Below are 115343 nucleotides of genomic sequence, written 5' to 3' on the forward strand. Positions count from 1 at the left end.
GAGGACGTCGTCGTGCTGACCGGTCGGTTGTCGGTGTCGACGCACGGGTGGTTGGCCGATCATGTGGTCGGTGGTGTGGTGGTCGTCCCCGGGACGGCGTTGGTGGAGTTGGCGGTGCGGGCCGGTGACGAGGTGGGTGCGTCGCGGGTGCGGGAGCTGACGGTGGCTGCGCCGTTGGTGTTGCCGGCCTCGGGTGGGGTGCGGGTGCAGGTGCGCGTCGGCGCGGCCGACGCCTCCGGCTCCCGGGCCGTGACGGTGCACTCCCAGACCGAGGGCGACCCGGAGGCGGAGTGGATCCGGCACGCCGAGGGCGTGCTCGAAGCGCCCGGCGCGGTGGAGCCGGGCATCGGCGCATGGCCGCCGGCCGGCGCCGACGAGGTGGACCTGACCGACTGGTACGGCGTGCTCGCCACCCACGGCCTGGCGTACGGGCCGGTGTTCCAGGGCCTGCGGCGGGCCTGGGCTTCCGGCGGTGAGGTGTTCGCCGAGGTGGCGTTGCCGGACGAGGTGGCGGGGGACGCTGCGGCGTTCGGGCTGCACCCGGCGCTGCTGGACGCGGCCCTGCACCCGGTCGGGTTGCTGCTGGCGGGTGAGGCCGGCGGCCCTCGGGTGCCGTTCGCGTTCTCCGGTGTGCAGGTGCACGCCTCGGGGGCGTCGGTGCTGCGGGTGCGGCTGACCCGTGAGGGCTCCGGCGTGCGGTTGGTCGCGGTGGACTCCTCGGGCGCGGCCGTGGTGTCGGTGGACTCGCTGGTGCTGCGGGAGATGACCGGGGTGGTTGCCCCGGGTGCGGCGGCGCGGTCGCTGTTCGAGGTGACCTGGCAGGCGGAGGAGGCCGTCTCCGGCGGCGACGCGACCGGGTGGGCGCTGCTGGTAGCGCAGTCGGGGCAGCTGCACGGTGTCGGCGGCGAGGGTGTTGCCGGGCTGGCCGGCGAGCTGGCGGCCCGGGGTGGGCTGGTGGCGTACCCGGATGTGGCTGCGGTGGGGGATGCGGTCGTGGCGGGGGCGGCGGTGCCGGCGGCGCTGGTACTGCCGGTGTCCTACGCCCCCGGCGCGGGGGCGCCCTCGGCGTTGGTGCTGCCGGTGTCCGCCGGTGTCCCCGGCGTGGCGGTGCCGGAGTCGGTGCGCGAGGTCACGTCCGGCGTGCTGTCGGTCGTGCGGTCGTGGCTGGCGGCGGATGCCCTGGCGGGTTCGCGGCTGGTCGTGGTGACCCGGGGTGCGCTGGCGGCCCGGGACGGTGACGAGGTGACGGATCTGGCGGGCGCTGCGGTGTGGGGCCTGCTGCGGTCGGCACAGTCGGAGCACCCGGGTCGGATCGTCCTCGCGGATGTCGACGGTGACGTGGACGCGGGCGTGGTGGCCGTACTGGCCCGGGTCGCCGAGGACGCCGCGGGTGCCCAGGTGGCCGTTCGGGCTGGTCGGGTGTTCGTGCCGCGTCTGGTGCGGGCGGCGGGGTCGGAGTCCTCGCTCGTGGTGGGTGAGGGTTCGGTGCTGGTGACCGGTGGCACCGGCTCGCTGGGCGCGTTGGTGGCCGAGCACCTGGTGGTGGCGCATGGGGTGCGGTCGTTGGTGTTGGTGTCGCGGCGTGGCCCTGACGCTGCGGGTGCGGCCGAGTTGGTGGGGCGGCTGGCGGGTCTGGGTGCTGCGGCTCGGGTGGTGGCGTGTGATGTGACGGACCGGGAGCAGGTGTTCGGGCTGGTCGGGGAGATCACGTCGGCGGGCCGGCTCGCGGGTGTGGTGCACACGGCGGGTGTGTTGGACGACGGTGTGGTGTCGGGGATCAGCGCGGAGCGGTTGGCGGGGGTGTTGGCGCCGAAGGTGTCGGCGGGTTGGTTCCTGCATGAGGCGACGGCGGGTCTGGATCTGGATCTGTTCGTGTTGTTCTCGTCCATTGCCGGGGTGTTGGGTTCGCCGGGTCAGGCGGCGTATGCGGCGGGTAACGGGTTCCTGGACGCCCTCGCGGTGCACCGCAGGCAGGCGGGTCTGCCGGCGGTCAGCCTGGCGTGGGGGATGTGGGACACGGCGGGTATGGCGGCGTCGATCGGTGAGGTGGATCGGGTGCGGTCGGCGCGGTCGGGTCTGCCGCCGATGAGTGCCGAGACCGGTCTTGAGTTGTTCGACGCGGCGTTGGTGGTGGGGCGGCCGGTGTTGGTGCCGGCGGTGGTGGATGTGCCGGCGTTGCGGGCTGCGGTGTCGGGTGGTGTGGTGCCGCCGATGCTGCGGGCGCTGGTCGGCACGACCAGCACGCGCCGCCAGGCGGGACAGGGTGGCGACTGGGCCAACCAGCTGGCGGGCCTGACCCCCGAGGAGGCTCGCGCCCAGATCGACGTGCTGATCCGGGGCCTCGTCGCCCAGGTGCTCGGGCACGGTGGGGCGGAGTCGGTGCCGGCGGACCGGGCGTTCCGGGAACTCGGGTTCGACTCGTTGACGGCGGTGGACCTGCGGAACCGGTTGAACGCGGCGACGGGGCTGCGGCTGGCCTCGACGCTGGTGTTCGACTACCCCACCCCGGCCGTGCTCGCCGACCACCTCTACGAACTGGTCTCCGGTCAGATCACCGCCCGGCGGTCCGCGGTGGTGACCGCGGGCACCGACGAGCCGATCGCGATCGTGGGCATGGCCTGCCGGTACCCGGGTGGGGTGGAGACACCGGAGCAGCTGTGGACCCTGCTGTCCGCCGGAGGCGACGGCATCTCCGAGTTCCCGACCGACCGTGGCTGGGACCTCGACGGCCTCTTCGACCCGGACCCGGACCGCAGCGGCACCTCGTACACCCGGCACGGTGGCTTCCTGTACGGCGCGGCGGACTTCGACCCGGCCTTCTTCGGCATCAGCCCCCGCGAGGCGATCGCCATGGACCCGCAGCAGCGGTTGCTGTTGGAGGCGTCGTGGGAGTCGTTCGAGTCGGCGGGGGTGGATCCGCAGTGGTTGCGGGGCAGCCGGACGGGTGTGTTCGCGGGCGTCATGTACCACGACTACGCCTCCCGGCTGGAGGACCTTCCGCCGGACGCCGAGGGCTACGTCGGGACCGGCACGTCGGGCAGTGTGCTGTCGGGTCGGGTGGCGTACACGTTCGGCCTGGAGGGGCCGGCGGTGACGGTGGATACCGCCTGCTCGTCGTCGTTGGTGGCGTTGCACCTGGCGGCGCAGGCGTTGCGTAGTGGTGAGTGTGATCTGGCGCTTGCCGGTGGTGTGACGGTGATGGCCACCCCCGGGACGTTCATCGAGTTCTCGCGTCAGCGCGGCTTGTCGCAGGACGGCCGGTGCAAGTCGTTCGCGGCGTCGGCCGACGGCACGGGCTGGTCCGAGGGCGTCGGGGTCCTTCTCGTGCAGCGGCTGTCGGACGCGCAGCGGGACGGCCGGCGGATCCTGGCGGTCGTGCGGGGCACGGCCGTGAACCAGGACGGTGCGTCGAACGGGTTGACTGCGCCGAATGGTCCGTCGCAGCAGCGGGTGATCCGGCAGGCGCTGGCCAACGCGCGTCTGACGACGACCGATGTGGACGCGGTGGAGGCGCACGGCACGGGTACCACTTTGGGTGACCCGATCGAGGCGCAGGCGCTGTTGGCGACGTACGGGCAGGACCGGTCCGAGGATCGGCCGTTGCTTCTCGGGTCGGTGAAGTCGAACATCGGTCACACGCAGGCTGCGGCTGGTGTGGCGGGCATCATCAAGATGATCATGGCGATGCGGCATGGTGTGGTGCCGGCGACGTTGCATGTGGACGAGCCGTCCCCGCACATCGACTGGACGGCCGGCGCGGTCACCCTCGCCACCGAGGCCACCCCGTGGCCCGCGGTCAACCGGCCCCGTCGGGCGGCCGTGTCGTCGTTCGGGATCTCCGGCACGAATGCGCATGTGATCATCGAGCAGCCGTCCGCCCCGGTGATCGAGGGTGTGGTTGTCGATCGGGTGGTGCCGCCGGTGGTGCCGGTGGTGTTGTCGGGGCGTACGGGTGGTGCGTTGGCGGCGCAGGCGGGCCGGTGGGCGCGCTGGTTGTCGGCCGATGCGGCTGTGCGTCCGGTGGATGTGGCCTGGTCGTCGATCACCACCCGACCCGCCCTGGAACAGCGGGCGGTGCTCCTGGCGAACGACCGGGACGACCTGATCGCGGCGCTGACCGCTCTCGCCGCCGGGGACCCCTCCGGCGTGGTGGTCACCGGCGCCGCCGACCAGCGCGGTCAGCTGGCCCTGCTGTTCTCCGGTCAGGGCGCGCAGCGTGTCGGGATGGGTCGGGAGTTGGCGGCGGCGTTCCCCGTGTTCGCCGCCGCGTTGGACGAGGTGGCTGGGCACCTGGACCCGTTGTTGCCGCGTCCGCTTCGTGAGGTGCTGTTCGCTGCCGAGGGTTCGGCGGAGGCGGAGCTGCTGGATCAGACCGTGTTCACGCAGGCGGGTCTGTTCGCCGTCGAGGTGGCGTTGTTCCGCCTTGTCGAGTCGTTCGGGGTGGTGCCGGACTTCGTGGCCGGTCACTCGATCGGCGAGATCACGGCTGCGCACGTGGCGGGGGTGCTGTCGTTGGGGGACGCGTGTGTCCTGGTGGCGGCGCGTGGTCGGTTGATGCAGGCGTTGCCGGCCGGTGGCGGGATGTTGGCGGTGGCCGCGTCGGAGGCGGAGGTGCTGTCGACGCTGGACGGGTTCACCGACCGGGTCGGTGTCGCGGCGGTGAACGGTCCGTCGGCCGTGGTGGTGTCCGGTGCGGTCGATGCCCTTGACGAGGTGGAGCGGGTGTGGCGGGGCCGGGGCGCCCGGACGCGCCGGTTGACGGTGAGTCATGCGTTCCACAGTCCGTTGATGGAGCCGATGCTCGACGAGTTCCGTGCGGTGTTGGCGGGTTTGACGTTCGCGGCCCCGTTGTTGCCGGTGGTGTCGAACATGACGGGCGCGTTGGCTGAGGGCGACGAGTTGCGCACGCCGGAGTATTGGGTGCGGCACGTGCGGGAGGCTGTCCGGTTCGCCGACGGGGTGACGGCCCTGCGGGCGGCTGGGGTGGACACGTTCCTGGAGGTCGGCCCGCAGAGCGTGCTGACTGCGATGGCCGGTGACGTCCTGCCGGCCGGCGACGGCGTGTTGGCCGTTGCTGCCCAGCGCCGGGACCGGCCGGAGGCCCAGGCGCTGCTCGCCGCCCTGGCGGAGCTGCACGTGCACGGCGTTCCGGTGACCTGGACCCAGTGGCTCACCGACACCGGCGCGACCCGGATCGACCTGCCCACGTACGCGTTCCAGCGGGAGCGGTACTGGCCGGCGGCCGGCCGCCCGAGGTCCGGTGACGTCTCCCGGGCCGGCCTGGGCGACGCCGAACACCCGATGCTGGGCGCGGCGGTGGACCTGGCCGGCGACGACGAGATGGTGCTGACCGGCCGGCTGTCGCTGGCCACCCACCCGTGGCTGGCGGACCACGCGGTCTCCGGCATGACGATCGTCCCCGGCGCAGCCCTCGTCGAACTGGCGGTACGCGCCGGCGACGAGGTCGGCCTCTCCCGGCTGCGGGAGCTGACCGTGGCCGCCCCGCTGATGGTCCCCGACTCCGGTGGCGTGCGGATCCAGGTACGGGTCGACGGGTCCGCCGGCTCCCCGGAGCGCGCCGTGGCCATCTACTCGCGCCGCGACGACGACGCCGAGGCGGGCTGGACCCGGCACGCGGACGGCGTGCTCGAAGCCTCCTCCCCGGAGGAGCCGGGCATCGGGGCGTGGCCGCCGGCCGGCGCGTCCGAGGTGGACCTAACCGACTGGTACGCCGCCCTGGCCGGGCACGGCCTGGCGTACGGGCCGATGTTCCAGGGCCTGCGACGCGCCTGGACGGCCGACGGTGCGGCGTACGCCGAGGTGGCCCTGCCCGACGACGCGGCGGGCGACGCGGCGCGGTTCGGCGTCCACCCGGCACTGCTGGACGCCACCCTGCACCCGATCGGGCTGCTGCTTTCCGGCGCGGAGTCGGACGGCCCCCAGGTGCCGTTCGCGTTCTCCGGTGTGCAGGTGCACGCCACGGGGGCGCGGGTGCTGCGGGTGCGGCTGACCCGCGAGGGCTCCGGCGTGCGGTTGGTCGCGGTGGACTCCTCGGGCGCGGCCGTGGTGTCGGTGGACTCGCTGGTGCTGCGGGAAATGACCGGGGTGGCCGCCCCGAATCCGGCGACTCGGTCGCTGTTCGAGGTGGCGTGGCAGGCGGAGGAGGTCGTTTCCGTCGGTGATGCGGCCGGTTGGGTGTTGCTGGTAGCGCAGCCGGGGCAGCTCCATAGCGTCGGTGAAAAGGGTGTTGCCGGGTTGGCCGGCGAGTTGGTGGCCCGGGGTGAGTTGGCTTCGTACCCGGATGTGGTTGCGGTGGTGGATGCGGTCGCGGCGGGCGCGGCGATGCCGCCCGCGCTGGTGCTGCCGGTGTCCGCCGGCGCCCCCGGCCCTGCGGTGCCGTCGGCGCTGGTGCTGCCGGTGCCTGCCGGTGCTCCCGGCGTGGCGGTGCCGGAGTCGGTGCGCGAGGTGACGTCTGGCGTGTTGTCGGTCGTGCGGTCGTGGCTGGCGGCGGATGCCCTCGCGGAGTCGAGGCTGGTCGTGGTGACCCGAGGTGCGGTGGCGGCCCGGGACGGTGACGAGGTGACCGACCTGGCGGGCGCTGCGGTGTGGGGCCTGCTGCGGTCGGCGCAGTCGGAACACCCGGGCCGGATCGTCCTCGTGGACCTGGAACCCGGCGACGTGGAATTCGAGCTGCTCGCCGGCGCCACGGGTGCGGGCGGTCAGGTGGCCCTCCGCGCTGGCCGGGCGTTCGTGCCGCGTCTGGTGCGGGCGTCGGCGTCGGAGTCCTCGCTCGTGGTGGGTGAGGGTTCGGTGCTGGTGACCGGTGGTACGGGTGCGCTGGGTGCCCTCGTCGCGGAGCATCTGGTGGTGGCGCACGGGGTGCGGTCGCTGGTGCTGGTGTCGCGGCGTGGCCCTGACGCTGCGGGCGCGGCCGAGTTGGTGGAGCGGCTGGCCGGGTTGGGTGCGTCGGCTCGGGTGGTGGCGTGTGACGTGACGGACCGGGAGCAGGTGTTCGGGCTGGTCGCCGAAATCGCCTCGGCAGGCCGCCTCGCCGGTGTGGTGCACACCGCCGGCGTGCTGGACGACGGGGTCGTCGAGACGCTGACGGCTGAGCGGCTGGCGGGCGTGTTGGCACCGAAGGTGTCGGCGGGCTGGTGGCTGCACGAGGCGACGGCCGGGCTGGACCTGGACTTGTTCGTGTTGTTCTCGTCGATTGCCGGGGTGTTGGGTTCGCCGGGTCAGGCGGCCTATGCGGCGGGTAACGGGTTCCTGGACGCGTTGGCGGTGCACCGCAGGCAGGTGGGTCTGCCGGCGGTCAGCTTGGCGTGGGGGATGTGGGACACGGCGGGTATGGCGGCGTCGATCGGTGAGGTGGATCGGGTGCGGTCGGCGCGGTCGGGTCTGCCGCCGATGAGTGCCGAGACTGGTCTTGAGTTGTTCGATGCGGCGTTGGTGGTGGGGCGTTCGGTGTTGGTGCCGGCGGTGGTGGATGTGTCGGCGTTGCGGGCTGCGGTGTCGGGTGGTGTGGTGCCGCCGATGCTGCGGGCGCTGGTCGGCACGACCAGCACGCGCCGCCAGGCGGGACAGGGCGGCGACGGTTGGGCCGGACGGCTCGCCGGGCTCACCGAGGACGAGGGCCGGGACCAGGTCGCCCTACTCGTCCGGGGTCTCGTTGCGCAGGTGCTCGGGCATGGTGGGGCGGAGTCGGTGCCGGCGGACCGGGCGTTCCGGGAGTTGGGGTTCGACTCGTTGACGGCGGTGGACCTGCGGAACCGGTTGAACGCGGCGACGGGGCTGCGGCTGGCGTCGACGCTGGTGTTCGACTACCCCACCCCGGCCGTGCTCGCCGACCACCTGTGGTCCGAGCTGGCCGGCGTACGCCGGTCGACGGCGCAGCCGACCACCAGCGCGGTCGCCGGCACCGACGAGCCGATCGCCATCGTTGGCATGGCCTGCCGGTACCCGGGTGGGGTCGACAGCCCCGACCAACTGTGGGAGCTGCTGGCCGGCGGCGGGGACGGGATCTCGGAGTTCCCGGCGGACCGGGGCTGGGACCTGGAGTCGCTGTTCGACCCGGACCCGAACAACAGCGGCACCTCGTACACGCGACACGGCGGGTTCCTGTACGGGGCGGCGGACTTCGACCCGGGCTTCTTCGGGATCTCGCCGCGCGAGGCCCTGGCGATGGACCCGCAGCAGCGGCTGCTGTTGGAGGCGTCGTGGGAGTCGTTCGAGTCGGCGGGCGTAGACCCACAGCGGGTGCGGGGCAGCCGCACCGGCGTGTTCGCGGGCGTGATGTACCACGACTACGCGTCGCGGCTGATGGACATCCCCGGCGAGGTCGAGGGCTACGTCGGGACCGGCACGTCGGGCAGCGTGCTGTCCGGTCGGGTGGCGTACACGTTCGGCCTGGAGGGGCCGGCGGTGACGGTGGACACGGCGTGTTCGTCGTCGTTGGTGGCGTTGCATCTGGCGGTTCAGGCGTTGCGTAGTGGTGAGTGTGATCTGGCTCTTGCCGGTGGTGTGACGGTGATGGCGACGCCGGGGACGTTCATCGAGTTCTCCCGTCAGCGTGGCTTGTCGCAGGACGGCCGGTGCAAGTCGTTCGCTGCTGCCGCCGATGGCACGGGCTGGTCGGAGGGTGTGGGCGTCCTGCTGGTGCAGCGGCTGTCGGACGCGCAGCGCGAGGGTCGGAACATCCTGGCGGTGGTGCGGGGCACCGCCGTGAACCAGGACGGCGCGTCGAACGGGCTTACCGCGCCGAATGGTCCGTCGCAGCAGCGGGTGATCCGGCAGGCGCTGGCCAATGCGCGTCTGACGACGACTGATGTGGACGCGGTGGAGGCGCACGGCACGGGTACCACTTTGGGTGACCCGATCGAGGCGCAGGCGTTGCTGGCGACGTACGGGCAGGATCGTCCGGCAGGCAGTCCGCTCTGGCTGGGGTCGATCAAGTCGAACATCGGTCACACGCAGGCTGCGGCTGGTGTGGCGGGCATCATCAAGATGATCATGGCGATGCGGCATGGTGTGGTGCCGGCGACGCTGCACGTCGACGAGCCGTCCCCGCACATCGACTGGACGGCTGGCGCGGTCGCCCTCGCGACCGTGGCCACGCCGTGGCCGGCCGTGAACCGGCCCCGTCGGGCCGCCGTCTCCTCGTTCGGCATCTCCGGCACGAACGCGCACGTGATCATCGAGCAGCCGTCCGCCCCGGTGATCGAGGGTGTGGTTGTCGGTCGGGTGGTGCCGTCGGTGGTGCCGGTGGTGTTGTCGGGGCGTACGGGTGGTGCGTTGGCGGCGCAGGCGGGCCGGTGGGCGCGCTGGCTGTCGGCCGACGCTGCTCTGCGTCCGGTGGATGTGGCCTGGTCGTCGATCACCACCCGACCCGCCCTGGAACAGCGGGCGGTGCTCCTGGCGAACGACCGGGACGACCTGCTGTCCGCCCTTCGAGCCCTCGACGCGGGCGAGCCCTCCGGCGCGGCCGTCACGGGTGCCGCCACCGAGCGGGGCCGGCTGGCGCTGCTGTTCTCCGGCCAGGGTGCGCAGCGCGCCGGGATGGGCCGGGAGTTGGCGGCGGCGTTCCCCGTGTTCGCCGCCGCGCTCGACGAGGTGTGCGCCGAACTGGACGGCCGGCTGCCGCGCCCCCTTCGTGAGGTGCTGAACGCCGCACCGGGGTCCGAGACGGCGGGCCTGCTCGATCAGACCGTGTTCACCCAGGCGGGCCTGTTCGCCGTCGAGGTGGCGCTGTTCCGGCTGGTCGAGTCGTTCGGGGTCGTGCCGGACTTCGTGGCCGGCCACTCGATCGGCGAGATCGTCGCCGCGCACGTCGCCGGGGTGCTGTCCCTGGCCGACGCCTGTGCCCTCGTCGCCGCCCGTGGTCGCCTGATGCAGGCGCTGCCGGCCGGCGGCGGAATGCTGGCGGTGGCCGCGTCGGAGGCCGAGGTGCTGCCGACGCTGGACGGGCTGACCGACCGGGTCGGTGTCGCGGCGGTGAACGGTCCGTCGGCCGTGGTGGTGTCCGGGGCGGTCGATGCCCTCGACGAGGTCGAGCGGGTGTGGCGGGACCGGGGTGTGCGGACCCGTCGGTTGACGGTGAGTCACGCGTTCCACAGTCCGTTGATGGAGCCGATGCTCGACGAGTTCCGCACCGTGTTGGCGGGGTTGACGTTTGCCGCGCCCCTGCTGCCGGTGGTGTCGAACCTGACCGGCGCGCTGGCCGACGGCGACGAACTGCGCACCCCGGACTATTGGGTGCGGCACGTCCGCGAGGCCGTCCGGTTCGCCGACGGGGTCACCGCCCTGAAGGTGGCCGGGGTGGACACGTTCCTGGAGGTCGGCCCGCAGAGCGTGCTGACCGCGATGGCCGCCGACGTCCTGCCCGGTGAAGACGGCGTGTTGGCCGTCGCCGCCCAGCGCAAGGACCGGCCCGAGGCGCAGGCGCTGCTCGCCGCCCTGGCCGAGCTGCACGTGCACGGAGTGCCGGTGACCTGGACCCAGTGGTTCGCCGACAGCGGAGCGCAGCGCGTCGACCTGCCCACGTACGCGTTCCAGCACCAGCGGTACTGGCCCGAGGCCGCGCCCCGGCCGCTGACCGTCGAGGACGGACGCGACGCCGACTTCTGGGCCGCCGTCGAACGCGGCGACCTCACCGCCCTGGCCAGCCAGCTCGGCGACGACGCCGCCGTGGACGCCCTCACCCCGGCCCTGCCCGTGCTGTCGCAGTGGCGCCGGTCCCGGACCCGGGACACCACGCTGGACGGGTGGTCGTACCGGGTCGGCTGGGAGCCGGTCCGGCCGGCCCCGGCGACCGGACTGTCCGGGCGGTGGCTGGTCGTCACCGTCAGCAGCGGCGCCGACGCGGGCGTGGCGAAGACGCTGACCGAGGCCGGTGCCCGCGTCGACACCCTGACCGTGCAGCCGGCCCAGACCCGGGCCGAGCTGACCGAGCGGCTGCGCCGCATCGGCGACGAGGGCTGGGCGGGGGTGCTGTGCGTCCTGCCCCGGCAGGACCGGCCGCTCCCGCACGCGCCCGGGGTCCCCGCCGGCACGGCGGTGCTGCTCACCCTCACCCAGGCGCTGACCGACACGGGCCTGCCCGGCCGGGTGTGGGCGCTCAGCCGGGCCGCCCTGCCGGTCTCGACCGCGGAGCGGGCCGGCGACGTCTGGGCGGCGCTCGCCTGGGGCCTCGGCCGGGCCGTCGCCCTGGAACAGCCGGACCGCTGGGGCGGGCTGGTGGACCTGCCCGCCCGCGCCGACCGCGGCACCCGCGCCGCCCTTGTCGCGGTGCTCACCGACGGCACCCTCGACCAGGTGGCGGTGCGCCGCAACGGCGTCTTCGTCCGCCGCCTCGTGCCCGCCGCCCCGCCCGCCGGGCCGGGCTGGCAGCCTTCCGGCACGGTGCTGGTCACCGGCGGCACCGGCGCGCTGGGCCGGCACACCGCCCGGTGGCTGCTGGCCAACGGGGCCGCCGAGGTGGTCCTCGCCTCCCGGCGGGGTCCCGACGCCCCCGGCGCCGCCGAGCTGGTCGGCGACCTCGCCGGCCTCGGCACGGTGCGGGTGGTCGCCTGCGACGTCGCCGACGCCGAGGCCGTCACCGCACTCGTCGGCGGCCTGCCGGACCTCACCGCCGTCGTACACACCGCCGGCGCGTCCGGCGGCACCACCCCGGCGTACGGGCTGACCGCCGGCGAGCTGTCGGAGACCCTGGCCGGCAAGGTGCTCGGGGCCGTGCACCTGGACACCGCCTGCTGGGGCCGGGACCTCGACGCGTTCGTCGTGTTCTCCTCCGTCGCCGGCGTCTGGGGCGGCGGCGGCCAGGCCGGGTACGCGGCCGGCAACGCCCTGCTCGACGCGCTCGTCGCCGCCCGCCGGGCCGCCGGCCTGCCCGCCACCGCCCTCGCGTACGGGCCGTGGGCGTCCGAAGGCATGGCGGCCGGGGAGACCGCCGACGGCCTGCGCCGCCGTGGGTTCGCCCCGCTCGCGCCCGAGGCCGCCGTGGCGGCGCTGGGCCGATGGGTCAACGCCCCGGAGGCGGCGCCGGTGATCGCGGACGTGGACTGGTCGCGGTTCGTCGCCGCGTTCACCGCGGCGCGGCCGAGCGGCCTCTTCGACCGGGTCGCCCCGGCCGGGGTCGAACAGCCGGAGCCGCAGCCCGAGGAGGCCGGCGTCACCGCCGCCCTGCGGTCCCGGCTCGCCGGGCTGCCGGCGACCGGCCAGGAGACGCTGCTGGTCGACCTCGTCCGGGCGGAGGCGGCGGCGGTCCTCGGCCACGGCTCCACCGACCAGGTGCCGGCCGGCCGCGCCTTCCGGGAGCTGGGCTTCGACTCCCTCGCGGCCGTGCAGCTACGGGACCGGCTCGGCCGGGTCACCGGGCTGACCCTGCCGTCGACCGTGGTCTTCGACCACCCGTCGGCGCTGGAGCTGGCCCGCTTCCTGCGTACCGGACTGGTGGCCGGCGCGGCCGACGGCCCGGCGGCCGGCGTCACCGTGGTCCGGCCGGCGGCCGACGAGCCGATCGCGATCGTGTCGATGGCCTGCCGCTTCCCCGGCGGGGTGTCCTCCCCGCAGGAGCTGTGGCGGCTGCTGGCCGACGGGACGGACGCGGTGACGCCGATGCCCACCGACCGGGGCTGGGACCTGGACTCCCTGTTCGACAGCGACCCGGATCAGGTCGGCACCAGCTACACCCGCAGCGGTGGCTTCCTGACCGACGTGGCCGGGTTCGACGCCGCGTTCTTCGGCATCAACCCGCGCGAGGCCCTGGCCATGGACCCGCAGCAGCGGCTGCTGCTGCACGCCACCTGGGAGGTGTTCGAGTCCGCCGGCATCGACCCGCAGCGGGTACGCGGCAGCGCCACCGGCGTGTTCATGGGCACCAACGGCCAGGACTACGCCACCCTTCTGCTCGGCGCCCGGTCCCAGGTGGAGGGCTACCAGGCCACCGGCAACGGCGCGTCCGTCGTCTCCGGCCGGCTGGCGTACTCGTTCGGCCTGCACGGGCCTGCGGTCACCGTCGACACGGCCTGCTCGTCGGCGCTGGTCGCCCTGCACCTGGCCGCCCAGGCGCTGCGCTCCGGCGAGTGCGACATGGCCCTGGCCGGCGGCGTGACGGTGATGTCGACGCCGGGGGCGTTCCTGGAGTTCTCCCGGCAGCGCGGCCTCGCCGAGGACGGCCGGGTGAAGGCGTTCGCCGCCGGCGCGGACGGCACCGGCTGGGGCGAGGGCGCCGGCGTCCTGCTGCTGCAACGGCTCTCCGACGCGCAGCGCGACGGCAACCGGATCCTCGCCGTGGTGCGCGGCAGCGCGGTCAACCAGGACGGCGCCAGCAACGGCCTGACCGCCCCGAACGGGCCGGCGCAGCAGCGGGTGATCCGGCAGGCGCTGGACGTCGCCGGACTGACGCCCGGCGACGTCGACGCCGTCGAGGCGCACGGCACCGGCACCACCCTCGGCGACCCGATCGAGGCGCAGGCGCTGCTGGCCACGTACGGGCACCAGCGGCCGGCGGACCGGCCGCTGTGGCTGGGCTCGGTGAAGTCGAACATCGGGCACACCCAGGCCGCGGCGGGCGCCGCCAGCCTGATCAAGATGGTGCTCGCCCTCCAACACGAGCTGCTGCCGGCGACGCTGCACGTCGACGCGCCGACCCCGCACGTGGACTGGTCGTCGGGCGCGGTGGCGCTGCTCACCGAGGCCCGGCCGTGGACCGGGACGGACCGGCCCCGCCGGGCCGGCGTCTCCTCGTTCGGGATCAGCGGCACCAACGCCCACGTCATCATCGAGGAGGCGCCCGCGCCGCAGTCGGCCGCCGGCCCGGACCGGGGAACCGACCCCGCCGCGACGGACGGGCACCGGGTCGACCCGGAGCCGGCCACGGGCCCGACGCCCCTGCTCTCCGGGGCGGACCCGGCTGGGCTGCGCGCCCAGGCCGGCCGGTCGGCGGACCCGACGCCCCTGCCGTGGCTGCTCTCCGGGGCGGACCCCGCCGGGCTGCGCGACCAGGCTGGCCGGCTGGCCGACCTGGTGGCGGCCGGCGCGGGTGACCCCGGCCGGATCGCCTGGGGCCTCGCGGCGGGACGGGCCCACCTCGGCCACCGCGCGGTCGTCGTCGCCGCCGACGGGCCGGACCGGTCGGCGGCGCTGCGGGCGCTGGCCGCCGGTGAGCCGCACCCCGCGCTCACCACGGCCCGGCGTCGCTCCGGCGGCCTCGCCGTCCTCTTCTCCGGCCAGGGCGCCCAGCGCGCCGGCATGGGCCGGGACCTGTACGCCGCGTTCGGGGCGTTCGCGGCGGCGCTGGACGAGGTGTGCGGGCTGCTGGACGGCCTGCTGCCGCAGCCGCTGAAGCCGGTCCTGTTCGCCGAGCCGGGCACTGCCCAGGCGGAGCTGCTGGACCGGACCGTGTTCACCCAGGCGGGCCTGTTCGCCGTCGAGGTGGCGCTGTTCCGCCTGGTCGAGTCGTTCGGCGTGGTCCCCGGCCAGGTGGCCGGCCACTCGATCGGTGAGATCACGGCCGCCCACGTGGCCGGCGTGCTGTCCCTGGCGGACGCGTGCGCCCTGGTGGCCGCCCGGGGCCGGCTGATGCAGGCGTTGCCGGCCGGCGGCGGGATGCTGGCCGTCAACGCGCCGGAGGCCGAGGTGCTGCCGACCCTGGACGGGCTCACCGACCGGGTCGGGATCGCGGCCGTCAACGGCCCCAGCTCGGTCGTCGTCTCCGGGGCGGTCGACTCCCTCGACGAGATCGAGCGGGCGTGGCGGGGCCGGGGCGTTCGCACGCGCCGGTTGACCGTCAGTCACGCGTTCCACAGCCCGCTGATGGAGCCGATGCTCGACGAGTTCCGCGCCGTGCTGGCCGGGTTGACGTTCGCCGCGCCGGTGTTGCCGGTGGTGTCGAACCTGACCGGCGCGCTGGCCGACGGCGACGAGCTGCGTACCCCGGAGTACTGGGTGCGGCACGTCCGGGAGGCGGTCCGGTTCGCCGACGGCGTCATGGCCCTGCGGGCGGCCGGGGTGGACACGTTCCTGGAGCTCGGGCCGCAGGGCGTGCTCACCGCGCTCACCGCCGGCCTGCTGCCCACCGACTCCGACGGGACGGCGGTGGCGGCCCTACGGGCCGGCGCGGACGAGCCGGCCGCCCTGCTCACCGCCCTCGCCGCCCTGCACGCCGGCGGGCGGGACGTGGACTGGGCGGCGGTGCTCGACCCGCTGGCCGGACCCCGCCCGACCCCCCGCGACCTGCCCGACCTGCCCACGTACGCGTTCCAGCCGCAGCGCTACTGGCCGACGCTGACCGTGGCACCGGCCCCGGCCGCAGACCCGGTGGACGACGAGTTCTGGCGGGCGGTCACCGACGGCGACCTCGGCCGGCTGGGCATCGACCCGGACCAGCCGATGCGCCAGGTGCTGCCGGAACTCGACTCGTGGCGCCGACGCCAGCACCGGGACGGCACCCTCGACGGGTGGCGGTACCGGGTCACCTGGCGGCGGCGGCCGATGACCGTCGGCGATCCGGGCAGCTGGCTGGTGGTGACCCCCCGGCAGCAGGACCCGGGCGGGGTCGTGGCCGCGCTCACCGCTGCCGGGGCGACCGTGCACGTGCTGTCGGTCGACCCGGCCACGGTCACCCGCGACGCCCTAGCCGCCGACCTCGACCGGCTCGGCGCGGAGCACCTGCCGACGGGGCTGCTGTCCCTGCTGGCGCTGGACGACGCCCCGCACCCCGAGCAGACCGCCCTGCCGACCGGCCTCGCGGCGAACCTGCTGCTGGTGCAGGCGCACACTCTGCGGCCCGGCCCGGCCGTGCCGCTGTGGCTGGCCACCACCGGTGCCGTCGCCGTCGACGACGAGCCGGTCGCCCGTCCCACGCAGGCGACCACCTGGGGTCTCGGCCTGGTCGCGGCGCTGGAACACCCGAGGCACCTCGGGGGCGTCGTGGACCTGCCCGGCAGCCCGGACGAGGCGGCGTACGCGGCGCTGGTCACCGCGCTCACCAACGTCGAGGGGGAGGACCAGCTCGCGGTCCGGGGCGCCGAGGTGCACACCCGACGCCTGGTGCGGGACACCACCCGCCCGGTGGACACCGGCCGGGGCTACACCCCGCACGGGACCGTCGTGCTCACCGGCGGGGCGGGCGACCTGGCCCGGCACACCGGCGCGTGGCTCGCCCGGCAGGGCGCTGAGGTGCTGCCGCTGGAGGAGCCGGCGGCGGGCAAGCTCACCGACCTGATGGAGCAGCTCGCCGCCGAGGGTCGGCCGGTCACCGGGCTGGTGCACGTCCCGGCGGAGACCGGGTCGGTGCCGCTGGCCGAGCTAACCGTCGCGGCCCTGGCCGCAGACCTCGTCGCGACCGTGGGCGACGTCCCCCGGTACGCCGACGAGCTGGCCCACCGGCCGGTCGACGCCTTCGTGCTGTGCACCTCCACCTCGGGGGTGTGGGGCTCGGGCGGCCGGGCCGGTCAGGCGGCCGGCGACGCGCTGCTGCACGCCCTCGCCGCGAACCGCCGGCACGACGGGCTGCCGGCCACCGACGTGGCGTGGGGGCCGTGGCAGGACGACCCGGCGTCGCCGGAGCTGGAGCAACTGCGCCGGCGCGGGCTGCCGGGCCTGCCGCCGGAGCTGGCCGTCGAGGCGCTCGCCCGGGCGGTCCGCGACGAGTCGACCGTCGTGGTGGCGGACGTGCGCTGGGAACGGTTCGTACCGACGTTCGCCGCCATGCGCCCGTGCCCGCTGCTGACCGAGATCCCCGAGGCGCGCGAGGCGTTGCCCGCCGACGACGTACGCCAGCCGGCGGACGACGAGGCGGCGGCCGCTCTGCGGGAGCGGCTGCGTCCGCTCGGCGCGGGGGAGCGCGAGGTGATCCTCGTCGACCTGGTGTGCGCGCAGGCGTCCAGCGTGCTGGGCCACGCCGACGGCGGGACGTTGGAGCCCGACCGCGCGTTCCGGGAGGTCGGGTTCGACTCGATGACGGCCGTGGAGCTGCGCAACCGGCTCCGCGCCGCCAGCGGGGTGCAACTGCCCCCCAGCGTGGTGTTCGACTATCCGACCCCGGTGGCGCTGGCCCGGCACCTGCGCGACCAGCTCGTCGACGACGGCACCGTGACGGCCGCGCCGCTGCTGGCCGAGCTGGAGCGGATGGACGCCGTCTTCGCGGCCGACGCGCCGGACCGGCTGACCCGGCAGAAGCTGCTGGTCCAGCTCCAGGCGTTCGTCGCCCGGTGGGGCGACGACCGGGCGACGACCGAGGAGAAGCCCGTCACGCAGACCCTCGACGACGCGACGGATGCCGAGATCTTCGACTTCATCCGACGCGAACTCGGCGGCCCCGGCGGTGAGGTGCCTTTCGGCGAGACGCGCTGAGTATGGAGAGCTGTCCGTGGCGGGAACGGACAGCGTGACTCGCGGGTACTCGGCGGCGCTGGCGTGCGCCCCGGGCGGGGTCTCGGGCGATGTAGGCAGGCCCGCGCGGTCGGCCATGGCGATGAGCAGTTCGTGCCGAGCCGGCGGCGAGCGTGCCGGATCGGGCGTCGTCCGAGGTGTTCCGGCCGGTCAGGGCCTGTGGTCGAAGTCGGCCCACCTCGGCTCGGCGCGCGGGGTTCGCCGGGGCCCGCCCGCTGCGGGCTGTCAGGTCTGCTCCCTGGGGGAGGAGCGCCGGCGAACCCCTGACATGGCCCTGGTCCGTACAGCGGTCACGATCGAACGGTTTTTGCGCGCCCACCCGGGCCGGTGCCGGTTCCCGGGAGGCCGACCGACCCCGGAAACTGGTAGATCTTGGAAGAAAACGGCCCCTCCAGGGGCCGAAATCTTCCAAGATCTACCCGATCTCCGCTCATCGTCGCAACGGTGATCGGCTCATACTGGCGGCGGTCGCGCTCGCCTCGGCAAGCCGCGAAGCGGTGCGGCAGCCGAACGTTCTGGCGTCGATGGCGACCGGCCACTCTGGCGCTCGTCACGGCCTGATCTGCTGCTCACGACCATGCCGACGCCTGGCGCGAGAATCAAGGACCCAGCGGGTGACCATGAGGGCCAGCGAGGCCAGTAACAGCACGGCGCCGATCCACCGGCTCGGAGTGCGCCAAGTGCTGGGCGTGACCTCCGTGAGGTTTCCTAGCCCCAGGAGCACGTAGAAGCCCATGCACGCTGCCCCTGCGGCCCACAGCCGGGGGTAACGCACGGTCCGCCCGAACAGCCGAACCGTTGGAGCGCGCCGGGTGTAGATGAACAACCAGGCAGCAGCCCCGACCAGGGCGACAGCGACGCTGGCGAGCAGGATGTCCACGGCCGTTACGCCCGCCTCGTAGGTCGTCACGGGCATCACGGTAGCGGCACCACACAGCTGCCGCCTCCGGGCACTTGGACAGCCGTCGTCCGGTGCGGCGGGCTGCGGCGTGCGATGTCGGCCGGAGGCGCAGCCCGCCGGTGCGCAGCGCTCTTGATCCTGATGAGAACGTTTCGGCAATGGCGTGCCATGCCTCGTGTCCTCCGTCGACTGATGCGCGACACGCGTGCGCAACTGATCTGCGCCAACCTCAGCGCGCTGAGGTTGGCAGATCCGGATGGCCGAGTCGTGATGAAGCCGTTCCCCGGGGGACGATTCAGAGGTTGCTGGATCGGCGAGTCACCGCACTTGTGCGGTTTCGGCCAGAACGGTGTCGAGCACGTCGGCTATGCCTTGCTCATCAACCACGATCGCCGGATCGTGCTCGTACTGCTGGACCGCCTGCCGAACGGCCGTGAGCGACGGGTTCCGATTGAGGACCCACCCTGCGGCCTGCGCCTTTGAGCAGTGCACGTTCTCCACCGCGAATCGCCAGATCCGGCAGGCGATGAGAACCATGAAGGCGGCGTTCTCGGCGTCGTCGGTGAGTGACCGCCAGGCCAATAACCAGTGCCTGCCACGGTCAACGATCCAGTCGGCCGGAACGGATGCAATCACCTCACGTGCGGCGGTGCCCCGGAGAGCACGCCGGCGCGGTGGCGACCTCGGACGTCACGACGTGCACATCGATGCCCGCCGCGCTGCCCATATCTGCTTGACGAACCAAACGCTCAAGGGCTGCTACCTGGGCATCGGCAAGGCCACCATCGATGACGGCAAGCAAATCAATATCACTGCGGCCGGAGTGGAACCCGCCGGTCGGCAGGGAGCCATGCAGGATCACTGACCGCGCCGCAGCCCCGACGATGTCGGCAAAGGAGTCGGCCAGCAACTCTGCAACGGTCAGGGCGGGCAGTTCTCCGACGCCGACCACCCGATAGTTCTACCAGAACTCCTCAGGGTCCGCAGCCATGATCGGCTGCACGTTCATCGGCACGAGTGGATGCCGAGCGCCGACGCGTACTGTTACACACCGTAACGCATGGATCGCGGCAGATGCGGATGTTCAGCTCGTTCGGGGTTATCGGAGATCCGGTCGCTTGTGAACGCGCTTTCCGCGGACGATGACGGCTCGCGGCTTGTCGAGTTGGCTTGGGTCGGTCCGTGGGTCGGCGTCGAACACGACCGCGTCCGCTGGGGCTCCGTCCACCAAGCCGGGCAGCCCGAGGTAGGACCTGGCGGTCCAGGATGCGGCGGCGAGCGCCTCATGTGGTGATATGCCGGCGGCTATCAGAGCGCGAATCTCATGGGCGATGCCACCATGTGGCCGCGAGTCCGTGCCAGCCAGTACGGTGACCCCGGCCTCGACGGCAGCAGCTGTGAGCCGGGCGTGCGCGCTTGCTCCGGGCACGTACCAGCTGTTGCGTGCGCGTTCCGGGTCGGCGGTAATCTGCGCCAGGGAAGCGGTGATCACCGACAGTGTCGGAGTCAGCGCGGTGCCCTGCTCGGCCATACGCGGTAACAGCTCTGGGTCCAAGCCCATGCCGTGCTCCACGGAGTCCACACCCGCCTCGACTGCGGCCAATCCGCCTGCCGCGTGCTGTGAGTGCACCGCGAGGCGCCCACCGACCGCATGCACGCGCGTGACAGCCTCGCGTAGCACTTCGACCGGCATGACGTCGTCGTCAGGCCGCCAGTCGATTACCACCTTGGCCCACCCGGTGCGGGCTGCCTGCTCGGCCGCTACGGCGGGCAGGTCGGTCAGCTCTGGGCGGCGGCCCCAGCCTTCCATGAACTGTCCGTGCTGCGCGATCCACGGGCCGGCGTGGACGGCTCGCGGACTTTCGTCCGCTTGGCCGAACCAGTCAGGCGGGTCGCCCGCGAGGCCGGGGGCACGGATGAGCGTGACTCCCGAATCCAAATGCGCCCGAAGGTCCTCCCGTAAGACGGCGACATCCAGTGGCTGGCCTGGCGTCTCGGCTCCGGGGTGGGTATGCGCATCGACCAGTCCGGGCAGTATCCAGCCCTCGGCGACGAGCTCGGCACCGGCCACCGGATCCGTGGTCCATCGATCACCGTCGGCGTAGAGGTCGACCGGCTCGCCCTCGGGAAGAGCGAAACCGTGGACGCGCAGCACTGCCACCACACCACCCCCGCACCGACTCCCGCCCAGACGGGCAGATGGTCAGGATGCCACCTCGTTGGCTGACCCGATACGAGCAATGACCCGGATCTGGTGGCCCGACGGAAACCCGCGGCTGGAACATCCGCTCATCGGCTACTGATGTACTGGTGCTACGACCGCAGCCCGGCCAGGCTTGGTCGAGGTGACCGGCGGGGTAGCTCTCTCATCGGCTGCCCACCGCGAGTCTGCCGGGCAGGTCTCGCCAGGGTATCCCGGTGCGGTACCGGTAAACGATCGCTTCCACGACCCGACGGTGGTCGGCCCAGGGCCTGCCCCTACGCCCGATGTTGCTGGGCAGCAGAGCAAGGATGCGGTCCCACTGCTCGTCGATGAGGCGGCCGTGACGGGACATCGGGAACAGGACGCCCGTCCAGGCGAGCGCGCCGGCAGGAACTGCCTGCCGGCGCTTGCCCGGACGGGTCAGTCGATCGCCTTGACCACCCGCGCGGGCACTCCCGCGACCAGCATGCGGGCAGGCACATCACGGGTGACGACAGCGCCGGCAGCGACCACCGAGCCCGCACCGATGGTCACGCCCTGGGTGACCACGGCGGCCGCGCCGATCCAGACGTCGTCCTCGATCACGATCGGGGCGCTGGTGATGTACTCGCGCCGCTCGGCCAGCGGCAGCGGGTGCCCTCCGGTGATGAGGCTGACCTTCGGGGCGATCATGACGTTGTCGCCGATGCGGATGCCGCCGTGGTCCATGAACGTGCAGCCCTGGTTGACGAAGACGTTCTTCCCGAACCGCGTGTTCATACCGTGCTCGGTGAAGAACGGCGGGTAGATCGTCACCGACTCCGGCAGCGGACCACCGAACACAACCGCCAGTAGTTCCGCACGCGCCTCGGTATCGCTGAACGGCAGCACGTTCAGCCGCGAGGTCGCGTCGGTCACCTGTGCGATCCGCTCCGCATAGCGCGCGAACTCGGGCGTCTGGACATACATGGCCTGGTCTGTGGTGGTGGGCATGCGCTGATCCCAGCACCTCGGCGAGGCGCGATCAAACAACCCGAATGCGCCCAGACACAACCATTGGTTGTGGCCGTAGAGTGGGGTGTGGATATCGAAGCGCTGCGCACGTTCGTGGCCGTGGCCGGGGCCGGCCAGTTTCAGGGCGCGGCAGACGAGCTCGGGATCAGCCAGCAGGCGGTCTCCAAGCGGGTCGCGGCCCTGGAGAAGTACCTGGGGGTCGCGCTGCTGGTGCGCACCTCCCGCGGCTCCCGGCTGAGCCTGGACGGGCAGGTCTTCCTGCCGCACGCCAAGAAGGTCCTGACCGTCGCCGAGCAGGCCGAGCAGGCCGTGCGCCCCGGGGTACGCCCGCTGCGCGTGGACGTCCTCAACCGGCGCATCACTCCGGCCCAGGCCGTCTACCGCTTCTACCGATCCCGTCCGGAGGCCAGCCTGGACGCGGTCACGCTGGCCGAGGAGAACGCCGTCCAGGCCGCCCGGGCCGTGCTCGAAGGAACCATCGACGCCTCGTTCCGCGCCCTGCCGGCGGACCAGGTCCCGGCCGGGATCAGCGCCGAACGACTCCTGGACTCGCCCCTGGAGCTCCTGGTCGGGCCCAGTCACCCGCTGGCCAGCGCGGCCTGGGTCAGGCCCACCGACCTGGCCGGACACCGCATCTGGATCCCTGGGATCAGGCCGGGCACCGAGTGGGCGCAATTCTACCGGTCGCTGTCGCAGGCCTTCGGCCTGAGCATCGACGCGCTCGGCCCCAACTTCGGCGACGAGGCCCTGATGGACGCCCTGGCGGACTCGGCCTCGCTGGCAACCCTGGTCGGCAGCGAGGACCGCTACCTGTGGCCCCAGAGCTACTACCTGCGCCGCATCCCGCTGCGCAAACCGACCCCGCTCTACCCGCACGTGCTGCTCACGCGCACCGGGGACCAGCACCCCGTGCTGACCGCGTTGCGGGACCACCTGCGAGCCTCAAGACCGCGGACCACCGATGAGGTGTGGGTCCCGGACTGGGTGGCCCACTGACCGGCCGCCCGATTTGGCAGACACGTCCTAGCCGGGAAGCAATCATGCGGCCGACTCCGACTCCAAGCTGCTGCTCCTCCTAGCATGGATGACCAGCGAAGAGTGATCAAGACGACTCCCGGCGCGAATATGCCCTCGCATCGTGCTTGATGTCCGGAATCTCGGTCGCCGGTCCTGAGTGCAGGATTGCCGACACCCTGAACATCACCTAGCCTCCGTTAGGCAAGGCAACCCTTACTTGGCCTGCCTCGACCCGGGCATGCTGCGCCTGCCATCCCCGTGATTCGGAGCCGTTCGATGCCCGTGACCATTGAGCCCCTCGCCGATCGGCGAGGGGCCGCCAGCTCGGCAGCGGCGGCCGTCTTGCGTGGTGAACAGCTGGTGCTGCGCTACGGAAAGACGGCGGTGGTCCACGGCGTCTCGGTGGTGCTGGCACCCGGTCGCGTGACGGCGCTGGTCGGGCCGAACGGCAGCGGGAAGTCGACGCTGCTGCGAGCCCTTGCCCGGTTGCATCGCGTGGATGGCGGCGAGGTGCTGCTCGGCCACCGTGACGGGCAGCCGGAGCGCGCGGTGTCGCTGCTCAGCGTGCGTCAGTTCGCGCGGGAGGTCACGCTGTTCGCGCAGTCGCGTCAGGCCCCCCACGGGCTCACGGCGCACGAGGTCGTCTCGTTCGGGCGTCATCCGCACCGGCGCCGCTTCGCCGGCCCGTCCGTGGCGGACCGGAAGGCGGTCGGGCGCGCGATGAAAGTCACCGGCGTGCAGGACATGGCCGAGCGGCCGGTCGGCGAGCTCTCCGGGGGCGAGATGCAGCGCGTGTGGCTGGCCGCCTGCCTGGCTCAGGAGACCGGCGTCGTGCTCCTCGACGAGCCGACGAACCATCTGGACCTGCGCTACCAGATCGAGACGCTCGACCTGGTCCGGGATCTCGTCGACGAGCACGGCGTCGCCGTCGGCGTCGTGCTGCACGATCTCGACCACGCCGCACGCGTCGCGGACACGCTGGTCCTCATGCACGCCGGGCGCATCCACGCCGCGGGCGACCCGCTCGAGGTGCTCACCGCCGAGCACATCGGCGAGGTCTACGACCTGCGGGTGGAGGTCGAGGTCGACCCGCGCACCGGCCGCCTTCGCATCGACCCGGTCGGGCGGCATCCCGCACGGAACCGGAACGTCAAATCAGGAGAAGAACTCGCATGATCCCTGTCACCCGCCTCGCGGCCACCGCAGCGACGCTCACCGCGATCGCCGTGACGGCCACGGCCTGCGGCACCACGAAGGTCGACGAACCCGCCGCCGGCAGCTCGACCGTCCCCTCGTCGCAGACCTGCGCCGACGACAGGACGACAACATCGACCGGCCCGGTGTCGATGACCGACGGCGTCGGCCGCAAGGTCGAGCTCGCCAAGCCCGCCCAGCGGGTCGCGGTGCTGGAATGGCAGCAGACCGAGGACCTGCTCACGCTGTGCCTCACTCCGGTCGCGGCCGCCGACACGAAGGGGTACGGCACCTATGTGAAGGCGGAGCCGCTTCCAGCAGGTGTCGTCAACACCGGCGAGCGCGGCGAGCCCGACCTCGACGCGCTGTACGCCACGAAGCCCGATCTGATCATCGTGGAGGCGTTCAAGGCCGACGACGAGCAGATCACCAAGCTCGAAAAGCGCGGTGTCCCCGTACTCGCCACGGTCGGGGCCGACGCCAAAGGCCAGATCGCGAACATGAAGAAGGTGTTCTCGATGATCGGTCAGGCCACCGGCCGCACCGAGCGCGCCGATCTGGTGCTGCGGCAGTTCGACGAACACCTCGCCGCAGCCAGGAAGACGGCCGAGGCCGCGAACATCAAGTCCAAGGAGTTCCTGTTCTTCGACGGCTGGATCGAAGGCGGCAACGTCGTCATCCGCCCGTACGGCAAGGGTGCCCTGTTCACCGAGCTCGGCGAGCAGCTCGGCATGACCACCGCCTGGACTGACAAGATCAACGCGGCTTACGGCAGCGGCGGCGTCGACCCCTCGTACGGTCTCGCGCAGACCGACATCGAGGGACTCACCGCCGTCGGGAGCGCGAGCCTGTTCTACTCCGACGACGACACCCCGGACAGCTACGTCAAGGAACTGCGCAAGAGCCCGATCTGGACCGCGCTGCCGGCCGTGAAGGAGGACCGGGCGTACGCCTTCCCCGCAGGCGTCTGGGGTGCCGGCGGCCCGAAGTCGAACGAGCAAGCGATCGACGCGTACGTGAAGATCCTGACCGGGAAGTGAGCGACACCCCCGCGCCGCGGCCGGTGCCCGGAGTCGGGCTCGGTCGCGGCGCGAGCGGGGCGGCCGTCCTGGCCGTCCTGCTCGTCGTAGTCGTCGTGAGCGGGCTGTGGCACATGACGCAGGGCACCTCCGGGGTGGGCTTCTGGGACCTGCTGCGCCATCTCTTCGGGGCGCGCGAGGACGTCGGCGGCGTACCGGTCACCGACGTGCTGACCGGCTCCCGCCTGCCTCGCATGCTCGCCGGGATCGCGGTCGGCGTGGCGCTCGGCGCGGCCGGGGCGCTGCTCCAGTCGGTCACCCGCAACGCGCTGGCCGCTCCGGACACGCTCGCCGTCACCGCCGGGTCCTACTTCGCGCTGTGCGCGGTCGGCGCGTTCGGTCTCGCGGTGCCGTTGTGGGCCTCGGGCGCCGTGGCCTTCGGCGGTGGTCTGCTCGCCGCGGGGCTCGTGCTCGGCCTCGTCGGCACCGCTTCGGGCATCGGGTCGACGCGGCTGATCCTGGCCGGCTCGGCGGTCGCGATGGCCCTCGACGCGGCCACCGCCATGCTGCTGATCCTGTTCAAGGAGAGCACCACCGGGCTGTACGCCTGGGGCAGCGGCTCGCTCGCACAGCTGAACATCGACGCCGCCATGCGCGCCGTCCCGGTCATCGTCGTCGTGCTCGCCGTCGCCGTGCTGCTGGCCCGGCGACTCGACGTGCTCGGCCTCGGCGACGACACGGCCGCCTCGCTCGGCGTGCCGATCCGCTCGACCCGGTTCATCGCGGTGCTCTGTGCCGTCCTGCTGACGAGCATCTCCGTGACGCTGGCCGGTCCCATCGCCTTCGTCGGCCTCGCCGCGCCGGTCGTGGTGCGCCTCGCGGCCAACCGCATCGGTGTGCTGAGCCGGCACGTTTTCCTGATCCCGGCCTGCGGACTGGTCGGGGCACTTCTGGTGCTCCTCGCGGACGACGTGCTCCGGGCGGTTCTCGGCGCCCAGGCGGCCGCCTCGATTCCCACCGGAATCCCGACCTCGTTGCTCGGTGCCATAGTCATCGTGATCCTCGCGCTCCGGCTCCGCGATGCGGGAGCGGCACGAGGTGCACCCCGGGCCCTCGTCGCCATCCGCTCGCGCCGCCGCTTCCTCACCGTGGTGGTCGTCGCGGCCGGTCTGCTCGTCGCGGCGGTGCTGGTCGGCCTGCTGGCCGGCAGCCTGTGGCTACGCACCGGCGATGTCGCGCTCTGGCTCCAGAGCGCCGCGCCGGACCTGATCGGCCGGGCACTCGACGACCGCGCCCCACGGGTCGCGGCGGCCGTCGTCGCCGGTGCGGCGCTCGCGCTGGCCGGAACCGTCGTGCAGGGAACGGTACGCAATCCGCTGGCCGAGCCGGGCGTGCTCGGTATCACCGCCGGTGCCGGCCTCGGCGCGGTGATCGTGGTGACCTCGGGCGCGGCCGGCGGACGTCCCGCGCTCATCGTCACGGCCGTCGCGATGGGACTCGGCACCTTCGCGCTCATCGCCCTGCTGGCGTGGCGCGGGGGGCTCCTCCCCGACCGGTTCCTGCTCATCGGCATCGGCTGCGGCTACGCGCTCAGCGACATCAGCACCTTCCTGCTCCTGCGTGCCGATCCGTGGGACACGCCGCAGATCCTCACCTGGCTCTCGGGCACGACCTACGGCCGGTCCTTCGCCGACGTGCTGCCGGTCGCGCTCGTGCTTGCCCTCGCGACCCCCGCGGTGCTGGGAATGCGCCGCCAACTCGACCTCCTGGCGATCGACGAGGACACCCCGCGGATCTTCGGCGTCCGCCGGGAAGGCGCGCGACTGTCGCTGCTGACGATCGCGGCGGTCGCGGCGGCGGTGAGCGTGATCGCGGTCGGCGTGGTCGGCTTCGTCGGGCTCGTCGCTCCCCACATCGCCCGCAGCCTCGTCGGCGTTCGACACGGGCGCATCATCCCGGTCGCCATGCTGCTCGGCGGCCTGCTCGTCTGCGTTGCCGACACCCTCGGCCGTACGCTCATCGCCCCCTCGCAGATCCCCGCCGGGCTCATGATGGCCCTTGTCGGAGCACCCTATTTCGTCTGGCTGCTACGTCGCTCACGCGGCTGATCGGCGGCCTGCTTCACGAAGGCACGGATGAGCGCGCCGACCAACTCGGGACGCTCGGCGACGAGGCCATGCGTGGTACCCGGCACGATGCACAACTGCGCGCCGGGAATCGACGCGGCGATGAGCAGGCTGTGGCCGGGCGGGATCGTGTCACGGTCGCCCGACATCACGAGCACCGGCGCCGCGATCCGGGCGAGTGCCTCCGGGGCGATGTGCGGTTCGCTCCTCCAGAGGCGGAACAGCTTGGCGAGTACGACGTCCGCATGCTCCGGCCCGTCCGGCGACAGGCGTTCGTAGTGCATCTGCTCGACGTCCGGTTTCTGCTCCTCCCCGAGCGCATCGAGTACGGGGGCGGCTGAATCCGTGAACGCTGACGGGTCGAGGTTCGCGCTGATGGCGGTCAGCGAGCGCACCCGCGCCGGGTGGTCGAGGGCGAGCAGCAGCCCGATGATCGCCCCGTCGCTGTAGCCGACGATGTGCGCCGATTCGAGGCCGACGGCATCGAGGTACGCCAGGGTGTCGGCGACTCCGCGCGCGTACCCGTACTCCCCGTCGATGTCGGCCGACCGGCCGTGCCCGGGACGCTCGAAGGCGAACACCCGGTGATCCGGCACGAGCGCGTCGGACTGCGCCCGCATCGACTCGAGGGAGCAGAAGCCACCGTGCAGCAGAAGGACGGGATCGCCCTCGCCGGCGACTTCCGAATACAGGTCGACATCGCCGATCCGGAGGTAGCCCATCTGCTCCCGTCACCATTTCCCGAGTTTGTGAATTCGGCACAGCTCAGCGCGTCTGCGGGGCACCGCGCTCAGCGGCGTAGGCCGGGTGGAGTGGCGGCCAGGCGCGGTGACGCCCTGGTCAGGGTACGCCTCCCGCACCGCGCTGCCCTGCGGCCGGCCGCGGCGGCGTTCCGGATCACCGGGATCCGGGCTGGCCACCCGTTTTGATCCAGACGAGCGCCGCCACGATCGCCAGGCCCCCGGCGACCCCGAGCAGGGTGGGCAACTGGAGCAACAGGTCCTCCGTCGCGTATCGGTCAGCCGTGGCCGCCTTGGACGGATCGTTCGGGTCGACGTACACCGTGAGCTCCTCCCCGGCGTGGCGCCGACCCTCGTCGAGCTCGCTGGAGAACCGCTCCTGGTACGCCACACCGCCGACGGAATACGCCACGGTCATCCGGGTCACCGAGTACGAACGGCTGACCCGGAACCGTTCCGCCTGCACGACCCGGCCGGTCACCGCCGTTCCCTCGTTGACCCGCTGGTCGACGGTGGTGTTCAGGCGGTCATCGAGCAGGACGGCACCGCAGATCAGCACGGTTCCGAAGAGAGCCGCGACGATGACCCGTACTCCGCCGAGCGGCCTTTCCGATACCGACACCGGTCCTCCAAAGCACGGGAGCTCATGTCGATCAGCCCGTCGGTGGCGGGTTCACACTCTCAGATGCGGCCATCGCGCATCACTCTCATTGACTCGGACTTTACCGTCTCGAAGGATTGCGCGTTGGCCGGGGATTATCGCCGCCGCGTACCGCATCGGCCCTCGGGCGTGGCGCGACGGCCCGCGGCGGGACCCGGCGCTGCGCGGGACGCTGCTGGTCCAGGCCGCCCTGGCCGCCGCCGGGTTCGGCGACGAGCGCAGCGTACGGGAACTCATCGACCAGGCCGCCGGGATCGCCGACGAGATCGGCGAGGGCCACGGCCTGCACTGGACCAGTTTCGGGCCCACGGCGGTGGAGTTGGGCCGGGTGGCTGCCGCCGTCGAACTGGGCGCCGGCGGCGAGGCGGTGATCCTGCACGAGCGGGTCGTCGGCGCGGTCGACTGGCGACGGTTACCGGCCGAGCATCGGGCGGCGTACCTGCTCGACGCCACCCGCGCGTACCCCCGGGTCGGCGACCCCCTCGCCGCCGGACGCGCCCTGGTCGACGCGGACCGGGCCGCACCGGCCGAGGTCCGGTTGCGGCCGGTGGCCCGTACGCTGCTCACCGACCTGACCCGCCACGGACCGGTCCCGGCGGACGTAGCCCGGCTCGCCACGGCCCTCGGCATCGGGTCATGATTGCCCACCCGGATGACCCGAGATCCTGGTCAGGGCCTCGGTCCTACCGGTTCTCAGCCATGTCCCTCTCCCGCACATGCCCCGGGAGGTCGCCGCTACGCCGCCCCATGCCGCCCCGTGCAGCGGGCAGTCGGGCGGCGGCCTGACGAATGCGTCCCCACCCGGTCGGGAACCTGCCCTTCGGCCCCTGTGGAGCTGCCCCGTCCACGCTCCCGCTCCACCGATAGCACAAACGGGGCAGCTCCACAGGAGCCGAAGGAGGGCAGGCCGAGCCGGCAGGGGGCGATGGTGTCGGCATCGCACCATCCCCTGGGGCCGGCCTGGGATGGCTGGCGGAGACGCGCCCTTGCTGGCGGGAGTAGCGCAGGTAGAGCCGTTTCAGAAGATCGTCGAAGTTCTCGAACCGAGACCCCGGCCCCTCATGCCGTGCGTCACGCCTATGAGCGCCATTTCCGACGCCCACCCGGGGCCACGGCTGACCGCATGGAAGATCTAGGAGGGAAATGGCCCCTGGAGGGGCCGTTTGCTTCCAAGATCTTCAGTCATCCCAAGGAGCGGAACGTAAGTCCCGTTATGTGGACGGGTGCGGGCGGGTTCGGCGGGTGCGGGGGCGGGTGCGGGGGCGGGGGACAGGGCGGCAGGACGGGCTTCGGTGGGGTGGTGCCGGGGGCGGGACTACGTAGCCGAGTTGCGCGGTGATCGCCGCACCGGCGGCATCCACGTACGCGGCTCCGATCTGCGCGGTACCGGACACTCCGCGACTTTGCCGGGGCTCTGGCTCCATAGGGACCCACGCAGGGCAGGCCGACCCGGCAGGAGGCGATGGTGTCGGCAGCGCGCCGTCCCCTGGGGCCGGCCGGCAAGCCGGATACCCTCACGACCTTGCCGAGGCCCTGGGTCGGACAGTGGTCTGTGAAAGGAACACTTCCAGCGGAGTTGTTCACTGCGCGACGTCATGCATCGTTACGCGGAATGGTTCAATGTGCCACAGTGGAAAAGGCCGACGGGCGCGTGGTGTCGACGAGAACGGCGAAGCCGGCCGGGGCGGGTGTCGCACCCGCCCGCCCGCCGGTCGACGGGCACCGGCCGGTGCCCGTCGACCGGGCGCGTCGTCCCAGCCTGCGGGCCTGCTGCTAGGGGCAGTGGTAGGGGCTCGCTAGGGGTTGGCAGCGCTGTCCGGGGCCAAATACCTTCCTCCGGTAAGTAAGACCTGGTGTGGGCTGCAGCGCTGTCTGTCTGGCAATTCGTGGTCGGCTTTATGGGCTCTGGTCTTCGCGGCTTGAGGCGTCTGTGGACGGTATTGGGTCGCCTGGTTGTTCCGGCCCGAATAGGTGGCGCTAATGGCGAACGAAGATACGCTACGGGAATACCTGAAATGGGTGACGGCGGACCTTCACCAGACCAGGAGGAAGCTCGGCGAGCTCGAGGCGGCCAGCCGGGAGCCGATCGCGATCGTCGGCATGTCCTGCCGCTTTCCCGGCGGGGTGCGCTCCCCGGAGGACCTGTGGGAGCTCGTCGCCTCGGGCGAGGACGCCATCTCCGGGTTCCCCGCCGACCGGGGCTGGGACCTGACCCGGCTGTTCCACCCCGACCCCGACCACCCCGGCACGTCGTACGCCTCCGAGGGCGGCTTCCTCGACTCGGCCACCGACTTCGACGCGGGTTTCTTCGGCATCTCCCCGCGCGAGGCGCTCGCCATGGACCCCCAGCAGCGGTTGCTGCTGGAGACGTCGTGGGAGGCGTTCGAGCACGCCGGCATCGACCCGTCCGCGCTGCACGGCCACCAGGTCGGCGTCTTCGCCAGCACCACCGGTCAGGACTACGTGTCGCTGCTCCAGCCGCCGCCGCCCGGCACCGAGGGATACATCCTCACCGGCACGGCGGCGAGCGTGGTGTCCGGCCGGATCTCGTACGCCCTCGGCATCGAGGGCCCCGCCGTCACCGTCGACACCGCCTGCTCCTCGTCGCTGGTCGCCCTGCACCTCGCCTGCCAGGCCCTGCGCCAGGGGGAGTGCACCCTGGCGCTGGCCGGCGGCGCCACGATCATGTCCACCCCGTCCGCCTTCATCGGCTTCAGCCGGCAGCGCGGCCTCGCCGCCGACGGGCGGGTCAAGTCCTTCGCCGCCGCCGCCGACGGCACCGGGTGGGGCGAGGGCGTCGGCCTGCTGCTCGTCGAGCGGCTCTCCGACGCCCGCCGGCACGGGCACCCCGTGCTGGCCGTAGTCCGGGGCAGCGCCGTCAACCAGGACGGCGCGTCCAACGGGCTCACCGCCCCCAACGGCCCGTCCCAGCAGCGCGTCGTCCTGCAGGCCCTGGCCAGCGCCCGCCTCTCGCCCGAGCAGGTCGACGTGGTGGAGGCGCACGGCACCGGCACCACCCTCGGCGACCCGATCGAGGCGCAGGCGCTGCTCGCCACGTACGGGCAGGGCCGACCGGCGGACCGGCCGCTGTGGCTCGGCTCGGTGAAGTCGAACATCGGTCACACCCAGGCCGCCGCCGGCGTCGCCGGGGTGATCAAGATGGTGATGGCGTTGCGGCACGAGACGGTGCCGGCGACGCTGCACGTCGACGAGCCGACCCCCAACGTGGACTGGACGGCCGGCGCGGTGTCGCTGGTGACCCGGGCCCAGCCGTGGGTCGCCGGGGAGCAGCCGCGCCGGGCAGGCGTGTCCTCGTTCGGGATGAGCGGCACCAACGCCCACGTGATCATCGAGGAGGCGCCGGCCGAGGCCGACCCCGGGTCGGCGGTGCCCGGCGCGGACGGCGACGCCGGGCGCGACGCGGCCACCACCACGGGGGCCGGTACGGCCGGGGCCACCACCGCCGGGGCAGGCACGGCCGGGGCCACCACCGCCGGGGCAGGCACCGCGGGGGGCACCACCGCCGGGGCCGGGGCGGCCACGTCGGCCGGGGACGGGTCAGCGCCGGTCGTCGGCGCCGGCCTCGTGCCGGTGCTGCTCTCCGCCCGCGACGCGGCGGCGCTCACCGAGCAGGCCACCCGCTGGGCCGACCTGTTCGAGGCCCGCCCCGAACTCCGGCTGCCCGACGTGGGCTGGTCGTCGGCCACCACCCGGGCCCGGCTGGAGCACCGGGCCGTGCTGTTCGCCGCCGACCGCGCCGAACTGCTCGCCGGCCTGCGCGCGCTCGCCGCCGGCCACGACGCGCCCGGGCTGGTCACCGGCGCCGGGCCGCGCGGCGGCCAGCTCGCGTTCCTCTTCTCCGGGCAGGGCGCGCAGCGCTGCGGCATGGGCCGCGACCTGGCCGGGGCCTTCCCGGTGTTCGCCCGCGCGCTGGCGGAGGTCTGCGCCGAGCTGGACCGCCACCTGCCCCGACCGCTGGCCCCGGTGATCTTCGCGCCCGAGGGCGACGAGGCCGCCGCGCTGCTCAACCAGACCCTGTTCACCCAGGCCGGGCTCTTCGCCCTCGAGGTGGCGCTGTTCCGGCTCCTGGCGAGCTGGGGGGTCGTCCCGGACGTCCTGCTCGGCCACTCGATCGGCGAGCTGTCGGCGGCCCACGTCGCCGGTGTGCTGACCCTGCCGGACGCCGCCGCCGTCGTCGCCGCCCGGGGCCGGCTGATGCAGGCCCTGCCGGCCGGCGGCGCGATGCTGTCGGTCCAGCTTCCCGCCGAGGCGGTCCGGGCCGCCCTGACCGGCCTCGACGACCGGGTCGCCGTCGCCGCCGTGAACGGCCCCACCTCGGTGGTGGTCTCCGGTGCCGCCGACGCCGTGGAGGAACTCGAACGCCGCTGGGCCGACCAGGGGGTGCGGACCCGCCCGCTGCGGGTCAGCCACGCCTTCCACAGCCCGCTGATGGAACCGATGCTCGACGAGTTCGCCGCCGTGCTGCGCGGGGTGGAGCTGCACCCGCCGACGCTGCCGATCGTGTCGAACCTGACCGGCGAGGTCGCCGACCCCGACGCCGTGCGCACCCCCGAATACTGGGTGCGGCACGTGCGGGAGGCCGTCCGGTTCGCCGACGGCGTCGACCGGCTGTGCGCCATGGGCGTGCGCACCTTCCTGGAGGTGGGTCCGAGCAGGGTACTCACCGCGCTCACCCGCGACATCCTCGCCGCCACCGGCCGGGACGAGGACCGGGCCGCGACCGCCCTGCTGCGCCGCGACCGCGCCGAACCCGGCTCCGCGTTCGCCGCCCTCGCCGAGCTGCACGGCGGCGGGGTCGACGTGGACTGGGCCGCGCTGTTCGCGGGCGCCGACATCGCGCGGGTGCCGCTGCCCGGGTACGCGTTCCGCCGCCAGCGGTTCTGGCCCGAGCCGCCGCCCGCCGCCGTCGCGGCCACCGCCTCCGGCGACGACGACGGGTTCTGGGCGGCGCTGGAGGGCGCCGACGCCGAGACCCTGGGCGGCCAGCTGGGCGTCGACCCCGACGACGACTCCGTGCGTACCCTGCTGCCGGCCCTGCCGGTGCTCAGCTCCTGGCGGCGGTCGCGCCGGGAGCGGTCGCTGGCCGACGAGTGGTCGTACCAGGTGACGTGGAAGCCGGTGCCGGTCGCCGACCGCGACGCGCCCACCGGCCGCTGGCTGGTCGTGCTGCCCGCCGCCGACGCCCCCGCCTGGGCCGACGGGCTGGCCGGCCGGCTGCCCGACGCCGAACCGCTCACCGTCGGCGGGGCCGACCTGGACCGGGCGGCGCTGGTTGCCCGGCTGCGGGAGGCCGCCGACGAGCGGCCCGTCGACGGCGTGCTGCTCGTCGTCGCCGGCCAGGACCGGCTGCTGCCGGAGCACCCGGGCGTCACGCTCGCCGCCGCCACCGCCCTCGCGCTGGTCCAGGCGCTGACCGACCTCGACCTGGTGGCGCGGCTGTGGTGCGTCACCAGCGGCGCGGTCGCCGCGGCCCCCGCCGACCAGGTCGAACACCCGCTGCAGAACCAGGTCTGGGGCCTCGGCCGCGCCGCCGCCGTCGAGCAGCCGCACCGCTGGGGCGGCCTGGTCGACCTGCCGTCCACCGTGGACGACGCGGTCGCCCGCCGACTGGCCGCCGTGCTCGCCGACGGCGGCGAGGACCAGGTGGCCGTCCGCTCGGGCGGCGTCTGGGCCCGCCGGCTCGTGCCGGCCCCCGCCGCTGTGGACGACGGGCCCGCCGTCGACTGGAGCGGCGGCACCGTCCTGGTCACCGGCGGCACCGGCGGGCTCGGCGGGCACGTCACCCGCTGGCTGCTGGACCGGGGCGCCCGGCAGGTGGTGCTGGCCAGCCGCCGGGGCGCCGCCGCCCCCGCCGTGGCCGACCTGCTCGAAAGGTACGGCGCCGACGGGCGGGTCACCGCCGCCACCTGCGACGTGACCGACCGGTCCTCGGTGGCCGCGTTGCTGGACACGCTGCCCGGGCTGACCGCCGTCGTGCACGCCGCCGGCACCGACCAGCTCACCCCGCTGACCGACACCACCCTCGACGAGTTCTCCCACGTCGTCGCCGGCAAGGTGCTCGGCGCCCTGCACCTCGACGACTGCCTCGCCGACCGTCCCCTCGCCGCGTTCGTGCTCTTCTCCTCCATTTCCGGGGTGTGGGGCAGCGCCGGCCAGTGCGCGTACGGGGCCGGAAACTCGCTGCTGGACGCCCTCGCGGTCAACCGGCGCGGCCGGGGACTGCCGGCCACCGCCGTGTCCTGGACCGCCTGGGGCGGCGAGGGCGGCATGGCCGCCGAGAACGTGGCCACCGCGCAGCTCAACCGGATGGGCCTGCCCCCGATCGACCCCGACCGGGCGCTCGTCGCGCTGGACCGGGCGACCCGCCGGCCCACCGGATGCGTCACCGTCGCCGACGTCGACTGGGCCCGGTTCCACCCGGCGTTCACCGTGGCCCGGCCCAGCCCGCTGCTCGGCGACCTGCCCCAGGTGCGGGCCCTGCTCGACGCCGAGGAGTCCGCCGCGCCCGCGCCGGGCGCCGTCGCCGAACCGCTGCGCCACCTGGCCGGCCTCTCCGCCGCCGACCAGGAACGCGACCTGCTGCGGCTGGTCAACGAGCAGACCGCCGCCGTCCTCGGCCACGCCACCCCGGACGAGCTGCGCGGACGCCCGTTCAAGGACCTCGGCTTCGACTCGCTGACCGCCGTCGACTTCCGGGGCCGGATGAACACGGCCACCGGCCTGCGCCTGCCCACCACCGTGGTCTTCGACTACCCCACCCCCGCCGAGCTGGCCGCGCACCTGCGCGAGCTGGTCTTCGGGGGTGACGCGGCCGACGCGGGGGAGACGCTCGTCGTGCACGCCGACGAGCCCGTGGCGATCGTCGGCATGGCCTGCCGGTACCCGGGCGGCGTCGGCGGGCCGGAGGAGTTCTGGCGGCTCGTCGCCGACGGCGTCGACGCCGTGTCGGCGTTCCCCACCGACCGGGGCTGGGAGATCCCCGAGGGCCTCGACGGCACCCAGGCCCCGGCCGGCGGCTTCCTCTACGACGTGCCCGACTTCGACCCCGCGTTCTTCGAGATCTCGCCCCGCGAGGCGCTGGCCATGGACCCGCAGCAGCGGCTCACCCTGGAGGCGTCCTGGGAGGCGCTGGAGGGGGCCGGGGTCGATCCCGCCGCGCTGCGCGGCACCCGCACCGGCGTCTTCGTCGGCGCCTCCACCTCCGGGTACGGCACCGGGCTGACCGAGGTCCCCGAGGGCGTCGAGGGGTACCTGATGACCGGGGCCGCGCACAGCGTGATCTCCGGCCGGGTCGCGTACACCCTCGGGCTGGAGGGGCCGGCGGTCACCGTCGACACCGCCTGCTCGTCGTCGCTGGTGGCGCTGCACCTGGCCGGGGCGGCGCTGCGCCGGGGCGAGTGCGACCTGGCGCTGGCCGGCGGCGTGGCCGTGATGGCCACCCCCACGGCGTTCCAGGAGTTCTCCCGGCAGGGCGGGCTGGCCGGCGACGGCCGGTGCAAGTCGTTCGCCGCGTCCGCCGACGGCACCGGCTGGTCCGAGGGCGTCGGCATGCTGCTGGTGCAGCGCCTCTCCGACGCCCGCCGCGAGGGCCGGCGCATCCTCGCCGTGGTCCGCGGGTCCGCGGTCAACTCGGACGGCGCGTCCAACGGGCTGACCGCCCCGAACGGGCCGTCGCAGCAGCGGGTGATCCGGCAGGCCCTGGCCAGCGCCCGGCTCACCACCGCCGACGTGGACGTCGTCGAGGCGCACGGCACCGGCACCGTCCTCGGCGACCCGATCGAGGCGCAGGCCCTGCTGGCCACGTACGGCCAGGGCCGCGACGGCGGCGAGCCGCTGCTGCTGGGCTCGGTGAAGTCGAACATCGGGCACTCCCAGGCCGCCGCCGGGGTGGCCGGCGTGATCAAGATGGTGCTGGCGATGCGGGAGGGCCTCGTCCCGGCGTCCCTGCACGCCGACGAGCCGTCGCCGCACATCGACTGGTCGTCCGGGGCGGTGGAGCTGGTCACCCGGGCCCGCCCCTGGCCGGCCGTGGACCGGCCGCGCCGGGCCGCGGTGTCCTCGTTCGGGATCTCCGGCACCAACGCCCACGTGCTCGTCGAGCTGCCCGCCGCCGACGACGCCGACGCGGCCCCCGCGTCCGCGCCCGACCCCTGCCTGCTCGCCGCCGACACGGTGCTGTGGCCGCTGTCGGCGCGCTCCACGGCCGCCCTGGCCGCGCAGGCCGCCCGGCTGGCCCGGCACGTGCGGGAGCACCCCGGGCTCGACCCGGCGGCGGTGGCCTGGTCGCTGGCCACCACCCGGTCGACGTTCGACCGGCGGGCGGCGGTGCTCGGCGCGGGCACCCCGGACCTGCTCGCCGGCCTGGACGCGCTCGCCGCCAGCACCCCGGCCGGCAACCTGCTCACCGGCGCCGTCACCGGCCACGGGCCGGGCCCCGTGTTCGTCCTCCCGGACGCCCGCGCCACCCTCGACGCGGCGGCCGATCTGGTCGGCCGGTGCCCCGCCCTCGACGACGCGCTCGCCGACTGCCGTTCCGCCCTCGCCCCCTGGCTGGACGTCGACCCGGCCGCCCTGCTGACCGGCGCGGACCGGTCCTGGGTGGACCGGCCGGAGCTGGCCCAGCCCGTCGCCTTCGCCGTCGGCATCGCCCTGGCCGCCGTGTGGCGGCACGCCGGGGTCACCCCCGCCGCCGTGCTCGGCCACGCCGACGGCGAGGTCACCGCCGCCTGCGTGGCCGGCGTGCTCTCCCTGCCCGACGCGGCCCGCGTGGTCGCCCTGCGGGCCCGGGCCGCCGCGGACCCGGCCGACGACGACGCCGACCGCCTCCGCGCCGAACTGACCGGCCTCGCCCCGCAGCCGGGCACCGCCCGCCTGCTGTCGACCGTGACCGGGGACTGGGCCGACCCGGCGTCCCTGGACGCCGGCCACTGGGCCGACGGGGTCCACCGGCCGGGGTCCCTCGACGCCGCCCTGCGGGCCGCCGTCGCCGCCGGCCACGTCACCTTCGTGGCGCTGTCGCCCGACCCGGCGTCGACCGCCGAGCTGACCGGGGCGCTCGCCACGGCCGGCGTACCCGGCCAGGTGCTTACCACCCTGCGCGGGGACGGCGACGCGCCGAGCCGGCTGCTGGCCGCCCTCGCCGCCGCCCACACCGTCGGGCTGCCGGTCGAGCACCGCCGGATCCTCGCCGGAGCCGACCCGGTCGGCCTGCCCACGTACGCGTTCGAGCGGCACCGGTTCTGGCTGGAGCGCACCGGCGCCCACCGGGCCGTCCTGCCAGCCGTCGGCCTCGACGTCGTCGACCACCCGCTGCTCAGCGCCGTCGCCGAGCTGCCCGGCGACGAGGGGCTGCTGTTCACCGGCCGGATCTCCCTGACCGCCCAGCCGTGGCTGGCCGACCACGCCGTGCTGGGCACCGTGCTGCTGCCCGGCACCGCGCTGGTCGAGCTGGCGTCCTGGACGGGCCGGCACGCCGACGCCGCGTCGGTGGCCGAACTGAACCTGGAAGCGCCCCTGGCGATCCCCGCCGAGGGCGGCGTCGACCTGCGGGTCCGGGTCGGCCCGGCCGACGACACCGGGCACCGACCGGTCTCCGTGCACACCCGACCCGACGACGCCACCGACGGGTCCCGGCAGTGGCAGCGGCACGCCTCCGGCCTGCTCGCCGCCACCGAGGACCCGGCCCCCGCCCCGGCGGCCGTGTGGCCGCCCGCCGACGCCGAGCCGATCGCCCTCGACGGGCTCTACACCCGCCTCGCCGAGCAGGGCTACCACTACGGCCCGGTGTTCCGGTCCCTGCGCGCCGCGTGGCGCTCCGGCACCGACATCCTCGCCGAGGTGGCCCTGGACGCCGACGCGGCGACCGACACCACCGCCTTCTCGGTGCACCCCGCGCTGCTGGACGCGGCGCTGCACGCCATCGGCGCCAGCGTCGCCGGGGCCGGCCCCGACGACGCCGCCCCGCCGCCCGCGACGGGCGGCCCCGACATCCGGCCCGGCCTGCCGTTCGCCTGGACCGGCGTGACGATCCGACCGACCCGAGCCCGGGAGCTGCGGATCCGGCTCACCGCCACCGGTTCCGGGGCGATCGCGTTGACGGTCACCGACACCGGCGCGACGCCGGTCGCCGCCGTCACCGGCCTCGTCCTGCGGCCCATCTCCGGCGAGCAGCTCAGCGCGGCCCGCCGCGCCGCCACCCGGTCCCTGCACCGCCTCGACTGGGTCACCCCCGACGCGGTCCGCGCCGACAACCCGTACCGGCTGGTCGCCCTGGGCGACGACTGGCCCGCCGCCGACCGATCCCCGGACCTTGCCGCCCTGGTCGCCGGGGTGCGCGCCGGCGCGGCCGTCCCCGACGCGGTGGTCGTCACCTGCGGCGGGTCGGACCCGGGCGAGCCGGACCCGGCCCGGCTGGCCCACCGGGTCAGCCACCGCACCCTCGCGCTCGCCCAGCAGTGGCTCGCCGAGGACACCCTCGCCACCGCCCGGCTGGTGGTGGTCACCCGCGCCGCCGTCCGGGTCGACGCGGGCGACCGGATCGCCGACCTGCCCGCCGCCACCGCGTGGGGGCTGCTGCGCAGCGCCCAGTCGGAGAACCCCGACCGGATCGTGCTGGTCGACGTCGACGACGACCGGGCCGCCGCCGACCTGCTGCCGGCGGCGCTCGCCACCGGCGAGCCGCAGCTCGCGGTGCGCGCCGGCCAGCTCCGCGTCCCCCGGCTGACCCGGCTCGGCCCGCCGTCCGCCGACCGGCCCGACCCCGACCTGGCCGCCGGCACCGTCCTGGTGACCGGCGCGACCGGCGCGCTCGGCCGGCTGGTGGCCCGCCGGCTGGCCGACCGGCACGGGGTACGCCACCTGCTGCTGGTCAGCCGCACCGGCGGGAACGCCCCCGGCGTGGCGGCGCTCGTCGACGAACTCGCCGAGCTGGGCACGACCGCCAGGGTGGCCGCCTGCGACGTCACCGACCGCGACGCGCTGGCCCTGCTGATCGACCAGCTCCCCGCCGACCGGCCGCTCACCGGCGTGGTGCACGCCGCCGGAGTGCTCGACGACGGCATCCTCGGCGCCCTCACCCCGGACCGGTTCGACGCCGTGCTCCGGCCCAAGGTCGACGCCGGCTGGCACCTGCACGAGCTGACCGAGAAGCTGGACCTGGCCGCGTTCGTGCTGTTCTCCTCCGCCGCCGGCCTGTTCGGCGGCCCCGGGCAGGCCAACCACGCCGCCGCCAACTGCTTCCTCGACGCGCTCGCCCAGCACCGGCACGACCGGGGGCTGCCCGCCACCTCCATGGCCTGGGGGCCGTGGGCCAACGACACCGGCGACGGGCAGCCGGGGCACGTCGACGAGGACCGGATGAACCGGGGCGGCTTCGTCCCGCTCGCCGCCGAGGAGGGCATGGACCTGTTCAGCGAGGCGTTGCGGTTCGCCGACCCCGTCGTCGTACCGGTCAACCTCGACCTCGCCCTCATCGGCCGGCACGGGCCCGCCGCGGTGCCGCCGGTGCTGCGGTCGCTGGTCCGCCCGGCGACCACGGGCGCGGCCCGCGCCGCCGAGCGCGACCCGGCGGCGGCGCTGCGCGACACCCTCGCCGCCACCGCCGAGGCCGACCGCGACCAGGTGCTGTCCGACCTGGTCCGCACGCACGCCGCCGCCGTCCTCGGGTACGCCTCGATCCGGTCCATCGACGCCGAACGCGGCTTCGTCGAACTCGGCTTCGACTCGCTCACCGCCGTCGAGTTCCGCAACCGCCTCAACGCGGCCACCGGCCTGCGCCTGCCGTCCACGCTGATCTACGACCGGCCCACCACGGCGGCCCTCGTCGAGCACCTGCGGGGCGCGCTGCTGGCCGAGCGGAGCACGTCCGCGCTGACGGTGCTCGGCGAGCTGAACAAGCTGGAGCACGTCATGCGGACCGTGGCCGACGGCGACGCCGACCGGGTCGCCGTCGGCGACCGGCTGCGCGAACTGCTCTCCCTGTGGACCTACACCGGCTCCGGCACCCAGGACGCCACCGGCGACGACGAGAGCCTGTCCTCGGCGTCCGCCGAGGAGATCTTCAGCTTCCTGGACGAAGAACTCGGCACGGCCTGATCCGGCATGTTCCGCACCCCGATTCCCGATACGGAGTGGCCCGATGCCCACTGAGGCTGAGTTCCTCGACTACCTCCGGCGCGCGACCGCCGACCTGCGCGACGCCCGTCGGCGGGTGCGTGAGGTGGAGGCCAAGGACCGCGAGCCGATGGCCGTCATCGGGATGGCGTGCCGGTTCCCGGGCGGGGTGTCCAGCCCGGCGGAGCTGTGGGACCTGGTCGACTCCGGCGGCGACGGGGTCGGCGAGTTCCCCACCGACCGGGGCTGGGACCTGGAGCGGCTGTTCCACGTCGACCCGGACAACCCGGGCACCTCGTACACCAGCCAGGGCGGGTTCCTCTACGACGCGGCGCAGTTCGACCCGGGCTTCTTCGGCATCAGCCCCCGCGAGGCGCTGGCCATGGACCCGCACCAGAGGCTGCTGCTGGAGACCTCGTGGGAGGCGATCGAGCACGCCGACCTCGACCCGCAGCGGCTGCGCGGCAGCCGCACCGGCGTCTTCGCCGGGGTGATGTACCACGACTACGCGTCCCGGGTGCTGGACCTGCCCGACGGCGTCGAGGGGTACATCGGCACCGGCAACTCCGGCAGCGTCGTGTCCGGCCGGGTGGCGTACACCTTCGGGTGGGAGGGGCCGGCGGTCACCGTCGACACCGCGTGCTCGTCGTCGCTGGTGGCGGTGCACCTCGCCGTGCAGGCGCTGCGCCAGCGCGACTGCGACTTCGCGCTGGCCGGCGGCGTGACCGTGATGTCCACCCCGGGCACCTTCGCCGACTTCTCCCGGCAGCGCGGCCTCGCCTCGGACGGGCGGTGCAAGTCGTTCGCCGCGTCCGCCGACGGCACCGGCTGGTCCGAGGGCGTCGGCGTGCTGCTGCTCCAGCGGCTCTCCGACGCCCGCCGCGACGGCCGCCGGATCCTCGCCGTCGTGCGCGGCAGCGCCGTGAACCAGGACGGCGCCAGCAGCGGCCTCACCGCCCCCAACGGCCCCTCCCAGGAGCGGGTGATCCGGCAGGCCCTGGCCAACGCCCGGCTCTCCCCGGCGGACGTGGACGTGGTCGAGGCCCACGGCACCGGCACCACCCTCGGCGACCCGATCGAGGCGCAGGCGCTGCTCGCCACGTACGGGCAGGACCGGGGCGAGGGCGGGCCGCTGTGGCTCGGCTCGATCAAGTCGAACCTCGGCCACACCCAGGCGGCGGCGGGCGCCGCCGGCCTGATCAAGATGATCGAGGCGATCCGGCACGGCTCGATGCCGCGCACCCTGCACGTCGACGAGCCGTCCCCGCACATCGACTGGACCGCCGGCCAGGTCTCGCTGCTGACCGAGGCCCGCCCGTGGCCGGCGTCCGACCGGCCGCGCCGGGCCGCCGTGTCGTCCTTCGGCATCAGCGGTACGAACGCCCACGTCATCCTGGAGCAGGCCCCGGTCGACGACCCCCCGCCCGCCGACGCCGCCCCGGCCGGCCGGCCGGTGGCGCTGCCGCTGGCCCCGGTGCTGCTCTCCGCCCGCACCGCCGAGGCGCTCGCCGGGCAGGCCGCCCGGTGGGCCGACCACCTCGCCGCCGACGACGGCGTCGCCGGCGCAGCCGTCACCCCCGCGTCCGCCGTCACCCCCGCATCCGGCGTCGCCGTCACCCCCGCAGCCCGGGGCCGAGGCGTCGCCCCCCGACCGGTGGACGTCGCCGTCTCCTCGATCAGCCGCTCCGGCCTCGAACACCGGGCCGTCGTCCTGGCCGAGGGCCCCGACGACCTGATCGCCGGGCTGCGCGCCCTCGCCGACGGGGAGCCGGACGGCACCGTCACCACCGGGTCGGCGTCCCCGCGCGGCCGGGTGGCGTTCCTCTTCTCCGGCCAGGGCGCCCAGCGTCCCGGCATGGGTCGCGAGCTGGCCGCCGCGTTCCCGGTGTTCGCCGCCGCCCTGGACGAGGCGTGCGGGCACCTGGACCCGCTGCTGCCGCGCCCGCTGCGGGAGGTCATGTTCGCCTCACCGGGCACGCCCGAGGCGGAGCTGCTGGACCAGACCGTGTTCACCCAGGCCGGCCTGTTCGCCGTCGAGGTGGCCCTGTTCCGCCTCGTCGAGTCGTTCGGCCTCGCCCCGGACTTCGTCGCCGGGCACTCCATCGGGGAGATCGCCGCCGCGCACGTCGCCGGGGTGTTCTCCCTGGCCGACGCGTGCGCCCTGGTTGCGGCGCGGGGTCGGCTCATGCAGGCGCTGCCCGCCGGGGGCGGCATGCTCGCGGTGGGCGCCGACGAGGCCACGGTCGCCGCGAGCCTGGCCGGGCTGGCCGACCGCCTCGACATCGCCGCCGTGAACGGCCCCACCGCCGTCGTGGTCGCCGGGGACGTCGACGCCCTCGACGAACTCCAGCGGGTGTGGTCCGACCGGGGAGCCCCGACCCGCCGGCTGCGGGTCAGCCACGCCTTCCACAGCGTCCGCATGGACCCGATGCTGGCGGAGTTCGCGGCGGTCGCGGACACGCTGACCTACCACCCGCCGACGATCCCGGTGGTGTCCAACCTGACCGGCCGGCTCGCCGAGCCGGAGCAGCTCCGCGACCCCCGGTACTGGGTGCGGCACGTCCGGGGCGCCGTGCGCTTCGCCGACGCCGTCAACAGTCTGCACGCCGAGGAGGTCGGCACCTACCTGGAGCTGGGCCCGGGCGGCGTGCTCACCGCCATGGCGCAGGGCTGCCTCGCCGACCGGCCCGGCGACGAGCCCGCGCCCCTGCTGGTCGCGGTGTCCCGGCCCGACCGGCCCGAGCCGCAGGCCGCCCTGGAGGCCCTCGCCCAGCTCCACGTCCACGGCCTGGCCGTCGACTGGACCCGCCTCCTCGCCGGCGGCGGCGAGCGAATCGACCTGCCGACGTACGCCTTCCAGCACCAGCGGTACTGGCTGGAGCCCGCCGGCCGGTGGATGGACGTCTCCGGGGCCGGCCTCGGCGCGGCCGGGCACCCGCTGCTCGGCGCGGCCGTGTCGGTGGCCGGCGAGGACATGGTGGTGCTGACCGGTCGGTTGTCGGTGTCGACGCACGGGTGGTTGGCCGATCATGTGGTCGGTGGTGTGGTGGTCGTCCCCGGGACGGCGTTGGTGGAGTTGGCGGTGCGGGCCGGTGACGAGGTGGGTGCGTCGCGGGTGCGGGAGCTGACGGTGGCTGCGCCGTTGGTGTTGCCGGCCTCGGGTGGGGTGCGGGTGCAGGTGCGCGTCGGTGCGGCCGACGCCTCCGGCCTGCGGTCGGTGACCGTGCACTCCCAGCCGGAGGAGGACGCCGACCCCGAGTGGGTCCGGCACGCCGAGGGCGAGCTGGAGCCGGTGTCGGCCGACGAGCCGGTGCTGGCCGAATGGCCGCCGGCCGGCGCTTCCGAGGTGGACCTCGCCGGCTGGTACCCGACCGTGGCGGAGCGGGGCCTGGCGTACGGGCCGGTGTTCCAGGGCCTGCGGCGGCTCTGGACGGCCGGTGGCGAGGTGTTCGCCGAGGTGGCGTTGCCGGAGCAGGCTGCGGGCGACGCGGCGGCGTTCGGGGTGCACCCGGCGCTGTCGGACGCCGCCCTGCACCCGATCGCGCTGCTGTTCGAGGAGTCGACCGCGCCCCGGGTGCCGTTCGCGTTCACCGGCGTGCAGGTGCACGCCTCGGGGGCGTCGGTGCTGCGGGTGCGGCTGACCCGCGAGGGCTCCGGCGTGCGGCTGGTCGCGGTCGACGAGTCGGGCGCGGCCGTCGTGTCCGTGGACTCGCTGGTGTTGCGGGAGATGACCGGGGTGACCGCCCCGAACCCGGCCACCCGGTCGTTGTTCGAGGTGGCGTGGCAGGCCGAGGAGGCCGTCTCCGCCGGCGACGCGACCGGGTGGGCGCTGCTGGTAGCGCAGCCGGGGCAGCTCCACAGTGTGGGCGACGCGGCCGGGTGGGGGTCGCTGGTAGCGCAGGCGGGGCAGCTCCACAGTGTCGGCGACGGAGGCGTTGCCGGGCCGGCCGGCGAGGTGGCGGCCCGGGGTGGGCTGGTCTCGTACCCGGATGTGGCTGCGGTGGTGGACGCGGTAGCGGCGGGCGCGGCGGTGCCGTCGGCGTTGGTGCTGCCGGTGCCCGCCGGTGTCCCCGGCGTGGCGGTCCCGGAGTCGGTGCGCGAGGCCACGTCCGGCGTGCTGGCTGTCGTGCGGTCCTGGCTGGCCGCAGACGCCCTCGCGGAGTCGAGGCTGGTCGTGGTGACCCGGGGCGCGGTTGCCGCCCGGGACGGCGACGAGGTGACCGACCTGGCGGGCGCTGCGGTGTGGGGCCTGCTGCGGTCGGCGCAGTCGGAACACCCGGGCCGGATCGTCCTCGCGGATGTCGACGCCGACGCCGATGCGGCGGTGCTGGGCCTGCTCGCCCGGGTGGCGGACGAACCGCTCGCCACCGGCGGCCAGGTCGCGGTCCGGGCCGGCGAGGTCCTCGCTCCGCGCCTGGTACGCGCGTCCGCGCCGGACCCGTCACCCGTGGTGGGTGAGGGCACGGTGCTGGTGACCGGCGGCACCGGCTCGCTGGGTGCCCTCGTCGCGGAGCACCTGGTGGTCGCGCACGGGGTGCGGTCGTTGGTGCTGGTGTCGCGGCGTGGCCCTGACGCTGCGGGCGCGGCCGAGCTGGTGGAGCGGCTGGCCGGGCTGGGCGCGTCGGCTCGGGTGGTGGCGTGTGACGTGACGGACCGGGATCAGGTGTTCGCGCTGGTCGCCTCGGCGGGCCGGCTTGCGGGTGTGGTGCACACGGCGGGTGTGTTGGACGACGGTGTGGTGTCGGGGATCAGTGCGGAGCGGTTGGCGGGGGTGTTGGCGCCGAAGGTGTCGGCGGGCTGGTTCCTGCACGAGGCCACGGCCGGGCTGGACCTGGACCTGTTCGTGTTGTTCTCGTCGATCGCCGGGGTGTTGGGTTCGCCGGGTCAGGCGGCGTACGCGGCGGGCAACGCGTTCCTGGACGCCCTCGCGGTGCACCGGCGGCAGGCGGGCCTGCCGGCGGTGTCGCTGGCGTGGGGCATGTGGGACACCCCCGGGATGGCGGCGTCCCTCGGCGAGGCCGAGCGGACCCGGTCGACGACCAGGGGTGGCCTCGCCGCGATGAGCGCCGAGACCGGCCTGGCGCTGTTCGACGCGGCGGTCGCGGGGGACTGGGCGGCCCTCGTGCCGGCCGTGATCGACGTGGCCGCCCTGCGGGCCTCGGCCGGCACCGGCATGGTGCCGCCGATGCTGCGCACCCTGGTCGGGGCGACCACCACCCGCCGCCAGGCGGGACAGGGGGCCACCTGGGCCACCCGCATCGCCGGCCTGGCCCCCGAGGAGGCTCGCGCCCAGGTCGACGTGCTGATCCGGGGTCTCGTCGCCCAGGTGCTCGGGCATGGTGGGGCGGAGTCGGTGCCGGCCGACCGGGCGTTCCGGGAACTCGGGTTCGACTCGCTGACGGCGGTGGACCTGCGCAACCGGGTGAACGCGGCCAGCGGCCTGCGGCTGCCCTCGACGCTGGTGTTCGACTACCCGACCCCGCAGGCGCTGGCCGCCCACGTACATGACGAACTGGCCGGGGCCGGCAGCGCCGTCGCCGCGTCGGGCGCGCGGACGACCGGCACCGGCCTCGACGAGCCGATCGCGATCGTGGGCATGGCCTGCCGGTACCCGGGCGGGGTGGAGACGCCCGAGCAGCTCTGGGCGTTGCTGGCCGGCGGCGGCGAGGGGATCGGGGAGTTCCCGGCCGACCGGGGCTGGGACCTGGAGACCCTGTTCGACCCGGACCCCGACCGCCCGGGCAGCTCCTACACCCGGCACGGCGGCTTCCTGTACGGGGCGGCCGAGTTCGATCCCGGCTTCTTCGGGATCAGTCCCCGTGAGGCTCTGGCGATGGATCCGCAGCAGCGGTTGCTGTTGGAGGCGTCGTGGGAGTCGTTCGAGTCGGCGGGCGTGGACCCGCAGCGGGTGCGGGGCAGCCGGACCGGCGTGTTCGCGGGTGTGATGTACCACGACTACGCCTCCGTGCTGATGGACGTGCCGGGCGAGGTGGAGGGGTACATCGGTACCGGTAACTCGGGCAGTGTGTTGTCGGGTCGGGTGGCGTACACGTTCGGCCTGGAGGGGCCGGCGGTGACGGTGGATACGGCGTGTTCGTCGTCGTTGGTGGCGTTGCATCTGGCGGTGCAGGCGTTGCGGTCGGGTGAGTGTGATCTGGCGTTGGCTGGTGGTGTGACGGTGATGGCCACTCCCGGTACGTTCATCGAGTTCTCGCGTCAGCGTGGCTTGTCGCAGGACGGCCGGTGCAAGTCGTTCGCCGCTGCCGCCGATGGCACGGGCTGGTCGGAGGGTGTGGGCGTCCTGCTGGTGCAGCGGCTGTCCGACGCGCAGCGCGAGGGGCGGAACATCCTGGCCGTCGTCAGGGGCACCGCCGTGAACCAGGACGGTGCGTCGAACGGGCTCACCGCGCCGAATGGTCCGTCGCAGCAGCGGGTGATTCGGCAGGCGCTGGCCAACGCCCGCCTGACGACGACCGATGTGGACGCCGTCGAGGCGCACGGCACGGGCACCACGCTGGGTGACCCGATCGAGGCGCAGGCGCTGCTCGCCACCTACGGGCAGGACCGGTCTAAGGATCGGCCGCTGCTTCTGGGGTCGGTGAAGTCGAACATCGGGCACACGCAGGCTGCCGCCGGGGTGGCCGGCATCATCAAGATGATCATGGCGATGCGGCACGGTGTGGTGCCGGCGACGTTGCACGTCGACGAGCCGTCCCCGCACATCGACTGGACGGCCGGCGCGGTCACCCTGGCCACGGAGGCCACCCCGTGGCCCGCGGTGAACCGGCCCCGTCGGGCGGCCGTGTCGTCGTTCGGGATCTCCGGCACGAACGCGCACGTCATCATCGAGCAGCCGCCCGCCCCCGTCATCGAGGGCAGGACGGTCGTTGCGCCGCGTACCGGCGTCGTACTCCTCGTGCTGTCCGCCGCCGACGGCCCGGCGCTGCGGGAACAGGCCGCCCGGCTGCGCGAGCACCTCGCGGCGCACCCCGAGATCGAGCCCGCCGACGTCGCGCACGCCCTGGTCACCACCCGGGCCGCGTTCCCGTACCGCGCCGTGCTGCTCGGCCGGGACACCGCCGGCCTGCTGCGGACGCTGGACGCGTTCCGCCTCGGCGACGACGCCCCGACGGCGGTCACCGGCGCGGCGCTGCGCGGCGGCGACCCCGTCCTCGTCCTCCCCGGCGATGCGGAGCAGTGGGCCGGCGCGGTGACCGATCTGCTGGACCGGTCGCCGGTCTTCGCCGAATCCGTCGCCGAGTGCGAGGCGGCCCTCGCCCCCTGGGTCGACTGGTCGCTCACCGCCGTGCTGCGTGGCACCGACGACGCCCCGTCGCCGACCCGCCCCGGGGTGGCGGAGCCCGCCCGGTGGGCCGTGACGGTTGCGCTGGCCCGGCTGTGGCGTTCCCTCGGCGTACGACCCGCCGCCGTGCTCGGACACGGCGCGGGCGAGGTCGCGGCGGCCTGTGTGGCCGGGGCGCTGTCGCTGGCGGACGCCGCGAAGGTGATCGCCCTCGGCAGCCGGCCCCCGGCCGCCGACGGCTCCGCCGCGCCGCACGACCCGGCGGCCGAGCTGGCCGGGATCACCCTCCGCGCGGCCGAGGTGCCGCTGCACTCCGCGTCCACCGGGGGACAGGTCGACACCGCCGGCCTCGACGCCGCCGACTGGTACCGGGGCCTGCGCGCCGACGCCGACAACGAGGGCGTCGTGCGGGCCCTGCTCGACGCGGGACATCAGGTCTTCCTGGAGGTGGCCCCGAGCCTCGTGCTCAGCGCCGGTCTGCGGCGCACCGTGGCCGACGCCGGGCACGACGCCGTCGTGGTGGACACCGGTGCCGCCCCCGGCTGGCCGGCGCTGGTCACCGCCCTCGCCGAGCTGTACGTGCACGGCGTGCCCGTGGACTGGGCGGCGATCCTCGGCGCCCGCACCGGCCCGGCCGTGGAGCTGCCCACCTACGCCTTCCAGCGGCAGCGGTACTGGCCGCAGGCCGCGACCCCGACCGGCCCGGCCGGTGGGGACGACACGGACCGGCAGTTCTGGGCGGCCGTGGAACAGGCCGACCCCCGGGCGCTCGCCGCCGCCATGCGGATCGACGAGACGGACGCCCGGTCCCTCGACCCGGCGCTGCCGCTGCTCTCCTCCTGGCGGCGCCGCCGCCACGACGAGTCCATGGTGGACTCCTGGCGGTACCGGGTGACCTGGAAGCCGCTGCCCACCCCCGCCGACGCGGCCCTGTCCGGCCGTTGGCTGCTGGTGGTGCCGGCCGGCCGGGCCGACCACCCGCTGGTCGCCGCCGCCGACACGGCCCTCGCCGAGGGCGGCGCGGACGTCGTCCGGGTCACCGTGACCGACCCGGACCGGGCGGCGCTGGCCGACCAGCTCGGGCGGGCCATCGGGGACGCCGCACCGGTCGGCGGGGTGCTCTCCCTGCTCGCGCTCGACGACGACCCGCACCCGGAGCAGCCCGTGCTGCCCGCCGGCCTCGCCGGCACGGTCGCCCTCGTCCAGGCCCTCGGCGACGCCGGAATCGACGCCCCGCTGTGGTGCGCCAGCACCGGAGCCGTCTGCACCGGCCGGGCAGACCCGCTCGACCGTCCCGGCCAGGCGACGGTCTGGGGCCTCGGCCGGGTGGTCGCCCTGGAACACCCCGACCGCTGGGGCGGCCTGGTGGACCTGCCCACGGAGCTGGACCCGCGGGACCGGGCCCGGCTCGTGGCAGTGCTGGCCGGCGTCGACGCCGAGGACCAGCTCGCGGTGCGCCCGTCCGGGGTGTTCGCCCGCCGGCTCGTCCGGGCCCGCGCCGACCGCGCCCCGGCCGACGGCTGGCGCCCCCGGGGCGGCACCGTCCTGGTCACCGGCGGCCTCGGCTCGATCGGGGCGCAGGTGGCCCGCTGGCTGGCCCGGGAGGGCGCCGCCCGGCTGGTGCTGACCGGCCGCCAGGGCCCGGCCACCCCCGGCGCCGCCGAGCTGGCGGCGGAACTCGGCGCGGCCGGAACCACCGTCACCGTCGCCGCCTGCGACGTCGCCGACGCCGAGGCGCTGCGGGCGCTCGCCGTCGACCTCGCCGCGCAGGGCGTCCGCGTCGACGCCGTGTTCCATACCGCCGGGGTGGCCCACGCCGGACCCGTCGCGGCCCTCGGCCCGGCGGAGCTGGCGGACGCCCTGCGGGCCAAGGTGTCCGGCGCGGTGCACCTCGACGAGGTGTTCGGCGACGACCTGACGGCGTTCGTGCTGTTCTCCTCCGGAGCGGGCGTCTGGGGCGGCGGGCACCAGGGCGGCTACGCCGCCGGCAACGCGTTCCTCGACGCGTTCGCCGAGGACCGCCGCCGCCGGGGCCGGCCGGGCACCGCCGTCGCCTGGGGCGCCTGGGACGGCGGCGGCATGGTCGACGCCGAGGGCGCCGCGGACCAGATGTTCCGCTCCGGCGTCCGGGCGATGCGCCCCGACCTCGCGGTGTCCGTGCTGGCCGACGCGCTCGCCCACGACGAGACCACGCTCACCGTCGCGGACATCGCCTGGGACCGGTTCCTGCACACCTACACGCTGGCCCGCCCCCGGCCGCTGATCGGGGACGTGCCGGAGGTGGCGCGGCTGCTCGCCGCCGCCCCGGCCGGCGACGCCCCGGCCGCCCACTCGCCGCTGCGCGCCCGCCTCGCCGGGCTCGCCGCGCCGGACCGCCGCCGGGTCCTGCTGGACCTGGTCCGGGTGCACGCCGCGGCGGTGCTCCGGCTGCCGTCGGCGGAGGCCCTCGCCGCGGACCGGTCGTTCCGGGAGATCGGCTTCGACTCGCTCAGCGCCGTCGAGATGCGCAACCGGCTCGCCGAGGCCGTCGGCGAGACCCTGCCGGCGACGCTGGTGTTCGACCGCCCGACGCCCGGCGCCCTGGCCGACCACCTGGCCGACCGGCTCACCGGCGACGACGCCCCGGCGGTCGCGCCCGTGCGGGCCGCCACCGCCCTCGACGAGCCGATCGCCGTCGTCTCGATGAGCTGCCGGTTCCCCGGTGGGGTAGGCAGCCCCGAGGACCTGTGGCGGCTGGTCAGCGAGGGCCGCGACGGCATCGCCGAGTTCCCCGCCGACCGGGGCTGGGACCTGGACGCCATCTACCACCCCGACCCGGACCGGCCCGGCACCTCGTACGTCCGGGAGGGCGGCTTCCTCGCCGACGCCACCGGCTTCGACGCCGCCCTGTTCGGCATCTCCCCGCGCGAGGCGCTGGTCATGGACCCGCAGCAGCGGCTGCTGCTGGAGAGCGCCTGGGAGCTGTTCGAGCGGTCCGGCACCGCCCCCGCCGACCTGCGGGAGACCGGCACCGGCGTGTTCGTCGGCACCAACGGGCAGGACTACGCGACCCTGCTGCTCGCCGCGCGGGTCGAGACCGAGGGCTACCAAGCCACCGGCAACGCCGCCGCCGTCATCAGCGGCCGGCTGGCGTACCACTTCGGGTTGCAGGGCCCCGCCGTCAGCGTCGACACCGCCTGCTCGTCCTCCCTGGTGGCGCTGCACCTGGCCTGCCAGTCGCTGCGGCAGGGCGAGTGTGACCTCGCCGTCGCCGGCGGCGTCACCGTGATGGCCACCCCCGGCCCGTTCCTGGAGTTCGCCCGCCAGCGGGGGCTGGCCCTCGACGGCCGGTGCAAGTCGTTCGCCGGGGCCGCCGACGGCACCGGCTGGGGCGAGGGCGTCGGCCTGGTGCTGCTCCAGCGCCTCTCCGACGCCCAGCGCGACGGCCGCCGCATCCTCGCCGTGGTCCGCGGCTCCGCGATGAACCAGGACGGCGCGAGCAACGGCCTCACCGCGCCCAACGGCCCCGCCCAGGAGCGGGTCATCCGGCAGGCCCTCGCCAACGCCCGGCTCGCCGGCGCCGACGTGGACGTCGTCGACGGGCACGGCACCGGCACCCGGCTCGGCGACCCGATCGAGGCGCAGGCGCTGCTCGCCACGTACGGGCGGGACCGGCCGGCGGACCGGCCGCTGTGGCTCGGCTCGGTGAAGTCGAACATCGGTCACACCCAGGCCGCCGCCGGCGTCTCCGGCGTGATCAAGATGATCATGGCGATGCGGCACGACCTGCTGCCGCCCACGCTGCACGTGGACGAGCCCTCCCCGCACGTCGACTGGTCCGCCGGCGCGGTCGCCCTGCTCACCGAGCCGCAGCCGTGGCCCGAGGTGGACCGGCCCCGCCGGGCCGGCGTGTCGTCGTTCGGGGTGAGCGGCACCAACGTGCACGTCATCCTCGAACAGGCCCCCGCCGAACCGCCCGTGCCCGCCGCCACCGCCCGGCCCGCCGCCGGGCCGCCGGTGCTGCCCTGGGTCGTCACCGCCGACGGCGCGGACAGCCTGCGTGAGCAGGCCGCCCGGCTCGCCGACTGGCTGCCGGGGCACCCCACCCCCGACGCGGACGTCGCCCGGGGACTGGCCACCGGCCGCTCCCCGCTGCGGCACCGCGCGGTGTTGCTCGCCGCCGACCGGGACGCCGCCCTCGCCGGGCTGCGCGCCCTCGCCGCCGGGCAGGGCCACCCCGGCCTCACCCGGGGCGTCGCCGAGACCGGCGGGGCCCTCGCGGTGCTGTTCTCCGGGCAGGGCGCCCAGCACGCCGGGATGGGCCGCCGGCTGTACGACGCGTTCGGCGTCTTCGCCCGCGCCGTGGACGAGGCGTGCCAGCACCTCGACGCGTACCTGCCCCGGCCGCTGCGCCCGGTGCTGTTCGCCCAACCCGGCACCGCCGACGCCGACCTGCTCGACCAGACCGTGTTCACCCAGGCCGGGCTGTTCGCCGTCGAGGTGGCGCTGTACCGCCTCCTCGAACACTGGGGGATCCGACCCGACTTCGTGGCCGGCCACTCCGTCGGCGAGATCGTCGCCGCGCACGTCGCCGGGGTGCTGACCCTGCCGGACGCCTGCGCGCTCGTCGGCAACCGGGGACGGCTCATGCAGGCGCTGCCCGCAGGCGGCGGCATGCTCGCCGTCGCGGCGGCCGAGGTGGACGTCGCCCAGGCCCTCACCGGGTACGCCGGTCGGGTGGCCGTGGCCGCCGTCAACGGGCCGGCCGCCGTCGTCGTCGCCGGGGAACTGGACGCGCTGACCGAGCTGGCCGACCACTTCACCGCCCTCGGCGTGCGGACCAAGCGGCTGCGGGTCAGCCACGCCTTCCACAGCCCGCTGATGGAGCCGATGCTCGCCGAGTTCGCGGCCGTCGCCGCGACCCTCACGTACGCCCCGCCGGCCGTGCCCGTCGTGTCGAACCTGACCGGCACGGTCGTCGACGCCGACGAGATGTGCAGCCCCGACTACTGGGTCCGACACGTCCGCGAGGCTGTCCGGTTCGCCGACACCGTCACCCACCTGCACGCCCACGGGGTGACCCGGTTCCTGGAGGTCGGTCCCGACACGGTGCTCACCGCCCTGACCGCCGACGCGCTCCCCGCCGACGCGCCGGTCACCGTCACCGGCGTGCAGCGGCCCGGCCAGGACGAGGTGTCCACCCTGCTCGGCGCCCTCTCCCGGTTGCACTGCCAGGGGACCGCCGTGCGCTGGCCGGCGCTGCTGCCCGGCGCCGGCCCGGTGGACCTGCCCACGTACGCGTTCGCGCACCAACGGTTCTGGCCCACCCTCCACGCCGCCCCGGCCGACGCCCCCGGCCCGGCCGGCGACGACACCGACTCCGCGTTCTGGCGGGCCGTGGTGGACGGCGACGGCGACACGCTCGCCGGCCGGCTCGGCGTGGACCCGGACCGGCCGCTGCGCGACCTGCTGCCGGACCTCGCCGCCTGGCGTCGCCAGCAGCGGGAGGACACCCTGGTCGACGGCTGGCGGTACCGGGTCACCTGGCGGCCCCAGCCGCTCGCCGCCGGGGCCGCCGGCGGCGACTGGACGCTGGTGCACACCGCCGCCGGCCAGGACGTCGCCGACCGGCTCGCCGCGCTCGTCGCCGCCCGCGGCGGCACCCCCCGGCTGCTCCCCGTCGACCCGGCCACGGCCGACCGCGCCGCCCTCGCCGGGCTGCTCGACGGCGTACCGCCGACCCGGGTCGTCTCCCTGCTCGCCCTCGACGAGCGGCCCCACCCCGACCGGCCGGCCGTTCCCGTCGGCCTGACCGCGAACCTCGCCCTGATCCAGGCCGTCACCGACGCCCTGCCTCCGACGCCGCTGTGGCTGCTCACCCGGCAGGCCGTCGGCACCGGCGCCGACGACCCGGTCGCCAACCCCGCCCAGGCCACCACCTGGGGGCTCGGCCTGGTCGCCGCGCTGGAACACCCCCGGCAGTGGGGTGGCCTGCTGGATTTGCCGGCCAGCCTGGACGACGCCGCCGTCGAGGATGTCCTCGCGGCGCTGACCGGCGCCGCAGGCGAGGACCAGATCGCCGTCCGCCCCGCCGGGGCGTACCTGCGGCGGCTCGCCCGCGCGCCGCGCCCCGAGCGGACGGGCGGCCCCGGCTGGCAGCCGCCCGGCACCGTCCTGGTCACCGGCGGCACCGGCGCCGTCGGCCGGTACGCCGCCGGGTGGCTCGCCCGGCACGGCGCGCAGCGGCTGCTGCTGGTCAGCCGGCGCGGCTCCGACGCCCCCGGCGCCGACGAGGCGGTCGCGGAGCTGGCCGCGCTCGGCGCGCAGGCCCGCGTCCTGGCCTGCGACCTGGCCGACCGGGACGCGGTCGCGGCCCTCCTGGCCGGCCTGCGCGCCGACGGCGAGACCGTGCAGGCGCTGGTGCACGCCGCCGGGGTGGGCCGGCTCAACCCGATCGCCGCGGTCAGCGGGGCGGACCTCGCCGACGTGGTGTCCGGCAAGATCGCCGGTGCCCGGCACCTCGACGAGCTCCTCGACCCCGGGCCGCTGGAACTGGTCGTGCACTTCTCGTCCATCGCGGCCGTCTGGGGCGTCGGCGACCACGGCGCGTACGCCGCCGGCAACGCCTTCCTGGACGCCTTCGCGCAGTCCCGGCCCGCCTCGGGTGCCCGGGTCCTGTCCGTCAACTGGGGGCCGTGGGCCGGTGGCGGCATGGTGACCGACGCGCACGCCGCCGCGATGAGCCGGCGCGGGGTGTCCCTGCTCGACCGGGAGCCGGCGATGGCCGCCCTGCGTGCCGGCATCGAGGGCGACGACGCCGTCCTCACCGTCGCCGACGTCGACTGGGACCGGTTCGCGCCCGTCTTCGCCTCCGCCCGCCCCCGCCCGCTGATCGGCGACCTCGCCGAGGTGGCCGCCCAGGCCGCCGCCGACCGGGCCGACGCCTCCGACGGCGACCAGGTCGCCACCGAACTGCGAAAGCGGCTCGGCGAGCTGACCCAGGCCGAGCAGAACCGGGTGCTGGTCGACCTGATCCGCACCGCGGCCGGCGAGGTCATCGGCCACGACAGCCCGTACGCGGTGGAGAGCACCCGGCCCTTCCGGGACCTCGGCTTCGACTCGCTGACCGCCGTGGAGCTGCGCGGGAAGCTGGCCCGGCTGACCGGACTCAACCCGCCCAGCTCGGTGGTCTTCGACTACCCGACCCCGCTGGCCCTGGCCGAACACCTGCGGTCCGAACTGCTCAGCGAGGCGTCGGTGGAGGCGCTGCCGACCCTGGCCGAACTCGACCAGTTGGAAAGCGCCCTGGCCCGGCGCGACCCGGACGACACCGGCCGGGTCCGGATCACCCTGCGGCTGCACCACCTCCTCGAACGGCTCGGTGCCGCCGAGCCGCCCCGGGAGGAGACCGCCGAGGTCGCGGACCGGCTGCGGGTGGCCAGCAACCAGGAGCTGTTCGACCTCATCGACCAGGACCTCGGGCTGTCCTGACCCGCCCGGCACGGACCTGTGGGTGTCACGAGAAAGCGAGAAGTCATGGCGGACGAAGAGCGGCTGCGCGAATACCTGACGCGGGTCGTCGCCGAGCTGCAGCAGACCCGCCAACGGCTGCGCGAGGTCACCGCCGAGGAGTCCGAGCCGGTGGCGATCGTCGCGATGAGCTGCCGTTACCCGGGCGGCATCAACTCGCCCGAGGACCTGTGGTCGTTCGTCTCCACCGGCGGGGACGCCATCGGCGGCTTCCCCACCGACCGGGGCTGGGACCTGGACCGCCTCCAGCACCCCGACCCCGACCGGCCCGGCACCTCGACCACCAGCTCCGGCGGGTTCCTGCACGACGCGGGGAAGTTCGACGCCGCCCTGTTCGGCGTCTCCCCCCGCGAGGCGGTCGCCATGGACCCCCAGCAGCGGCTGCTGCTGGAGGTCACCTGGGAGCTGTTCGAACGGGCCGGCATCGCCCCGCTGTCCCTGCGCGGCAGCCGCTCCGGCGTGTTCGTCGGCACCTCCGGCCAGGACTACGCCGCCGTGCTGCACCGCGCCCCCGGCGTCGAGGGGTACGTGCTCACCGGCACCGCCGCCAGCGTCGTCTCCGGGCGGCTGGCGTACACGTTCGGGCTGGAGGGCCCCACGGTCACCGTGGACACCGCCTGCTCGTCGGCGTCCGTCGCCATCCACCTCGCCTGCCAGGCGTTGCGTCAGCGCGAGTGCGGCCTCGCCCTGGCCGGCGGCGCGACCGTGCTGGCCACCCCCGGCCCGTTCGTCGAGTTCTCCCGGCAGCGCGGGCTGGCCGCCGACGGCCGGTGCAAGTCGTTCGCCGCGTCCGCCGACGGCACCGGCTGGTCCGAGGGCGTCGGCATGCTGCTGCTGGAACGCCTCAGCGACGCCCGCCGCAACGGCCACCCCGTCCTCGCGGTGATCCGGGGCTCCGCCGTCAACCAGGACGGCGCGTCCAACGGCCTCACCGCCCCCAACGGGCCCTCCCAGCAGCGGGTGATCGGCCAGGCGCTGGCCGGCGCGCGACTGTCCACGGCCGACGTGGACGTGGTCGAGGCGCACGGCACCGGCACCGTCCTCGGCGACCCGATCGAGGCGCAGGCGCTGCTGGCCACGTACGGGCAGGAGCGGGGTGACGCCGCGCCCCTGCTGCTCGGGTCGATCAAGTCGAACATCGGCCACACCCAGGCAGCCGCCGGCATCGCGGGCGTCATCAAGATGGTGCTGGCCATGCGGCACGGGACCGTGCCCGCCACCCTGCACGTCGACGGGCCCACCCCGCACGTCGACTGGTCCGCCGGCGCGGTCACCCTGGTCACCGAGGCGACCCCGTGGCCGGCCGTGGACCGGCCCCGCCGGGCCGCCGTGTCCTCGTTCGGGATGAGCGGCACCAACACCCACCTCATCCTCGAACAGCCCGAGGAGCCCGCCGGCACCGACGAGCGGCCCGAACCGCCCGGCCCCGCGCCGGTGCTGCTCACCGGCCGTACCCGCACCGGGCTGCGCCGCCAGGCCGAGCGCTGGGCCGCCCACCTCGCCGCCGACGCCAGCCCGCGCCCCGCCGACGTCGCCTGGACGTCGGCGGTGTCCCGGTCCCCCCTCGAACACCGCGCGGTCGTCCTCGCCGACGACTCCGCCGGCCTACTCACCGCCCTGACCGCCCTCGCCGACGACCGGCCCGCCCCCGGCCTGGTCACCGGCGCCGCCGCCGACCGGGGCGCCGTCGCGTTCCTGTACTCCGGCCAGGGCGCCCAGCGCGCCGGCATGGGCCGCGAGCTGGCCGAGGCGTACCCCGTCTTCGCGGCGGCGCTCGACGAGGCCTGCGCCCACCTCGACCCGCACCTGCCCCGGCCGCTGAAGCCCGCCCTGTTCGCCCCGCCCGGCACCGACGACGCGGCGCTGCTCGACCAGACCGTGTTCACCCAGGCCGGGCTCTTCGCCGTCGAGATGGCGCTGCACCGGCTGCTCGGCTCCTGGGGGCTGGCCCCCGACCTGGTCGCGGGGCACTCGATCGGTGAGATCACCGCCGCCCACGTGGCCGGCGTGCTCACCCTCGCCGACGCCGCCGCCCTGGTCGCGGCCCGGGGCCGGCTCATGCAGGCCCTCCCGGCCGGCGGGGCGATGCTCGCCGTCGCCGCCGCCGAGGCCGACGTCGCCGCCTCCCTGGAGGGGCTGACCGACCGGGTCGCCGTCGCCGCCGTCAACGGGCCCGCCTCCGTCGTCGTCTCCGGCGCCGGCCCGGCCGTCGACGAGCTGGCCGAACTCTGGACCGGGCGGGGGGTGAAGGTGCGCCGGCTGCGGGTCAGCCACGCCTTCCACAGCCCCCTGATGGAGCCGATGCTCGCCGAGTTCGCCGCCGTCGTCGCCGGCCTCGACCTGCGCGCCCCCGCCCTGCCGATCGTGTCCAACCTGACCGGCGAGCTGGCCGACCCGGCGCAGCTGCGCACCCCCGGGTACTGGGTGCGGCACGTCCGCGAGGCCGTCCGCTTCGCCGACGGCGTGCGCGCCCTGCGGGCCCACGGCGTCGGCACCTTCGTCGAGGTCGGCCCCGACGCCGTCCTCACCGCCGCCGTCGAGGAGACGCTCGCCACCGTCGAGGCGGCCCCCGACGTCGCCCCCGCCGTGGTCGTGCCGGTGCTGCGCCGGGACCGCCCGCAACGTCGTGCCCTGCTCGGCGCGCTCGCCCGGCTGCACGTCGCCGGCACGCCCGTGGCCTGGGCCGACCTGCTCGCCGACCGGCCCGGCCGCCTCGTCGGCCTGCCCACCTACCCGTTCGAGCAGCAGCACTACTGGGTGCCGGCCGAGGAACCGGCCGACCCCGCCGCCACCGCGACCGGGCTGCTCGACCGGCGCTTCTGGGACGCCGTCGAACGGGCCGACCTGGACGCCCTGCGCGACACCCTGGCCGTCGACGACGAGGCCGCCGCCGAGTCCCTGCGCACCCTGCTGCCCGTCCTCGCCGACTGGCGGCGGCAGCGGCAGGAACATTCGCTGCTCGACGGCTGGCGCTACCGGGCCGACTGGCAGGTCACCGCCGAACCGGCCGCCGGCCGGCTCACCGGCACCTGGCTGCTCGCCCTGCCCGTCGGCGCGGACGACGACCCGGCCGTCCGGACCGTCCGGGCCGCGCTCACCGCCGCCGGGGCCGCACCGCTGCCGCTGGCCGTCGCCCCCGACGCCGACCGGGCCGCCCTCGCCGCCGCCCTCGCCGGGTCCGACGTCGCCGGGGTGGTCTCCCTGCTCGCCGGGGAACCGCCGACCGCCGGCCGGGCCGCCCTGCCCGGCCTGCCCGCCACCCTCACCCTGGTCCAGGCGCTCGGCGACGCCGGCATCGACGCCCCGCTGTGGCTGGTCACCCGGGGCGCCGTCGCCGCCGCCTCGTACGACCGGCTCGCCGACCCCGCGCAGGCCGCGATCTGGGGCCTCGGCCGGGTCGTCGGCGTCGAGGCCCCGCACCGCTGGGGCGGCCTGGTCGACCTGCCGACCCACCCCGACGACCGCGCCGCCGGCCGGCTCGCCGCGATCCTCACCGGCGCGGGCGGCGAGGACCAGCTCGCTGTACGCGGCCCCGGCGTCTTCGCCCGCCGCCTGGTCCGCGCCGCCGTCGGCGACCGCCCCCCGGTACGCCGGTTCACGCCCACCGGCACCGCGCTGATCACCGGCGGCACCGGCGGCCTCGGCGCCCGCGCCGCACGCTGGCTCGCCGCCGCCGGCGCCGAACACGTGGTGCTGGCCAGCCGGCGCGGACCCGCCGCCCCCGGCGCCGCCGAGCTGGAGGCCGAGCTGACCGCCCTCGGCACTCGGGTCACCGTGGCCGCCTGCGACATCGCCGACCGCGCCGCCCTCGCCGACCTGCTCGACCGGATCGAGGCCGACGGCCCGCCCGTCCGCGTCGTCGTGCACACCGCCGGCATCGCCCAGGCCACCCCGCTGGCCGCCATCACCCCGGCCGAGCTGGCCGAGGTGACCGCAGGTAAGACCGCCGGGGCCACCCACCTCGCCGACCTGCTCGCCGACCGGGAGCTCGACGCCTTCCTCGTCTACTCGTCCATCGCCGCGACCTGGGGCAGCGCCGGGCAGGCCGGCTACGCGGCCGGCAACGCGTACCTCGACGCGCTCGTGCAGCAGCGGCGCGCCGACGGCCGGGCCGGCACCGCCGTCGCCTGGGGCCCGTGGGCCGACGGCGGCATGCACGACGCCGACTCCGACCAGGGGCTGCGCCGCCGTGGCCTGCCCGCGATGGACCCCGCCGTGGCGATGGGCGCCCTGCAACAGGCCCTCGACCACGACGACGTCGCCGTCACCGTCGCCGACGTCGACTGGTCCCGCTTCGCCCCCGCGTACGCGTCGGCGCGTCGGCGACCGCTGCTCGACGGCGTACCGGAGGCGCGGGCCGCCCTCGACGGCGGCGCGCCCGTCGACGACGGCGACGAGGGCCCCGCGGCGACCCTGCGCCGCCGGCTGACCGGGCTGACCGCCGCCCGGCGCGAGGAGACCGTCGCCGACCTGGTCCGGGAACTGGCCGCCGACGTGCTCGGCCACGACGGCGGGGCCGCCGCCGTCCCGGCCGGCACGGCGTTCCGGGACCTCGGCTTCGACTCGCTGACCGCCGTGGAGCTGCGCAACCGGCTGGTGGCCGCCACCGGGCAGGCGCTGCCCACCACCCTCGTCTTCGACCACCCCAACCCGGTCGTGCTGGCCCGCCACCTGCTCACCGGCCTCTTCGGCGCCGCCGCCGCGCCGGCCCCGACCGCCGCCACCACCGTGGACGACGACGAGCCGATCGCCATCGTCGCCATGTCCTGCCGCTACCCGGGCGGGGCCGACGACCCGGATCGGCTGTGGCGGCTCGTCGCCGATGGCGTCGACGCCATCGGCGACTTCCCCACCAACCGCGGCTGGGACCTCGACCGCCTCTACGACCCCGACCCGGCGCACCCCGGCACCACGTACTCCGACCAGGGCGGATTCCTGTACGACGCGGCGGACTTCGATGCGGCCTTCTTCGGCATCTCGCCCCGGGAAGCCTCCGCGATGGATCCGCAGCAGCGGTTGTTGTTGGAGGCGTCGTGGGAGGTGGTGGAGCGGGCAGGGGTTGATCCGGGGGGGTTGCGGGGTTCGCGAACAGGGGTGTTCGTGGGGACGAATGGTCAGGACTATGGGGCCCTGTTGATGGTTTCTGCGGATGAGGTGGAGGGGTTCGCGGGGACGGGGAATGCGGCGAGTGTGGTGTCGGGTCGGGTGGCGTACGCGTTGGGGTTGGAGGGGCCGGCGGTGTCGGTGGACACGGCGTGTTCGTCGTCCCTTGTGGCGTTGCACCTGGCGGTGCAGGCCCTGCGGCGCGGCGAGTGCGACCTCGCCCTGGCCGGCGGCGTCACCGTGATGACCACCCCCGGCACGTTCGCCGAGTTCTCCCGCCAGCGGGCCCTCGCCGCCGACGGGCGGTGCAAGCCGTTCGCGGAGGCGGCCGACGGCACCGGCTGGGGTGAGGGCGTCGGCGTGCTGCTGGTGGAGCGTTTGTCCGACGCCCGCCGCAACGGGCACCACGTGTTGGCGATCGTGCGCGGCAGCGCGGTCAACTCCGACGGCGCGTCCAACGGCCTCACCGCGCCGAACGGTCCCTCGCAGCAGCGGGTGGTCCGGCAGGCCCTCGCGTCGGCGGGGCTGTCGACGGCGGACGTGGACGTGGTGGAGGCGCACGGCACCGGCACGACGCTGGGCGACCCGATCGAGGCGCAGGCGCTGCTGGCCACCTACGGCCAGGAGCGGGGCGACGCCGCGCCGCTGCTGCTCGGGTCCATCAAGTCGAACATCGGCCACACCCAGGCCGCCGCCGGCGTCGCCGGAATCATCAAGATGGTGCAGGCGATGCGCCACGGGACCGTACCCGCGACGCTGCACGTCGACGCCCCGTCGTCGCACATCGACTGGACGGCCGGGGCGGTCACCCTCGTCACCGAGGCCACGCCGTGGCCGGAGACGGGCCGGGCGCGGCGGGCGGCGGTGTCGTCGTTCGGCATGTCCGGCACCAACGCGCACATCATCATCGAGCAGGCCGACGAGCCCGCCGATCCGGCCGTCGTCGCCGTGGCCCCGGGCCTGGTCGGCGCGGACGTGACGGTGTGGCCGGTGTCGGCCCGGTCCGGGGCGGCCCTCGCCGGTCAGGCCGCCCGCCTCGCCGCCCACCTCCGAGGACGCGGTGACCTCGACGCCGCCGCCGTGGCGTGGTCCCTCGCCACGACCCGGTCCACGTTCGACCGGCGGTCGTCGGTCGTCGGGTCGACCGTCGAGGAACTGCTGGCGGGCCTGGAAGCGCTCGCGGGCGGCCTGCCGGCCGCCGGCGTGGTGACGGGCGTGGCCGCGTCCCACGGCCCGGGCCCGGTGTTCGTGTTCCCGGGTCAGGGCGCGCAGTCGGCGCGGATGGCGGCGGGTCTGGTGGGTCGTACGCCGGTGTTCGACGCGCGTTTGGCGGAGTGCCAGCGTGCCCTGGCCCCGTATCTCGACGTGGACATCGTCGCGGTGTTGACGGGTGAGGACGAGTCGTGGTTGGACCGGGTCGAGGTGGTGCAGCCGGTGCTGTGGGCCGTCGGTATCGCTCTGGCGGCGGTGTGGCGGCATGCGGGTGTTGCCCCGCAGGCGGTCGTCGGTCACTCGCAGGGTGAGATCGGTGCGGCGTGCGTGGCCGGCATTCTGTCGCTGGGCGACGCGGCGAAAACGGTGGCGTTGCGTTCGCGTGCTCTGGCGGTGTTGCGGGGGACGGGGGCGATGGCGTCGGTGGACCTGTCCGCCGACGCGGTCGCCGAGCGGCTGCCGGGCTTCCCGGGGGTCGGGGTGGCGGCGGTGAACGGTCCGGGCACGGTGGTCGTCTCCGGGCCGCCGCAGCCGGTGGCGGACCTCGTCCAGGCGTGCACCGACGACGGCATCCGCGCCCGGCTGATTCCGGTGGACTACGCGTCGCACTCGGCGTCGGTGCAGGACGTCGCCGAGCAGTTGCGCGCCGACCTGGCCGATGTGGCCCCGCAGGCCGGCGACGTCCGGCTCGTGTCGACGTTGACCGGGGACTGGGTGGATCCGGCGAGCATGACCGCCGACTACTGGTACGACAACCTGCGGCAGACCGTGCAGTTCGACGCGGCCGTGCGGGTGGCGATCGCGGCGGGGCACTCCACCTTCGTGGAGATCAGCCCGCATCCGGTGTTGACGATGCCGGTGACGGCGATCCTCGACGACACCGGCACGACCGGGCACACCCTGGGCAGCCTGCGTCGGGGTGACGACGACGCGGTGCGGTTGCTGACGAACCTGGCGACCGCGCACGCCGTCGGCCTGCCCGTCGACCTCACGAAGGTCCTCGCCGCCACGGCGACCGTCGAGCTGCCCACCTACGCCTTCGACCGGGGCCGCTACTGGCTGGACCCGCCCGCCCACCGCGTCCGGGACGTCGGCTCCGCCGGCCTCCAGGATGCCGGCCACCCGCTGCTCAGCGCGGCGATCCCCGTCGCCGAGGACCAGACGGTGGTGCTCACCGGCCGGCTGTCGGTGCGTACCCACCCGTGGCTGGCCGACCACGCCGTCGGCGGGGCGGTGATCGTCCCCGGCACCGGCGTCGTCGACATGGTGGTCCGGGCCGGCGACGAGGTCGACGCCGGACACGTGGGCGACCTGACGCTGATCAGCCCCCTCGTCCTCCCGCCGGGCGGCGCCGTGCAGGTGCAGGTGCGCGTCGGCGCGCCGAGCGACGCCGGGGAGCGGGTCGTCACCGTGCACTCCCGGCCCGAGGACGACGGCTCCGGCGAGTGGACCAGGCACGCCGAGGGCCTGCTGCTCCCGCAGCTTCCCGCCCCGGTGGTCGTCGCGGGGCAGTGGCCGCCGGCCGACGCGGTCGAGGTCGACGCCGACCTCGACGCCTGGTACGCGCGGATGGCCGAGGGCGGCCTCGGCTACGGCCCCGCCTTCCGGGGCCTGCGCCGGGTGTGGCGCGGCGCCGACGAGGTCTACGCCGAGGTGGCGCTGCCCGACTCGGCGACCGCCGAGGCGTCCCGGTTCGGGCTGCACCCGGCCCTGTTCGACGCGGCCCTCCAGGCCAGCGGGCTCACCGCCCTGCTGGGCGAGGACGCCGCCGCCGGCACCGGCTGGATGCCGTTCGCCTTCCGGGCGGTCGGCCTGCACGCCCACGGCGCGACCCGGCTGCGGGTGCGGATGCGGTCGCTGGGCCCGGACACCGTCACGGTCACCCTCGCCGACACCGCCGGCCAGCCGGTCGCCACCGTCGAGTCGTTGACCTTCCGCCCGGTCGCCGCCGGCCGCGCCGACGAGGCCGCCGCGCTGCGCCGCAACGCGCTGTTCCACCTGGACTGGACGCCGCTGCCGCCGGCCGACGCGACGGCGGGGACGACCCGCTGGGCGCTGCTCGGCGACGACACCCCCGGCCTCGGCGACGCGCTGGCCGCCGCCGGCCACCCCGTCGACGGCCACACCGACCTGACGGCCCTGGTCGCCGCGGTCGAGCGCTCCGGGGACGTACCCGACGTGGTGGTCGACCTGGGGGCCGACGCGGACCCGGCGCGGGCCGCCGAGGCCGCGCACGACGCCGCCCGGGACGCCCTCGCCCTCGTGCAGGCGTGGCTCGGCGAGCCCCGGCTGGAGCGGGCCCGGCTGGTCCTGCACACCGCCGGCGCGGTCGGCGCGGCCCCCGGCGAGGCCCCCCGCCACCTGGCCGGCGCCGCCGTGTGGGGGCTGGTCCGGTCGGCCCAGTCCGAGCACCCGGGCCGGTTCACGCTGCTCGACACCGACGGCACCGCCGCCTCCCTCGCGGCCGTCCCGGCGGCCGTCGCCTCCGGCGTGCCGCAGCTCGCGGTCCGCGACGGCGCGCCGCTGGCGCCCCGGCTGGTCCGGACCCGCGACGCCGGGGCGCTGCCGCTGCCGGCCGACGGCACGCCGTGGCGGCTCGACGTCACCGAGAAGGGGACGCTGGAGAACCTCGCCCTGCTGCCCGCCCCGGCGCAGGGTGACCTGCCGGCCGGCCACGTCCTCGTCGCGATGCGCGCCTCCGGGCTGAACTTCCGCGACGTGGTGCTGGCGCTGGGCATGGTGCCCGACCAGGAGGTGCTGGGCAACGAGGGGGCCGGCGTGGTGCTCGACGTCGGGCCGGGGGTCACCGACCTCGCCCCGGGTGACCGGGTGATGGGCATCTTCTCCGGGTCGTTCTCCTCCGTCGCGGCCACCGACCGCCGCCTGCTCACCCGCATCCCCGACGACTGGTCGTACACCGACGCCGCCGCCGTGCCGGTGGTGTTCCTGACCGCCTGGTACGGCCTGGTCGAGCTGGCCCGGCTGGCGGCGGGGGAGTCCGTGCTGGTGCACGCGGCGGCCGGCGGCGTCGGGATGGCCGCCGTGCAGATCGCCCGCCACCTCGGCGCGGAGGTCTACGGCACGGCCAGCCCCGGCAAGTGGCCGGCGCTGCGCGCCACCGGCCTCGACGACGCGCACCTCGCCTCCTCCCGCACCCTCGACTTCGTCGAGGAGTTCCGCGACCGCACCGCCGGGCGGGGCGTCGACGTGGTGCTCAACGCGCTCAGCGGCGAGTTCGTCGACGCGTCCCTGCGGCTGCTCGCCCCCGGCGGCCGGTTCGTCGAGATGGGCAAGACCGACAAGCGGGACCCGCAGCGGGTCGCCGAGGCCCACCCCGGCGTCGACTACCAGGTCTTCGACCTCATCGAGGCCGGCCCGGACGCCATCGGCCGGATGCTCGGCGAGCTGATGGCGCTCTTCGGCACCGGCGCGCTGCGCCCGCTGCCCCGGCGCACCTGGGACGTGCGGCGGGCCCCGGAGGCGTTCCGCTTCCTGAGCCAGGCCCGGCAGGTCGGCAAGCTCGCCCTGAGCATCCCGCAGCCGCCCCGGCTCGACGGCACCGTCCTGGTCTCCGGCGCCACCGGCACCCTCGGCGCGCTGCTCTGCCGGCACCTGGTCACCGCGCACGACGCCCGGCAGCTCCTCCTGGTCAGCCGGCGCGGCCCCGACGCCGAGGGCGCCGACGAGCTGCTGGCCGACCTGAAGGCGCTCGGCGCGGACGTGTCGATCGTCGCCGCCGACCTGGCCGACCCGGACGCCGTCGCCGACGTGCTGTCCATGGTGGACGCCCGGCAGCCGCTGCGGGCCGTCGTGCACGCCGCCGGGGTCCTCGACGACGCCACCGTCGAGTCGCTCACCCCCGACCGGCTCGACGCGGTGCTGCGGCCGAAGGTCGACGCGGCCTGGAACCTGCACCGGGCCACACTCGGCCACGAGCTGACCGCGTTCGTGCTGTTCTCCGCCGCCGCAGGCGTGTTCGGCGGCCCGGGGCAGGGCAACTACGCCGCCGGCAACGCATTCCTCGACGCCCTCGCCGAGCACCGTCGGGCCCTCGGCCTGCCGGCCGTCGCCCTCGCCTGGGGCCGGTGGGCGCAGGCCAGCGGCATGACCGGGCACCTCGACGCCGCCGACATCCGCCGGCTCGACCGGGGCGGCATGGCCGCCCTGTCCAACGACGAGGCCCTCGCCCTGTTCGACGCCGGCTGGCGGTCCGAACGCCCCGTCCTCATGCCGGCGAAGATCAGCACCGGGGTGGCGGCGCCGGGCGCGCCCGTCCATCCGCTGCTGGCCGGCCTGGTCCGAACCGCCGGCCGCCGGGCCGCCGCCGGTGAGGCCGCCGACGGGCAGGCGTTCGCCGCGACCCTGGCCGGCCTCTCCGACGACAAGCGGGTACGCGCCCTGCGCGACCTGGTGCTGTCGCACGTGGCCGTCGTCCTCGGCCACGGCGACCCGGCCGGCATCGAGCCGACCCGCGCGTTCCGGGAACTCGGCTTCGACTCGCTCACCGCGGTCGAGCTGCGCAACCGGCTCGGCGCGGCCACCGGGCTGCGGCTGCCCGCGACGCTGGTCTTCGACAACCCGACGCCGGCGGCGCTCGCCGCGCACCTCGCCGGGCAGTTCGCCCCGGCCGGCGCGGCGGACACCTCGGCGGTGGCCGGGCGGGAACTCGACCGCCTCGAGGCGGCGCTCGCCGGCCTCGACCCGGCCGACGACGAGTTCCGCCGGATCACCGACCGGCTGCACGGCCTGCTGGACCGGCTGGCCGAGCGGCAGTCGGAGGCGGACGGCGACGACGACCTGGAGTCGGCCACCGCCGAGAACATCTTCGACCTGATCGACCGCGAGCTGGAGACGTCGTGACCAGCCGCAACGACCACGGCATGCCGAGTGAGGTGGGTCCACGGTGAGCAACGAGGACGAGAAGTACGTCGAGTACCTGAAGCGTACGACCTCGGAGCTGCGGCGCACCCGGCGGCGGCTGCGCGAGCTGGAGGACCGGGCGCAGGAGCCCATCGCCATCGTGGCGATGAGCTGCCGCTACCCCGGCGGCGTCTCCTCACCGGAGCAGCTCTGGGACCTCGTCCGCGACGGCGGGGACGGCATCGGCCCGTTCCCCGCCGACCGGGGCTGGGACCTCGACCGGCTGTTCCACCCCGACCCCGACCACCCGGGCACCAGCTACGTGTCCGAGGGCGGCTTCGTCTACGACGCCGCCGACTTCGACGCCGACGTGTTCGGCATCTCGCCCCGCGAGGCCGTCGCCATGGACCCGCAGCAGCGGCTGCTGCTGGAGACGTCCTGGGAGGCGTTCGAGCGGGCCGGACTGCCGCTGCCGGCGGTGCGGGGCAGCCGCACCGGCGTGTTCGTCGGCGCCGCGTCGCACGGCTACGACGGGATGATGGCCCAGGCCCAGGCCGAGAACGGCGAGGGGCACCTGCTCACCGGCAACGCCACCAGTGTCATCTCCGGCCGGGTCGCGTACACCCTCGGGCTGGAGGGGCCGGCGGTCACCGTCGACACCGCCTGCTCGTCGTCGCTGGTCGCCGTGCACCTCGCCGCGCAGGCGCTGCGCAACGGCGACTGCGAGCTGGCGCTGGCCGGCGGCGTGACGGTCATGCCCACCCCGGCGGTCTTCGTCGGCTTCTCCCGGCAGCGCGGCCTCGCCGCCGACGGCCGGTGCAAGGCGTTCGCCGCCGGCGCGGACGGCACCTCCTGGTCCGAGGGCATCGGCATGCTGCTGCTCGCCCGCCTCTCCGACGCCCAGCGGCACGGTTACCCGGTGCTCGCCGTGGTGCGGGGCAGCGCCGTCAACCAGGACGGCGCGTCCAACGGGCTGAGCGCCCCGCACGGCCCCTCCCAGGTGCGGGTCATCCGGCAGGCCCTGGCCAACGCCCGGCTCACCCCCGAGCAGGTCGACGTGGTCGAGGCGCACGGCACCGGCACCCGGCTCGGCGACCCGATCGAGGCGCAGGCGCTGCTGGCCACGTACGGGCAGGACCGGGGCGACGCCGCGCCGCTGCTGCTCGGCTCGGTCAAGTCGAACATCGGCCACACCCAGGCCGCCGCCGGTGTCGCCGGGCTGATCAAGATGGTGCTGGCCATCCGGCACGGGATCGTCCCGCCGACCCTGCACGTCGACCAGCCGTCCCCGCACATCGACTGGACCGCCGGGGCCGTCAGCCTCGCCACCGAGGCGACCCCGTGGCCGGCCGTGGACCGGCCCCGCCGGGCGGCCGTGTCGTCGTTCGGGGTGTCCGGCACCAACGCGCACACCATCGTCGAGCAGGCCCCCGCCCCGGAGGCGGGCGAGGACGCCCCGGCCCCGGCGGCCGGCCGTCCGGTCGTACCGGTGCTGCTGTCGGCCCGGTCGGAGGTCGCGCTCGCCGCGCAGGCCGGCCGCTGGGCGGTGTGGCTGGACGCCGACGCCGACCTTCGTCCCCTCGACGTCGCCCACTCGTCGGTCGCCTCCCGGTCCCCCCTGGACACCCGCGCCGTCGTCGCCGCCACCGGCCGGGACGACCTGCTCGCCGGGCTGCGGGCGCTGGCCGCCGGCTCGCCGGCCGGCACCGTGCTCACCGGTACGGGCTCGACCCGCGGCCAGCTCGCGGTCCTCTTCTCCGGCCAGGGCGCGCAGCGCGCCGGCATGGGCCGGGAGCTGTACGAGACCTTCCCCGTGTTCGCCGCAGCCCTGGACGAGGCGTGCGGGCACCTGGACCGGGCCCTGCCGCGCCCCCTGCGGGAGGTGCTGTTCGCCGCCGACGGCACTTCCGGGGCGGGCCTGCTGGACCAGACCGTGTTCACCCAGGCCGGCCTGTTCGCCGTCGAGGTTGCCCTGTTCCGACTGATCGAGTCGTTCGGGATCGCGCCGGACTTCGTCGGCGGCCACTCGATCGGCGAGATCACGGCCGCCCACGTGGCCGGGGTGCTCTCCCTCGAACACGCCTGCGCGCTGGTCGCCGCCCGGGGCCGGCTGATGCAGGCCCTGCCGGCCGGCGGCGGGATGCTCGCCGTCGCCGCGCCGGAGGCCGACGTCGTGGCGACGCTGGACGGGCTGACCGACCGGGTCGGGATCGCCGCCGTCAACGGGCCGACCTCGGTCGTGGTGTCCGGCGACGTCGACGCCCTCGACGAGGTCGAGCGGACCTGGCGGGACCGGGGTGCCCGCACCCGCCGGCTCGCCGTCAGCCACGCCTTCCACAGCCCGCTCATGGAGCCGATGCTGGCCCGGTTCCGGGCGGTGCTCGACAAGCTGACGTTCGCCGCCCCGCTGCTGCCGGTGGTGTCGAACCTGACCGGCGCGCTCGCCGACCCCGACGAGATCCGCACGGCCGACCACTGGGTGCGGCACGTCCGGGAGGCCGTCCGGTACGCCGACGGGGTGACCGCGCTGCGGGCCGCCGGGGTCGACACGTTCCTGGAGGTCGGGCCGCGCAGCGTGCTCACCGCGATGACCGCCGACGCGCTGTCCGGCGACACCGGCGTCCTCGCCGTCGCCGCCCAGCGCGCCGACCGGCCCGAGGCCGCCGCCCTGCTCGCCGCCCTCGGCGAACTGCACGTCCACGGCGTCCCCGTCACCTGGCAGCCGTGGTTCGCCGACACCGGCGCGACCCGGGTCGACCTGCCCACGTACGCGTTCCAGCACCAGCGCTACTGGCCCGAGTTCGCCCCCACCGCCGACCAGGCCGGGCCGGCCGACGGCGCGGAGGGCGACTTCTGGGCGGCCGTGGAACGCGGCGACCTGCCCGCCGTGGCGTCCCACCTCGCCGTGCAGGACGACCCGTCCGCCGTCGAGGCCCTCGCCCCGGCCGTGCCGGTCCTGTCGTCCTGGCGCAGGGCCCGCCTCCGCGAAGCCGCCCTCAACGCCTGGTCGTACCGCACCACCTGGCACCCCGTCCGCCCCACCCCCACCCCCACCCTGACCACCCGCTGGCTGACCATCACCACCCCCACCCCCGCCGATCTTGCACTTGCGGCCCTCGATACGGGCGTTACGTGGCCTTTGTCGGGGCCCGAAGTGCAAGATCGCGTGGAGTTGGCGGGGGTCGCGGGTTTGCTGGTCAGGGCGGGGGCGCGCGTTGATCGGCTTGTCGTGCCCGTTGGGGTTGGTCGGGGGGAGTTGGGCGAGGCGCTGCGGGGGTTCGGCGAGGTGGGGTGGGCCGGGGTGGTGTGCGTGCTGCCCGAGGGGGACCCGGGTCTGCCGGACGCCCCCGCCGTGCCGGTCGGCACCGCGCTGCTGCTCGCCCTCGTCCAGGCCCTCGCCGACACCGGCCTGCCCGGCCGGCTCTGGTGCGTCACCCGGGGGGCGGTGTCCGTCGGCGGAGGCGAGCAGGTCACCGACCCGGCGTCGGCCGCGGCCTGGGGGCTCGGCCGGGTCGTCGCCCTGGAGCAGCCCGACCGCTGGGGCGGCCTGATCGACCTGCCCGCCCGCCCCGACCGGCCCGCCGATGGCACCCGGTTCGCCGATGGCACCCGGTCCGGCGACGGCACCCGGTCCGCCGATGGCACCCCGTCCGCCGACGGCACCCCGTCCGGCGAGGGCACCCAGCCCGGTGGGGCCGACCCGACCGGCGGGACCGCCGACCGCCTCGACCGGGCCACCGGGGACGCGCTGCTCGCCGTCCTCGCCGACGCCGGCCACGACCAGGTGGCGATCCGCCCGCAGGGCACCTTCGGCCGCCGACTCGTGCCCGCCGCCCCGCCCGCCGGGCCGGGCTGGCAGCCGTCGGGCACGGTGCTCGTCACCGGCGGCACCGGCGCGCTGGGCCGGCACACCGCCCGGTGGCTGCTCACCAACGGGGCCGCCGAGGTGGTCCTCGCCTCCCGGCGCGGCCCCGACGCCCCCGGCGCCACCGAGCTGACCGGGGAACTGGCCGAGCTGGGCGCCGCCCGGATCGTCGCCTGTGACGTCACCGACGCCGACGCCGTCGCCGCGCTGGTCGCCGGCCTGCCGGACCTCACCGCCGTCGTGCACACCGCCGGGGTCGTCGACGACGGCGTCCTCGACGGCCTCGACCCGGCCCGGATGCAGACCGTCCTCGATGGCAAGGTCCGCGCCGCCCGGGTGCTGCACGAGGCCACCGCCGGCCGGGACCTCGACGCGTTCGTGCTCTTCTCCTCGCTCGCCGGGGTCGTCGGCAGCGCCGGCCAGGGCAACTACGCGGCGGCCAACGCGTACCTCGACGCGTTCGCGGCCTGGCGACGCGGCCAGGGGCTGCCCGCCACCGCGCTCGCCTGGGGCGCCTGGGCCTCCGACGGGATGGCCGCGGCCACCGCCGCGCTGACCGCCCGGCTCACCCGGGGCGGCGTCAACCCGCTGCCCGCCGCCGAGGCGGTCACCGCGCTCGGCCGCCTCGTCAACGCCGCCGAGCCGGCCCTCACCGTCGCCGACGTCGACTGGGGACGCCTCGCCGCCGCCTGGGGCCGGCCCACCCCGCTGATCGCCGCCCTGCCCGGGGTGCCCGCCGCGCCCGCCGGCCCCGTCCGCGCCGTGGTCGTCGGCCGGTCCCTGCCGCAGCTCACCGAGCTGGTCCGCACCCAGGCCGCCGTGGTGCTCGGCTACCCGGCCGGCCAGCCCCTGCCCGACCGCACCTTCCGCGACCTCGGCTTCGACTCGCTCACCGCCATCGAGCTGCGCAACCGGCTCACCGCCGAGACGGGCACGGCCCTGCCCGCCACCCTCGTCTTCGACCACCCGACCGTCGCCGAGCTGGCCGCCCACCTGCACGACCGCACGTCCGGCCACGCGCCCGGCGAGGTGGTCGCCGACGGCACCGACCTGCACCGCGAGCCGATCGCCATCGTCGCGATGAGCTGCCGCTTCCCCGGCGGGGTGTCCTCGCCCGAGCAGCTGTGGGACCTGGTCGCCGGCGGCACCGACGCGATGACCCTGATGCCCGGCGAGCGCGGCTGGAACGTCGCCGAGCTGTACCACCCCGACCCCGAACACCTCGGCACCAGCTACGTCCGCGAGGGCGGCTTCGTCGCCGGGGCCGGCGAGTTCGACCCCGCCTTCTTCGGCATCAGCCCCCGCGAGGCCCTGGCCATGGACCCGCAGCAGCGGCTGCTGCTGGAGACCACCTGGGAGGCGTTCGAGCGGGCCCGGATCGACCCGACGGCGCTGCGCGGCAGCCGCACCGGCGTGTACGTCGGCACCAACGGCCAGGACTACGGCTCGCTGCTGATGGCCGCCGGGGGCGTCGACGAGAACTACCTCGCCACGGGCACCTCCGCCAGCGTCATCTCCGGCCGGCTGGCGTACTCCTTCGGGCTGCACGGCCCCGCCGTCACCGTCGACACCGCCTGCTCGTCGTCGCTGGTCGCCATGCACCTCGCCGCGCAGGCCCTGCAGTCGGGGGAGTGCGACCTGGCCCTGGCCGGCGGCGCCACCGTGATGGCCACCCCCGGCATCTTCGTCGGCTTCTCCCGGCAGCGCGGGCTGGCCGCCGACGGCCGGTGCAAGCCGTTCGCGGGGGCAGCCGACGGCACCGGCTGGGGCGAGGGCGTCGGCCTGCTGGTCCTGCAGCGGCTCTCCGACGCCCGCCGCGACGGCAACCCGGTCCTCGCCGTCGTGCGGGGCAGCGCCGTCAACCAGGACGGCGCGTCCAACGGGCTCACCGCCCCCAACGGCCCCGCCCAGCAACGGGTCATCCGGCAGGCGCTGGCCAACGCCCGGCTCACCCCCGAGCAGGTCGACGTGGTCGAGGCGCACGGCACCGGCACCACCCTCGGCGACCCGATCGAGGCGCAGGCGCTCATCGCCACGTACGGCCACGACCGCCCCGCCGACCGCCCGCTCTGGCTCGGCTCGATCAAGTCGAACATCGGCCACACCCAGGCGGCGGCCGGCGTCGCCGGGGTGATCAAGATGGTGCTCGCCATGCGGCACGGGGTGCTGCCCCCCACCCTGCACGTCGACGAGCCCACCCCGCACGTCGACTGGTCCGCCGGCAGCGTCGAGCTGCTCACCGCCGCCCGCCCCTGGGAGCCCGCCGACGGCGTCCGCCGCGCCGGGATCTCCTCGTTCGGCATCAGCGGCACCAACGTGCACACCATCCTGGAACAGGCCCCCGCCGACGAGCCCGCCCCGACCGCCGACGGGCCGACCGGGGAGCTGCCCTGGGTGCTGTCCGGGCGCACCGCCGCCGCCCTCGCCGCCCGCGCCCGCGACCTGACCGCCCACCTCGACACCGTCGACGACGCCGCGCTCGTCGACGTCGGCTGGTCGCTGGTGGCCACCCGGGCGGCCCAGGACCACCGGGCCGTCGTCTTCGCCGCCGACCGGGACGGCCTGACCACCGCGCTGGGCGCGCTCGCCGACGGGCGGACCGCCCCGGAGACCGTCACCCGGGGAGCCGGTACGCCGGGCGAGGTCGCCTTCGTCTTCCCCGGCCAGGGCTCCCAGTGGGTCGGCATGGCCGCCGAGCTGCTCGACACCGCCGGAGTCTTCGCCGAGAAGTTCGCCGCCTGCGCCGAGGCGCTGCGCCCGTACGTCGACTGGTCGCCGGCCGACGTGGTGCGCGGCGTGCCCGGCGCACCCTCCCTGGAACGGGTCGACGTCGTCCAGCCCACCCTGTTCGCGGTCGGCGTCTCCCTCGCCGCGCTCTGGGAGTCGTACGGGGTCCGCCCGACCGCCGTGGTCGGGCACTCGCAGGGCGAGATCGCCGCCGCGCACGTCGCCGGCGCACTCACCCTCGACGACGCGGCGGCCGTGGTCGCCCTGCGCAGCCGGATCATCGCCGGCATCGCCGGGGACGGCGGGATGGTCTCCGTCGCGACCACCGCCGACGAGGCCACCGGCACCATCGCCCGCTGGGACGGCCGGGTCGCCCTCGCCGCCGTCAACGGGCCCACCTCCGTCGTCGTCTGTGGCGACAGCGCCGCCCTCGACGAGCTGGTCGCCCACTACGAGGCCCGCGAGGTGCGGGTCCGCCGGATCCCCGTCGACTACGCCTCGCACTCCGCTCACGTCGAGCCGCTGCGCGACCAGCTCCTGGAACTGCTCGCCGGGCTGACCCCGCGTACCAGCGAGATCCGGTTCCGGTCCACCGTCACCGCCGACTGGCTCGACACCGCCGCCCTCGACGCCGACTACTGGTACCGCAACCTGCGGCAGACCGTCCGCTTCGACGACGCCGTGCGCAGCCTCGTCGCCGCCGGCTACCAGACCTTCGTCGAGGTCAGCGCCCACCCGGTGCTCACCATGGCCGTGCAGGAGAGCGTCGAGCTGGCCGCCGCCGACCCGGGCGCGGTCACCGTCACCGGCACGCTGCGCCGCAACGAGGGCGGCCTCGGCCGGTTCCTCCGCGCCGCGGCCGAGGTCTACGCCGGGGGTACGACCGTCGACTGGCGGCCCGCGTTCGCCGGCCTCGCCGCGCACCGGCGCGACCTGCCCACGTACCCCTTCCAGCGGCAGCTCTACTGGCCGCAGCCGGCCCCGGCGTCCGCCCCGGCCGCCAGCCCGGTCGAGGTCGACGAGGTCGACGCCCGGTTCTGGGCCGCCGTCGAGGCCGAGGACCTGAGCGCCCTCACCGCCGAACTCGCCGCCGACGCGACCGACGCCGTGCCCGAGGCGGCCGTCGCCGACGTGCTGCCCGCCCTCGCCGCCTGGCGCCGCCGGCACCGCGACCAGGCCATGGTGGACTCCTGGCGGTACCGCGACGCCTGGCTGCCCGTCGCCGTCGACGTCCCCGGCGAGCCCACCGCCACCGGCACCTGGTGGCTGGTCACCGGGCCCGACGACGCCGACGCGGCGCAGGCCGTGTTCTGCCGGGACGCCCTCGACCGGCGCGGCGGGACCGTCGTACCCCTGACCCTGGACGCCGAGCGGACGGACCGCGTCGCCCTCGCCGACCGGCTGCGCGACCTCGCCGCGGCGGGACCGGTCGCCGGGATCGTGTCGCTGCTCGCGCTCGACGAGACGCCCGCCCCGGCGCACCCGTCCGCGCCGGTCGGCTTCGCCGGCACGGTCACCCTGACCCAGGCCCTCGGGGACGCCGGCGTCCGCGCCCCACTGTGGACGTTGACCTCCGGAGCCGTCTCCACCGACCCCGCCGACCCGCTGCCGCACCCCGTGCAGCAGCTCGCCTGGGGCTTCGGCCGGGTCGCCGCCCTGGAACACCCCGACCGCTGGGGCGGCCTCGTCGACCTCCCCGACGATCTGGACGACGCCGCCGGTCGGCGGCTGGTCCGCGTCCTCACCGGCGTCGACGGCGAGGACCAGGTGGCCCTGCGCCGGGTCGGTGCGTTCGGCCGACGGCTGCTGCGCGCCCCCCTCGGCGACGCCCCCGCCACCCGGACCTGGCGGCCCTCCGGCACCGCCCTGGTCACCGGCGGCACCGGCGCCCTCGGCGGGCACATGGCCCGCTGGCTCGCCGCCAACGGCGCGTCCCACCTGGTGCTGCTCAGCCGGCGCGGCCGGCAGGCCGAGGGGATCGCCGAGCTGGAGGCCGAGCTGGTCGGCCTGGGCGCCCGGGTCACCGTGGCCGCCTGCGACGCCGCCGACCGCGACGCGCTCGCCGCCGTCATCGCCGACGTGCCCGCCGAGCATCCGCTGACCACCGTCGTGCACACCGCCGCCGTCCTCGACGACTCCGTGATCAACTCGCTCACCCTGGAACAGGTCGACTACGCGCTGAGCGCCAAGGTCAACGCCGCGCTGAACCTGCACGAGCTGACCCGCGACCTCGACCTCGACGCGTTCATCCTGTTCTCCTCGATGGCCGGGACCGTCGGCAGCTCCGGCGTCGGCAACTACGCCCCCGGCAACGCGTTCCTCAACGCCCTCGCCGAGCACCGGCGCGGCCTCGGCCTGCCCGCCACCTCCATCGGCTGGGGCGCGTGGGGCGGCGGTGGCATGGCCGAGGGCGACTTCGGCCGGATGCTGCACCGCCACGGCGCGCCCGAGATGCACCCCCGGCTCGCCGTCGCCGCGCTGCACCAGGCCGTCGAGCACGACGAGACCTTCCTGACCATCTCCAACATCGCGTGGGACCGGTTCTACGTCGCGTTCACCGCCACCCGGCCCGGGCCGCTGATCGCCGAGATCCCCGAGGCGCAGCAGCTCCAGGCCACCAAGGGCCTCGTCGAGGCGAAGGAGGCGGAGGAGACCGGCCCGACCGGGTCGTTCGCCCGGATGAGCGCCGCCGAGCGCCAGCAGGCGCTGCTCGACCTGGTCCGCGACCAGGCGGCCACCGTCCTCAAGTACGACGGCGGCCAGGCCGTCGACCCGCACCACGCGTTCCGGGACCTCGGCTTCGACTCGGTGACCGCCGTGGAGCTGCGCAACCGGCTCGCCACCGCCACCGGGCTGCGCCTGCCGGTGACCCTGGTCTTCGACTACCCCACCGCCACCGCGCTCGCCCGGCACCTGCACGAGGAACTGGGTGGCGAGGCCGAGGCCCCGGCGGAGACCGCCCCCGTGACGCTCAGCGACGACGAGCCGGTGGCGATCGTCGCCATGTCCTGCCGGTTCCCCGGCGGCGCCACCGACCCGGAGCGGTTCTGGCAGATGCTGCACGCCGGCCGGGACGCCGTCTCCGACCTGCCCGGCGACCGGGGCTGGGACGTCGAGCGCCTGTACGACCCCGACCCCTATTCCACCGGCACCTCCTACGTCCGCAGCGGCGCCTTCCTGTACGAGGTGGCGGACTTCGATGCGGGCTTCTTCGGGATCTCGCCTCGTGAGGCGTTGGCGATGGATCCGCAGCAGCGGTTGTTGTTGGAGGCGTCGTGGGAGGTGGTGGAGCGGGCAGGGGTTGATCCGGGGGGGTTGCGGGGTTCGCGAACAGGGGTGTTCGTGGGGACGAATGGTCAGGACTATGGGGCCCTGTTGATGGTTTCTGCGGATGAGGTGGAGGGGTTCGCGGGGACGGGGAATGCGGCGAGTGTGGTGTCGGGTCGGGTGGCGTACGCGTTGGGGTTGGAGGGGCCGGCGGTGTCGGTGGACACGGCGTGTTCGTCGTCCCTTGTGGCGTTGCACCTGGCGGTGCAGGCCCTGCGGCGCGGCGAGTGTGACCTGGCGTTCGCGGGTGGTGTGACGGTGATGGCCACGCCGGGGTTGTTCGTGGAGTTCTCGCGGCAGCGGGGACTGGCCGCCGACGGGCGGTGCAAGGCGTTCGCGGCGGGCGCGGACGGCACGGGCTGGGGTGAGGGCGTCGGTGTGCTGCTGGTGGAGCGGCTTGCCGACGCGCGGCGCAACGGGCACCGGGTCCTGGCGATCGTGCGGGGGAGCGCGGTCAACCAGGACGGTGCCAGCAACGGTCTGACGGCGCCGAACGGCCCGTCGCAGCAGCGGGTGATCCGGCAGGCCCTCGCGTCGGCGGGGCTGTCCACGGCCGACGTGGACGTGGTGGAGGCGCACGGCACCGGCACGACGCTGGGCGACCCGATCGAGGCCCAGGCGCTGCTGGCCACCTACGGACAGGGCCGGGACGAGCCGCTGCTGCTGGGCTCGGTGAAGTCCAACATCGGCCACACCCAGGCGGCGGCCGGGGTGGCCGGCGTGATCAAGATGGTGCTGGCCATGCAGGAGGGTGTCGTCCCGGCGACCCTGCACGTCGACGAGCCCTCCCCGCACATCGACTGGACGTCGGGCGCGGTGGAGCTGACCACCGAGGCGCGACCGTGGCCTGAGACGGGCCGGACGCGGCGGGCGGCGGTGTCGTCGTTCGGCATCTCCGGCACCAACGCGCACGTGATCATCGAGCTGCCCGACGACGAGCCGGCCGAGCCGGTCGCCGTCCCCACGAGTGCGCCAGGGCTGGTCGCCTCGGGTGTGACGGTGTGGCCGGTGTCGGCCCGGTCCAGGGCCGCCCTCGCCGGCCAGGCCGCCCGCCTGGCCCGGTACGTCCGGGAGCACGACGGCGTCGAGCCGGCCGGAGTGGCGTGGTCCCTGGCCACGACGCGGTCGACGTTCGACCACCGGGCGACGGTCGTCGGTTCGAGCGTCGAGGAATTGCTGTCCGGCCTGGACGCCCTGGGCGCGGGTGCGCCTGCGGGGACGGCCGTCACGGGTGTGGCCGCGTCCCACGGCGCGGGTCCGGTGTTCGTGTTCCCGGGTCAGGGCGCCCAGTCGGCGCGGATGGCGGCCGGCCTGGTCGGCCGGACGCCGGTGTTCGACGGGCGGCTGGCCGAGTGTCAGCGTGCCCTGGCCCCGTACCTGGACGTCGATCTCGTCGCGGTGCTCACCGGTGAGGATGAGTCGTGGTTGGACCGGGTCGAGGTGGTGCAGCCGGTGCTGTGGGCCGTCGGGATCGCTCTGGCGGCGGTGTGGCGGCATGCGGGGGTTGCCCCGCAGGCGGTCGTCGGCCATTCGCAGGGTGAGATTGGCGCGGCTTGTGTCGCGGGGATCCTGTCCCTGGACGACGCGGCGAGGACGGTTGCGTTGCGTTCGCGTGCTCTGGCGGTGTTGCGGGGTACGGGGGCGATGGCGTCGGTGGACCTGTCCGCCGATGCGGTGACCGCCCGCCTCGCACAGTTCCCCGGGGTGGGCGTCGCGGCCGTCAACGGCCCGGCCACGGTAGTCGTCTCGGGTCCGCCGCAGCCGGTGGCGGACCTCGTCCAGGCGTGCACCGACGGCGGCATCCGGGCAAGGCTGATCCCGGTGGACTACGCGTCGCACTCGGCGTCGGTGCAGGAGGTCGCGGAGCAGTTGCGCGCGGACCTGGCCGACGTGGCCCCGCAGGTCGGTCACACCCGCCTCGTGTCGACGTTGACCGGGGACTGGGTGGATCCGGCGTCGATGACCGCCGACTACTGGTACGACAACCTGCGGCAGACGGTGCAGTTCGACGCCGCCGTGCGCGTCGCCATCGCTGCCGGGCACAGCACGTTCGTGGAGATCAGTCCGCATCCGGTGCTGACGATGCCGGTGACGGCGATCCTCGACGACACCGGCATCACCACCGGGCACACGTTGGGCAGCCTGCGTCGGGGTGACGACGACGTGACCCGGTTGCTGACGAACCTGGCGACCGCGCACGCGGTCGGCCTGCCCGTCGACCTGACGAACGTGCTCGCGGAGACCGACGTGGTGCCGCTGCCCACGTACGCCTTCGACCGGGACCGGTTCTGGCCGACCGCCATCGCCGGGCAGCCCGGTCAGGACGACGCGCCCACCGGCGTCGACTCCGCGTTCTGGGCCGCCGTCGAGCGGGAGGACCTCCCCGCGCTCGCCGAACTCACCGCGCAGAGCGCCGCCGAATCCCTCGAACGGCTGGGCGCGGCCCTGCCGGTGCTCGCCTCCTGGCGGCGGCAGCAGCGGGAACGGTCCACCCTCGACGACTGGCGCTACCGCAGCGTCTGGCAGCCGTACACCGGGACGCCCGTCAGCTTCCTTCCCGGCGCCTGGTGGGTCGTCGCCGACGAGCGGCACGCGGCCGACGGCGAGACGGCGGTCGCCGAGCTGACCCGCCGGGGTGCCGACGCCCGGCTGGTGCTGCTGCCCGAGCGGCTGGCCGACCGGGCCGCCGTCGCCGAGCACCTGACCGCCGCCACCCGCACCGCCGACGGGGACACCGCCCCGGCGGACGGCGTCCTGTCGCTGCTCGCTCTCGCCGACGGCGCGGTCGACGACACCCAGCCGGTGCCGCCGTTCCTCGCCCGCTCGCTGGCCCTGATCCAGGCCCTCGGCGACCTCGACGTGTCCGCGCCGCTGTGGTGCGTCACCCGGGGCGCCGCCGGCGCCACCCGGGGCGGGACCGTCGACCGGCCGGAGCAGTCGCTGCTCTGGGGCCTCGGCCGGGCCGTCGCCCTGGAACACCCCGAGCGCTGGGGCGGCCTGGTCGACGTGCCGGCCACCCTCGACGACCACGGCTGGGACCTGCTCTGCGCCGCCCTCGCCGGCCTCGACGGCGAGGACCAGCTCGCGCTCGACGGGGCCACCGTCCTCGTCCGCCGGCTGGTCCGGGCCCCCGCCGGAGCCCCCGCCGCCGACGCGCCCGACCACCCGGGCACCACGCTGGTCACCGGCGGCACCGGCGCGCTCGGCGCGGAGGTGGCCCGCTGGCTGGCCGCCCGGGGCGCCGAGCACCTGCTGCTGGTCAGCCGCCGGGGCGCGGATGCCCCGGGTGCCGCCGAGCTGGCCCGGGAGCTGACCGACGCGGGCACCCGGGTCACCGTCGCGGCCTGCGACGTGGCCGACCGGGCGGCACTGGCGAAGCTGCTCGACGATGTGCCCGCCGACGCGCCGCTGACCGGCGTCGTGCACGCGGCGGGCGTCCTCGACGACGGGGTCCTGGCCGGCCTCACCGCCGACCGGATCGCCACCGTGCTGCGGCCCAAGGTGCTCGGCGCGCTGCACCTGCACGAGCTGACCGTCGGCCGGGACCTGCGCACATTCGTGCTGTTCTCCGCGATGGCGGGCCAGCTCGGCGCCGCCGGTCAGGGCAGCTACGCCGCCGCGAACGCGTACCTCGACGCCCTCGCCGAGCAGCGGCACCGGCAGGGGCTGCCGGCCACCTCGATCGCCTGGGGTCCCTGGGCGGCCGGCGGGATGGCCGCCGCCGACCCGGCCGTGGAGGAACGCCGCCGCCGCACCGGCGTGGCCCGCCTCGACACCGCGCCCGCCCTCGCCGCGCTGGAACGGTGCGTGGCGCGGCGCGAACCGGCCACGCTGGTCGCCGACATCGACTGGGCCCGGTACGTGCCGGGGTTCGTCGCCGTCCGGCCCAGCCCGCTGCTCAGGGGCGTCGCCGAGGCGCAGCGGGCCGTCACCGAGCGGGCCGACGACTCCGGGGCGTCCCCTGAGTCGCTGGCCGCCCTGCTCGCCGGCCAGACCGACGCCGAGCGGCGCAAGACCCTGCTGGAACTGGTACGCGGCCAGGCCGCCGCCGTGCTCGGGCACGCCTCGATGGATGCCGTCGAGCCGGACCGGGCCTTCCGGGAGCTCGGCTTCGACTCGCTGACCGCGGTGGAGTTGCGCAACCGGTTGTCCGCGACGACCGGCGTCCGGCTGCCCGCCACGGTGGTCTTCGACTACCCGACCGCGGCCGGGCTCGCCGAGTACGTCCGGGCGGCGATCGTCGACGGCGGGGTGGTCGGTGTCGCGCCGGTCTTCGGTGAACTGGACAGGTTGGAAGCGGCGCTCACCGGCTCGGCGCCGGACCGTAGCGCCCGGATTCGGATCACCGAGCGGCTGCGGGCGCTGCTCGCCTCCCTCAACGAGGACGACGCCCCGGCGGGCGGCGGCGGGGACACCGTCACCGAGAAGCTCCAGGACGCCACGCCGGACGAGGTCTTCGACTTCATCGACCGGGAGCTGGGGGTGTCCTGACGTGATCGCTGCTGCGTCGACGACGGGTCAACACAAGGAGTGCGCGGTCCATGGCTGACGAGGCGAAGCTTCTCGACTACCTCAAGCGGGTCACCGCCGACCTGCACCAGGTGCGGCAACGCCTGCGCGAGGTGGAGGCCGGCGAGCAGGAACCGGTCGCCATCGTCTCCATGAGCTGCCGCTTCCCCGGCGGCGTGCGGACGCCGGAGGACCTGTGGGAGGTCGTCGCGTCCGGCCGGGACGTGATCACCGACTTCCCGTCCGACCGGGGCTGGGACCTCGGCTCCCTGTACGACGCCGACCCCGGGCGGGTCGGCACCTCGTACACCCGGCAGGGCGGCTTCGTGCCCGAGCTGGCCGACTTCGACCCGGGCTTCTTCGCCATCTCCCCCCGGGAGGCCCTGGCGATGGACCCCCAGCAGCGGTGGCTGCTGGAGGCCTCCTGGGAGGTCCTGGAGCGGGCCGGCATCGACCCGCACTCGCTGCGCGGCAGCCGCACCGGGGTCTTCGCCGGCAGCACCGGCCAGGACTACGGCGGCGTGCTGATGGGCGCCGCGCAGGGCCTGGAAGGCCACCTGATGACCGGCAACGCCGGCAGCGTCGTCTCCGGCCGGATCTCCTACACCTTCGGGCTGGAGGGCCCGGCGGTCACCATCGACACCGCCTGCTCGTCGTCCCTGGTCGCGCTGCACCTCGCCGGTCAGGCGCTGCGCCAGCGGGAGTGCACCCTGGCCATCGTCGCCGGGGTCACCGCCATGTGCACGCCGGCGGCCTTCGTCGAGTTCTCCCGGCAGGGCGGCCTCGCCGAGGACGGCCGGTGCAAGGCGTTCGCCGCCGCCGCCGACGGCACCTCCTGGTCCGAGGGCGTCGGCGTGCTGCTGCTGGAGCGGCTGTCGGACGCCCAGCGCAACGGCCACCCGATTCTCGCCGTGGTGCGGGGCAGCGCCGTCAACCAGGACGGCGCGTCCAACGGCCTGAGCGCCCCCAACGGGCCGTCCCAGCAGCGGGTGATCCAGCAGGCCCTGGCCAACGCCGGCCTCGCCGCCGGCGGCGTGGACGTGGTCGAGGCGCACGGCACCGGCACCCGGCTCGGCGACCCGATCGAGGCGCAGGCGCTGCTGGCCACGTACGGGCAGGACCGGGGCGACTCGGGCCCGCTGCTGCTCGGCTCGGTGAAGTCGAACCTCGGGCACACCCAGGCCGCCGCCGGCGTCGCCGGGGTGATCAAGATGGTGCTGGCGATGCAACACGGCGTCGTCCCGCCCACCCTGCACGTGGACGCCCCGACCCCCGAGGTGGACTGGGACGCCGGCGCCGTCGAGCTGGTCACCGAGGTCACGCCGTGGCCGGCGGTGGCCCGGCCGCGCCGCTCCGCGGTGTCGTCGTTCGGGGTGTCCGGCACCAACGCGCACATCATCGTCGAGCAGGCCCCCGCCGTCGAGGCCGCGCCGGCCGACGTCGCGCCGACCGTCGAACGGCCGGTCGTGCCGGTGCCGGTGTCGGCCCGGGACGCCGCCGCGCTCGCCGCGCAGGCCGGCCGGTGGGCCGCCTGGCTGGACGCCGACCCCGACCTGAGCCCGCTCGACGTGGCCTTCTCGTCGGTCACCTCGCGATCCGCCCTGGACAGCCGCGCCGTGGTGCCGGCGACCGGCCGCGACGACCTGATCGCCGGGCTGCGGGCGCTGGCGGCGGGGGATCCGTCGGGCACGGTGGTCGCGGGTCAGGCGGCTGACCGGGGGACGCTCGCGGTGCTGTTCTCCGGCCAGGGCGCGCAACGCGCCGGCATGGGACGGGAGTTGTACGGGTACTTCCCAGGGTTCGCCACCGTGCTGGACGAGGTGTGCGCCGGGCTGGACCCGCTGTTGCCGCAGCCGTTGAAGCCGGTGCTGTTCGCCGAGGAGGGCACCGCCGAGGCGGGCCTGCTGGACCAGACCGTGTTCACCCAGGCCGGCCTGTTCGCCGTCGAGGTGGCCCTGTTCCGGCTGATCGAGTCGTTCGGGATCGCGCCGGACCTGGTCGGCGGCCACTCGATCGGCGAGATCACCGCCGCCCACGTGGCCGGCGTGCTGTCCCTGGCCGACGCGTGCGCCCTGGTGGCGGCGCGGGGCCGGCTGATGCAGGCGTTGCCGGCCGGCGGCGGGATGCTGGCCGTGGCCGCGCCGGAGGCGGACGTGGCGGCCAGCCTGAACGGGCTGACCGACCGGGTCGGCATCGCGGCCGTGAACGGCCCGTCGGCCGTCGTGGTGTCCGGCGCGGTCGACGCCCTCGACGAGCTGGAGCAGGCGTGGCGGGACCGGGGCGCCCGGACCCGCCGGTTGACCGTCAGCCACGCGTTCCACAGCCCGCTGATGGAGCCGATGCTCGCCGAGTTCCGGGCCGTCCTGGGCACCCTGAGCTTCGCCGCGCCGACGCTGCCCGTGGTGTCGAACCTGACCGGCGCGCTCGCCGACGCCGAGGAGATCCGCACCCCCGAGTACTGGGTGCGACACGTCCGCGAGGCCGTCCGGTTCGCCGACGGGGTCACGGCCCTGCGGGCGGCCGGCGCGGGCACGTTCCTGGAGGTCGGCCCGCAGAGCGTGCTGACCGCGATGGCCGCCGACGTCCTGCCCGACGAGGACGGCGTGCTCGCCGTCGCCGCCCAGCGCAGGGACCGGCCCGAGACCCACGCCCTGCTCGCCGCGCTGGCCGAGCTGCACGTGCACGGCGTCCCCGTCACCTGGCAGCCGTGGTTCGCCGAGACCGGCGCGCGGCGGGTCGACCTGCCGACGTACGCGTTCCAGCACCAGCGGTACTGGCCCGAGGCCGGGGCCGGGTGGACCGGTGACATCACCGCCGTCGGCCTGCGCCCCGCCCAGCACCCCCTACTCGGCGCCGCCGTCGGCGTCGCGCACGCCGAGGGCTTCCTGTTCACCGGGCGGCTGGCCCGGCGCACCCACCCGTGGATCTCCGACCACGTCGTTTTCGACACCGTGCTGCTGCCCGGCACCGGCTTCGTCGAGCTGGCCCTCCAGGCCGGCGCGCACGTCGGCGCCGACCACGTCCGCGAGCTGACCCTGGAGTCGCCGCTGATCCTGCCGGAGACCGGCGGCGTCGACATCCAGCTCTGGATCGGCCCGGCCGACGAGACCGGCTGCCGGACCGTCTCCCTGCACTCCGCCGCCGACGGCGAGCCCGCCGAGGGCACCGGCGAGCGGCCCTGGACCCGCAACGCCAGCGGCGTCCTGGCCGGCGGCCCGGCGACCCCGGGCGGCCCGCCGGGCTGGTCCGACCTGACCGCCTGGCCGCCCCCCGGCGCCACCGAGGTCGGCACCGACGACCTGTATCTGAACCTCGCCGCCCAGGGCTACGACTACGGCCCGTCCTTCATCGCGCTGCGCTCCGCCTGGCGGCGCGGCGACGACCTGTTCGCCGAGCTGGCCCTGCCCGAGACCCCGGCCGCCGAGGCCGGCGGGTACGGCCTGCACCCGGCCCTGCTCGACGCGGCCCTGCACACCCTCGGCCTCACCACGCCCGCCGGCGAGCCGTCCGGCGCGGACATGCCCCCCGGGTACGGCCGGCTGCCGTTCTCCTGGAACGACGTCGCCCTGCACGCGGCCGGCGCGGCGGCGGCCCGGGTCCGTGTCTCGCACACCGGCACCGACAGCGTCTCCCTGCTGCTCGCCGACGTCACCGGCGCGCCGATCATCTCCGTCGGCTCCCTCGTGCTGCGGCCCGTCTCCGCCGACCAGCTCCGGGTCGCCGGGGGCGGCGGCACCGAGTCGCTGTTCCGGATCGAGTGGGCCCCGCTCGCCCTGCCCGCCGGCCCGTCCACCGCCGGCTGGGCGGTCGTCGGCGACGCCGTCGGCCTCGCCGACGCCGTCGCCGCCACCGGTACGGCCATCGCGGCGTACCCCGACCTGACCGCCCTGGCCGCCGCGCTCGACGAGGGCGCGGACCCGCCCGGCGTGCTGGTCGTGCCGTTCCTCGACCCGCCCGCGTCGACGGACGTGCCCCGCGCCGTCGCCGAGGTGACCCACCGGGCCCTCGCCGTGCTCCAGCGGTTCCTCGCCGACGACCGGTACGCCGACTCCCGGCTGGTCGTGCTCACCCGGGCCGCCGTCGCCACCGACGCCGATGCCGACCTGACCGACCTGGCCGGCGCCGCCGTCATCGGCCTGCTCCGCTCCGCCCAGTCGGAGAACCCCGACCGGTTCGTGCTGGTCGACGTCGACGACGCGACCGGCTCGGCCGCCGCCCTGGTCTCGGCCGTGGGCACCGACGAGCCGCAGGTCGTGATCCGTTCCGGCGTAGCCGCCGGGGCCCGGCTCACCCGCGTTCCGGCCCTCGCGGAGCCGTCCGCCGCCCCGTTCGACGGCGACGGGACCGTGCTGATCACCGGCGCCACCGGCACCCTCGGCCAGCTCATGAGCCGGCACCTGGTGACCGTGCACGGCGTCCGGCACCTGATCCTCACCAGCCGGCGCGGCCTGGCCGCCGAAGGCGTCGCCGAGCTCCGCGCCGAGCTGCAGGCGCTGGGCGCGACCGTCACCGTCGCCGCCTGCGACGTCGCCGACCGGGACGTGGTCGCGGCGCTGCTCGCCGGCATCCCGGCGGAGCACCCGCTCACCGCCGTCATCCACGCCGCCGGGGTACGCGACGACGGCGTCATCTCCTCGCTCACCCCCGAGCGGATGGACGGCGTGCTGCGGCCCAAGGTCGACGCCGCCTGGAACCTGCACGAGCTGACCGCCGGCCTCGACCTGAAGGCGTTCGTCTCGTACTCGTCCCTCGCGGCCACCGCCGGCGGCCCCGGCCAGGGCAACTACGCCGCCGCCAACGCGTTCCTCGACGGGCTGGCCCACCACCGCAAGGCGCACGGTCTCGCCGCCCTCACCCTCGCCTGGGGCCTGTGGGCCGACCGCAGCGGCATGACCACCGAGCTGGACGACGTCCACCTCAACCGGATCTCCCGCTCCGGCGTCGCCGCCATGGAGGCCGAGGAGGGCCTGGCCCTCTTCGACGCCGCCTGCCGCACCCCCGACGCCGCGCTCGTCCCGGCCCGCCTCGACCTCGCCGCGATGAAGGCGCAGTTCGCGGGCGGCGCCATCCCGCCGCTGTACCGGGCGCTGATCCGCACCCCCGCCCGCGCCGCCGCCGCGGCCGGCACCGGGGCGTCCCTGGTCCAGCAGCTCGCCGCCCTCGGCGACGCCGACCGGGTCGCCGCGCTCGTCGAGATCGTCCGGGGCCAGGCCGCCGCCGTGCTCGGCTACCCCGACCCGGCCGCGATCGAGCCGCGCCGGGCGTTCAGCGAGTTCGGTTTCGACTCGCTCACCGCCGTGGAGATGCGTAACCGGCTCAACAACGCGTTCGGCATGCGACTGCCGGCCACCCTCGTCTTCGACTACCCGAGCCCGCACGACCTGGCCGTCCACCTCGGTACGGAGATCGCCGGCACCCCCGTGCCGGTCCGGCCCACGACCGCCACCGTGGCCGTCGGCGACGACGAGCCCCTCGCCATCATCGGCATGGCCTGCCGGCTGCCCGGCGGGGTGTGGTCGCCCGACGACCTGTGGCGGCTCGTCGTCGACGGCGTCGACGCGATCACCGATCTGCCCACCGACCGGGGCTGGGACCTCGACACCCTGTACAGCCCCGACCCGGACGCCAGCGGCACCTTCTACGCCCGGGGCGGCGGCTTCCTGGGTGGCGTCGACCGGTTCGACCCCGGCTTCTTCGGCATCAGCCCCCGCGAGGCGCTGGCCATGGACCCGCAGCAGCGGCTGCTGCTGGAGACCACCTGGGAGTCCTTCGAGTCCGCCGGGATCGACCCGGCCACCGTGCGGGGCAGCAGCACCGGCGTGTTCGTCGGCACCAGCGGCCAGGACTACGGCTCGCTGCTGGCGTACTCGCCGGAGGCCGCCGAGGGCTACATGCTGACCGGGATGACCAGCAGCGTCATCTCCGGCCGGGTGGCGTACACGTTCGGCCTGGAGGGGCCGGCCGTCTCCCTCGACACCGCCTGCTCGTCGTCCCTGGTCGCCCTGCACTGGGCCGGCCAGGCGCTGCGCCGCGGCGAGTGCGACATGGCCCTCGCGGGCGGCGTGATGGTGATGGCCACCCCGACGGCGTTCGTCGAGTTCTCCCGGCAGCGCGGCCTCGCCACCGACGGCCGGTGCAAGTCGTTCGCCGCGTCGGCGGACGGGACCGGCTGGTCCGAGGGCGTCGGCATGCTCCTCGTGCAGCGGCTCTCCGACGCCCGCCGGCAGGGCCGCCAGGTCCTCGCCGTGGTCCGGTCCTCCGCCATCAACTCCGACGGCGCGTCGAACGGCCTCACCGCCCCCAACGGCCCCTCGCAGCAGCGGGTGATCCGGCAGGCCCTCGCCACCGCCGGGCTCACCACCGCCGACGTGGACGTGGTCGAGGCGCACGGCACCGGCACGACGCTCGGCGACCCGATCGAGGCGCAGGCGCTGCTGGCCACGTACGGCCAGGACCGGCCCGCCGACCGGCCGCTGCTGCTCGGCTCGATCAAGTCCAACATCGGCCACGCCCAGGCCGCCGCCGGCGTCGCCGGGGTGATCAAGGTCGTGCAGGCCATCCGGCACGGGATGGTGCCCGCCACCCTGCACGTCGACGAGCCGTCCCCGCACATCGACTGGACGGCGGGTGCCGTCTCGCTGGTCACCGAGGCCACCCCGTGGCCGGCCGTGGACCGGCCGCGCCGGGCGGCGGTGTCGTCGTTCGGCATCTCCGGCACCAACGCCCACGTGATCATCGAGCAGGCCGACGAGCCCGCCGAGGTCGTCGCCCCCGTCGCCCACCCGGGGTCGGTCGCCTCGGGCGTGACGGTGTGGCCGGTGTCGGCCCGGTCCAGGGCCGCCCTCACCGGCCAGGCCGCCCGCCTGGCGTCCTACGTGCGCGAGCACGACGGCCTCGACCCGGCGGCGGTGGGCTGGTCCCTGACGGCCACGCGCGCGGTCTTCGACCAGCGGGCCGCCGTGGTCGGGTCGACGGTCGAGGAACTGCTGACCGGCCTGGACGCCCTCGCGGCTGGTGCGCCGGCCGGTAACGCGGTGTCGGGTTCGGCGTCCGGTCCCGGCGCGGGTCCGGTGTTCGTGTTCCCGGGTCAGGGCGCCCAGTCGGCGCGGATGGCGGCGGGCCTGGTGGGTCGGACGCCGGTGTTCGACGGGCGGCTGGCGGAGTGTCAGCGTGCCCTGGCCCCGTATCTGGACGTGGACCTCGTCGCGGTGCTCACGGGTGAGGATGAGTCGTGGTTGGACCGGGTCGAGGTCGTGCAGCCGGTGCTGTGGGCCGTCGGGATCGCTCTGGCGGCGGTGTGGCGGCATGCGGGGGTTGCCCCGCAGGCGGTCATCGGTCACTCGCAGGGTGAGATCGGCGCGGCCTGCGTGGCCGGGATTCTGTCCCTGGGCGACGCGGCGAGGACGGTTGCCCTGCGTTCGCGTGCGCTGGCGGTGTTGCGGGGGACGGGGGCGATGGCGTCGGTGGACCTGTCCGCTGATGCGGTGACCGCCCGCCTCGCGCAGTTCCCCGGGGTGGGCGTCGCGGCCGTCAACGGCCCGGGCACGGTGGTCGTCTCGGGTCCGCCGCAGCCGGTGGCGGACCTGGTGCAGGCGTGCACCGACGAGGGGCTGCGGGCCCGGTTGATCCCGGTGGACTACGCGTCGCACTCGGCGTCGGTGCAGGACGTCGCCGAGCAGCTCCGGGCGGACCTGGCCGACGTGACCCCGCAGGCGGGCGACGTCCGGCTCGTGTCGACGTTGACCGGGGACTGGGTGGATCCGGCGAGCATGACGGCCGACTACTGGTACGACAACCTGCGCCAGACGGTGCAGTTCGACGCCGCCGTGCGGGTGGCGATCGCTGCCGGGCACAGCACGTTCGTGGAGATCAGCCCGCATCCGGTGTTGACGATGCCGGTGACGGCGATCCTCGACGACGCCGGCATCACCGGGCACACCCTGGGCAGCCTGCGCCGGGGCGACGACGACGCGGTGCGGCTGTTGACGAACCTGGCCACCGCGCACGCCATAGGCCTGCCCGTCGACCTGACGAACGTGCTCGCGGAGACCGACGTGGTGCCGCTGCCCACGTACGCCTTCGAGCACCAGCGGTTCTGGGTGGACCCGCCCGTGCACCGGGCGCAGGACGTCGCCTCCGCCGGCCTCCAGGACGCCGGGCACCCGCTGCTCAGCGCCGCCCTCACCTTCCCCGACAGTGAGCGGATGGTGTTCACCGGGCGGCTGTCGGTGCGTACCCACCCGTGGCTCGGCGAGCACCGGGTGATGAACAACATCCTGCTGCCCGGCACCGCGTTCGTGGAGCTGGCGACGTACGCCGGCGAGCAGGCCGGCTGCCCGACGGTGGAGGAGCTGACCCTGCTCGCCCCGCTGGTCCTGCCCGAGCTGGGCTCCCTGCAGGTGCAGCTCTCGGTCGGTGAGCGCGACGACGACGGCCGGCGCGGCGTGCAGCTGTACTCCCGGCCCTACCGGGACGGCTCGGACGAGATCCTCGCCGACGTGGCCTGGACCTGCCACGCCACCGGACTGCTCGCCCCGCAGCCGGCCGACGCGCCCGCCTTCGACCTGGGGGTGTGGCCGCCGCCCGGCGCGACCCGTGTCGAGTCCGAGGACTTCTACTCCGGCATCGAGGCGACCGTCTTCGGGTACGGTCCGGCGTTCCGCGGCCTGCGCGCCGCGTGGACCCGCGGCGACGAGGTATTCGCCGAGGTGGAACTGCCCGCCGACCACCACGCCGAGGCGGGCCGGTTCGGCGTGCACCCGGCGCTGCTCGACGGCGCGTTGCAGGCCATGTCGATCGGCGGCTTCCTCGGCCGGATGGGCGACGGGGCCGACGCCACCGCGCCCCGGCTGCCGTTCGCCTGGACCGGGGTCTCCCTGCTCGCCGCCGGGGCCACCGCCCTGCGGGTCCGGGTCGCCGCGGCCGGCGAGGTCGGGGTGGCCTTCCAGGTGGCCGACGCCACCGGCGCCCCGGTGCTGCACGTCGACTCGCTGATCATGCGGCGGGTCTCCGGCGACTCCCTGGGCGCGGCCCGCTCCGGCCGGCACGAGTCGCTGTTCCAGGTGGACTGGCCGGCGCTGCCGGTGCCCACCGGCCCGGTCCCGGCGGCCACCCGCTGGGTGGTGCTCGGCGGCGACGACCTCGCCCTCAGCGCCGCCTGCGAGTCGGCGGGCGCGCGGGTGCGCGCCGACATCGACCTGGACTCCCTCGGCGACCTGCTCGCCGGGGGCGAGCCCGCGCCCGAGGCGGTCGTCGTTTCGGTCGGCGGCCCCGCCGACGACGACGCGGACCCGGCCCTCGCCGCGCAGGCGCGGGCCACGACGCACCGTACCCTCGCGGCGTTGCGGACCTGGCTCGCCGACGACCGGTTCGCCGGGTCCCGGCTCGTGCTGGTCACCCGCGACGCGGTCGCGGCGGGGGAGCAGCCGGCGGTCAACCTGCGCCAGGCCCCCGTGTGGGGCCTGCTGCGCACCGCCCAGCTCGAACACCCCGACCGGTTGCAGCTCGTCGACCTCGACGACGAGCCGGACAGCCGGGCCGCCCTGGCCGCCGCGATCGCCTCCGGTGAACCGCAGCTCGCCGTACGGGCCGGACAGGTCCGCACCCCGCGCCTCGGGCGGGTCCCGGCCGGGACGGAGCCACTGCCCGGCGGCATCGACCCCGACGGCACCGTGCTGATCACCGGCGGCACCGGCGTGCTCGGCCGGATCCTGGCCCGGCACCTCGCCACCACCCACGGCGTGCGGCACCTGCTGCTCGCCGGCCGGCGCGGCGCGGCGGCCGAGGGGATCGCCGACCTGGTCGCCGAACTCGCCGACGCCGGTACGGAGGTGACCGTCGCCGCCTGCGACGCCGCCGACCCGGACGCCCTGGCGGCGCTGCTCGCCGGGGTCCCCGCCGCGCACCCGCTGACCGCCGTGGTGCACGCCGCCGGCGTCCTCGACGACGGGGTGCTGGAGTCGATGACCCCCGACCGCGTCGACGCGGTGGCCGTGCCGAAGATCGACGCGGCCTGGCACCTGCACCGGCTCACCGAAGGGCTGGGCCTCGCGGCGTTCGTGCTGTTCTCCTCGGCGGCGGCCACGCTGGGCAGCGCCGGCCAGTCCAACTACGCGGCAGCCAACGCCTTCCTCGACGCCCTCGCCGCGCACCGCCGGGCCCGGGGGCTCGCCGGCATCTCCCTCGCGTGGGGCCTGTGGGAGCAGGCCAGCGGCATGACCGGTCACCTCGCCGACGCCGACGTGCGGCGCATCACCGAACAGGGCGCCGCCGGCCTGGCCACCGCGCAGGCGCTGGACCTGTTCGACGCCGCCTGGCGGCTGGACGCGGCGGCGGTCGTACCGATGCGGCTGGACGTCGGGACGCTGCGGGGCCAGGCGGAGTCCGGCGCCCTCGCGCCGATGCTCCGCGCCCTGGTCCGGGTGCCGATGCGCCGCTCCGTCGACGCCACCGGCGCCCGTGCCGGCGGGGTGTCGCTCGGCCAGCGGCTCGCCGGACTGGCCGGCCCGGAGCGGCTGAAGGTGGTGCTCGACGTGGTCCGGGCCAACATCGCCGCCGTCCTCGGCCACGCCGGCGCCGACGCGGTCGACCCGGGCCGGCTCTTCACCGACCTGGGCTTCGACTCGCTCACCGCCGTGGATCTGCGCAACCGGCTCAACGCCCTGTCCGGGCTGCGGCTGCCGGCGACGCTGGTCTTCGACTACCCGACGCCGAACGCGCTGGCCGAGAAGCTGACCAGCGAGATCGCCGCCGACTCCGCGCCCTCCACCCAGCCCATCTTCCAGGGCATCGACACCGTGGAGAGCCTGCTCAACTCCATCCCGCTCGATCCGGTGGCCCGGGACCGGTTCACCGCCCGGATGCAGGACCTGCTCGCTAAGGCGTCCGACCTGGCCGCCGGGCCCGCCGCCGAGGACCGGCCCGATCTCGACTCGGCCAGCGACGACGAGATCTTCGACTTCATCAGCAAAGAGTTTGGAATCTCCTGAGATGACCGACTTCCGGATCGAGGCAGGTGTGACCCGATGAGCGACGACAAGCTGCGGTACTTCCTCAAGCGGGTCACCGCCGACCTGCACGACACCAGGCGCAAGCTGCAGACCGTCGAGGCGCGCGACCAGGAACCCCTGGCCATCGTCTCGATGAGCTGCCGCTTCCCCGGTGGCGTCCGGTCGCCGGAGGACCTGTGGGACCTCGTCGCCGACGGCCGGGACGCCCTCACCGAGTTCCCGGGCGACCGGGGCTGGGACCTGGAGTCGCTCTACGACCCGGACCCGAACAAGCCGGGCAAGAGCTACACCCGGGTCGGCGGGTTCCTCGCCAACGCCGGTGACTTCGACCCGACCCTGTTCGGCATCTCGCCGCGCGAGGCCCTGGCCATGGATCCGCAGCAGCGGCTGCTGCTGGAGACGTCCTGGGAGGCCGTCGAGCGGGCCGGCATCGACCCGCTGTCGCTGCGCGGCAGTTCCACCGGCGTCTTCGTCGGGCTGAGCACCTCCAACTACGGCATCGGGCTGCCGAACGTGCCCGAGGGCGTCGACATGTACCTCGGCACCGGCAACACCACCAGCGTCGCGTCCGGCCGGATCTCGTTCACCCTCGGCCTCAACGGCCCGGCCGTCACGGTGGACACCGCCTGCTCGTCGTCCCTCGTCGCCCTGCACCTCGCCGTGAACGCGCTGCGCCGCGGCGAGTGCGACCTCGCCATCGCCGGCGGCGTCACCGTGATGGCCACCCCCGGCGTCTTCGTCGTCTTCTCCCGGCAGCGCGGCATGTCCGTCGACGGCCGATGCAAGGCGTTCGCGGCGGGCGCCGACGGCACCGGCTGGGGCGAGGGCGGCGGGGTGCTCGTCGTGGAGCGGCTCGCCGACGCCGAGCGCAACGGCCACCCGGTGCTCGCCGTGATCCGGGGCAGCGCCCTCAACCAGGACGGCGCGTCCAACGGGCTCACCGCCCCGAACGGCCCCTCCCAGCAGCGGGTCATCCGGCAGGCCCTGGCCAACGCCCGGCTCGGCACCGCCGACGTCGACATGGTGGAGGCGCACGGCACCGGCACCACCCTCGGCGACCCGATCGAGGCGCAGGCGCTCATCGCCACGTACGGGCAGGACCGCCCCGCCGACCGGCCGCTGTGGCTCGGCTCGGTGAAGTCGAACATCGGCCACACCCAGAGCGCCGCAGGCGTCGCCGGGCTGGTCAAGATGGTGATGGCGCTGCGCAACGGCGTCATGCCGGAGACCCTGCACGTCGACGAGCCGTCCCAGCACGTGGACTGGACGGCCGGGGCGGTGTCGCTGCTCACCGAGTCGAAGCCGTGGCCGGAGCTGGACCGTCCCCGTCGCGGCGGCGTCTCCTCGTTCGGGGTGAGCGGCACCAACGCGCACGTGATCCTGGAGGAGTACCGGCCCCGCGTCGCCGGCCCGGACACCGTCGACGGGGAGGAGGCCGTCGAGGCAACCGTAGTCGAGCCCGCGTACCGGCCCGGCCTGATCGGCTCCGACGTGACGATCTGGCCGGTGTCGGCCCGGTCGAAGGCCGCCCTCGCCGGCCAGGCCGCCCGGCTCGCGCGGCACGTGCGCGAGCACGGCGACCTCGCCCCGGCTGCGGTCGGCTGGGCCCTGGCCACCACCCGGTCCACGTTCGACCACCGCGCCGCAGTGGTCGGCGCGGGCGCCGAGGAGCTGCTGGCCGGGCTGGACGCCCTGGCCGCCGGCCAGCCGGCCGGCAACCTCGTCACCGGCACGGTCACCGGCTCCGGCGCCGGTCCCGTGTTCGTCTTCCCCGGCCAGGGCGCCCAGTCGGCGCGGATGGCCGCCGGCCTCGTCGGCCGGGCCCCCGTGTTCGACGCGCGGCTCGCCGAGTGCCAGCGGGCCCTCGCCCCGCACCTGGACGTGGATCTCGTCGCGGTCCTGACCGGTGAGGACGAGTCGTGGTTGGACCGGGTCGAGGTGGTGCAGCCGGTGCTGTGGGCCGTCGGCATCGCCCTCGCCGCCGTCTGGCGCGCGGCCGGCGTCGTCCCGGACGCCGTGGTCGGCCACTCGCAGGGTGAGATCGGCGCGGCCTGTGTCGCGGGGATCCTGTCCCTGGACGACGCGGCGAAAACGGTTGCCCTGCGTTCCCGAGCCCTGGCGGTGCTACGGGGTACGGGGGCGATGGCGTCGGTGGACCTGTCCGCCGATGCGGTGACCGCCCGCCTCGCGCAGTTCCCGGGGGTCGGGGTGGCGGCCGTCAACGGCCCGGCCACGGTGGTCGTGTCGGGTCCGCCGCAGCCGGTGGCGGACCTGGTGCAGGCATGCACCGACGAGGGGCTGCGGGCAAGGTTGATCCCGGTGGACTACGCGTCGCACTCGGCGTCGGTGCAGGACGTCGCCGAGCAGCTGCGCGCCGACCTGGCCGACGTGACCCCGCAGGCCGGTCACACCCGGCTCGTGTCCACGCTGACCGGGGACTGGGTGGACCCGGCGAGCATGACCGCCGACTACTGGTACGACAACCTGCGGCAAACCGTGCAGTTCGACGCCGCCGTCCGGGTCGCGATCGCGGCGGGGCACTCGACGTTCGTGGAGATCAGCCCGCACCCCGTGCTGACCATGCCGGTCACGGCGATCCTCGACGACACCGGCACGACCGGGCACACCCTGGGCAGCCTGCGTCGGGGTGACGACGACGCGATGCGGCTGTTGACGAACCTGGCGACCGCGCACGCCATCGGCCTGCCCGTCGACCTGACCGACGTCCTGCCCGGGACCGACGCGGCACCGCTGCCCACGTACGCCTTCGACTACCAGCGGTTCTGGCTGGACGGCAGCGGCGGCCCCGACCTGGAGAGCCTGCTCCAAGCGGCGGCCGACCCGAGCGACGCCAGTTTCTGGGCCGCCGTGGAACGCGGCGACCTCACCGCCCTCGCCGAGACCGTCGCCACCGAGGACACCCCGGTGGAGGAGGCCTTCGACGCGTTGCTCCCGGCCCTGCCGCTGCTCACCTCGTGGCGTCGGCAGCGGCGTCGGCAGTCCGACATCGACAGCTGGCGCTACCAGGACACCTGGAAGCCGCTGCCGGGCGTCGCCAACCGGGGCATGACCGGCACCTGGGTCGTCGTCATGCCGACCGGCGACATCGTCGAGCCCTGGCAGGACGCCTGCGTCGAGGCGCTCACCGGGGCCGGCGCGACCCTCATCCCGGTGCCCGTCTCCACCCCCGACGTCGACCGCGACCTGCTCGGCAAGCTGCTGCGGGAGGCGCTCACCGCCGCGCCGGGCGGCGACGGCGAGGCCGTCGAGGTGACCGGCGTGGTCTCGCTGCTCGCCTTCGACGAGCTGGTCCACCCGCTGTACCCGTCGGTGCCGGGCGGCTTCGCCGCCACCGTCGCGCTGTTCCAGGCCCTCGGCGACATCGGCCTGCGCGCCCCGATGTGGAGCATCACCTCCGGCGCCGCGTCCGTCGGCCGAGCCGACCTGCTGCGCTCCCCGGTGCAGTCGCTGGTCTGGGGCTTCGGCCGGGTCGCCGCGCTGGAGCACCCGGAGCGCTGGGGTGGCCTCGTGGACCTTCCCGAGGCCGTCGACGAGCGCTCCGCCGGCCTGCTGGTCGCGGCCCTCACCACCGCCGGGGAGGAGGACCAGATCGCGGTACGCCCCGGCAGCGTCCTCGCCCGCCGGCTCACCCGGGTCCCGCTCGGCGACAGCCAGCCCGCGAGCCCGTGGCAGCCGTTCGGCACGGCGCTGGTCACCGGCGGCACCGGCGCGCTCGGCGGGCACGCCGCCCGCTGGCTGGCCCGCAGCGGCGTGGAGAACATCCTCGTCGTCAGCCGGCGGGGCCTGGCCGCGCCGGGCGCGCAGCAGCTCGTCGACGACCTCACCGAGCTGGGCGCCCAGGCCGCCGTCGTCGAATGCGACGCCTCCGACCGGGACGCACTGGCCGACCTGATCGACGCGATCCCCGCCGAGTACCCGCTCACCACGGTCGTGCACGCCTCCGCCGTGCTGGACGACGCGATGATCAACGACATCCGGCCGGAGCAGATCGAGCGGGTGCTCCAGGCCAAGGTCGACGTCGCGTACAACCTGCACGAGCTGACCCTCGACCTGGACCTGTCCGCGTTCATCATGTTCTCGTCCTTCGCGGGCAGCGTGGCCAGCTCCGGCGTCGGCAACTACGCCCCGAGCAACGCGTTCCTCGACGCGCTCGCCCAGCACCGGCGCGGCCTCGGCCTGCCCGCCACCTCCATCGCCTGGGGCGCCTGGGCCGGCGGCGGCATGGCCGACGGGCCGCTCGGCGAGCTGCTGCACCGGCACGGCGTACCCGAGATGACCCCCGAGGCGGCCATCGCCGCGCTGCACCAGGCCGTGGACCACAGCGAGGGGTTCCTCACCATCGCCGACATCGCCTGGGAGCGGTTCGCCGTCGCGTTCACCGCCACCCGGCCGGGTCCGCTGATCGGCGACCTGCCGGACGTCCGCCGGCTCGCCACGGCCGAGACGGTCGCCGGCGTGGAGGCCGGGGACGGCCCGGAGACGTTGCAGGACCGGCTCGCCGGGCTGCCCGCCGCCGAGCGGCTCGCCGTGCTGCTCGGCCTGGTGCGTAGCCAGGTCGCCGCTGTGCTCAACTACGCGTCCGCCGAGTCGGTGGACGAGCACCGGGCGTTCCGGGAGCTGGGCTTCGACTCCGTCACCGCCGTCGAGCTGCGCAACCGCCTCGGCTCGGCCACCGGGGTGGCCCTGCCGGTCACCCTGGTCTTCGACTACCCGACCCCGACGACGCTGGCGGAGTACCTCTTCGCCGAGGTCGCCCACGACGACGTGGTCACCCCGACCGTCCTCCTCGACGACCTCGACCGGATCGCCGACAGCCTCGACGTGGTGGCGCGCGACGAGGCGGCGCGGGTGCGGGCCACCGTACGGCTCCAGGCGATGCTCTCCCGGCTCGGCCAGGCCAGCGGCGGCGAGAACATCGGCCGGCACCTCGACGACGCCACCGACGACGAACTGTTCGCGATGGTGGACAAGGACCTCGGCATTTCCTGACCTCGCTCCGGCTCTCTCCCGTCCCTCCCGAGGAAGCGGCACCCCGATGGCCAATGAAGACAAGCTCCGCGACTACCTCAAGCGGGTCATGGCTGATCTCCACGACACCCGCCGCCGACTCAGCGAGGTCCAGTCCCAGGAACTGGAGCCGGTGGCGATCGTGGCGATGAGCTGCCGGCTGCCCGGCGGGGTGCGCAACCCCGACGAGCTGTGGGAGCTGCTGCGGGACGGCCGGGACGCTGTCGCCCCCTTCCCCGCCGATCGGGGCTGGGACCTGGAAAGGCTCTACCACCCCGACCCCGACAACCCGGGCACCTCGTACGCCCGGGAGGGCGGGTTCATCGACGGGGCCGGGGACTTCGACTCCGCCTTCTTCGGCATCTCGCCCCGCGAGGCGCTCACCATGGACCCGCAGCAGCGGCTGCTGTTGGAGACGTCCTGGGAGGCGGTCGAGGCCGCCGGGATCGACCCGGCCACCCTGCGCGGCAGCCGGACCGGGGTGTTCGTCGGCACCAACGGGCAGGACTACGGCACCCTGCTGATGATGTCGCCCGACGGCGACGAGGGGCACTCGATGACCGGGGGTGCGGCGGCCGTCGCGTCCGGCCGGGTGTCGTACACCCTCGGGCTGGAGGGTCCGGCGGTCTCCATCGACACGGCCTGCTCGTCGTCGCTGGTGGCGCTGCACCTCGCGGTGCAGGCGCTCCGGGCGGGGGAGTGCGACCTGGCCCTGGCCGGCGGGGTGACCGTGATGGCCACCCCCGGCCTCTTCATCGGCTCCAGCCGGCAGCGCGCCCTCTCCCCGGACGGGCGGTGCCGGTCCTTCGCCGCCGCCGCCGACGGCGCCGGGTTCTCCGAGGGCGTCGGCTGGCTGATGGTCGAGCGGCTGTCGGACGCCCGCCGCAACGGCCACCCCGTCCTCGCGGTGGTCCGGGGCTCCGCCGTCAACCAGGACGGCGCGTCCAACGGGCTGACCGCGCCGAACGGGCCGGCGCAGCAGCGGGTGATCAGCCAGGCCCTCGCCTCGGCCCGGCTGTCCACGGCCGACGTGGACGTGGTCGAGGCGCACGGCACCGGCACCAAGCTGGGCGACCCGATCGAGGCGCAGGCGCTGCTGGCCACGTACGGGCAGGACCGGGGCGACTCGGGCCCGTTGCTGCTCGGCTCGGTGAAGTCGAACATCGGCCACGCCCAGGCAGCGGCCGGTGTCGCCGGGGTGATCAAGATGGTGCTGGCAATGCGGCACGGGATGGTGCCCGCCACCCTGCACGTCGACGAGCCGTCCTCGCACATCGACTGGACGGCCGGCGCGGTGGAGCTGACCACCGAGGCGCGGCCGTGGCCCGAGACGGGCCGGGCCCGGCGGGCCGCCGTCTCCTCCTTCGGCATCTCCGGCACCAACGCGCACGTGATCATCGAGCAGGCCGACGAGCCCGCCGAGGTCGTCGCCCCCGTCGCCCACCCAGGGCTGGTCGCCTCGGGCGTGACGGTGTGGCCGGTGTCGGCCCGGTCCAGGGCCGCCCTCGCCGGCCAGGCCGCCCGCCTGGCGTCGTACGTGCGGGAGCGTGCCGGCGTCGAGCCGGCGGCGGTGGGCTGGTCCCTGACGGCCACGCGCGCGGTCTTCGACCAGCGGGCCGCCGTGGTCGGTTCGACGGTCGACGAGCTGCTGGCCGGCCTGGACGCCCTCGCGGCGGGTACGCCGGCCGGCAACGTGGTCTCCGGCGCGGCGGCGGCCCCGGGCGCGGGCCCGGTGTTCGTGTTCCCGGGTCAGGGTGCGCAGTCGGCGCGGATGGCGGCCGGCCTGGTGGGTCGGACGCCGGTGTTCGACGCGCGTTTGGCGGAGTGTCAGCGTGCCCTGGCCCCGTATCTCGACGTGGATCTCGTCTCCGTGTTGACGGGTGATGACGAGTCGTGGTTGGACCGGGTCGAGGTGGTGCAGCCGGTGCTGTGGGCCGTCGGCATCGCCTTGGCGGCGGTGTGGCGGCACGCGGGCGTTGCCCCGCAGGCGGTCATCGGTCACTCGCAGGGTGAGATCGGTGCGGCCTGCGTGGCCGGGATTCTGTCCCTGGGCGACGCGGCGAAAACGGTTGCCCTGCGCTCGCGTGCTCTCGCGGTGTTGCGGGGGACGGGGGCGATGGCGTCGGTGGACCTGTCCGCCGACGCGGTGACCGCCCGCCTCGCGCAGTTCCCCGGGGTGGGCGTCGCGGCCGTCAACGGCCCGGCCACGGTGGTCGTCTCCGGTCCGCCGCAGCCCGTGGCGGACCTGGTGCAGGCGTGCACCGACGAGGGGCTGCGGGCAAGGTTGATCCCGGTGGACTACGCGTCGCACTCGGCGTCGGTGCAGGACGTCGCCGAGCAGCTCCGAGCCGACCTGGCCGACGTGACCCCGCAGGCGGGCGACGTCCGGCTCGTGTCCACGCTGACCGGGGACTGGGTGGACCCGGCGAGCATGACCGCCGACTACTGGTACGACAACCTGCGGCAGACCGTGCAGTTCGACGCGGCCGTCCGGGTGGCGATCACCGCCGGTCACCGCACCTTCGTGGAGATCAGCCCGCACCCCGTGCTGACCATGCCGGTCACGGCGATCCTCGACGACACCGGCACCACCGGGCACACCCTGGGCAGCCTGCGCCGGGGCGACGACGACGCGACCCGGTTGCTGACGAACCTGGCCACCGCGCACGCGGTCGGCCTGCCCGTCGACCTGGCGAACGTGCTCGCCGCCACGGCCACCGTCGACCTGCCCACGTACGCCTTCGACCACCACCGGTACTGGCCTGCGCCGTCGCTCTTCCTCGCCCGCGCCGACGACGAGCCGGACATTGACCAATGGCGCTACCGGGTCACCTGGGACGCCCTGCCCGACCTGCCGCTGGACCGGCTCGCCGGCACCTGGCTGGTCCCGGTTCCCGACGGGCTGGGCGAGGACCCGCTGGTCCAGGACGTGCTCTCCGCGCTCGGCAGCGTCGGCGTGGACGCCGTACCCGTCGAGGTGGACACCACCGCCGACGCGGCGGCGCTGGCCGACCTGCTGCGCGACGCGCTGCCCGACGATGGCCCCGCCTCGGTGCTGTCGCTGCTCGGCCTCGACGAGCGGGCCCACCCCGAACATTCCGCCACCACGCTGGGCGTCACCGGGACGGTCCTGCTCGTGCAGGCGCTCGGATCGCTCGACGTCGAGGCGCCGCTGTGGTGCGCCACCCGGCGGGCCGTCGCCGTCGACGCCGGGGAGCCGGCGCCGAGCCCGGCCGCCGCCGCCGTCTGGGGCCTCGGCCGCGCGGTCGCCCTCGAACACCCCGGCCGCTGGGCCGGCCTGGTCGACCTGCCGGACGTCCTCGACCCCTGGACCGGGGTGCGGCTCTGCGCGGCGCTCGGTGACAACGGCGGCGAGGACCAACTCGCCGTCCGCGACTCCGGGGTCTTCGCCCGCCGGCTCACCCGGATCACCGAGCCCGAGCCGACCGCGTCCGGCGAGCCGGCGGACGACGGCTGGCGGATGCGCGACACCGTGCTGATCACCGGCGGCACCGGCGGACTGGGCGGGCACCTGGCCCGCTGGGCGGCCCGCTCCGGCGCCGCGCACGTCCTGCTGGCCAGCCGGCGCGGCCCGGACGCCCCGGGCGCCGCCGAGCTGGAGGCGGAGCTGACCGACCTCGGCGTACGGGTCACCGTCGCGGCCTGCGACGTGACCGACCGGGCGCAGCTCGCCGACCTGCTGGCCACCGTCGACGGGGACGCCCCGGTGAGCGCCGTGCTGCACACCGCCGCCGTCCTCGACGACGGCATCGTGGACACCGCCACCCCGCAGCGCCTGCACACCGTCGCCGCCCCCAAGTGCGCCGCCGCCGTCCACCTGGACGAGTTGACCCGCGACCTGGACCTGGACGCCTTCGTGCTGTTCTCCTCGGTCGCCGGCACCACCGGCAACGCCGGGCAGGGCGCGTACGGGGCCGCGAACGCCTTCCTCGACGCCCTCGCCGAGCGGCGCCGGGCCGACGGCCTTCCCGCCCTCTCGGTGGCCTGGGGGGCGTGGAGCGGCGCCGGCCTGCCCGCCGACAACGAGCGCGCCCAGCAGCGGCTGCGCCGGGGCGGCATGGTCGGCATGGACCCCGACCTGGCAGTCGAGGCCCTGGCCCGGGCGCTGCGCCGGGGCGAGACCAGCACGCTGATCGCCGACATCGACTGGGGCCGGTTCGCCCCCGCCTTCACCCTGGTCCGGCCCAGCCCGCTGATCGGCGACCTCGCCGAGGTGCGCGAGGCGGCCCGGGAAATCACGGCGCAGGCCACGGAGGAGGAACCGGCCGCCCCGTCCGGGGCGCTGGCCCGCCGGCTCGCCGTGCTCACCCCGGCGGAGCGCACCGAGGCGCTGCTGGAACTGGTCCGCCAGTGCGCGGCGACCGCGCTGGGCTACGGCGCGGCCGACGACATCCCGGCCACCCGGCCCTTCCGGGACCTGGGCCTGGACTCGCTGACCGCGGTGGACATGCGCAACTTCCTGGCCTCCGCCACCGACCTGCGGCTGCCGGCGACGCTCGCCTTCGACTACCCGAACCCGACGGTGCTCGCCGTGCACCTGGACGAGCTGCTCACCGGGGTCGTCCCGGCCGTGACCGCCCTCGCCGCCCCCGCCGTGGCCGTCGACGACGACCCGATCGCCATCGTGGCGATGAGCTGCCGCCTCCCCGGCGGGGCGGACGACCCGGAGCGGCTGTGGCAGCTCCTCGCCGCCGGCGGCGACGCGATCGGCGAGTTCCCCACCGACCGGGGCTGGGACCTCGACCGGCTGTTCGACTCCGACCCGGAGAACGAGGGCACCAGCTACGCCCGGGAGGGCGGCTTCGTCGCCGGGGTCGCCGACTTCGACGCCGGCTTCTTCGGCATCAGCCCCCGCGAGGCCCTGGCCATGGACCCGCAGCAGCGGCTGCTGCTGGAGGCGTCCTGGGAGGCGATCGAGCGGGCCGGGATCGACCCGCAGGCGCTGCGCGGCAGCCCCACCGGCGTCTTCGTCGGCACCAACTACCAGGACTACCGGAACCTGATGTACAGCGCCGAGGGCGCCGAGGGACACCTGATGACCGGCAACGCCGGCAGCGTGCTCTCCGGCCGGGTGTCGTACACCCTCGGGCTGGAGGGGCCCGCCGTCTCGGTGGACACCGCCTGCTCCTCCTCGCTGGTCGCGCTGCACTGGGCCTGCCAGGCGCTGCGCCAGGCGGAGTGCTCCCTCGCCCTCGTCAGCGGCGTCACCGTGATGTCCACCCCCGGGGTGTTCGTCGGCTTCAGCCGGCAGCGGGGCCTGGCCCCGGACAGCCGGGTCAAGGCGTTCGCCTCCGCCGCCGACGGCACGAGCTGGGGCGAGGGCCTCGGCGTGCTGCTGGTCGAGCGGCTCTCCGACGCCCAGCGCAACGGCCACCCCGTGCTCGCGGTGATCCGGGGCAGCGCCGTCAACCAGGACGGCGCGTCCAACGGCCTCACCGCCCCGAACGGCCCCTCGCAGCAGCGGGTGATCCGGCAGGCCCTGGCCAACGCCGGCCTCACCCCCGCCGACGTGGACGCCGTCGAGGCGCACGGCACCGGCACCAAGCTCGGCGACCCGATCGAGGCGCAGGCCCTGCTCGCCACGTACGGGCGGGACCGGCCGGCCGACCAGCCGCTCTGGCTCGGCTCGATCAAGTCCAACATCGGGCACACCCAGGCCGCCGCCGGGGTCGCCGGCATCATCAAGATGGTCCTGGCCCTGCGGTACGGCTACCTGCCGCAGACCCTGCACGTCGACGAGCCGACCGACCAGGTGGACTGGAGCGTCGGCGCGGTCGAGCTGCTCGACGAGGGCCGGACCTGGCCGGTCACCGGCCGCCCCCGGCGGGCCGCCGTCTCCTCCTTCGGGATCAGCGGCACCAACGCGCACACCATCCTGGAGCAGGCCCCCGAGCTGCCCGTACCGGCCGAGCCGGCCGGGAACCCGGACCGGCTGCCGGTGGTGCCGGTGCTGCTGTCGGCGCGTACCGCGTCAGCGCTGGCCGCGCAGGCCGGTCCGTGGGCCGACCAGGTCACCGGGCCGGAGGCGCCGCCGATGGTCGACGTCGGCTGGTCGTCCGTGGTGTCCCGGGCCGCCCTGGAGCACCGGGCCGTCGTCCTCGCCGCCGACCGGGTCGCGTTGCGCACCGGGCTGCGTGCCCTCGGCTCCGGCGAGGAGTCGCCGCTGGTGGTCACCGGCGCGGTCGCGCCGCGGCCGAAGGTGGCGTACCTGTTCTCCGGGCAGGGCGCGCAGCGCGCCGGGATGGGCCGCGAGCTGGCCGCCGCGTTCCCGGCCTTCGCCGCCGCCCTCGACGAGGTCTGCGCCGCCCTCGACCCGCACCTGCCGGGACCGCTGCGGCCGGTGCTGTTCGCCTCGCCCGGCACCGCCGACGCGGAGCTGCTGGACCGCACCGAGTACACCCAGCCGGCGCTGTTCGCCGTCGAGGTGGCGCTGTTCCGGCTGCTGCGGGCGTGGGGCGTACGCCCCGACGCGGTCGCCGGGCACTCCATCGGCGAGTTCGCCGCCGCCCACGCCGCCGGGATGCTCAGCCTGACCGAGGCCGCCGAGCTGGTCGCCGCCCGGGGCCGGCTCATGCAGGCGCTGCCGGACGGCGGGGCGATGCTCGCGGTCGCCGCCGCCGAGGCCGACGTGCTGGCCTCGCTCGGCGACCGCGCCGACCGGGTGTCCGTCGCCGCCGTCAACGGTCCCGCCGCCGTGGTGCTGTCCGGGGCCGGCGACGCCGTCGAGGAGCTGGCCGCCGAGTGGTCGGCCCGGGGCGTACGCATCCGGCGGCTGACCGTCAGCCACGCCTTCCACAGCCCGCTGATGGACCCGGTGCTCGACGACCTCGCCGCCGTCGCCGCCCGGCTGGAGCAGCGGACCCCGACCGTGCCGATGGTCTCCACGGTCACCGGCGCGGTGGTCGACCCGGCGGAGCTGGCCAGCCCGGCGTACTGGGTGCGACACGCCCGCGACGCCGTGCGCTTCGCCGACGCCGTCACGGCCCTGCGAGTCCAGGGCTGCACCGGGTACGTCGAGATCGGCCCGGACGGGGTGCTCACCGCCCTCACCCAGGCAGTCCTCGCCGAGGGTGCCCCGGCCGGCGGCCGGGCCCCGCTGGTCGTGCCGACGCTGCGCCGGGACCGGCCGGAGCCGGCCGCCCTGCTGCGGGCCGTCGCCGCGCTGCACACCCACGGCGTCTCCCCGGACTGGTCCGCCCTGTACGAGGGCACCGGCGCCCAGCCGATGGACCTGCCCACGTACGTGTTCGACCGACAGCGCTACTGGCCGGAGCCACCGGACTGGGCCGCCCTCGTCCCCGCCGAGGACGACAGCACCGAGGTCGAGCGCCGGTTCTGGGCGGCGGTCGAGGCCGAGGACTTCGATTCGCTGACCCGCGAGCTGGACGTGGACCGCGACCAGCCGTTCGGGGCGGTGCTGCCGGCCCTGTCCGCGTGGCGGCGGCGCGGCCGGGAACGCTCGCTCGTGGACGGTGCCCGGTACCGGGCGGTCTGGGAGCCGCTGGCCGGCACGCCGACGGAGCAGGACGCCGGCCCCTGGCTGGTGCTGCTGCCCGCCGACCGGGCCGACGACCCGGATCTGAACGCCTGCACCTGGACCCTCGGCAGCGACGTGACGATCGTGCCCGTCGACACCGCCGCCGACCCCGACGAACTGGGCGGCCAGCTCGCCGACGTGCTCGGCGAGGCGCTCGCCGCGGCCGACGGGACGCTGTCGATCCTGTCCTTCCTCGGCCTGGACGACGCCCCGCACGCCGAGCACCCGGTGCTGCCCCGCGGCCTCGCCGCGACCGTGCAGCTCCTCCAGGAGCTCACCGACACCGTCGCGGCGGCCCGGCTGTGGTGCGTCACCCAGGGCGCGGTCGGCGTCGGCGACGGCGACGTGCCGGTCAACCCCCGCCAGGCGATGCTGTGGGGGCTGGGCCGGGTGGCCGCGCTGGAGCAGCCCGCCCGCTGGGCCGGGCTGGTCGACCTGCCCGCCACCCTGGAGAGCTGGACGGCGATGCGGTTCGGCGGCATCCTCACCGGCGGTGTGGGGGAGGACCAGCTCGCCGTTCGCGATTCCGGGGTGCTGGTCCGCCGGCTCGCCCCGGCCGTCACCGCCGGGGAGCCCGCGCCGTGGCAACCCCGGGGCACCGTGCTGATCACCGGCGGTACCGGGGCGCTCGGCGGGCACGTGGCCCGCTGGGCGGCCGGCGCCGGCGCGGAGCGGGTGGTGCTGACCAGCCGACGCGGTGCCGACACCCCCGGCACGGCCGAGCTGCTCGCCGAGCTGGACGCCCTCGGCGTCTCCGCCCGGGTGGCGCGGTGCGACGCCGCCGACCGGGCCGCCATGACCGACCTCGTCGCCGAGCTGCGGCGGGAGGGCCCGCCGCTGCGCGCGGTGGTGCACGCCGCCGGGGTCAGCGAGGTGGTGCCGCTGGCCGACACCACCCTGGAGGACCTCGCGTACGTCATCGCCCCGAAGCTGGCCGGTGCAGAGCTGCTCGACGAGTTGCTCGACGGCGTCGAGCTGGACGCGTTCGTGCTCTTCTCGTCGATCGCGGCGGTGTGGGGCAGCGGCGGGCAGGGCGCGTACGCGGCCGGCAACGCGTACCTGGACGCGCTGGCCGAGCAGCGGCGCGGCCGGGGCCTGCCGGCCACCTCGGTGGCGTGGGGGCCGTGGACCGAGTCGGGCATGTTCGCCGACGACGCGCCGGAACAGCTGCGTCGCCGTGGCCTGCGGGTGATGCCGCCGGGCGTGGCGATGGCCGGCCTGCGGCACGCCCTCGCCGCCGGGGACGTCTGCGTCACCGTCGTCGACGTCGACTGGGCCACCTTCCAGCCGTTGTTCACCGCGCTGCGGCCCAGCCCGCTGCTGGCCGACCTGCCGGCCGTGCGTGCCCTGACGGAGACCGTCGCCGACGGCCCCGCCCCGGCCGCCCCGGCCACCCGGGACCTGCTCGCCGGGATGCGCGCGCTGCCCGGCGAGGAACGGCGGGCGGCACTGCTGGAGATGGTGCGGGTGGACGCGGCGAAGGTGCTCGGCCACTCCTCCGCCGACGTGATCGAGACCGACCGGGGCTTCCTCGACCTCGGCTTCGACTCGCTGACCGCCGTGGAACTGCGCAACCTGCTCACCGCGGCGACCGGGCACGAGCTGCCCACCACGGTCGTCTTCGACTACCCGACCCCGGCCGGCCTGGCCGACCACCTCTACGAGGAGCTCTTCCCCGACGCGGGGGCGGCGGCCGGCGCCGACGGCGACGAGGAGTCCGTCCGCCGGGTGCTGGCCGCGATCCCGCTGGACCAGCTACGCCAGGCCGGGCTGCTCGACCAGCTGCTCCAGCTGGCCCGCGCGGCCGGACCGGTCGCGGGCGCGCCGGTGGCCGTCCCGGCCGCGCCGGAGGCCGAAATTCGCGAACTGGACGTCGCCGGTCTGGTCCGGATGGCCCTGGAAGGCTCCGACTCGTGACCCGGCTGGCCGCAAGGAGCCCCCGATGAGCGTCTCACTGGACGAGGTCGTCAGCGCGTTGCGCGCGTCCCTGCTCGACAACCAGAAGCTCAAGCAGCAGAACCAGCAGCTCGCCGCCACGCTCACCGAACCGGTGGCGATCATCGGGATGAGCTGCCGGTTCCCCGGCGGCGTGCGCTCGCCGGAGCAGCTCTGGGACCTGGTCGCCGCCGGGGCCGACGCGATGGCGCCGTTCCCCGACGACCGGGGGTGGAACCTCGACGCCCTGTACAACACCGACCCGGACAGCCGGGGCACCTCGTACGTGCGGGAGGGCGGGTTCCTCTACTCCGCCGGCGACTTCGACCCCGCGTTCTTCGGCATCAGCCCCCGCGAGGCGCTGGCCATGGACCCGCAGCAGCGGCTGCTGCTGGAGGCCGCGTGGGAGGCGTTCGAGCGGGCCGGGATCGACCCGACCACGCTGCGCGGCGCGCCCACCGGCGTGTACGCGGCGACCAGCAGCCAGGGCGACTACGCGGCCCTGCTGTCCGGGGTCGGCGGCGGTGTCGAGGGGTACCTCGGCACCGGCAGCGCCGCCGCCGTGGCTAGCGGCCGGATCTCGTACGCCCTCGGGCTGGAGGGCCCGGCGGTCACCGTGGACACCGCCTGCTCGTCGTCGCTGGTCGCGCTGCACCTGGCCTGCCAGGCGCTGCGGTTGGGCGAGTGCACCCTGGCGCTGGCCGGCGGGGTGTCGGTGATGGCCACCCCGACGGTCTTCGTGGAGTTCTCCCGCCAGCGTGGGCTGTCCACCGACGGGCGGTGCAAGTCGTTCGCCGCCGCCGCCGACGGCACCGGCTGGTCCGAGGGGGTCGGCATGCTGCTCGTCGAGCGGCTCTCCGACGCCCGCCGGAACGGCCACCGGGTCCTCGCCGTGGTGCGCGGCAGCGCGGTCAACCAGGACGGGGCCAGCAGCGGGCTCACCGCCCCCAACGGCCCCTCCCAGCGTCGGGTCATCAAGCAGGCGCTGGCCAACGCCGGGCTGACCGCCGACCAGGTCGACGTGGTGGAGGCGCACGGCACCGGCACCACCCTCGGCGACCCGATCGAGGCGCAGGCGCTGCTCGCCACGTACGGGCGGGACCGGCCGGCGGACCGGCCGCTGCTGCTCGGCTCGGTGAAGTCGAACATCGGCCACACCCAGGCCGCCGCCGGGGTCGCCGGCATCATCAAGATGGTCCACGCCATGCGGCACGGGACGCTGCCGGCCACCCTGCACGTCGACCGCCCCACCCCGCACGTCGACTGGTCCGCCGGGGCGGTGTCCCTGCTCACCGAGGCGGTCCCGTGGCCGCAGACCGGGCAGCCGCGCCGCGCCGGGGTGTCCGCGTTCGGGGTCAGCGGCACCAACGCGCACACCATCATCGAGGAGCCCGACCCCGCCGACGTGCCGCCGCCCCGTCCCGCCGGGGCGCCCGCCCCGCCGGCGCCGTGGATCGTCTCCGCCCGCTCCGCGCCGGCCCTCGCGGGGCAGGCCCGCCGGCTGCTGGACCACCTGGCCGCCCACCCCGACCTGACCCCGGCCGACGTGGCGTACTCGCTGGTCACCACCAGGGCGGCGCTGCCGCACCGGGCGGCTGTGACCGGCGCGGACGGCGACGCGCTGCGGGCCGGCCTGCGGGCCGTCGCCGAGGACAGGCCCGCAGCGGGCGTGACCCGTGGGGTGGCCCGTCCGGCCGGCAAGCTCGCCTTCCTCTTCACCGGCCAGGGCGCGCAGCGCCCCGGGATGGGCGCCGAGCTGCACCGCCGGTTCCCGGTGTTCGCCGCCGCCTTCGACGAGGTGGCCGCCGAACTCGACCGGCACCTGGCCCGCCCGCTGCGCGAGGTCGTCTTCGCCGATCCCGGCTCGCCCGAGGCGGCCCTGCTGGACCGCACCGAGTTCACCCAGCCGGCGCTGTTCGCGTACGAGGTGGCCGCGTATCGGCTGGTCACCGCGTGGGGGCTGCGCCCGCAGCAGCTGCTCGGACACTCCGTCGGCGAGCTGGCCGCGGCGCACGTCGCCGGGGTGCTGTCGCTGGCCGACGCGGCGACCCTGGTGGCCGCCCGGGGTCGGCTGATGCAGGCCCTGCCCGACGGCGGGGCGATGCTGGCGGTCCGGGCGTCCGAGGCGGAGGTGGCGTCGCAGCTCGGCGACCGGGTCGCCCTGGCCGCCGTGAACGGCCCCACGTCGGTGGTGCTCTCCGGCGACGCCGACGCCGTGCTCGCGGCCGGCGAGAGCCTCGCCGCGCAGGGCAGGCGGACCCGCCGGCTGCGGGTCAGCCACGCGTTCCACTCCGCCCGGATGGACGCCATGCTCGCCGACTTCCGGGTGGTCGCCGAGAAGGTCACCTGGCATCCGCCGAGGCTGTCGGTCGTCTCCGACCGCACCGGCGACGTGCTCACCGCCGAGCAGGCCACCGACCCCGGCTACTGGGTCGACCACGTGCGGGACACGGTGCGCTTCCACGCCGGCGTCGCCACCCTGGCCGCTGCCGGGGTGGGCACCTTCCTGGAGCTGGGCCCGGACGGCGCGCTCACCGCGCTTGGCCGGGAGTGCCTGCCCGACGTCGACGCGGCGGCCTTCGTGCCGGTGGCTCGCCGGGACCAGCCGGAGGCGGCCGGGCTGCTCGCCGCCCTCGCCGCCGTGGACCTGCGGGGCGCCGCGGTGGACTGGCCCGCCCTGTTCACCGGCGCCGACGCCGCCCGCGTCGACCTGCCCACCTACGCCTTCCACCATGAGCGGTACTGGCCGGAGCCGCCCGGGTTCCACCTCGTCCCGCCCTCGGCGGCGGACGCCGTGGACGGGGACTTCTGGGCCGCCGTCGAGGCCGACGAGCCCGCCGTGCTGGCCGCCGTCCTCGGCCTCGACGGCGACCGGCGGGACGCCCTGGCCGAGCTGCTGCCCGTCCTCGGGGCGTACCGGGGTCGGCAGCGTCGGCGTACGGAGTTGGACGGCCTGCGGTACCGGGCCGGCTGGGCGCGGATCGCCCCGCCGACCGCCGTCGCCCCGCCGGCCGGTCCCTGTCTGGTGGTCGCCCCGACCGGCGTGGACGCGGACCCGGTGCTGGCCGCGCTGCGCGCCGAGGGCCTGTCGCCGGTGCTGGTGCCCGTGGGCGACGACCCCGGCGACCTCGTGCTGCCCGCCGGGGACGCCCCGTCGGTCGTGGTGTCGCTGCTGGCGGCGGGCGACCCGGCCGGCACCGCCGCATCGGCGGCGGGCGGCTTGACCGGCACCGCCGCGCTGGCGGCGGGCGGCTTGACCGGCACCGCTGTATCGGCGGCGGGCGGCTTGACCGGCACCGCTGCGCTGGCCGGCACCGCCGGGCTGGTCCGGGTCCTGGGCGCGGCCGACGGCGGTGCGCCGGTGTGGTGCGTGACCCGGGGAGCCGTCGCCGTCGACCCGGACGATCCCGCGCCGGGCGTCGCCGGGGCGTACGTCTGGGGCCTGGGCCGGGTGCTCGCGCTGGAGATGCCGCGGCTGTGGGGCGGCCTGGTCGACCTGCCGGCGGAGCCGGACGACGCCGCCCTCGCGGCGCTGGCCCGGATCGTCGCGGCCGGGGGCGACGAGGACCAGCTCGCGGTCCGGCCCACCGGGGTGTACGCGCGGCGACTGGAACCCGCCCCGACGGGCCCGGCCGCCGCCGACGAGGACTGGCATCCCAGGGGAGCGGTGCTGGTCGACGGCGCGTCCGGCGTGCGGGGCCCGCACGTGCTGCGCTGGCTCGCCGACCGGGGCGCGCCGCACCTGGTCCTCACCGGGGCGGCCCTGCCCGCCGAGGCGACGGCCGAGCTGACCGGGCGGGGCGTCGAGGTCACCCCGGTGGGCGATCCCGCGGCGCTGCCCGGCCTGCTGGACCGGCTCGCCGCCGACGGCCATCCGGTCCGCACGGTCGTCCACGTCGCCGACGCCGGCGGGGCGGGCGAGCCGGTCGCCGGCCTGGACCCGCCGGAGCTGGCCGTCGCCGTCGCCGCCCGCGTCGCCGCCGTGGAGCTGCTCGACTCCGCCTGCGCCGACCGGCCCGTCGACGAGTTCGTGGTCTTCACCTCCACCGCCGCGACCTGGGGCGGCGGTGGCGCGGCGGTCACGGCCGCCGCCGGCGCGGGCCTGGAGGCGCTGGCCGCCCGCCGCCGGGCCGCCGGCCGGCCGGCCACCGTGCTGGCCTGGGTGCCGTGGGCCGACGAGGTCGCCGAGCCGGAGCAGCTGCGTCGCCGGGGCGTCCGGCCGCTCGACGCCGAGCTGGCCGTCGCCGCGTTGCAGCAGGCCGTGGGCCGGGGCGACGACCAGCTCGCCGTCGCCGACATCGACTGGCCCGCGTTCGTGCCGGCCTTCACCGCGGTACGGCCCAGCCCACTGCTGCGCGGCGTCCCCGATGCGACGGCCGCCGCCGCGGCGGACGGGTCGGCCGGGGGCGACGCCGGCGACCCGGCCCGGGCACTGCTGACCCGGCTCACCGGCAGCACCGCCGCGGACCGGCAGCGGATCCTGCTGGACCTGGTCCGGGCGCGGGTGGCCACGATTCTCGGGCACGCCTCGCCCGGGGCGATCGAGGCCGACCGGGACTTCCTGGAACTCGGCTTCGACTCGCTGACCGCCCTCGAACTGCGCGACGCGCTGCGTCAGGAGACCGGCGCGGAGCTGTCCGCCACCCTGCTGTTCGACCACCCCACCCCGACTGCGCTGGCCAGGCACCTGCTCGGCCAGCTCCTCGGCGCGGGCGCGGCCGGCGACGCGGCGACCGGAGCGGGCGACGGCGGCGGGGTGGGCGGCGGCGGCCTGCTCGGCGGGCTGTTCAACCAGCCCAAGGCTCGCGAGGACTCCGCCGGGTACGCCGAGCTGCTGGTCAAGCTCGCCCAGTTCCGGCCGTCCTTCACCGACCCCGGGCAGCTCTCCCGGCCGGCCGGGATCCTGCGGCTGGCCGAGGGGGGCGACGGCGCGCCGCTGGTCTTCTGCTGCACCATGTCGCTGCTCTCCGGCGCGCACGAGTACGCCCGGCTCGCCTCCGGCTTCCGCGGCCTGCGCGACGTCTGGGCGCTGCCCAACCCCGGGTTCGGGGCGGGCGAGGAACTGCCCGCCGACCTGGACGCCCTGCTGCGGGTGCACGCCGACACGGTGCTGCGCGCCGTCGGCGACGGCCCGTACGTGCTGGGCGGGCACTCCGGCGGCGCGATGGTCGCCAACGTGCTCGCCCGCGAGCTGGACCGCCAGGGCCGGCCGCCGGCCGCCGTGGTGCTGATGGACACCTACCCGGCCGACAGCGAGGTGCTCGGCGGCTGGGTGCCGGAGCTGCTCGACGGGATGACCGAGCGGGACAGCGCGTACACCCCGATGGACGACTGGCGGACCACCGCGTGGGCCGGGTACCTGCCGCTGTTCCTGGACTGGCAGCCCGCCCCGATGACGTCGGCGACCCTGCTGGTGCGGGCCAGCGAGCCGCTGGGGAAGTGGACGGGGGAGGCCGACGGCTGGCGGTCCCGGTGGCCGTACCCGCACGAGGCGGTGGACGCGGCCGGCGACCACTTCAGCATGGTCGCCGACCGGGGCCCGGAGCTGGCCGCGAGCCTGCAGGGATGGCTGGCCGGGCATGGCCTGTGAGGGCCTGCGCCCCTGCGGTGCCCCTAGCGCCCCCTATTCAAAGATCCGTATCTGTCCCATAGATGACCTGGACGGGAGCATGACGACGTGGACGAGGCAGTGGTGGTCACGGAGCTGGTCAAGCAGTACCAGCCCAACATGCCACCGGCGGTGGACGGACTGAGTTTCACCGTCGCCGCTGGTGAGGTCTTCGGTCTGCTAGGGCCGAACGGCGCGGGCAAGACGACGACGATCGGGGTGCTGACCACGCGGGTGCGAGCCACCTCGGGTCGGGCCACCGTGTGCGGGGCGGACGTGATCGGCGCGCCGGCCGTGGCCCGGCAGCTGCTGGCGGTGGTGCCGCAGCGGGTGAACCTGGACCGGGCGTTGACCGTCCGGCAGAACCTGGTGTTCCATGCGGCGTACCACCGCGTGCCGCGGACCGAGCGCAACCGGCGGGCGGACGAGCTGCTGGAGCAGATGGGCCTCACGGAGATGGCCAAGATGCGCACCGACTTCCTCTCCGGCGGCCTGGCGCAGCGCACGATGATCGCGCGGGCGCTGATGCACTCGCCCCGGGTGCTCTTCCTCGACGAGCCCTCCAGCGGCCTCGACCCGCAGTCGCGGCTGTTCGTGCACGACCGGATCGCCGAGTTGAAGGAGCAGGGGGTGACCGTGGTGGTCACCACCCACGACATGGACGAGGCGGAGAAGCTCTGCGACCGGGTCGGCATCATCGACCACGGCAAGCTGCTCACCCTGGACACCCCCGCCGCGCTGACCCGCACCCTGCCGGGCAGCAGCACGCTGACCCTGGTGGTCGGCGCCGGCGCGCCGGCCGAGGAGGTGCAGGCCGCGCTCGGCAACATCGCGGACGTGGAGCGGGTGGAGCAGCTGCGCGGTGGCGCGGGCGGCGGCATGCCGGCGTTCCCCGGGATGCCGCCCATGCCCATGCCCATGCCCATCCCCGCCGCGCCGGCCGACCCGGACGCCACCCTGTCCTTCCGGGTCTACACCGGCACCCAGCCGGCCCACGCCGTGCCGATGGCGCTGAAGATCCTCAGCGACCTGAGTTGCGAGGTCCGCGACCTCAGCATCGGCCAGCCCAGCCTGGAAGACGTCTTCATCCACCTGACCGGAAGGGAACTTCGGTGAGCGTCACCGCACCCGCCGCCCCGTCCGCGCCGACGCAGGCGTTCACGGCGCCTCGTTCCGTGCGCTGGCTGGACCAGCTCGCCACGTTCCGCGCGGTGCTCGCGCGTGACCTGTTCGTCACCGGCCGCGAGCTGGGCGCGTTCCTGGCCCAGGTCTTCATCCAGCCGCTGTTCATGTTGCTGATCTTCGGCAAGGTGCTCGGCGAGCTGGGGTACGCCAGCAACGACTTCGCCAACGTCCTGCTGCCCGGCGTCATCGCGCTGAACGCCTTCCTGATCGGCCTGGAGAACACCGCGCTGCCGCTGGTGATGGACTTCTCCTTCACCAGGGAGATCGAGGACCGGCTGCTCTCCCCCCTGTCGATCCCCCTGGTCGCCTTCGAGAAGATCGTCTTCGGGGCCATCCGCGGCACGATCGCCGGCCTGGTGCTGATCCCGATCGGCATGCTCATGCTGGGGGTCACCTGGCCCGTGCTGACGGCGCTCAAGGTGATCGTGGTGCTGGCGGCCGGCGCGCTGGTCGGCGCGGCGCTCGGTCTCACGTTCGGCACCCTGGTCCCGCCGCACCGGATCCAGATCATGTTCACCGTGATCATGACGCCGCTGATGTTCACCGGCGCCACCCAGTTCCCGCTGCGGGCCCTGGACTCCCTGCCCTGGTTCCAGGTGATCTGCGCGCTCAACCCGCTGACCTACGTCAGCGAGGCCACCCGGTCGCTGGTCGCCCCGCCCGGCGTCGAGTCGGTGCCGCTCTGGCTGTGCCTGATCGTCCTCGCCGGCGTGTTCGTCGTCGCCACCACGATCGGGACCCGCGGCTTCCTGCGCCGATCCATGGACTGACCGCGTTACGCGCGAAGGGCGCCGTGGTGGGAGACCACCCGGCGCCCTTCGCGCGTCCCGGTCAGGACGCCGCGCCCTGCGCCTCCTCGGCCAGCGGCTCCGCGAACGCGATGAGCCGGGCCGGCAGGTCGGTGCGCCGCTTGACGTCCAGCTTCCGGTAGACCCGGGTCAGGTGCTGCTCGACGGTGCTCACCGTGATGAACAGCTTGCTGGAGATCTGCCGGTTGGTGTGCCCCTGGGCAGCCAGCGCGGCGACCCGCCGCTCGGCCTCGCTCAGGCCGTCGTCCGGTTCCTGCGGCTCGGTGCTCACCTGGTACGCCGGCAGCCCGCCGCCCGGCTCCCGCCGGATCAGCCGTTGGGCCAGCACCGAAGCCCCGCAGTCCTGGGCCAACTGGTACGCCCGGCGGACCAGCAGCCGGGCCCGGGCGGAGTCGCCGGCCCGTTGCAGCGTCTGCCCGGTGTCGCCGAGGGCCCGGACGAGCTCCAGCCGGTCCCCGCAGGACTGCAGCAGGTTCACCGCCTCGGAGAGCAGCTTGCGCCGGTGGTCCGGGGCGGCGGTCGTGGCGAGCAGCCGCAGCGACCGCCCCCGGGTCCGGTCGTCGACCCCGTGGGCGACCCGCAGCTGCTCCTGCAACAGTTGGGTGGCCTGCGTCTTGTTGCCGACGCTGAGCTGCACCCGGGCCAGCTCCAGCCGCCACGGCGCCAGCCCGGCGACGTCGACGCCCCAGGCGCGTACCAGCTCGCCGCACCGGCGCAGGTCGGTGATCGCCGCGTGCGGCCGGCCCATGGCCAGGTGGTGCCGGCCCCGGGCGGCCAGGTAGTGCACGCCCAGCGGGGTGCGGAGCATGCCGGCCGGCATGGGGTGGGCCAGCCACCGGTCGGCCTCGGCGAACCGGCCCGCCTCGGTCGCGCAGCCGATCAGCGTGGCCAGCGGGCCGGCGATCGCCACCCCCCACGCCGGGGCGGGCAGGTCCGCCAACGCCGTCCGGGCCTGGTGCTCCGCGCCCGGCAGGTCACCCAGGCGCAGCGCCGCCTCGGCCCGCACCGCCCGCACGATCGCCCGCCACACCGGGGCGTGCCGGGCCGCCGGCCGGTTGAGCAGCACGTCACCCCAGACCGCCACCCGGTCGGCCCGGCCCGCCCAGAGCAGCGCCAGCAGCGGGGCGGTGAGCAGGCCCAACGACCCGTCGTCGGTGTGGTGCCGTTGCAGCAGCTGCTCGGCGGTGGCCACCGTGTCGTTCTCGGCGGTCGGCATCAGCGCCGTGCCGAGCACGGTCACCGCCTGCAACTGCGGGCTGATCGTCGTCGGCGCGGTCGCCGCCCGGCTCCAGGTGCTCGGGGTCTCCCGGACGGTGGCCAGGTGGTCGGGGTAGGAGAGGGAGACCAGCAGCTGCATCGCCCGCAGCCGGCTGGCGGTGCCGGTGGCGGTGCCGTGGTCGTCGTCGGGGGAGAAGC

The 115343-nt window shown here is 75.4% G+C and carries 25 protein-coding genes (2 of these 25 cut by a window edge); 16 read left to right on the forward strand and 9 right to left on the reverse strand.

Annotation, left to right across the window (positions count from 1 at the left end):
• Positions 1–17355, forward strand: the 3' portion of a protein-coding gene (locus tag ACQPZO_RS09705; protein ID WP_433348953.1) for a type I polyketide synthase. 12795 nt of this gene lie to the left of the window's left edge; only the last 17355 of its 30150 coding nucleotides appear in the window; the start codon falls outside the window, past its left edge; it ends in the stop codon at positions 17353–17355.
• Between the two features lie 589 nt (positions 17356–17944).
• Here ACQPZO_RS09705 and ACQPZO_RS09710 read toward each other — a convergent pair.
• From ACQPZO_RS09710 to ACQPZO_RS09735, 6 genes are all read right to left on the reverse strand, one after another.
• On the reverse strand, positions 17945–18310 hold the full coding sequence (locus ACQPZO_RS09710) for a hypothetical protein (RefSeq protein ID WP_433348955.1): 366 nt from the start codon (positions 18308–18310) through the stop codon (positions 17945–17947).
• A 303-nt stretch (positions 18311–18613) separates the two neighbouring features.
• Positions 18614–18931, reverse strand: a complete 318-nt coding sequence (locus ACQPZO_RS09715) for an aminoglycoside adenylyltransferase domain-containing protein (protein WP_433348957.1) — start codon at positions 18929–18931, stop codon at positions 18614–18616.
• A gap of 1 nt (position 18932) precedes the next feature.
• A complete protein-coding gene (locus tag ACQPZO_RS09720) occupies positions 18933–19247 on the reverse strand; it encodes a nucleotidyltransferase domain-containing protein (RefSeq protein ID WP_433348959.1) in 315 nt (104 codons plus the stop codon).
• 147 nt (positions 19248–19394) lie between these two features.
• On the reverse strand, positions 19395–20456 hold the full coding sequence (locus ACQPZO_RS09725; protein ID WP_433348962.1) for an amidohydrolase family protein: 1062 nt from the start codon (positions 20454–20456) through the stop codon (positions 19395–19397).
• A gap of 205 nt (positions 20457–20661) precedes the next feature.
• A complete protein-coding gene (locus ACQPZO_RS09730; RefSeq protein ID WP_433348964.1) occupies positions 20662–20850 on the reverse strand; it encodes a transposase in 189 nt (62 codons plus the stop codon).
• 68 nt (positions 20851–20918) lie between these two features.
• On the reverse strand, positions 20919–21470 hold the full coding sequence (locus tag ACQPZO_RS09735; RefSeq protein ID WP_433348966.1) for a sugar O-acetyltransferase: 552 nt from the start codon (positions 21468–21470) through the stop codon (positions 20919–20921).
• Between the two features lie 87 nt (positions 21471–21557).
• Here ACQPZO_RS09735 and ACQPZO_RS09740 point away from each other — a divergent pair, with 87 nt between their 5' ends.
• From ACQPZO_RS09740 to ACQPZO_RS09755, 4 genes are all read left to right on the forward strand, one after another.
• On the forward strand, positions 21558–22487 hold the full coding sequence (locus ACQPZO_RS09740) for a LysR family transcriptional regulator (protein WP_433348968.1): 930 nt from the start codon (positions 21558–21560) through the stop codon (positions 22485–22487).
• 297 nt (positions 22488–22784) lie between these two features.
• Positions 22785–23684 carry an ABC transporter ATP-binding protein gene (locus ACQPZO_RS09745; RefSeq protein ID WP_433348970.1) on the forward strand — a complete coding sequence of 300 codons (900 nt, stop codon included), beginning with the start codon at positions 22785–22787 and terminating at the stop codon, positions 23682–23684.
• A complete protein-coding gene (locus ACQPZO_RS09750) occupies positions 23681–24742 on the forward strand; it encodes an iron-siderophore ABC transporter substrate-binding protein (protein WP_433348972.1) in 1062 nt (353 codons plus the stop codon). Before ACQPZO_RS09745 ends, ACQPZO_RS09750 begins: the two co-directional genes overlap by 4 nt.
• Complete coding sequence (locus tag ACQPZO_RS09755; RefSeq protein WP_433348974.1) at positions 24739–26829, forward strand: iron ABC transporter permease; 2091 nt, start codon at positions 24739–24741, stop codon at positions 26827–26829. The genes ACQPZO_RS09750 and ACQPZO_RS09755 overlap by 4 nt, the downstream gene beginning before the upstream one ends.
• On the opposite strand, the gene ACQPZO_RS09760 is transcribed toward ACQPZO_RS09755, so the two are convergent.
• Positions 26793–27569, reverse strand: coding sequence for an alpha/beta fold hydrolase (locus tag ACQPZO_RS09760; RefSeq protein WP_433348976.1), 777 nt, complete (start codon positions 27567–27569; stop codon positions 26793–26795). The genes ACQPZO_RS09755 and ACQPZO_RS09760 overlap by 37 nt on opposite strands.
• A gap of 175 nt (positions 27570–27744) precedes the next feature.
• Positions 27745–28209, reverse strand: a complete 465-nt coding sequence (locus ACQPZO_RS09765; RefSeq protein WP_433348978.1) for a DUF3592 domain-containing protein — start codon at positions 28207–28209, stop codon at positions 27745–27747.
• An 88-nt stretch (positions 28210–28297) separates the two neighbouring features.
• Here ACQPZO_RS09765 and ACQPZO_RS09770 point away from each other — a divergent pair, with 88 nt between their 5' ends.
• The 11 genes from ACQPZO_RS09770 to ACQPZO_RS09820 all read left to right on the forward strand — a co-directional run bounded on the left by ACQPZO_RS09770 (position 28298) and on the right by ACQPZO_RS09820 (position 113888).
• A complete protein-coding gene (locus ACQPZO_RS09770; protein WP_433348980.1) occupies positions 28298–28888 on the forward strand; it encodes a hypothetical protein in 591 nt (196 codons plus the stop codon).
• Positions 28889–30228: 1340 nt separating this feature from the next.
• Entirely contained in the window at positions 30229–40362 is a 10134-nt protein-coding gene (locus ACQPZO_RS09775; RefSeq protein ID WP_433348982.1) for a type I polyketide synthase, read from the forward strand.
• Between the two features lie 43 nt (positions 40363–40405).
• The gene (locus tag ACQPZO_RS09780; protein WP_433348984.1) at positions 40406–55153 is read left to right on the forward strand and encodes a type I polyketide synthase; all 14748 of its coding nucleotides are present in this window, start codon (positions 40406–40408) and stop codon (positions 55151–55153) included.
• Positions 55154–55198: 45 nt separating this feature from the next.
• Positions 55199–66367, forward strand: a complete 11169-nt coding sequence (locus ACQPZO_RS09785; protein ID WP_433348986.1) for a type I polyketide synthase — start codon at positions 55199–55201, stop codon at positions 66365–66367.
• Between the two features lie 43 nt (positions 66368–66410).
• On the forward strand, positions 66411–80777 hold the full coding sequence (locus ACQPZO_RS09790; protein WP_433348988.1) for a type I polyketide synthase: 14367 nt from the start codon (positions 66411–66413) through the stop codon (positions 80775–80777).
• Between the two features lie 50 nt (positions 80778–80827).
• Entirely contained in the window at positions 80828–91783 is a 10956-nt protein-coding gene (locus ACQPZO_RS09795) for an SDR family NAD(P)-dependent oxidoreductase (RefSeq protein ID WP_433348990.1), read from the forward strand.
• A 36-nt stretch (positions 91784–91819) separates the two neighbouring features.
• Positions 91820–96814: a type I polyketide synthase gene (locus ACQPZO_RS09800; RefSeq protein ID WP_433348992.1), complete on the forward strand. Its 4995-nt coding sequence runs from the start codon at positions 91820–91822 to the stop codon at positions 96812–96814.
• Between the two features lie 46 nt (positions 96815–96860).
• Positions 96861–106307, forward strand: a complete 9447-nt coding sequence (locus ACQPZO_RS09805; protein ID WP_433348994.1) for a type I polyketide synthase — start codon at positions 96861–96863, stop codon at positions 106305–106307.
• Positions 106308–106332: 25 nt separating this feature from the next.
• Positions 106333–111915 (forward strand): type I polyketide synthase, encoded by a 5583-nt coding sequence (locus ACQPZO_RS09810; protein WP_433348996.1) that lies wholly within the window; start codon positions 106333–106335, stop codon positions 111913–111915.
• An 87-nt stretch (positions 111916–112002) separates the two neighbouring features.
• Entirely contained in the window at positions 112003–113049 is a 1047-nt protein-coding gene (locus ACQPZO_RS09815; protein WP_433348998.1) for an ABC transporter ATP-binding protein, read from the forward strand.
• Positions 113046–113888, forward strand: a complete 843-nt coding sequence (locus tag ACQPZO_RS09820) for an ABC transporter permease (RefSeq protein WP_433349000.1) — start codon at positions 113046–113048, stop codon at positions 113886–113888. The genes ACQPZO_RS09815 and ACQPZO_RS09820 overlap by 4 nt, the downstream gene beginning before the upstream one ends.
• A 61-nt stretch (positions 113889–113949) precedes the next feature.
• On the opposite strand, the gene ACQPZO_RS09825 is transcribed toward ACQPZO_RS09820, so the two are convergent.
• Positions 113950–115343, reverse strand: the end of a protein-coding gene (locus tag ACQPZO_RS09825; protein WP_433349002.1) for an ATP-binding protein. 1453 nt of this gene lie beyond the right edge of the window; only the last 1394 of its 2847 coding nucleotides appear in the window; the start codon falls outside the window, past its right edge; its stop codon occupies positions 113950–113952.

Origin of the sequence: Micromonospora sp. CA-111912 (assembly GCF_050948415.1) — a bacterium.
Lineage (GTDB): Bacteria > Actinomycetota > Actinomycetes > Mycobacteriales > Micromonosporaceae > Micromonospora.

Coding starts and splice junctions, on each gene's coding strand:
- ACQPZO_RS09810 (WP_433348996.1), top strand. CDS start 106,333: ATGAGCGTCTCACTGGACGAGGTCGTCAGCGCGTTGCGCGCGTCCCTG.
- ACQPZO_RS09785 (WP_433348986.1), top strand. CDS start 55,199: ATGGCGGACGAAGAGCGGCTGCGCGAATACCTGACGCGGGTCGTCGCC.
- ACQPZO_RS09745 (WP_433348970.1), top strand. CDS start 22,785: ATGCCCGTGACCATTGAGCCCCTCGCCGATCGGCGAGGGGCCGCCAGC.
- ACQPZO_RS09800 (WP_433348992.1), top strand. CDS start 91,820: ATGAGCGACGACAAGCTGCGGTACTTCCTCAAGCGGGTCACCGCCGAC.
- ACQPZO_RS09710 (WP_433348955.1), bottom strand. CDS start 18,310: ATGCCCGTGACGACCTACGAGGCGGGCGTAACGGCCGTGGACATCCTG.
- ACQPZO_RS09735 (WP_433348966.1), bottom strand. CDS start 21,470: ATGCCCACCACCACAGACCAGGCCATGTATGTCCAGACGCCCGAGTTC.
- ACQPZO_RS09775 (WP_433348982.1), top strand. CDS start 30,229: ATGGCGAACGAAGATACGCTACGGGAATACCTGAAATGGGTGACGGCG.
- ACQPZO_RS09805 (WP_433348994.1), top strand. CDS start 96,861: ATGGCCAATGAAGACAAGCTCCGCGACTACCTCAAGCGGGTCATGGCT.
- ACQPZO_RS09730 (WP_433348964.1), bottom strand. CDS start 20,850: ATGTCCCGTCACGGCCGCCTCATCGACGAGCAGTGGGACCGCATCCTT.
- ACQPZO_RS09780 (WP_433348984.1), top strand. CDS start 40,406: ATGCCCACTGAGGCTGAGTTCCTCGACTACCTCCGGCGCGCGACCGCC.
- ACQPZO_RS09750 (WP_433348972.1), top strand. CDS start 23,681: ATGATCCCTGTCACCCGCCTCGCGGCCACCGCAGCGACGCTCACCGCG.
- ACQPZO_RS09760 (WP_433348976.1), bottom strand. CDS start 27,569: ATGGGCTACCTCCGGATCGGCGATGTCGACCTGTATTCGGAAGTCGCC.
- ACQPZO_RS09795 (WP_433348990.1), top strand. CDS start 80,828: ATGGCTGACGAGGCGAAGCTTCTCGACTACCTCAAGCGGGTCACCGCC.